Origin of the sequence: Streptomyces sp. MS19 (genome assembly GCF_047200595.1) — a bacterium.
Taxonomy (GTDB): domain Bacteria; phylum Actinomycetota; class Actinomycetes; order Streptomycetales; family Streptomycetaceae; genus Streptomyces.
The window spans coordinates 171,372-281,806 of sequence record NZ_JBJZOH010000002.1 but is presented as its reverse complement, the minus strand read 5'-3'; the positions used below and the strand labels follow the sequence as shown (position 1 = coordinate 281,806).

The following is a 110,435-nucleotide window of genomic DNA, read 5'->3' as shown; positions in this document are numbered from 1 at the left end:
TCGCCCACCACGGCCTGCTGAGCATCTCCGGATCACCCACCTGGAAGACGGTGACGGGCGGCTCCCGCGCGTACGTGGACCGCGTCGCGAAGGAGCTGACGTCCGTACGGACCGCCACGCCGGTGCGCGCGCTGCGGCGCTTCCAGCGCGGCGTGGGCGTGACGACGGGTGACGGCGCCACCGCGCTGTTCGACGCCGTCGTCGTCGCCGTCCACCCCGACCAGGCGCTGCGGATGCTGGCCGACCCGACCGAGGACGAACGCCGCGTCCTCGGCGCGTTCCGCTACTCCCGCAACCCCACGCTCCTCCACACCGACACGTCCCTGCTGCCCCGCGCGTCCGGCGCCCGCGCCTCCTGGAACTACCTCATGCCGTCCTGCACGGCCGCCGCCGACCGGGTGCGCGTCAGCTACGACCTGACGCGCCTCCAGCGGCTCCCCGGCCCGGCGACGCACGTCGTCACGCTCGGCGGCGAGGACCGCGTGGACCCGGACCGGCTGCTGGCCCGCATGGACTACGAACACCCCATCTACACGCCCGAGTCGGTCGCCGCCCAGGCCCGGCTGCCCCGGCTCAACACCCCCGTCACCGCGTACGCCGGTGCGTATCACGGCTGGGGCTTCCACGAGGACGGCTGCCGCTCCGGCGTGGAAGCCGCCCGCGCGCTGGGGGTCGCCTGGTGACGGTCCGCCCGGTGACGCCCGCCCTGTACGCGTCGCAGGTGACGCACGTCCGCACCAGCCCGCTGCGCCACCTCGTACGCCACCGCACGTACCTGTGGCTGCTGGACCCCGATCACCCGCCCCGCATCCCCCTGCCGCTGCGCCCCCTCGCCCGTTTCGACGCACGCGACCACTTCGACGGCACCCACCGCACCATCCGCGCCGGCCTCGACGCGTACCTCGCCACCCAGGGCGTCGAACTGCACGGCGGACCCGTGCTGATGCTCACCCACGCACGCGTCCTGGGCTACGTCTTCAACCCCCTGACGCTCTACTGGTGCCACGACCCCGACGGCACGCAGCTCTGCGTCGTCGCCGAGGTGCACAACACGTACGGGCAGCGGCACTGCTACCTGCTGCGCACCGACGCCGACCACCGCGCGCGCGTGCCCAAAGAGTTCTACGTGTCGCCGTTTTTCCCCGTGGACGGCGCCTACCGCATGCGGCTCCCCACACCCGGCGCACGCCTCGACGTCACCATTCACCTCGACCGCGACGGCGGCACCCCGTTCACCGCCACCCTGCGCGGCACCCGCCGCCCCGCCACCCCCGCCGCGCTGCTGCGGGCCGCACTGCGCCATCCGTGGTCCACCGCCGCTGTGTCGGCCGCCATCCGCGCGCACGGCATCCGACTGTTCCTGCGCGGCCTGCCCATCCAGCCGCGCCCACCCCTCACCCCTACACCGCACAAGACCCAGGAAGGCACGCGATGAACGCCCCCGTCGCACGGAAGCCGAGCCCGACCGTCCCGGCCGTGGACCCGGCCCGCTGGCCCGACGTGGCCGCCATACCGCCCGCCTCCCGCGCGCGCACCGCCCTCACCCGCGCCGTCGTCCGCCGCGCCCTCGCCCGCCTGCCCCTGACCGCCCGGTTCCCCGACGGCACCACCCTCGGCACGGGCGGCCCGCGCCTGGAGATCCACGACACCGACGCGTTCCTCCGCCGCCTCGGCACGGAGGGCCTGATCGGCTTCGGCGAGTCGTACATGGCGGGGGAGTGGGACGCGCCCGAACTCGCCGCCGTCCTCACCGTCCCGGCCCGGCACGTCGGCACCCTCGTGCCCGCCCCCCTCCAGCGCCTGCGCCGCCTCTGGGCCCGCCGCACACCCCACGCCCACCGCAACACCCCGGAAGGCGCCCGGCGCAACATCCAGCAGCACTACGACCTGTCCAACGACCTGTTCGCCCTCTTCCTCGACGACACGCTGACGTACTCCGCCGCCCTCTTCGACCGCGTCCCCGCCCGCCAGGCCGACCTCGCCGACGCCCAGCGCCGCAAGATCGACCGGCTCCTCGACCTCGCCGGCGTCCGCGACGGCACACGCCTGCTGGAGATCGGCACCGGCTGGGGCGAACTCGCCCTCCGCGCCGCCGCACGCGGCGCGCACGTCGTGTCCGTCACCCTCTCCCACGAGCAACGCGCCCTCGCCCTCGACCGCATCCGCCGCGCGGGCCACGCCGACCGCGCCCACGTCCTGCTGCGCGACTACCGCGAGATCGACGGCACGTACGACGCCATCGTCAGCGTCGAGATGATCGAAGCGGTGGGCGCCGAATTCTGGCCCGCCTACTTCACCGCGCTCGACCGCCTCCTCGCACCCGGCGGCAAGATCGCCCTCCAGGCCATCACCATGCCCGACGACCGCATGCGCGCCACCCGAACGGGCTACACGTGGATCCACAAGTACGTCTTCCCCGGCGGCAAGATCCCCTCCACCGAAGCCATCGACCGCACCGTCACCCGCCACACCCGCCTGCGCATCGCCGCGCACTACGGCTTCGGCCCCCACTACGCCGAAACCCTCCGCCTGTGGCGCGAACGCTTCACCGCCCGCACCGACGACGCCGCCGCCCTCGGCTTCGACCCCGTCTTCCACCGCCTGTGGACCTTCTACCTCGCCTACTGCGAAGCCGGATTCACCGCCCGCTACCTCGACGTCCGCCAGCTGCTGCTCACCCGCAAGGAGACCGCGTGAAGAACGTCGCCCCCGCGCTGACCGACCTCCTCGCCCACGCCCTCGGCGGACGCCCGCCCATCCGCCTGCGCGCCTGGGACGGCAGCCAGGCCGGACCACCCGGCGCACCCCTCGTCGTCCTGCGCACCCCCCGCGCCCTGCGCCGCCTCCTCTGGCAGCCCGACGAACTCGGCCTCGCCCAGGCGTACGTCACGGGCGACCTGGACGTCGAAGGCGACCTCTCCGACGCCCTGCGCACCCTGTGGGACGCCGCCAGGGAACGCGGCCTGCACCCGCCCGCCCCCACCCCGGCCGCCCGCGCCCGCGCCGCACTCCTCGCCCTGCGCACCGGCGCCATCGGACCCCGCCCACCCGCCCCCGCCACCCAGGCCCGGCTGTCCGGCACGCTCCACAGCAAGACCCGCGACAAGGCGGCGATCAGTCACCACTACGACCTGTCCAACGACTTCTACGCCCTCCTCCTCGACCCCACCATGGCCTACTCCTGCGGCTACTGGGCCAGCGACGACCCCGCCCACACCCTCGCCGACGCCCAGCGCGACAAACTCGACCTGATCTGCCGCAAACTCCGCCTCACCCCCGACGCCCGCCTCCTCGACATCGGCTGCGGCTGGGGCTCTCTCACCCTCCACGCCGCCGAACACCACAAGGCCCGCGTCGACGCCGTCACCCTCTCCGCCGAGCAGCGCGACCACGTACGCGCCCTCGTCACCGGACGCGGCCTAGACGACCGCGTCCGCGTCGAACTGCGCGACTACCGCGACCTCGACAGCGGCGGCTACGACGCCGTCGCCACCGTCGAGATGGGCGAACACGTCGGCGACGCGCAGTACCCCGCGTTCGCCGCCGTCCTCCACCGCGCGCTGCGCCCGCACGGCCGCCTCCTCGTCCAGCAGATGTCCCGCGGCGCGAACGCACCCGGCGGCGGCCCGTTCATCGAGGCGTACATCGCCCCCGACATGCACATGCGCCCCCTCGGCCACACCATCGGCATGCTGGAGGACGCCGGCCTCGAAGTGCGCCACGCCGAATCGCTGCGCGAGCACTACACGCGGACCATCGACGCGTGGCGCGACCGCCTCGAAACGCTGTGGCCGCAGGCCGTGGACCTGGTCGGCGAGGAGACCGCCCGCGTGTGGCGGCTCTACCTGGCGGGCTCCTCCCTCGCGTTCGCCGAACGCCGTATGGGCGTCGACCAGATCCTCGCCGTACGCCCCGCCGCCGACGGGAGCGCGCGGTGAGCGGCTTCGCCTGGGGCGCCTTCGGGCTGAACGCGGCGGTGGCGGCGGGCGCCGCCCTCACCGTCATGCTGGCCACCTTCGCCGTGGCCGTCGTCAGAGGGCTGCACCGGATCGTCGACGTCGCCTGGGGCCTCGGCTTCACGGCCGTCGCCGCCGCCTCGTACGCCGTCTCCGCCGCCACCGGCACCGGCGACCCCGTACGCCGCGCCCTGGCGCTCGCCCTCACCGCCGCCTGGGGCCTGCGGCTCGCCGTCCACATCGCCCGCCGCGGCCGGGGCCACGGCGAGGACCCCCGCTACGAGCGCATGCTCGCGCGGGCGCCCGGCAACCGGAACGCCTACGCCCTCCGCAAGATCTACCTGCTCCAGGGCGCGCTGGTCTGGCTCGTGTCGCTGCCGGTGCAGGCCGCCTGCCACGTGGACGCGGGCGCCGGACCCGTGACGTACGCGGGCGCCTCGGTGTGGCTCGCCGGACTGGTCTTCGAGGCGGTCGGTGACCACCAGCTCGCACGCTTCAAGTCCGACCCGGCGCACCACGGCCGGATCATGGACCGCGGCCTGTGGAGCTGGACGCGGCACCCCAACTACTTCGGCGACTTCCTCGTCTGGTGGGGCCTGTTCATGATGGTCTGCGACAGCTGGCAGGCGGCGGCGCTCACCGTCGTGTCGCCGGTCGTGATGAGCCTGCTGCTGACCCGGGGCAGCGGAGTGGCCCTGCTGGAACGGCACATGGCCGACCGCCCCGGCTGGGAGGAGTACACCTCCCGCACCCCCGCCTTCTTCCCCCGCCCGCCACGCCGCTGAACCCGTTCACCCGAAGAGAGCGAGGAGGCGTTCGGCGCGTGCGGTGGCACGGACGCGGTCGGTTCGCCTCTCCCTGTCTCGCGGGTCCCCGGAAGCTAGAGTGCGCTGCGCCGACGAGCGCTGCCGAGACTGGCCGATCTTCACGAAGCCGTGCTGACGGTCGGCGGACTCACGTAGGTGACTCTGAGGCGCTGCCGAACAATCTGGCCGTGTGTAATTTGGACACCACGAATGCGCTAGCGTTCCTAAGCGGCTTTTATTGAGCCGTCCAAAGATATTGGCGGCCGTTTTCGCTGACGGCTGAGGATCGCAACAGAGTGCACTGCGGGGTGCCGGTCTATCTGAGTTGAGCAGAAGACGAGCCGAAAGTATTACTTTCGGCTCGTCTTCTTGTTTTCGCCCCCCTGTCGTCGGCGCCGTCCGTCGGCGTCCGCGTGTCGCGAGCAACGTTCGGCCTGGAGCGCTAGTGTGATCAGTGCATTAAGGGTCACCTGAGATAACCGGTCCCCTCAGTGAACTCTGAACTGGAGGAAGAGATGGTACTCAACATGCTGCCGACGGAATGGTGGGTGGGGTGCGGGATCACGGCAAGCGCCCTGCTCTGGGTGCTGATTCGTCGTAAGCATTTCCGCATGCAGTTGATCGCACGACTCAACTGGTCGAGACGAGACGACGTGCCGAAATCTCCGATGTGTTGCCCATGTTCTGTCGAAAGCTCGCCGTCTTCGGTCGGCAGGCCCTTGATTCATATCTTCGTCGGTGGAGCGCCGAGTTGGCAATCGTTCGTAACGGTGGTCAGCAAGGACGGTGTTGGGGTGGCCATGCCCTCGACTGTGCCGACTGAATGAGGCAACGGCCGATCTCCTTGCCTCTTGGCTGCCGTTCTATCCCGCTGATGCCCTCAGAGGACGAGGTCGTCGCGGTGGGGTGTCAGTTGGGCGAGGCCCAGGGTGCAGACGTCGGTCAGGCCCGCGTGGGGGAGGCGGTAGATCCGTACGTTGTCCCGTTGTTTGTCGATAAGGCGATCGATCGTGTCGAGCAGGCGCAGGAGGTCCGTCTCGTCGGCGACGATCTCGAAGACCGACTTCTGGACGCGTATCCCGTGGCCCTCGCACAGCTTGGCCATGCGGCGCAGGCGTCGGCGGCCGTCCGGAGTTGTGGTGTCCACGTCGTAGGTGAGGAGGAGGTCCATCACGACGGGTTCCACGGGAGGTAGCCCGGCAGTTCGCCTCTGACGTGGCGGGCCAGGAGGCGGCACTGCACGACGGGCAGCAGTCCGGTCGGCACCGTCCGGCCGACGACGGGATGCTCCCACTCCTCGGTCTTCCACTCCTGCCACGCCGCCAGCACGGCCTTGCGGCCGTCCTCGGTGAGGCTGACGGCACCGCCCGCCAGGTTGTCGAAGTGCTCCGCCCGCAGCTGCCGCCGGTTGAGGAGCGTGAGCGCGAAGCGGTCGGCGAGCGGGGCGCGGAACTCCTCCATCAGGTCAAGCGCGAGCGCCGGTTTCGCGGGCCTGATGCCGTGGAGGAAGCCGATGTACGGGTCGAGGCCCACCTGTTCGGCGGCACCGTGGACCATGCCGCGCAGCAGGCCGTAGCTGAAGGACAGCAGGGCGTTGACCGGATCGGTGGGCGGCCTGCGGACGCGGTGCGTGAACGGCGGGATGCCCGGTGCCGGCCTGAGCAGGAGCCGCAGCGCGGCGAAGTACGTGCGCGCGGCGTGGCCCTCGTACCCCATGAGGTCGTCGATCGTCTCCGCCTTGGCGGCGGACGTCAGGATTCCGGCGAGCACGGCGGCCGCCTGACGGATCTCCTCCCGGGGCCCCGGTGGTGCGTCGCGGGCGGCCCGGAGCAGGACCCACCGGCTGTTGCGGACCTTGCCCGCGAGCATGCCGCGGGCGATGGCGATCCGGGGCGGCATCCGGTCGTGCAGGAGGTGCTGGCCGTGCCGGAGCAGGACGTTGCCCCGGACGGCGCCGTCAAGTCGGGCCTGGAAGCGGCCGGAGCGGGACATCCACGTCACGGGACGGGCGTCCTGCGCGCAGCGGGCGAGCAGTTCGGTCGAGAGGTTGACGTGGCCGTAGACCACGATGCTCTCGATGCGCCGCAGGGGGAGGGATCTGCGGGTCTCGGTGTCGGGCAGCCAGACGCGTAACGCGTCCTGGTCCAGGCGGAGATCGGCCCCCTGGGTCTGCACGTAGAGGGTGTTCAACAGCTCGGTGGTCATGACGGGTCGTCTTCTGGGTCGTCGGGTGTGAAAAGCGAGTCGAGGGCCTTGCCGTACCGGTCGGCGCGGGCGAGGACGCGGGGCATGCAGTCCGTGGCCATGGAGCAGCGGCGGCACCGCGCGTCGGTGGCGGGCGCCGGGAGCGTACTGGTGTCGAGGAGTTCGCGGACGGCATGGGTGGCGGCGAGGACGCGTGCGTGCAACTCCGGTGTGACGTCGATCAGATGACGGCGGCGGTCGGCCGAGGAGTAGACGGCTGCCCGGGGCACCGGGCGCTGGAACATCTCCTGGAGGCAGATGGCTTGTCCGGCTGCCTGCACGTCCGCCGGGCCACCGGGGTGGTAGCGGCCGGATTTGTGCTCGACGGGCAGGACGGTCCCGTCGGCGTGGATCTCGACGGTGTCGCACGTACCGGTCAGGCCATGGCCGTCGTGCCAGACCGGCAAAGCGTGGACGACCCTCACGCCGCCGCGTCCCCGGTTGCCGGGGGTGTCGACGCGCTGGTGCAGGAGCGTGCCACGGACGGTGGCCGCGTCGTCGGCGAAGGCGTCCTCCAGGAGGATGAGTCCGCACTGCCGGGCGCAGTAGGCGTAGTGCTCCAGCGAGGAGAGCGTGACCTGCGCGGGCTCGCGACCGGCCCTCGCCGGAGCGGTGGCGGTGGCGGTGTCGTTCATCCGATGAGCCGGGTCAGGGTGACGCCCGCGGGCAGGTCCGCTTCCCGCACCTCGATGGGGCCGTAGTCGGTGATGCTGCGGGCCGTGGAGTCGGGCAGGTTCTTGACGGTGATCCTCTCGAAGAGCGTGTGCGAGGGGGCGCGGCCGAACGCGTCGTCGTGGGTGAACACGTACAGGCCGCGCAGGGCCAGCGCTCCGCGGGAGGACGCGCGGTCGTGCTCGAACATGCCCATGAACGCGCGCCAGAACAGTTCCAGGTCGTCCCGGCTCACACCTGTGCGGTGGGCGAGCGGCGCGCTGAAGTGGCCGGTGCCCCGGTAGAGGGCGTAGGGCACGATGTGCTTGGAGCCCATCTCGGTCTCCTTGCCCTTGTTCTTCTCCGTCGGGTTGTTCCAGGCGTCCACGTCCTCCTGCTTGGTGGGCGTGACGCGGGTGATGCCGATTTCCAGCGGGGTGATGGGATCGACGGACCGGGAGAACGAGATCTGCACCGGCCCCTGCACCCGCCCCGCCTGCTTCTTCCCGGTGCTCATGACGGCGCCGAACATCCGCACGTCGTAGAAGTTCTGGCACATCCAGGCACGGGCCTGCGCGGCGTCGGCCTTGTCGCCCAGGTCGCTGTACGCCCGCTCGTGCTGGCTGTTGAGGGAGACACCCGCCTCCACGTAGATGTGACGGCCCGGCGCCGGCTCGTGCTCGGCGAAGAGCGCGACCGTGTTGCGGATCTTGCGCTTGATGGCGACATCGCTGATCAGACCCTGGCCGGTGATGGGGTCGGTACGGGGCATGCCCCCGGCGTCCGGGTCACCGTTCGGGTTGCTGTCGGTGGCGTCGATGAGGAAGAGGAAGTCGTGCTTGCGGGTCGGGTCGAGGTGGGCGTCGGTCATGCTGTGTTCTCCGATCGGGCGGGAGGGGGTCGTGACGGGTCAGGCGACGGGGGTGGGGGCGCTGTCGGGGGCGTTGCCGTTCTTCGCGGCCTTGGCGTCCTTGGCCGCCTTCGCGGCGGCGAGGTCGGCGGCCCGCTGCTGCTCGTAGCCGATGACGAAACGCCCCTGCCCGCGCGCGGACAGGTGGGACGGCAGGTCGTCGGCGAACGCGGCGAAGACCGTGGTGAGCCTGTTGCGCAGCGCCCAGTACGCGCCCTCGTTGTCGCGGCGGAGGCGCTTGAGGTGAGCGTTGGCGCCGTGCCGCAGGTTCGCCAGGACGGTGCCGGGCGCGGTCATGGCGGTGCCGAAGTACTTGTCACCGATGGTGGCCCTGATGTCCGGGAGCGCGGCGCGCTGCACGGCTTCCAGGACGGCGAAGGCACGTCCGCACAGGTAGGCCGGGTCCGTGCTGTCCGGGTCGAGCTGCTGGGGCATGGGGCGGTCCGTTCGGTCGTGAGAGCGGGAGAGAGCAAGGCGCAGCAGCGCGACGCGGGCGGTGTCCACGTGGTTGTCGGCGCGGATGCGCTGGAGGAGGTGAGGAAGGAGGCGGGCCGGGAGCGGTGTGCGGCGCACGGCGGAGAGGAACAGGTCGCGTTCCATGCCCTGCGGCGCGCTGTTCTTGACGTACTGGTCCTTGCTGTGACGCCCCGTGGCCAGCGCCATGAGCCACAGCGGCAGGTAACGCGTGGAGCCGGTCCAGCCGTCGAACACGCCGTGGTCCTGGTACCAGGCGCCCAGATTCGCCTGGACCGCCACCAGGGGGATGTCGAGCCAGTCACGGACGACGGTCCTGGCGTTGTTGAGTCCGAGCGTGAGGGAGTGGAAGTCCTTGTCGGCCACCCCGTGCAGGGACTCGGGTGTCGGGTGCTCGTCCAGCGCTTTGAAGAAGTGTTTGATCGCTTCCGGGTCTGGGGGGTTGTCATACAGCGCCTCGATCAGGGGCCCTGCGAAGCCGTCCCGGACCCACCAGAGGAACACGCTGTCAGGGAAGCGGCGGCGATGCTTCTCGTCGGACAGCAGGTGGTTGAGCGCCGCCATGGCCCGGCCGCCGCATCGGTCGCACACCGGGGTGTTGACCAGCTGGATGCTGCCGTTCCTGCCCTGGGCCTCGGTGTTGACGCTGACGAGCTGGGCCTCGTTGCTGCCGCCGGTGGAGGGGATGAGGCCCTTCTTCACCGGCTCGGGGATGGTGGCGAGGAGGTTGCCCACCTTCCCGCAGACGAGGCACAACGCGCGTGTTGCCTCGGCGCCGCCCTTGCGCTCGCGGACGATCCTGCTCCACAGGCGGCGTACGGCCGGCAGTTCGTGGAGCCATTGGGCCCCCACCATGACGGCGACCGTCTCCCGTGCGTCCATGTCGTCCGGGACGGTGAGGCTGGAGATCCCTGCGCCGTCGAGGAATGTGGTCAGCGCCTTGGCACGCGGATCGTCGGCCGCGGTGTCCGTCCAACGGGACACGAGAGCCCGGTAGTCCGCCTGGCGGCGTGCGGCCTCGGCTCGGTTCTTGGCGGTGGGGCCGTCCGGGGCGGAGGCGTTCCGGGGGACACCGAGGACGAATTCGGCGGTGTCCACGAGGAGGAAGGGGGCGACCTTGGTCCCGGAACGCTGCACGTACGGCACGGCCTGTACCACGGCCGTTCCCTTGGCCTTCTTGGCCGGGCGCAGGTCGATCAGGGAGCCGCGCCGGCCGTCGTCGGTGAGCACGAGCCCCCAGTGGATCTGGCGGTCCCGGTAGAACTCCGGCGGGAGGACGTCGGCGATGCGGTCGGCGTATTCGGTGAGTCGCTGGAGCAGCATCGGCTCAGTCCTCCCCGGTGTTCGCGCGGTGCGGCGACCGGGAGGGCGCCGACGCGTCGATGGCCAGCGGCCGCGTGGTGTCCATGACGCCTTTCTTCAGCTCCGCCTCGAACCACACATACCGCTCGCCCTCGGGCGTGTAGCGGATGGAGTGCAGCATCACGCCCAGGTCCTCGGTGAGATCGGTCAGCGCGGGCCGGCCGGTGGCCGGTCCGAAGGCCGCCGGGAACTCGCGGCAGCCGAAGAAGGGTTCGGAGAAGCACGCCCCACGGTCCACCCGGCGCCGCAGTTGCTCGCGGTACTTCTCTTCCGGCGCCGCACCACGGACGACCTCGACCTGGGCGTGGATGCGGTAGGCCACGTCCCGGAGCGCGACGGTGTTGCGCTGGTCACGGTCGGTCTCCACGTCGTAGCGCAGAGCGGGGTTCCGTGCGAGTTCCCTGACCCGGCCGGAGTTCAGCGTGGACTTGACCTCGTTGCGCCGCATCTGCGTCCAGGCGATCGGCGCCAAGACCTCGATGCTGCGCACGACATACCGGAACTCGGGCTTCCAGAAGATGGCCTCCAGAATCCCGGCAGCCGCCGAGGGCGTCATGACCGGGTAGCTCACCCGCTCGGTCTTCAGCTCGGGACGGGTGAAGCAGGCGAGTGGCCCCCAGGTCTCCACGACGAGGTCCGGAAACACCCAGCCGTCGTTGCCGCGTCGCCCGCAACGGCTCCGGGCATCGGCGCCATCTGCATTCGTCATCGCTGCTCCGCTCTCCCTGTCGAGCTTCGTGTGCCGCCTTTTCCACCCCCGACGACCGGGGATTCCCAGCGAGGCGAGACGCTAGCAGCGGGCACTGACAACGGCGGGAGTCGGCCGAGTCGCGCAGTCGCAAGTGATCAGATGCGGAAAGAATCGATCGATCGACGTAAACTTCCCGCCTTGCCGACAGGGTCATCTCCGCAGGTCGGATTCACGACGGGGTTCCGTCCCCCGATCGGATCATTGTCGCGGAGGCGTCAGGGCAAGTGCTGGTAGTGGCTCCGCTGTAGTCCCTTCTACCGCGGCACAAAGGGACATCTTTGCGGGGACAGGAGGAGCGGTATGGGCGGTCCGCCATTTCTCAGCTGCTCGAAATTGGCGCCATGTGAGCGGGATTGGCCCGGGAGAAGGCTCTCCCGGGCCAATCCATGTCCGCAAGCGATCGATCTCCCCTGGTGCCGCGGTAGTTGCGATCCTCAGTGGCGCGCCCACCGGCGTGCCACCGCCACCGACCCGCCAGGCGGCCGGTCGGAGAAGCAGCGTGTGGATACCGCCGTGAGAAGGGGCTTCACACCAGGAAGCCGCTCCGGTCCTCCGGTTCCGCCGGGTCGAGGCCGCGTTCCGGATGGTAGGCGCCGCGCCACAGGAGCAGATCGCCGATGACCGGATCGGCCAGCCCGGCCGTCAGCGCGGCCTCGGCCTCCCGGATGGGGAGCGCGGCGATGTGGGGCTGCAAGCGGCGCAGCGGCTCCGGCCCGGTGGGGTAGGGCGAACGGAGTGCGGCGATGTCCGCTTCGATCGGCTCGGCGTCCTCGTCCGGCCGGATCACGATCACCGGCCGGGTGAAGTCGTCCTCGATCATCTGGAACTCTCGGGCCACCGCTGGGAAATCCAGGGCCTCACGAAGGGCGTCGATCTCCGTCCCCATCCCCTTCGCCCCGCCACCCTGGAGCGCGAAACGCGTGCCGTAGTAGGCGTTGAGGGCAGCCAGGTCGTCCGGATCGGCCGCGCCGGGGCCGAAGTAGGTGTCGGTCACGTCCAGCGCCCGCTTGAAGGAGTCGCCACCCGGCCGGCCCGCTCCTTGTGCCTGAAAGACCACCGTCGTGCCCAGGTCCGGGTCCAGGTGCCCGTTCCGGTTGCAGCGCCCGGCGGCCTGCTGCAACGACTCGGCCGGTGCCCAGGCGCGGAACACGAGGGGGAAATCGATGTCCACGCCCGCCTCGATCAAGCTCGTGGACACGACGCGGACCTCGGCCCCCGCGTCGAGCAGTTCGCGGACACGCTCGATGGTCTGACGGCGGTGGCCGGCCGTCATCCGCGTGGACAGGTGGAGCACGTGTCCTGTCGCGCGGTCCTGGAGCATCCGGTGCAACAGCGCCGCGTCCTTGGTCGTGTTGACCACCGCAAGGGTCTGACGGCCACTTTCCCGGGCGATCTCGTCGGCGACGGACTCCCAGCTGACGTCCGCCCCCATGCGCCACTCGTAGCGGACCCGTTCGAGATCGGTGAACAACGAGGCGGGGTCCTCAGCCAGTTGCCGGTGGGACACCCCGTCCAACTGCTTCAGCGCCCAGAAGTCCGGCTGGGTCGCCGAGGCGAGGACCACTGTCACGCCGAAGTGCTCGACCAGGCCGCGCAGCGCGCTGAGAATCGGCACCAACAGCCGGTCCGGCAGCGCCTGTACCTCGTCCAGCACGAGCACGGAGCCCGCCAGCCGGTGCAGCTTGCGCATCGCCGCCGGCTTGCGGGCGAAGAGCGACTGGAACAACTGCACCGTCGTCGTCACGACGAACGGCGCGTCCCAGTTCTCGGCGGCGGTCCGCATCCAGGGGCCGCCGCCCTCGGCGTCCAGATCGACCGCACTGTGGTGCTCCAGCACGACGCGTCGTTCGTCCGCGTCCTCGGGGTCGAGCAACTCGCGGTAGACCTTGGCGTTCTGCTCGGTGATGCTGATGAACGGAACGGCGACGACCACCCGCCGCAGACCGTGGCGAGCGGCGTGGTGCAGGGCGAAGCCCGCCGAGGCCAGGGTCTTGCCGCCGCCCGTCGGAACATGCAACACGTAGATGCCCGGCTCGCGTTCGGCGGCGCGGAGCACGTCCTCGTAGACGCGCTGCCTGACGTCGTCCACCTTGGCGCGGGGGCGGTCCGCGAGCATCTTGCGGCGGCGCTCCTCGAAGCGTTCCGTCAGGGCGCGCATGTCCACGGACGGGGTGGGAGTGACCGTCCGCCCGGCGAAGTGGGCCTCGGTATCGAGGAAGTCGGCATCCACGAGGCAGCTGAACAGCATGCGGATCAGGAGGTCCATCGCCAGGTCCTGACGCTCGGCGGGTACGGCCGCCAGCCAGCGGGGGGCGGGAACCGGCCCGGCGCGCCGTACCTCCGGGATCAGGCGCTCTGCCTTCTGGCACGCTTCATCGACCAGTGCCTGATCGCCGTGACGGCCGTCGCGGATCGCGTCGACGATCTTCCGGAGTTTCGTCAGATCCGGAAGGCCGCCATGATGACCTTGTACGACGGCGCCGAACTGCTTGCCCGCGTACTTCGCCGCGAGGAAGGTTCCGGCCTCCTTGTGCGGCACGCCGACACGGCCGCCCGTCCGCTCAGCGCGTTCGACAAGGGCGCACTGCCAGGTGCATGTCGCTTTGCCGACATCGTGGACGAGCGCCAGGTAGGCGGCCAGGTCTGCCGCCCCGAACGCTTCACCGAACTCGCGGGCCAAGGCGGACGTTCCCCGCAGATGTTCTTCCAACGTATGACGGCGGCGCGAGACAGCACTCCTGCTGTGCGCCCAGAGTTCGCCGGATTCAGCGACTACGCTCACCATGACGCCGACCGTAGCGCCCGCCTCTGCCACCCCGCCGGACATCGCTTCGGAACCACAAGTATGGCGGGAATCCCCGGATCGCACCGAAGGAAAATGCCCGATTAACACCAACTCGTCCCGCCTGGTGGCTTCACGACTGCACTACGCTGGGCGATACAGGCTGGTAAACAGCCGTGGCAGCCACCTTCCGGGGCGGCTGAGGATCGCAACTCGCCCCAGCGCCCGAGATTCCTGCCAGCGCGGCCGGGTGGCAGCCACCTTCCGGGGCGGCTGAGGATCGCAACACCATCCCGTGCCCCGAGCCCGTCGAAGTCCGCTGCGAGTGGCAGCCACCTTCCGGGGCGGCTGAGGATCGCAACGTGTCTGGCGGCGGCCGGTACTACCGCGCGCAGGTGTGGCAGCCACCTTCCGGGGCGGCTGAGGATCGCAACTCCTCCACTGTACGAGAGGTATAGCAGAGGTACAGGTGGCAGCCACCTTCCGGGGCGGCTGAGGATCGCAACGACTCGCAGGGCGAGTACGAGGAAGACGTGATGCGGGTGTGGCAGCCACCCTCTGGAGGGCCGGGGATCGTGCAGAGCGATGAGTGATGCGTGTGATCCGGGACACCCTGGGCCGGGGTCGGGCTGGGCGGTTAACGTCGGGGGGTGATGTTCGATCCTGCCGATGCCGCGTTTCTCGACGACCCCTACCCCGCGTTCGCCGCCCTCCGCGAGCGCGGGCCGGTGCACCCGCACGAGGGGCTCGGGCTGCCCGTGGCCGTCTCGCACGCCGCGTGCGCCGCGATCCTCCGGGACCGGTCGGCCGGCCGCATCTGGCGAGACAAGGAGCCCGCCGCCGCGTTCCCCGCCTTCAACATGCTCCACCGCAACTCCCTCCTCGAAGCCGAGCCGCCCCGCCACACCCGGCTGCGCCGCCTGATCTCCGCCGCCTTCGGCCGCGGCCACACCGAACGCCTCAAGCCCCGCGTCCAGGCCATCGCCGACGCCATGACCGGCAGCCTCGCCGACGCGATCGCCGCGGACGGTTCCGCCGACCTGCTGGCCCACCTGGCCGCCCCGCTGCCCGTCGAGGTGATCGCCGAACTGCTCGGCGTCCCCACCGCCGACCGCCCCCGCCTCCAGCCGTGGTCCAACGCGATCGTGAAGATGTACGAGTACGGCCTCCCCCCGGAGGGCGCGGCGGCGGCCGAGGCAGCGTCCGCCGAGTTCGTCGCGTACCTGACCGCGCTCGCCGAAGACCGCGCGCGCCACCCCGGCGACGACCTGGTCAGCGACCTCGTGTCGGTGCGCGACGGCGGCGACCGCCTCTCGGCCGACGAACTCGTCGGCACCGCCGTCCTGTTGCTGATGGCCGGGCACGAGGCGACCGTCAACGTCATCGGCAACGGCGTCCTCGCCCTCCTCCGCCACCGCGACCAGTGGGACCGCCTCGTCGCCTCACCCGCGCTCCTGCCCACCGCCATCGAGGAACTGATCCGCTACGACGCGCCCCTCCAGCTCTTCGAACGCACCGCGACCGCCCCCACCACCGTCGCCGGCCATGAACTGGCCCCCGGCGACCGCATCGCCGCCCTCCTCGGCGCCGCGGCCCGCGACCCCGCCGTCTTCACCGACCCCGACACCCTCGACATCGGCCGCACCCCCAACCCCCATCTCGGCTTCGGCGCCGGCATCCACTACTGCGTCGGCGCGCCCCTCGCCCGCGCCGAAGTCGCCGCCGCCCTCACCGCCCTCACCACCCGCCTGCCCGGCCTGCGCCTCGCCGCCGAGCCGAGCCGCCGCCCGGAGTTCGTCATCCGTGGCCTGCGCGAGTTGCGCGTCACCACTGCCGGGTGAACGCGGCCGGCGCGGCGCCACGCTGTCCCTAGACTCGGGGCCGAGCAGCCGACCGGGAGGAACAGAACATGCGCCCCGAGCGCTTCCAGCAGTTCGTCATCGACACCTACCGCGCCGCGGGCCTGGAGGCCGAGCCGTGGGCGGACGGTATGCGGCGCCCCTTCGGCGTCGCGGTGACCCTGCCAGGCGGCGCGCGGACGCGCCACGCCATCACCGTCCAGTCGCGTGACAGCGACCGGTACGCCGATCCGGAGGAGCCGGTGGAGGGCGACGCGCCCGCCTCCGTGGACGTTCCCGCGCCGAGCGGCGGACGCCCGGCCCCGGCCGCCGTGGAGAGCTACGTCACGGCGGTCCTCACCAACGCGGGAAGCCGCGAGATCGTCCGCGTCTACGCCTACTCGGACCGCGAACAGCCCGCCACCCGCCCCGGCTTCGGCGTCCTCTTCCACAGCGGCGCCCGCGCGTTCTGCCTGCTGGACGGCGACGCGTCCTGACGCCCGCCCGCCCGTTCGGTTCGGGTACGAACCCGCTTCCGGGCCGTTACCCATCCCCGTACAACGCACGGCCACCGGTGACTGTCATACGAAGCACCGACATCTTCCGTCAGCCACCTGTGAGGCCCGCATGAAGCTCAGCCGCCCCATAGCCGTCGCCGCGGCGTCGGCGTCCGCCGTCCTGCTGCCGTTCGCGGGCTCGGCGCAGGCGGCGCAGGTCCCCGCCGCGCCGGTGACCCCGGCGGACGGCGTCGAGTGCGGCGGGGAGGCGGGCGACGTCCCAGTGACCGTCGAGCTGACGGACGCGCCCGACGCCCTGGTGGCGGGCGAGTGGGACGAACTGACCGTCCGCTGGACCAACGCGGGGGACGAACCCCTCGCCAACCTCTACGTCTACGCCGACCTGTGGGCGTACACCGACGAGGAGGAGGCGGACTCCTGGCCGGTGGACATCGAGTGGCAGGCCCCGGGCGGCTGGCAGGACGTGCCCTTCGAATCCGACCTGGCGGCGGGCCACTTCGCCATCGCGCGGGACGTCCAGCCGGGCGACGACGTCGAGGTGCGGCTGCGCGTCCAGGTGACCGAGAGCCCGGACGGCTTCGCGGACGTCAGCTTCGGCAGCATGAACGTGCTGGAGGGTGACGCGTGCCGCTGGGGCGAGGACGCCGGTGTCACGTTCGACGTCGAGGGCAACCTGGACGCGGTCGAGCCCGTGCCGACGGACGAGCCGACTGATGAGCCCACCGCCGCGCCCACGGACGAGCCGACCCAGTCCGCGACCCCGGCCCCGGCCCCTGCTCCGACCGGTCCCGAACTGGCGGACACCGGCGCCGACTCGTCACTCCCGCTGATCGGCGGCGCCGCCGCGCTCGCGCTGGCCGCCGGTGCGGGCGTCGTCCTCGCCGCGCGCCGCAAGGGCGCCCGTACGGACGCCTGACGCCGTCGGTCAGGGCGCGGTCCAGCCGGTGGCTGCCGCCCAGCGCTCGGCCGCGCCCACGAGCACGTCTGTCGCCGGTGCCTTGATCTGCCCGTACGCGGGCAGGTCGGGCACACTGGCGGCCAGCCGCCGCTTGAACTCGCTTCGTCCGCCCGCAGATAGTCGAGGAACAGCAGCGCGTACAGCGCGCCGGGCCCGCAGCGCTCCCGCAGGTGCACGTTGCAGGCCCGCGCGCCGGGTGGCGGCGCGAAGGCGGCGCTGCCCGGACGACACTCGGCACGGTTCCACGGCTCGGGGCGGCGGCAGAGCCGATGGCGGCCAGGGGCGGGATGCTGGCGGCCGGATCGACGGTCTTCACGCGGACCTGGACATCCACGCAGTCCTGCGCCGCGAGGCCGGGCACCGACGTGGACCCCACATGGTCGATCCAGAGAACCACCCCACCGGGCGCCATTCGCAACCGCACGGCGAGCCGCTCGAACTGCCCCGGCCACTCGGCCCGATAGGGAACGACGGCGACCGGCTTCACTTCATCGGGGAAAGGCACGCCGCCGCACGCTACCGTTATAGGCACGGACCGGAGCCCCGGACCGCCCTGGCCATCGGCAGCTATGTAACCCACGGCCTCCGGCTCTCCAACACCACTTCGGAACCTCAAGCATGGCAGGAATCCCCGGATCGCACCGAAGGAGAATGTCCGCTTGTCCCCAACTCGTCCCTCCCCTCGTCCAGATGCACCGGCTACGCTGGGCGATACGAGCTGCTAAACAGCCGTGGCAGCCACCCTCCGGGATGGCTGAGGATCGCAACACCTCCATCGCCGACCCCGGGTAGCGACTCTGGTAGTGGCAGCCACCCTCCGGGATGGCTGAGGATCGCAACCACGGCGGACCCGGCATCCCTCGCGCTTCGCCTGGGGTGGCAGCCACCCTCCGGGATGGCTGAGGATCGCAACTCGTACACATGGGAACTGGACGCTTAGCGTCCCCAACGTGGCAGCCACCCTCCGGGATGGCTGAGGATCGCAACGGCACCGCCATGGTCGCCTGCGTCGGCGGCATCCTCGTGGCAGCCACCCTCCGGGATGGCTGAGGATCGCAACACTACAGGTCCCTTCGGGGCTTGTCGGGGCCGTCCGGGTGTGGCAGCCACCCTCCGGGATGGCTGAGGATCGCAACCACCACGCCGTCGGGTCCTCCGGCGGCGTGCCGAAGTGGCAGCCACCCTCCGGGATGGCTGAGGATCGCAACGCGACCTCAAGGCGGGCTACACCCACGAGCTGGTCACGTGGCAGCCACCCTCCGGGATGGCTGAGGATCGCAACGTGGCGTAGCGGGCGGCGAGGCGCGCCGCGGCGCGCCGTGGTGGCAGCCACCCTCCGGGATGGCTGAGGATCGCAACGACGTCGTGTCCGTCTACCGCATGGACGCCGATGGTGGCAGCCACCCTCCGGGATGGCTGAGGATCGCAACGTGCCGGGGCAGCAGGCCCCGGTCATGCGCGCGCTGTGGCAGCCACCCTCCGGGATGGCTGAGGATCGCAACCCGCCGACGTCCAGCGGCCGGCCATCAGCCACGCCCCGTGGCAGCCACCCTCCGGGATGGCTGAGGATCGCAACTGGACGACCACACCAACGAACGCTTCTCCGACTGGATGTGGCAGCCACCCTCCGGGATGGCTGAGGATCGCAACACAACGCGCCCTTCGATGCCTTGGTGCTCGACCGGCGTGGCAGCCACCCTCCGGGATGGCTGAGGATCGCAACGAGAAGGAGTTGGCGGACGCGGCCTTGGATGACCGTGGCAGCCACCCTCCGGGATGGCTGAGGATCGCAACGACCTGCTCCTCTCACGTCCGGACATCGGCACCGTGGTGGCAGCCACCCTCCGGGGTGGCTGGGGATCGCAACCTCCCCTGGTCTGCGTTCCAGCTTCGGCGGAAGGCGGTGGCAGCCACCCTTCGGGGTGGCTGGGGATCGCAATGCGAAGGTCTGGGTGTGCGGTGTTCCCGATGATGTGGCGGGTGGCTGTGTCCTTACCAGGAACGGCCGTTCGGCAGGTTGGGCAGGTCGGGGGATGACAGGTGCAGCACCTTGTACTGCTCTGTCGCGTCCTCGTCCCGTGTCGAGTTGTCCCGCCACAGGATGAACCGCATCAACTGCCAGTGGTGCGGGTCGAATGCCAGCGCGGCCGTGTGGATGTCCTCATGGCCTGCCAGTTCCCGTAGTTCCTCCGTCTCCCGTTCGATCCGTCCCGCGAGGCCCAGGCCGGAGCCGTCCGGGTCGGTGGGGAGGGCGGTGAGGCGGCGTGAGGCCGCCTCGGGGGGTGTCGAACGGGCGGGGCCGGTGACGGTGGCGATGCCGGTCCAGTGCCGTACGGCCGGGCGGCCGAAGTCCCGGATGATGTTGTGGAATCCGCCGCCCCCGACGAGGAACTGTGCCATCGCGCCGGTGTCGTTCCACAGGTAGAAGGGCGCGTACTGGTTCACCGGGGAGCCGTCGATGCCGCGTTCGCGGATCACGTAGGCCTTCAGGCCCAGGCCCGCGCGGTCGTCGAGGACGTGGCCGCCCTTGGCCACCCGTTCGCGGATGATGCCCATGTCGTAGTCGGCGGGCAGCGTGATCTCGTACTGCTTGGCGTACATGGTGGTCGTGCCTTTCGCGGTCAGGAGAGGTATGCGGAGTCGGCGACCTCCTGGACGGCCAGGTGGGTCATGAACGTGTCCGGGGCGGCGCCGTGCCAGTGCCACTCGCCGGGCGCCACGCGCACGGTGTCGCCCGGCCGCAGCGTCCGCACCGCTCCGCCGCGCGACTGGGCGCGCCCGGTGCCCTCGGTGACGTGCAGGACCTGGCCGAACGGGTGCCGGTGCCATGCGGTGCGGGCGCCGGGTGCGAAGTGGACGCTGTCCACCCGGACGCGTGAAGGTCCTTCTGGAACGGCGAGTTCGTCCACCCAGGCCGCGCCGGTGACCCACTCGGGTGGCGCGGCGTCGGTGTGTCTGGGGGTGGCGGAGACGTGCATGCGAAAAGGTCGTCCGTTCTCTCTGCCGGCGGCGGTCCCGCCGTGCTCACGCGAGCAGCATACATACTAGTAGGTACAGGCGAGCCGCGCGTCCCGCAGTACGCGGTCCACCGTCTCCGCCAGCGTGCTCGCCGCCGCCACGACCGTCTCCATCCCGCCGGGCAGCAGGTCCAGCGGCCGGTACCACGACCGCATCTCCCGCTCGCCGTACTCCGCCGCCTGCGGCTTCGTCGCGTGCCGCCGCAGCGTCTCGGCGAACGGGACGTCGAGGTAGAAGTGGCGCGTCAGCCCCCGGTGGTCGCGTCGCAGAGCCGCCAGCATGTCGCCGTAGTGCGCCGCGTACAGGATGCCTTCGAGCACGACGTGGTACCCGTGGTCGAGCGCGTAGCGGACGACGGTCTCGATGAGGCCGATGTTCGCGCCGCCCGGGATGTCCTTCTCGCGCAGCACGGTCCGCCGCAGGTTGTCCTGGCCGACGAGGGCGAGGCCGCGCCCGTACCGTGCGCGCACCCCGGCGGCGACCGAGGACTTGCCCGAGGCCGAGTTGCCGCGCAGCACGATGAGCCGGGTCGTGGCCGACCCCGTTCCGCCGCGCGCGGGGCCCGTGTGCTGGACGGGGTGGGTGGGGTCTGGGTGATCGGAACTGATCGGGATCATCGGCACCTTCCGTCCCACAGGCACCAGCAGCCCCACCCGTGACGCCCTTTGTCCTTCTCCGAGAGGAAGTACACGCTTTCTGTGTCAAAAGGGTTTCCCGTGCGAGGGAAAGTGGCTACCTTCACTGTCCGTACCGGCTTACTCGCGGGTCACCAGGCCTCCGGCGCGGCGGCGCGCGCCAGCGGTTCCGGTGCACCGACGGTTCATCCTCTCGTGCGCATCCGGAGGGCGCACGCGCGCGAACGATTCCGATCTCGTCCCGATCCGCCCGTTCCCGTCACCGCATCCGCACCCGTCACCGTATCCGTACCCTCTGACACCCCTCCCGTCGCCGCCCGTCCCCGCCAGGTCCCCGACCGAGGCCGGTGACCGGCGGCTGCCCGCGCGATCCCTGGCACCACCAGCGGTACCGGCCTCTCGGAAGAAGGAGTCCCCCCATGACCCCCGACGCCCCCGAACGCACCGGCCTGTGGCTCATCGGCGCCCGAGGCTCCGTCGCCACGACCACGATCACCGGCCGGGCCGCCCTGGCGGCGGGACTCTTCCCGTCCACCGGCCTGGTCACCGCCCTGCCCCCGTTCACCGACTGCGGGCTGCCCGCCCTGGACAGCCTCGTGATCGGCGGCCACGACACCGCCACCACCCCGTTGCCCAAACGCGCCGAGCAGCTCGTGGAGAACGGCGTCCTGCCGCACGGCCTGCCCACCGCGGTCGCCGCCGAACTCGCCGCCGCCGACGCGGAGATCAAGGTCCCGGGCGACCGGCTCGCCGACGACATCGCCGACTTCACCCGCCGCCACGGCCTCGCCCGCACGGTCGTCGTCAACGTGGCGAGCACCGAGACCGACGCGTCGATCAGCACCGCGTACGCGGCCGCCGCCATCGAGGCGGGCTGTCCTTACGTCAACTTCACGCCGGCCACCGGCATGCGCGCCCCGGGGCTCGCCGAACGGGCGCGCGCCGCCGGGCTGCCGTTCGCCGGCCGCGACGGAAAGACCGGCCAGACGCTCCTGCGCACCGCGCTCGCGCCGATGTTCGCGCAGCGCGCCCTCCAGGTGCGGTCCTGGTCCGGCGCGAACCTCCTCGGCGGCGGCGACGGCGCCACCCTCGCCGACCCGGCCGCCGCCGCGGCCAAGAACGCGGGCAAGGCCCGGGTCCTCGCCGACATCCTCGGCGAGACACCCGAGGGCACCACACACATCGACAACGTCCCCGCCCTCGGCGACTGGAAGACCGCCTGGGACCACGTCGCGTTCGACGGCTTCCTCGGCACGCGCATGGTCCTCCAGACGATCTGGCAGGGCTGCGACTCCGCGCTCGCCGCACCGCTCGTCCTCGACCTGACCCGCATCGTCGCCCGCGCGCACGCTGCCGGGACGGCCGGTGAACTGCCGGGCTGCTCCTGGTTCTTCAAGGACCCGGACGCGGGCCCCGCCGACCTCGCCGGGCAGCACGCCGAACTGCTCGCGCTCGCGGAGTCCTTCCGGACCCGCCCGTGACCCGGTCGCGCACCGCCGCCGCCTGGATACAGCTCCTGCGCGGCCCCGCCGCCCTCACCGTCCCCGGCGACGTCCTCGCGGGCGCCGCCGCGGCGGGCGGCGCCCCCGTACGCCGCCTCCTGCCCGCCGCCGGAGCCTCCCTGTGCCTGTACTGGGCGGGGATGGCGCTCAACGACTGGGCCGACCGCGAGATCGACGCCGAGGAGCGGCCCGGCCGCCCCATCCCGTCGGGGCGCGTGAAGCCCGCCGCCGCCCTCGCCGCAGCGGGGGGCCTCACCGCCGCCGGGATCGCCCTGGCCGCCACGAGGTCCCGCGCCGCCGCCGTCACCGCGACCGCCGTGGCCGCCGCGGCGTGGGCGTACGACCTCGGCCTCAAGCACACCCCGGCCGGACCGGCGACGATGGCCGCCGCCCGTTCGCTCGACGTCCTCCTCGGCGCCGCCGCCACCGGCCGTTCCGTCGTGCCCGCCGCCGCCCCGGCCGCGCTCGTCGGCGCGCACACCTATTCCGTCACCTCCCTGTCCCGGCACGAGGCGTACGGCGGCCCCCGGTCCGCGCCGCTCGCCTCCCTCGGCGCCACCACCGCCATCACCGCCGCGCTCACCGCCACCGGCCGCGACGCCGCCCCGCAAGCGACCCGCACGGCCGCCGCCGCGTACGCCTGGACCGCGGGCCGCCCCCTCGTGGACGCCGCACGCGTCCCCAGCGCCGACCGGGTGCGCGGCGGGGTCGTCGGCGGGCTCCAGGCGATGCTGCCGCTCCAGGCGGCGCTCGCCGCACGCCACGGCAGGCCCCTCGCCGTCCCAGGACTGCTCGCCACCCTGGCCGCCGCCCGGCGGCTCTCCCGGAAGGTGACCCCGACATGACCGGCCGCACCGCCACGCCGCCGCCCCGGTTCGCGTACGGCACCAACGGCCTGACGGACCTGCGGCTCGACGACGCCCTCGGCCTCCTCGCCGACCTCGGCTACGCGGGCGTCGCCCTCACCCTCGACCACATGCACCTCGACCCCTGCGCCCCCGACCTCCCCGACCGCGTCGCCCACGTCGCCCGCCGCCTCGACGCGCTGGGCCTGGCCGTCGCCGTCGAGACCGGCGCGCGCTACGTGCTCGACCCGGCGCGCAAGCACGGCCCGGGGCTGCTCGACCCCGACCGGGACGACCGCGCCCGCCGCGTCGCCATGCTGCGCACGGCCGTACGCGTCGGGGCGGACCTCGGCGCGACGGCCGTCCACTGCTTCAGCGGCCTCCTCCCGCCCGGCACCGGCGCGGACGAGGGCTGGGCGCGGCTGGCCGACGCGCTCACGCCGGTGCTCGCCGACGCGCAGGCCGCCGGGGTGCCGCTCGCCGTGGAGCCGGAGCCGGGCCATCTCCTCGACACCATCGGCGCGTTCCACGTGCTGCGGCACCTGCTCGGCGACCCGCCCGGCCTCGCCCTGACCCTGGACATCGGGCACTGCCGCTGCCTCGAACCCGAGCCGGTGCCCGCCTGCGTCACGGCCGCCGCGCCGTGGCTGGCGCACGTCCAGATGGACGACATGCGGCGCGGCGTGCACGAGCACCTGCCGTTCGGGGACGGCGAGATCGACTTCCCGCCCGTCCTCGCCGCGCTCCAGGCGGCGGGCTACGGCGGGCTCGTCTCCGTCGAGCTGCCGCGCCACTCCCACGCCGGGCCCGAACTGGCCCGCCGCTCCCTCGACTTCCTCCGAGCCGCCCACCGGGAGACCGCCCCGTGCTGACCGAGACCGACCTGCCGCCGCAGGCCCGCGCCCTGCTCCGGGACGCCCTGGAAGGCGACGCGTGGGAGCGGGAGTTCACCGCCGCGCGCCGCCGCGTCGGCCGGGACGCCGCCGAGGCGTTCCGCGTCCTGCTGCTGCGCGGCGCCCGCGCCGGCACCGCCACCGTCACGCGCCTGTACGAGCGGGGCGACGCGGGGGAGCGCCGCGCCGTCCTCCTCGCGCTGCCCGGACTGCCCGTCGGCGACGCCGCGCTGCCGCTGGTCGAGGACGCGCTGCGCGCCAACGACACGCGGCTCATCGAGGCCGCCGTCGGCCCCTACGCGGGTCGCCACCTCGACCAGCACCTGTGGCGGCACGCCGTGCTGAAGTGCGTGTTCACGGGTGTCCCGGTCGCCGCCGTCGACCGGCTCGCCGACCGCGCCGACGCCGAACTGGCCCGTATGCTCGCCGACTTCGCCGCCGAACGGACCGCCGCGGGCCGTCCCGTGCCGCCCGACGTGCCCACCGTCCTCGCCCTAACCCCGCCAGCCCAAACCACCCCGCCAGCCGAGACCACCCCGCCCGCCGCGACCGGCCAGGAGGCATGATGCGCATCTTCGACCCCCACATCCACATGTCGTCCCGCACCACCGACGACTACGAGGCGATGCGGGCGGCGGGCGTCGAAGCCCTGGTGGAGCCCGCGTTCTGGCTCGGCCAGCCCCGCACCTCGGTCGGCAGCTTCCTCGACTACTTCGACTCGCTCCTCGGCTGGGAGCCGTACCGCGCCGCGCAGTACGGCATCGCGCACCACTGCACCATCGCGCTCAACCCCAAGGAGGCCAACGACCCGCGCTGCGTGCCCGTCCTGGAGGAGCTGCCGCGCTACCTCGACAAGGACAACGTCGTCGCGGTCGGCGAGATCGGCTACGACTCGATGACCCCCGCCGAGGACCACGCCCTCGCCGCCCAGCTCGAACTCGCCGTCCGGCACGAGCTGCCCGCCCTCGTCCACACCCCGCACCGCGACAAGCCGGCAGGTCTCGACCGCACCCTCGCCGTCGTCGCCGAGTCGGGCATCGCGCCCGGCCGCGTCGCCGTGGACCACCTGAACGAGGTGACGGTCGCCCGCGCCGCCGACTCCGGCTGCTGGATGGGCTTCTCCGTCTACCCCGACACGAAGATGGACGAGGACCGCATGGTCCGCGTCCTGAAGGAGTACGGCCTGGAGCGCGTCCTGGTCAACTCGGCCGCCGACTGGGGCAAGAGCGACCCGCTGAAGACGCTCAAGGTCGGCAACGCCATGCTCGCGGCGGGCTTCACCGACGACGACGTGGACCGCGTGCTGTGGCGCAACCCCGTCGAGTTCTACGGCCAGAGCGGACGGCTCGAACTCGGCGACCGCGCCAACCCCGCCACGTTCGAGGGCAACTCCATCCTGCGCGGCGCCCCCGCCACCCCGGCAGGGCGGTGACCGCCCATGCGCTTCCGCCACCCCGACGGCTCGCTGGTGCACCTCGCCTACTGCACCAACGTCCACCCCGCCGAGACCCTGGACGGCGTCCTCGCCCAACTCCGCGACCACTGCCTGCCCGTACGGGAACGCCTCGGCCGTGACCGCCTCGGCATCGGCCTGTGGCTCGCCCACGAGGCCGCCCACACCCTGGACACCGACCCCGCCGCCCTCGCCCTCCTGCGCGAGACCCTGCGCCGCAACGGCCTCGAAGTCGTCACCCTGAACGGCTTCCCCTACCGCGGCTTCGGCTCCGACCGCGTCAAGTACCGCGTCTACCAGCCCGACTGGACCACCGCCGAACGCCTCGACCACACCGCCGCCCTCGCCCGCGTCCTCGCCGCCCTCCTGCCCGACGACGAACCCGAGGGCGCCATCTCCACCCTCCCGCTCGCCTGGCGCACCCCCTTCCCGCCCGAGGCCCGCGCCCGCTCCCTCGACCGCCTCACCGCGCTGTCCGCCACGCTCGACCGTCTCCAGGAGGCCACCGGCCGCTCGATCCGCGTCGCCCTCGAACCCGAGCCGGGCTGCATCATCGAGACGACCGCCCAGGCCGCCGCCATCCTCACCGGACCCGGCGCGCCCCCGCCCCACCGGGTCGGCGTCTGCGTGGACACCTGCCATCTCGCCACGGCCTTCGAGGACCCCGACGAGGCCGTCCCCGCCCTCACCGCCGCCGGGGTGCCCGTCGTCAAGGCCCAGCTGTCCGCCGCGCTCCACGCCGACGAGCCGGACGACCCGGGCGTACGGGCGGCCCTCGCCGCGTTCGCCGAGCCGCGCTTCCTCCACCAGACCCGCGAACGGGCCGCCGCGGGCCCCGAGGGCGTGCTCGCCCGCGACGACCTGGACGAGGCCCTGACCGGACCCGAGCCGCTCCCCGCCCGCGGCCCCTGGCGCGTCCACCACCACATCCCCCTGAACGCCCGCCCCGCGCCGCCGCTCTCCGCCACGCTGCCCGTCCTCGAACGCGTCCTCACCCACCTCGCCGGCGGCCCCGCGCCGCTCGCCCGCCACCTGGAGGTCGAGACGTACACCTGGGAGGTCCTGCCGCCCGCGCTGCGCCCCACCACCCCCGGCGGGCTGGCGGACGGCATCGCCGCCGAACTTGCCGTCGCCCGCGACATGTTGCTCACCCTCGGACTGAAGGAGGAGGCATGACCCGCCGCCTGGTCGTGATCGACGTCGTCGGTCTCACCCCCGACCTCCTGGACCACATCCCCAGCCTCGCCCGCCTGGCCGGCAACGGCTCACGCGCGCCCCTGGGCACGGTCCTGCCCGCCGTGACCTGCTCGGCCCAGGCCACGTTCCTCACCGGCGAACCCCCGTCCGCACACGGCATCGTCGGCAACGGCTGGTACTTCCGCGGCCTCGGCGACGTCCTCCTGTGGCGCCAGCACAACGCGCTCGTCGGCGGCGACAAGATCTGGGACGCCGCCCGCCGCGCCGACCCGGGCTACACGGTGGCCAACGTCTGCTGGTGGTACGCCATGGGTGCCGACACCGACTTCACCGTCACTCCCCGCCCGATCTACCACGCGGACGGCCGCAAGGACCCCGACTGCTACACCAGGCCCCCGTCACTGCACGACGAACTGACGTCCCGCCTCGGTCCGTTCCCCCTCTTCCAGTACTGGGGGCCGACCGCCTCCATCGCGTCGTCCCGCTGGATCGCCGACGCCGCCGTGCACCTGCTGCGCCGCAACCGCCCGGACCTCACCCTCGTCTACCTGCCCCATCTCGACTACGACCTCCAGCGCTTCGGCCCGGACGGCCCCGAGGCGCGCGCGGCGGCGGCCGAACTCGACGGCGTGCTGCGGCCCCTGCTCGCCGAGGCGGAGGCGGCGGACGCGACGGTCGTCGTCCTGTCGGAGTACGGCATCACGGCGGTGAACCGGCCCGTTCACATCAACCGGGCGCTGCGGCTCGCCGGTCTGCTGGAGACGTACGAGCAGGCGGGCATGGAGTACCTGGACCCGTGGGTGTCCCGCGCGTTCGCCGTCGCCGACCACCAGATCGCGCACGTCTACGTCCGCAGGCCCGAGGACATGGAACGCACCCGCGAGGTGCTGTCCGAACTGCCCGGCGTCGCCGAGGTCCTGGACGCCAAGGGCCAGGCCGCCCAGGGGCTCGACCACCCCAGGTCCGGCGAACTCGTCGCCATGGCCGACCCGGACGCCTGGTTCACGTACTACCACTGGCTCGACGACGCGCGCGCCCCCGACTACGCGCCGATCGTCGAGATCCACCGCAAGCCGGGCTACGACCCGGCCGAGCTGTTCTTCGACCCCGCCGACCGGATGGCCAAGCCGCGCGCCGCGCTCGCCCTCGCCCGCAAGAAGCTGGGCCTGCGCTACCGGATGAACGTCGTGCCGCTGGACGCCTCGTGGGTCCGCGGCAGCCACGGGCGGCTGCCCGACGACGAGCGGAACGGGCCCGTCCTGCTCTGCTCGGACCCGGACGCGCTCACCGGCGAGCCTGTGCCCGCCACCGGCGTGAAGGACCTCCTGCTGCGGCTGCACGGCCTGGCGCAGGACGCCTGACCCTGCCCGCGCCCCACGCCCGCCCGTCCCCGTCCCGCGCAGGACGTGGAACGGGCGGGCGCCGTCACACCGGGGTCCTGGTCCGCGTGGACTCCCGCACCAGCTCGTCGAGGCGCGAGATGGCCCGCAGCAGGACGTCGCGGCCCGTACGCGCCTGCTCCAGCTGCCGTTCGAGCCGCTGATCGATCTCGGCCAGCTCGGTGGGCGGCAGCCCGGCCGCCGCGGCACCCGGCAGGACCGGCGGGGCGGCCGCCCAGCAGTCGTCGGCGGCGACGCGCGCCTGGCTCACGAGCGCGTTCAGCTCGTCGTCGGCGAGCAGGCCCGAGTAGGACGCGAGGAGCTGGCTGGTGCGGCGCTGCTCCGGGGCGAGGAACCAGTCGGTCGGCATCCCCCCGTTGGAGATCAGTTCGCCGAGCATCTCTTCCAGTTCGTGAAGGAGTCGGCGGAGCTCGAAGGGCGGGAGGCGGGTCGCGGTCCTGCGCCGTTTGAGGGTGATCACGAGAGCGGCGAAACCGGCGGCTCCGCCCAGTGCGCTGATGACGGAGGCGATCGCGGCGATCCACTGGGGAGTCGTCGCCTCCGCCGCGAGTATCTCGTACATGGGCGGCAGGATGGCAGTGAAACAGGTCACGCGGGGGTTTCTTGAGGGCCATTTGAGGTTCGTGACTCTCGTCGGAGCACCGGTCACCGACAGGCTGTCAGTTGACGCGCGGAGACCGGGTTCCCGGGGTGTCGCGCACGCTCGGGCGCGGCGTCGAAAGTTTAGTTGATTCGCGAACGGAATCGGTTGCCGGGGGATTGGGCCCGGGAGGCGGGGCGGTGTTCCGGCGCCCCGCCCGACGCCTTTCCGCACTGCCCTGCCGCGGGGGTGCGGCCCGTGCGGCGGCTTGTTCCGGGAATCCGCGCGCGCCTTGACGGTCCATTGGTCCAGTCCTAGCGTCAGCAGCAGCCGGTGTTCATATGGGAGTTCATCGTTCATGTATCTGACTCCCGGCGGGACCGGCACCGCCGTCCCCGTAGCCTCCCGGAAGGCGTCCCCCACATGTCCACAAGCCCCTACAGGTCCAGACGAGCGGCGGCGCTCCTCGCGATCTTCGCCGCGCTCCTCGTCGCGCTCCTCCCCAGTGGCGCGGGCGCCGCCCCCGCCGACCCGGACGGCGCCGCGCCCGACGGCCCACCCGCCGCGTACGCCGCGCCCGCCACCTTCACCCACCCCGGCGTCCACGTCAGCCGGCCCCAGCTCGACTTCGTGCGCGGACGCGTCCAGGCGGGCGCCCAGCCGTGGGCGAGCGCGTACAGCCAGATGATGTCCTCGCGGTACGCGTCGCTCTCCCGCGTCCCGCGCCCGCGCGCGGTCGTCGAGTGCGGCTCGTACTCCAACCCCAACAACGGCTGCACCGACGAGCGCGAGGACGCGATCGCCGCGTACACCACCGCCCTCGCCTGGTACATCACCCAGGACGCCAGGTACGCGCAGAAGTCGATCGAGCTGATGGACGCCTGGTCGGCCACCATCCGCGACCACACCAACAGCAACGCGCCGCTCCAGACCGGCTGGGCGGGCTCGGTGTGGCCGCGCGCCGCCGAGATCATCCGCTACACCTACGGCAACTGGCCGGGCCAGGCGCGCTTCGGCACCATGCTGCGCAACGTCTACCTGCCCGAGATCATCAACGGCTCGAACAGCAACGGCAACTGGGAACTCACCATGATGGAGGCCGCCATCGGCATCTCCGTCTACCTGGAGGACCGCGCCGCGTACGACCGGTCCGTCACGCGCTTCCTCAACCGCGTCCAGGCGTTCATCTACCTGGAGTCGGACGGCGCGCTGCCCCGCACCGTGCCCGGCAGCGGCCTCGACACGCGCCAGGAGATCATCAACTACTGGCAGGGCCAGTCCACGTTCGTCACCGGCCTGACCCAGGAGACCTGCCGCGACTTCACCCACACCGGCTACGGCCTGTCGTCCATCTCGCACGTCGCGGAGACCAGCCGCATCCAGGGCCAGGACCTGTACCCGCAGGTCTCCGAACGCCTCCGGCACGCCCTCGGCTTCCAGTCGCGGTACGAGCTGGGCGAGGCCCCGCCGTCCTGGCTGTGCGGCGGCACGGTCCACCGCGGCCTCGGGCCGGTCACCGAGGTGGGCTTCAACGGCCTGCACACCCGGATGGGCATCGCCATGACCAACACCCAGACGTACACCGAGCGCAGCCGCCCGCAGGGCACCAACAACCTGTTCGTCGCCTGGGAGACCCTGACCCACGCCAACCAGCCCAACTGAGCAGCCTCCCCGCTCAGTCCCGCCCGTCAGGCCCGGTCCCCGCGACCGGGCCTGACGCGTCCCCGGCGCCCCGCCCCGTGCGGCCCTGCCGCCGGAGCAGCGCCAGCTCCGCGTTGAACTGCGCGCCGGTCAGCAGACTGAGGTTGCACACCCACAGCCACACCAGGAAGACGATGATCCCCGCCAGCGACCCGTAGAGCCGGTTGTACGTGCCCACGTGCGACGCGTACACCGCGAACGCCGCCGACGCCACCAGCCACAGCACCGCCGCCACCGCGCCGCCCGGCACCCCCCGCAGCGGCACCCCGTGGTCCACGGGCCCGGTGCGGAACAGCACGAGCACCAGCGCCGTCACCAGCAGCACGAGCAGCGGCCACTTCATCACCGCCCAGACCGCCGCGCCCCCCTCGCCGAAGCCCAGCAGCCGCCCGACCGTCCGCACCACCCCGGCCGTCATGATGAGGACCGTCGCGCTGCCGACCAGCAGCCCGAGCAGCCCGAGCGCCGACAGCGTCGTGCGCGGGATGGCGCGCCACGGCGGCCGTCGGTCCACCACGCCGTGCATGCCGTGCTGGACGCGCCGGAAGATGCTCAGGTAGTTGTACGCGGACACGAGCGCGCTCAGGCCGCCGAAGATCGTCAGCAGCCAGGCGGCGGAACGCTGCTGCGCCAGGTCGTTGAGCGCCGACCACACCTCGCCGCGCGAGTCGGCGGGCACGAGCGCGGTGACCTGTCCGATCAACTCCTGCGCCGCGCCCGGGTCGGCCAGGCCGATGATCGACAGGGCCACGAACAGCGTCGGGAAGACGGCGAGCACCGAGTAGTACGTCAGCGCGGCGGCCCAGTGGTCGATGTCGTCGCGCCACAGGGACACGGGCGTACGGCGCAGCGCCGCCGCCCACTGCGCCGCCTGCGCGGGGGGCGGCCCGGCGGCGGGGGTTCCCGCCGGGGGATGGGCCGGTGGCGGCGGGATGGGGGAGGGAGTGGCGGTCACGGTCCGTTCCTGCGGTCGTACGGGATGGTCCGGGCTGTTGCGGGCGGGGCGTAGCGGTGCGTGGCGGGCGTCGGCACCACAGTGCCAGCACCGGGCGCGGTGTGTGTCACCCGCCCGGCCGGGTGGCGCCGGCAGGGGACGTACCGCACACCCCTGCCCCCGGGGAGGTCCTTCATGGCGGTCGGGAGGACGCGGGCGGAAGCACGGACGCGCGGCCGGGCCCGGCACCGTCCCGGCCGACGGACAAAGCCGACACCGCGCTGGTCGGGGCGGGCGCGGCCCCTGTCAGCCCCCTCGCCGAGAACGTACCGGACATCGGGCCCGGCCCGCCGCGCCCCGTGCCCTCGCCGGGGCCGCGGGGCGGCTTCTCCCCACCGCCGCCCGGGACATCGCGGGGCACACGCACCAACGGGTGAATCACCTGCGCAGGTGAACCGCCCGTGCGGGGGCCGCGCGCCGCGCGCCGGGGGCGTGCGCCCCTCCGCGCACTACCGGGACCCCGGCGCGCCCCCGCCGGTGACGAAGACGCCCGCCCGCGCGGCCGCCACGGCGGCCTCGGCCGCCCGGTCGGCGGCCCCCTCGTCCAGCGGGTCGCCGCTGGCCAGCAACCGGTAGTAGAGCGGCGCCGACACGGCGCGCACGACCTCGGACGCGTCGGTGCCCGCCGGGAGTTCGCCCCGTGCCACCGCCTGCTCGACACAGGGCGCCCACTCGGCGATGCGCACGGCGTAGAAGCGGTGCAGCGCCGCCGCCGTCCGCTCGTCACCGGTGGCCGCGGCGATCACCGAGCGGAACAGCGCGCTCTGCCGCGTGTCCGTCAGCGTCCGCAGCACGAGCCGCGCGTTCGCCCGCAGATCGGTGAGCAGGTCGCCCGACTCCGTGCGGGGGAGCGACTGTTCGGCCATGTCCGCGAGCAGGTCGGCCACCAGGCCCGTGGTCGTGCCCCAGCGGCGGTAGAGCGTCGTCTTGCCCACGCCCGCGCGCCGCGCGACCTCGCCGAGGTCGAACCGCTCGAAGCCCTGCTCCGCCAGGGCGTCCCCGGCCGCGCGCAGGACCGCCTCGCGCACGCGCGCCGTCCGCCCGCCCGGCCGTACCGTGCCCGGCTCGGGCCCGGCGGCCCCACCGTCCCCCCTGCCATCGCCGCCATCGCTGCCTTCGCCGTCCCGCGGCTCCATCGCACCTCACCCGCTCCCGATCCGTAACGGGCCCATGGTCCCATCTGCCGGAACGGGCGCCGGGCCGGGGCGGATGTGGTGCGCGCCATGCCCAGGGACGCGTTAATCCCCTGGGGTGACCGGTCAGGTCATGGGATGATCGGTTCGTTCGTCACGAATCCCGGAGAGGTGCATGACCCAGCCCGGCCAACCCCAGGCGGCCGCCCCCGTCCCCGACACCATCCCGACCGCCCAGGTCACCCAGGAACCACCCCGGCCCGCCATCGGCGGCGCACACGGAGCACCGCAGCTTTCGCGCCGCAAGCGGGCCGGACTGCTGCTCACCCTCATCCTCGGCAGCCTCTCCGCGCTGCCGCCCCTCTCCCTCGACACCTACCTCCCCGCGCTCCCCGAGGTCGGCGACGCCCTGCACACCAGCGCGTCCACCGCCCAGCTGACGCTCACGGCCTGTCTGCTCGGCCTCGGCCTCGGACAGCTGGTCGTCGGCCCGATGAGCGACCAGCTCGGCCGCCGCTGGCCGCTGCTGTGCGGCATGGGCGGCTACGTCGTCGCCTCCGCCGCCTGCGCGTTCGCGCCGAACGTCGAGACGCTGATGGCCTTCCGCTTCGCGCAGGGGCTCGCCGGCTCGGCGGGCGTCGTCATCGCGCGCGCCGTGGTCCGCGACATGTTCGACGGCGTGGCCATGGCGCGGTTCTTCTCCTCGCTGATGCTCGTCTCCGGGCTCGCGCCGATCCTCGCGCCGGTCTTCGGCGGCCAGTTGATGCGCTTCACCGACTGGCGCGGCATCTTCCTCATCCTCGCGCTGCTGGGCGTGGTGCTCATCGCCGTCGTCGCCCGCTGGCTGCCCGAGACGCTGCCCGCGGAACGGCGGACCTCCGGCGGCGTCAGGCCCGCGCTGCGCGACATGGGCGGGCTGTTCCGCGACCGCGTGTTCGCCGGTCATCTGCTGGTCGGCGGGCTGACGTTCGCGGCGCTGTTCGCCTACGTCTCCGCGTCACCCTTCGTGGTGCAGGAGATCTACGGCGCCTCGCCGCAGACGTTCAGCATGCTGTTCATGGCCAACTCCATCGGCATGGTCGTGATGAGCCAGGTCAACGGCAAGGTGTTCGTCGGCCGCGTGCCCGCGCAGCGGATGATGGCGGTCGGCCTCGCGCTGATCGTGGCCGACAGCACGGCGCTGCTGCTGATGACGAGCGGCGTGTTCGGCGACGTCGGGCTGCTGCCCGTCTCCGCCGGGCTGTTCGTCCTGATGGCGTCCATGCCGCTGGTCCTGCCCAACGCCAACTCTGAGGGCCTCGACCGCGCGGGGCACGCGGCCGGGTCCGCGTCCGCGCTGCTCGGCGCGTCTTCCTTCTTCGTCGGCGCCGTCGCCTCCCCGCTGGTGGGTGTGGCGGGGGAGGGGACGGCCGTGCCCATGGCCGTCGTCCAGCTCGTCTCGGCGCTGCTCGCGTGCCTGTGCTTCGCCGTCCTGTGCCGTCCGCGGCGCGGGGCGCGCCGGTTCCGGCGGGGCGGCGGGCGCCTGGAGCCGGTCGCGGCGGGTGCCGGGATGTGACGAGCGTCTCGGCCACGGCCCGCCTGTGATCGGCCGCCGACCGTTGTGTGAACGGTCCGTTGCGCAAGGTCACGCGCATCGGAACGGGAAGTGATCGATCTGTGACGGAGGTGCGTGTCGCGCGCGTGCGGCACGCACCTCCCGATTACCCATCGGGGCCGGGAGCGGTGCAGGATTGGCCGGCACGGCGGAATAAAAGACCCCGGCCCTGACGCTCCAAGGCTCGACGGGCCGGACACCAGCGAGGTGGTAGGGGGACCATGGGACGCGAGGGCCGCGAGAGCAGACTTCCCAGGTGGTTGCGCCGGGGCGCCCGGGACGCGGAGGCGGGAGCCGCCGCCGCGCGCGCACGGGAGGAACTGCTGCTCGCGGCGGCCGCCGCCGGATTCCCGGTGGCGCCCGCGGCCCACCCGCAGGGCTACGGCTGTTCCTGCGACCGCATCGGCTGTCCCACGCCCGGCCGCCACCCCGTCTCGCTGGCCTGGCAGACCCAGGCCACCACCGACCCCGCCCAGATCCTCCGCTGGCTGCGCGCCGATCCCCTCGCCAACTTCGTCACGGCCACCGGCGCCGCCCACGACGTCCTGGACGTCCCCGCCCCCGCCGGTTACGCGGCCCTCGCCCGGCTGGCCTCCGAGGGCGTCGCGACCGGCCCCGTCGCCGTCGCCGACCCGGACCGCGTCCTGTTCTTCACCGCCACCCGCGGCACCCCGGACGACGAGGACGAGTGGTGGCCGTGCGAGCTCGACTGCCACCCCGAGACGATGGACGAGCACCCCGGGCTGCGCTGGCACTGCCGGGGCAGCTACGTCCTGCTGCCGCCGTCCCGCGTACCGCCGGGCGGGACCGGCGGCGTCCGCTGGCTGCACGGCCCGGAGCATCCGCTGCCCGAGCCGCTGACGCTCCTCGAAGCCCTCACCGACGCGTGCGCCGGGCACCTGGCCGCCCAGCAGGAGCAGGCCCCCGCCTGGTAACGCCCGCCCACTCGCGCGGGCGCGCCGACCGCGACCGGCTCCACGACGCGGTTCACGCCCGCGCCCGCGCCCGCGGCCTCGGCGTCCTGTCCGCGGACGCGGGCACCGGCTCGTTCGCGACGCTTGAGGAGACCACCCAGGAGCACTCCGACCAGACGTCCGGCGTCAACGTCAGGGCACCCTGTTCACCGCGCAGAGGGCGCTGACGCTGCTCGACGACGGCGTGCCCGCGTTCGCCGCCTATGCGGCGTCCGAGGCGACGGTACGGTCCTTCGCCCGCACCTGGGCCCCCGAGCTGAAGGACTGCGGCATCCGGGTTGACGTCGTCTCGCCCGGGACGACCGGTCACCGCCGCGCTCGACGCCGTGACGGCGGGCGACGCGGCCGTGAGCGGGGCGCGGTTCGCCGCGGGCGTCCCCCTCGGCAGGGCCGGGCGCCCGAGGAGGCCGCGGACGCGGTGGCCTTCCGCGCGTCCGCGCGCAGCGGACTCGTCCTGGGCGCCAGCCTCTGGGCCGACGGCGGCGGGAGCCAGGTCCGACGCCCCCCGGCGCTCACTCGCCGGTGATCGCGACGGCGTCCTTCATCTGCGAGACCACCTGGATCTGCCCCTGCCCGGCCGGGACGAGCGCGGCCTGTATGCCGACCATCTCCAGCGTCAGCGATGTCCGCGCCTCGCCCTCCATCAGCGCGGCCGTCAGCTCGTTGACCGGGATCTCCCGGCCCTCGGCGACCGTCTGCCGCTGGTCGTGCAGCGACGTGAACATCACGAACGCGTCGCCGTCCGCCGTCCGCATGGCGAGTGGCCCGTACTCCGCCTCCTCGGCGGGCTCGTCGCGGTACTCGGTGAAGGACGCCGGGTCGCTGTTCGCCTGGTCGCGGGCGGTGCGCGTGTCACTGGTGTACGGGCCCTCCGCGAACGGGCCCTCGCCGCTCTGGAGGTAGACGCTGTAGGCCGCGCTGAGGTCGCCGGGCGCCAGGGCGTAGCCCTCCGACGCCCCGCCCTCGCCGGCCGGTATGTCGTCCAGGTAGCCGTCCTCGTCCTCGGCGAACTCCGGCACCTCGGCCGCCGGCATCGAGGCCAGGTAGTTGAGGCGCCACTCCTCGTCGATCCCCGCCCGCGTGAAGAACATCAGCCAGCGGTTGCGGCCCTGGTTCGTCGCCGTGTCGGCGACGAAGAACTTGGGCCACCCCATCTGCTGCGGGATGTGGAAGCGCGTGTCGGAGACGGCGAGCGGCTCGAAGTCCTCCGCGCCGTCCGGGTACACCTCGGCGCGCGCCGTGATGCCCGCGAAGTCGATGTCGCCGAGGCCGCCGCTCTCGATGGTCCGGTTCTGCTCGGCGTCGTAGTCGCGCTTGGCGACATTGCTGATCTCGACGTACCGGTCGAGCGCCGCCCTGGCCTCCCCCTCGGTGGCGGCGGGCACCACGGCCTCCTCGCCGTGCACGGTGATGCAGCCCGACAGCCCGGCCGCCAGCGTGAGGGACGCCAGCAGTCCCGCCGTGCTCTTCGCCAGCCGCGCTCGCAGCCGCATGGTGGGCCCCTCCCCGTCGTTTCGCTCCGGCGCACGCATCGTATCGACTCCCGCCGACAACGGCCGCACCCCCGTGGCCCCATGGCATGATGCGGCCATGGCAGGGGTGGGGGCCGGCACCGGCACGGAGGACACGTTCCGCGGCGCGCTTGCGCGGCTGCGCGCGGCGCAGAAGACCAGCAGGGGCGTCTCCCTCTACTCGCGGTACGTCAACCGGCCGGCGGGCCGCGTGTTCGCCGCCGCCGCGCACCGCGCCGGACGCACGCCGAACCAGGTGACGGCCCTCAGCGCCGCCGTCAGCTTCGCCGGGATCGCGGCCCTCGCCCTCCTCCCGCCGTCCTGGCCGCTCGCGCTGGGCGTCTGGGCCGCGCTCGTCCTCGGCTTCGCCCTCGACGCGGCGGACGGCCAGCTCGCGCGGCTGCGCGGGGAGTCGAGCGCGGCGGGCGAGTGGCTCGACCACGCCGTGGACTGCGCGAAGATCACCGCGCTGCACACCGCCGTCCTCATCACCTTCCACCAGCACTTCGCGCTGCCGGGCGAGGGCTGGCTGCTGGTGCCGCCGGTCTTCCAACTGGCCGCGGTGATGATCTTCTTCGGCGGGCTGCTCACCGACAAGCTCAAGCCGCGCCCCGCGGCGCCCCCCACCGCGCCCGCCGCCCCGCCCTCGCGGGTGCGCGCCGTCGCGCTGCTGCCCGTGGACTACGGGACGATGTGCGCGCTGTTCCTCCTCCTCGGCGACGAACGGGCGTTCCGTCTCGGGTACGCGCTGCTGGCCGGCGTCTACGTGGTCTTCTTCGCCGCGTTCTCCGTGAAGTGGTTCCGCGAGCTGTCGGCGGCGGGCGCGGCGAGGGCGTCGAGCGCGGCGCGCAGCTGAGTGCTCGACGTGTGCACCGTGTAGGGGAAGTAGACGACTTCGACGCCCACGGTGGCGAAGTCCCGTTCCAGACGCTCCCCCTTGGGGGTGCCGCGCCAGTCGTCGCCCTTGAACAGCACGTCGAAGCGCACCTGCTGCCACGTCTCCAGCTTGTCCGGCACGGTCTCCACGAACGCCGCGTCCACGTACCGCACACTGCGGATGATCTCCAGCCGCTCCACCAGCGGGATCACCGGGCGCCGCCCCTTGGCGAGCGCGGCCATCTCGTCGGAGACCACCCCCGCCACGAGGTAGTCGCAGCGGCTCCTGGCATGGCGCAGAATGTTCAGGTGCCCGACGTGGAAGAGGTCGTAGACCCCCGGCGCATAGCCGACGGTGTGTAACGGGGCTCCCGCCCCACGGGACTGCTGCATGACGCCCGAACCCCCCACTGGCCCGTCGTGACGGCTGGCGATCCACCATAGCCGGGACCGCTCGCCCCGCGCGGTCGAATGCTGACATGGCGTGCAACTCTGCGGATAGGCTTGATACTTGACGTGGTCAGGGGGACCCACCAGGGGGAGGCAACTCACCGTGCGCGACACCACCGAGCGCGACACCACCGGGCCTGAACCGGGACGACCCGCCGCCGCCACCGCCCGCCGGAAAGGCGAACGGCTGCTGCTCGTCTCCACCAACTACGCGCCCGAGCAGGCCGGCATCGGCCCGTACGCCACCCAGCTCGCCGAACACCTCGCCACCGCACGGCACTCCGAGGTCCACGTCCTCGCCGGGATGCCCCACTACCCCGCCTGGCGCATCGACCCCGCCTGGGCCGGCCGCTGGCGCGCCGTCGAGGAGCGCGTCGGGGTGCTCGTGCACCGCAGGCGCCACACCGTCCCGTTACGCCAGACCGCCGCCCGGCGCGCGCTGTACGAGGCGACGATTCTCGCCCACGGCCTGCTCGCCCCGCCCCGCATGGCGCGCCCCGACGCGGTGCTCGCCCAGATGCCCAGCCTCGCCGGGGGCGTCCTGGCCGCACGCCTCGCGCGGCGGCACGGCGTCCCGTTCCTCCCCGTCGTCCAGGACCTGATGGGCGCCGCGGCGGCCCAGAGCGGCATCAGCGGCGGCGGCCGCGCCGCGGGCGGCGCGGCGGCGGCCGAACGCCGCGTCCTGCGCGCCGCCACCCTCGTCGGCATCATCCACGAGAGCTTCCGCGCCCGCGTCGAGGCGCTCGGCGTGCCGCCGGAGCGCGTCCGCCTCGTCCCCAACTGGGCGCACCTGCCCGTCCCTTCGCCCGACCCCGCCGCCCGGCGCGCCACCCGCGCCCGCCTCGGCTGGGACACCGGCCGCCCCGTGCTGCTCCACTCCGGCAACATGGGCCTCAAGCAGGGCCTCGACGTCCTCGTGGAGACGGCCCGCGTCGCGCCCGACCTGCGCGTCGTCCTCATGGGCGACGGCAGCCGCCGCGCCCACCTCGCCGCGCTCGCCGCCGCCGTCCCGAACGCCGAACTCCTGCCGCCCGCAGTGGAGTCGGACTTCCCGGCGGTGCTGGCCGCCGCCGACGTCCTGGTCGTCACGCAGCGCGCCGCCGTCCTCGACATGAGCGTCCCGTCCAAGCTGACCTCGTACTTCACCGCCGGACGCCCCGTGATCGCCTCCGTCGCGCCCACGGGCGGCACCGCCGACGAGGTGCGCCGTTCCGGCGGCGGGCTGCTCGTCACACCGGAGGACCCCGCCCAACTGGCCGCCGCCGCACGCGAACTGGCCGCCGACCCGGCCCGCGCCGACGCCCTCGGCGCGCGCGGCGCCGCGTACGCCCGCACCCACCTGTCGCGCGCCGCCGGGCTGCGCCGGATCACCGACGCCCTCGACGAGGCACTGGCACTCGCGGCCCCCGTGCGCGAAGCTCTGGGTCCCGCCACACGAAGGGGAGCCCCCGCATGAGCGCAGCGCGCGAGGACGTACGGGGGCACACCACCCCGTACGACGAACCCGACCTGCTGCGCGACCAGTTCAGGCAACTGCTGCGCTACCGGCTGCTGATCGTCTGCGGCATCCTGCTCGGCCTCGCCGGCGGCGGCTGGCTCGGACTGAGCGCCAACGAGACGTACATCGCCACCGCCGAGATCACCGTGCGCGTGCCGACCACCGACCCGTTCGCCGCCGCCGTGTCCGTCGACCGCGTCGCCATGGGCTCCGAACGCCGCACCGCCGCCAGCGACATCGTCGCCCACCGCGCCGCCGAGGCCCTGGGCCGCCCCGACAGCGTCCAGCAGCTCAAGTCCGGTCTCCAGGTGACCAACCCGCCCAACACCGAGGTCCTCCGCTTCGCCTACTCGGCCGACGACCCCGCCGCCGCAGCCGAGCGCGCCAACGCGTTCGTGCAGGCCTACCTCGACAACCGGCAGGCGGACGCGGACCGCACCGTCGCGCACTCCATCGAGTCCCTCGAAGGCCGCCGCGCCCCCCTCCTCACCCGCCGCGACGAGCTCCAGGCCGAGCTGGACGACCTCCTCGAAGGCAGCACGACGTACGACAGCGCCATCGCCGACCTGTCCACCGTCACCGGGCAGATCTCCGAGATCAACGCGTCCGTCGCCGGACTCCAGGCGCTCGACACGACCGGCGGCCGCGTCATCACCGAGGCCACGCCGCCCACCAGCCCCTCAGGCCCGGGGCTGCCCCTGCTCCTCGGCCTCGGCTACGTCGTCGGCATCGGCCTCGGGCTGCTCGCCGCGTGGGTGCGCCTGGTGTTCGACCCGACGGTGCGCTCGCCAGGCGACGTCACGCGGGCCCTGCGCGCCCCGGTCCTCGGCGTCCTGCCACGCACCGGCCGCGGCCACCCCGACCAGCTGCTCGCCGAGGGCAAACTGGCCGAGGAGTACCGGTCGGTGGCGTTCCGGCTGGCCTACGACGAGACGTTCGCGCAGCGCCGCAGGCTGCTGGTCGTCGCGCCGCGCGGCAGCATCGAGACGCCCCTCGCCGCGTCCGTCAACCTCACCGCCGCGTTCGCCGAGATGGGCATGGACGCGCTCCTCGTCGAGGCCGACCTGCGCACCCCGAGCCTCGGCGCGCAGCTGCGCGAGGCGGACGGCGTACGGCCCGGCTGGGCGGGCGGGGGCGACCGCGACGCCGCCCGGGGCGGCGGGCACGCCGGGTGGCCGGGGGAGCGGGTGCCCATCGACGCGGGGGAGTCGGGGATCTTCGACCTCGTACCCGGCAGCCGCGTGCGGAACGTGCCGCGCGCCCTCACCTCGCCCGCCGCGACGCGCCTGATCGGCCACGCCGACACGAAGGGCCGCGTCGTCGTCGTCCTCGCCCCGGCCGTCCTGTCGTACGCCGACGCCATCGCGCTGACCGACCGGGTGGACGGCGTGCTGGTCGTCTGCGACCCGAGCGAGGTCCGCCGCGACGATCTCGCACGGGTGCGCGAACTCGTCGTCGGCGCGGGCGGTATCCTCCTGGGCGCGGTGCTGCACTCCTGGGGCAGCGGCGGCATCGACTTCGGTCCCGAGGACACGGAGGACGGCGAGGGCCTTCCCGGCGGCTACGGCCGCGCCGGGGCGGCCGACGCCGGCCGGCAGCCGCCCGCCCAGCGAGCACGTCCCCGTACCGCGCAGCGCCCGCCCGTGCCCGACTACCGTGACGTCGGCTCGGAAACGCTCGGCCTGCGCGTCCTCGATCCCGCAGAACTGGAAGACGGCAACCCCAGGCAGTGAGCAGACACCAGGACCGACCCCCGCCCTCCGACCCCGCCCCCGACCCTGGCCCCGGCCCCGACCCCGGCGTCCCGCCCGTCCCGGAGACATGGGGCGGGGACGCCGTGCCCCCGCCCAGGCCGCCGGAGGACGGGGGCAGGGGCCGGGCCGCGCGCGGCGCCGCCGCGTCCGTCGCCGACCAGGGCGTCGCGGCCCTCACGAACATCGCCGTCGTCGTCTGCGCCGCCCGGCAGTCCACGGCAGGGGACTTCGCGTCGTTCGCCGTCGTCTACACGGTCTTCACGCTGCTGCTCGGTGCGGCCACCGCGTACGTCGGCCAGGCGCTCGTGCTGCGGCGCGGCACCGACCGCCAGCTCCACCGGCACGCACGGGCGTCGGCCGTCTTCACGCTCGGCGCGTCCGCCGCGCTGGGCGCCGCCCTGGCCCTGGTACCGCTCGCCTTCGGCCGCGACGGCATCCCCGCCGGGCTGACGGCGCTCGGCCTCGTCCTGCCGGTCGTGCTGACGCAGGACTCGCTGCGGTACGCGTTCTCGCTCCTGCGCAAGCCCCATCTCGCCCTGATCGGCGACCTGTTGCGGCTCGCCGTCGCCGTACCCGTCCTCGCCTCGCAGCCGTACGGGACCGGCGCCGACCGCATGGTGATCGCCTGGGGCCTGTCCGCCCTGCCCGCGCTGCTGCTGTCCGCCGCGATCCTCGCCCACCTCACCCGCGGCGCGGTCGGCGCCCGGCCCGCGGCGCTGCTCGACCGGCGCCACCTCGGCCGCCGCTTCGCCGTCGAGTTCGGCGTCGGCAACGCGGCGTCGCAGGTCGCGATCATCCTTCTCGGCGTCGTCGCCAGCCCCCTCGCCGTGGGCGCCCTGCGCGGCACGAGCACGCTCTTCGGGCCGATGAACGTCCTGTTCAACTCCGCCACCGGCTTCGGCCCGCCCCTCCTGCACCGCGCCCCAGGACCACACCGGCAGGCGCGCGCCGCCGCCCTCGCCGGAGCGGCCCTCGCCGCGTCCGCCGCCGTCTGGGCCGCCGTGCTCCTGCTGCTCCCCGCCTCGGCCGGCCGCGCGCTGCTCGGCGACACCTGGTCGGCGGCCGAGGACCTGCTGCCCGCGACCGGCAGCCAGTACGCGTTCATGGCCTTCGGGACGTGCGGGCTGCTGCTCCTGCGCGTCCTCAGCCCGCGCGCGACGCTGCCGGTGCAGATCGTCTTCTCGGCGCTGTCCGTCGTGTGCCTGCTCACCGGGTACGCGCTCGGCGGCGTCGCGGGCGCGGCGTGGGGCCTGTGCCTCGGCTCGGCGGCGAAGGCGGGCGCGGTGTGGCTGCGCGCGAGCCTCGAACTCCGCGTCGCCCACCGGCCGTGACGGCGTCCCGGAAGAGGGTGACGCGGGAGAAGGCGCTCGCCTACGTCGTGCACGACGGGCGGCTGCTGGTGTTCCGCCACCTCGGCCACAGCTTCGAGGAGGTCGGCGTCCAGGTCCCGGCGGGCAGCGTCAGGCCGGGGGAGACGCCGGAGGCCGCCGCGCTGCGGGAGGCGCGCGAGGAGACCGGGCTCGACGGCCTCCGCGTCGTCCGCAAGCTCGGGGAGACGACCTACGACATCAGCCCGTACCGCTTCGAGATCCAGCACCGGCACGTCTACCACCTCCGGCTCACCGGGCCGGCCCCCGAGCGGTGGAGGAGCCAGGAGGACCACGACGGCGAAGGGCCGCCCACCCGCTTCGAGTGCTTCTGGGTCCCGCTGGAGGCCGCGCACGTCCTCCAGTCAGGGCAAGGCGCGCTGCTCGGGCGGCTGTTCTGACGCCCGCGCCGTCACCGCAACTGGGCCCGGCCGTCGCCGCGCAGCGTCGTCACCAGCAGCAGGCACAGCACGGCGATCCCGATACGGCCGGACGCCTGGAGCAGTGAACCGCGCAGCAGGATGAAGCTGTACCCGGCCAGCACGGGGACGACCACCGCCAGCACGTTGCCGGGCGACGGGTCGTCCACCGTCCGCCGCACGTACGACCGGTCCACGCGCGCCGCGAGGTAGCCGATGCCGAGGAACGCGGCCGTCATACCCAACGGGCCGAAGTCCAGCCACAGTTCGGCCCACAGCGGCGATGACAGGTTGGCGCTGTTCGTGCCCATCCAGCCGCCGACGAGGAAGCCGGTGTCCTGCGGCTTCGCCTCCCACATCCCGCGCGGCACGAAGAACAGCGCCGCGCCCGCGACCTGGCGGCCGTACGCGTGCCCGTTGCCGTCACCGGCGAACGTGATCGTGTTCGCGAACATGCCGACCTGGTCGTAGTCCTTGATGACCAGCGGCTCCAGCAGCGCGTCCGACTCGACCGGCCGCCGCCCCTCCTCGTCGTACCGGAACCGGTCGGTGAACGGGAACACCAGCAGCGCGATCGCCACCCCCAGCGCCAGCGCCGCCCGGTACATCACCGGACTGCGCGGGAACACCGTGAACAGCAGCGCGAACAGCACCGTCAGGAACCAGTAACGCGGGTTCGACACCGGGTTGTTGACGATCCCGTTGACCACCAGCAGGCCCGCCCACGGCAGCACCACGGACGGCCGCCGCCTGGCCGCCCGCGAGGTCACCAGCCAGCGCGTCATCAGCAGCAGCGCCAGGAGCGCCGGGACCGTCCCGAAGCCGCGCAGCAGCGCGTTCCCCGCCTCGCCCGCCTCGTCCCCGGCCCCGCCCGCCGTCGCCTGGTCGAGCCCGGCGCTGATCTCCTGCCTGCTGGTGAAGAAGATGGCCGGCCCGCCCAGCCGGACGATCAGCAGCGCGCTCGCCACGTACGCCAGCGCCACCAGCACGTACAGCCGCGTCCGGTGCACCGTCGCCGCCGGACGCCGCCCACGGCGGAACGACGGCCGGTGCCGCGCCAGCACCGCCCCGACATCGAAAGCCACCATCCCGCACAGCACCAGCGCCGTCGCCAGCTCCACGTCACCACGCGGCCCGAGCACGGGCGTCGGCTCACGCCCCAGCACGCTCTGCGCCAGCGGCGCGATGCCCATCGCCAGGTAGCAGAACAGCCAGAACGCGCCCTGCACCAGCCGCCGCCGCCCTGACAGCACCATCGCGGACAGCCGCACCCCGGCGTAGCAGGCGACGACCAACTGCAACCAGAACGCGGTGTCCCGCATCCCTTCCCCCGGCTGCGCCGCGACCGCGAGCGGCAGCACACCCACAAGGCCGCAGATCAACGGTAAGGACAGCGCACGCGAAAGCCCCGCACGGGGCACCCGCCCCCCGACCTCGACAACCACACGACCACCCCTCCCGACCCCTCCACGGCAGCCTAGGGGACATCTCCATCCTCAACGTATGACCTCCGCCCGTGTCCGAACCCGCGAAGTCCGAACCCACAGGTGAGTGAGCCGATGAACGAAGCACTGACGGAACTTGTCCGACTCGCCCCGCCCGCCGACCCGCCCGGCACGTGGGACTGGACAGGCACCGCCACCGCCCTGGGCGTGGACCGGCTCCCCGGCGACTACACGGCGCTCGCCGACCGGTACGGGGGCGGTCACTTCGACGACTATGTCTGTCTGATGCATCCGGGGTACGGGACGGCGGACTACAACCTGCTCGCCGTGGCGCGGCAGCAGGACGAGGCGTTGCGGGAGCTGTGGAAGTTCGAGGAGAAGCCGCCGCAGCTGGAGGCGGCGGGGAGCCGGGTCGTGCCGTGGGGGATCGCGGAGGACGGGCAGGTGCTGTACTGGCTGGTCGAGCCGGGCCGTGACCCGGACCGCTGGACCGTGCTGGTCAACGAGGGACGCGGTCCCTACTGGGAGCATCACGACGTGGGGTGCGCCGGGTTCCTGGCCTCGCTGCTCGCGGGACGGCGGGAGTCGGAGATTCTGGGCGGACTGCCGGGCCCGGAGCACTGGTTCGCCCCCCTGCCGCCCGCGGGTCGGTAGTCGGTCAGGCCCAACTGAGTTCCCAGTTGTTGATGTCGATGAGCTGCTGCGCGTAGGTGGGGAGGTCGGGGGCCGCTTTCCGGATGGTGGTGGGGGCGACGGCGAAGTGTTCGGCGGCTGTGGTGAGGGCTTCTGCTTCGGTGGTGGGGGGTGCGGCGATGCTCAGGAAGAGTGTCGTGTCGCTCAGGGCCACCACGCGTGCTTCGAAGCGGTCCTCCCAACTGCGCAGGACCGCTGAGTACTTGGCCGTGTCGCTCTCGTGGGGGGAAGGGCCCGCCCAGCCGAGGGCGGTGAGGGTGTCGGCGCTGCGGGGGGCTTCCACCAGGCCGAGGCGCGCCTGGGGGTACTCCTCGGTGAAGATCTCCGCGTACTCGGCGGCCATCACGTCCGCGTCGGAGCGTTCGGCGGGCGCCGGTGTGAGGCCGGGCCAGGCCGGGGCGGCGTCCTCGGCGTCGGAGGCGTGCCGGCGCCACCAGGTGGCCAGCAGCGCGGGCGCGTCGTGGTCGTCCGGCCAGGACATGTCCTCGGGGCGCAGCTCGCCCGTCGCCCAGGGGCGGAAGGCGCCGTTGTCGTCGTCGGCCGAGAGGAGGAGCAGCGGCCACAGCCCGGAGGCGGCGTGCGCGCCGCATATCCGGCCCCACAGGTCGCCGGTGACCGGGCCGTCGCTCAGCCACAGGTGGCGGCGGCTCCCGTGTCCGCCGTCCGAGGCGGTCATCCGGCCGGGCGGGAGGTGGACGCCGGCCGACCGCAGTGACGTGAGATGCACGCACGGATGCTAACGGGCGGGCGTGCGGGGGCGGTTGTGCAGGGCGAAGTCGATGGTGTCCAGCAGCCAGGTCCAGGATGCGTCGGTTTCGTGGGAGCTGCGGCTGAAGCCGCCCGCGGTCTCCAGAGTCACGAAGCCCGCGAGGGCCGCCGTCATGAAGCGGAGGGCGTCCGTCTCGTCCGGTTCCGGGAGGCCGTACGCGCGCAGGACCGCGCGGGCCATGCGGGACTGGCGGAACGCCGCCTCCTCGGCCTCCGCCTCCGCCGCGCCCAGGTCGAAGCGTGCGGCGGTGAACCGGCCGGGGTGCCGTCGCGCGTAGTCGCGGTAGGCGTCGGCGAAGGCACGGAGGGCGTCCCTCCCCGACCGCCCGGCCAGCGCCTCGGCCGCCGCGTCGGCCATCTCCCCGAGCGCCAGCGCCGCCACGCGCGCCTTGAGCTGCCGCGCGTTGCGGATGTACGCGTACAGGCTCGGGTCCTTCACCCCCAGGCGGCGGGCGACGGCGGAGACGGTGAGGCTGTCGAAGCCCTCCTCGTCGGCCAGCTCGGCGGCGGTCCTGGTCAGGTGCTCGGCGGTGAGAGCGGGGCGTGTCACGCGTCCTCCGGCTAAAAGAATAAGTCGTTGGACTAAATATATTAGGCGCGTTAGCCTCGGAAACATGAGACCCCTGACCGAGACGGACATCCGCACGTCGTTCGTCAACTGTTCCAAAGGCGAGGCCAAGCGCCTCGGCCTTCCGGCCGACCTGGACACGACGCCCTGGGACGACCTGGACTTCCTGGGCTGGCGCGACCCCGGCGCACCCGGGCGCGCGTACCTCGTCACCGAGCACGCGAACGGCCTCCTCGGCCTCTCCCTGCGCACGGTCACGGGGGCCGCGCGCGGCTTCACGTCCCGCAGCATGTGCGCGCTGTGCCTGACGACGCACAGCGGCGGTGGCGTCGTGCTGATGTCCGCCCGCCGCACCGGCGGCGCCGGGCGGCAGGGCAACACGGTCGGCCAGTACTTCTGCTCCGACCTGGCCTGCTCGCTCTACATCCGCGGCATCCGCGACACGACGGTCGGCCGGACCCTGGAGGAGACGCTGCCCACCGAGGAGAAGATCGCGCGCACGCTGCGCAACCTCGACACGTTCATCGGCCGCGTGACGGCGTGAGCGGCCCTGGCTGATGATCCCGGGGCCGTCAGGCGTGAGCATGTCCCGCCTCAGGGGGACACCTGACGGTGTCGGCCACGCTCGCCGCCGTCGCGCCCGACGTCTTCGAGAACCGCTGGATCGCCTCCGGCCGCCCCTCCTCCTCGTCCCGCGCCCCCGGCCCGCCGCGGCACTGAACGCGGCGGGCCGGGGGAGGGCGGGGTCAGCAGAGCTTGGTGGAGCCGCCGTTGTTCAGGTTGTAGTCCCAGATCCAGCCGTTGATGTCCGTGGCGGCTAAAGCGAAAGTGTTGCTTTTTGTTGCTTGATTTGGGAAACGGATGGTGAACTGTTTGTTTCCTGGAAGAAGCAACGGCGGTGCCGGGTGAGGGATGTGCTCCGGCACCCATGGGCTACGGCGCGTGGACGATCTGGGTCAGGTTCCCGCAGGTGTCGTCGGACTCGGCCGTGGTGACCGGGCCCGCCTCCCGCGGCTCCCGCGTGAACCGCACGCCGAGCCCGCGCAGCCGTTGGTGCTCGGCCCGCACGTCGGCCACGGCGAACGAGGCGGCCGGGATGCTGTCCTCAAGTGGCTGCCCGCCTGACAAGCCGCGCATGCCGTGGCCGATGAGGTGCGGGTCCCGGCCCCGGCTCGCGCCCGGGTGCTCCGGGCTCTTGGCGCTTCCCGAGGGCGCCGCCGTGGAGACGTACGCGGGTCCAGGAGTCGCCCGCCGATCCGGCCGACGCCACCGCGGGGCGCGGCGTCAGCAGTGGAAGTCGGAGCCGTTGTCGTTCAGGTAGTCGTCCCAGACCCAGCCGCTGTAGTCGGAGCCACCGACATGCACGCGTACGTGGGTCCAGGTGTTGCCCGCGGAGTTGACCGCGTAGCAGTGGTAGTAGATGACATCGCTCTGGATGATGTCCTGGGTGACCGGGCAGCCCGCGTTGGGGCCGGTGTGGATCGGCGCCGACCACTTGGACGACTTGAGGCGTCCGGTGTCGGAGTCCTTGCTGCTCCATGCCGGGTGGGTGCAGGCTTCGGCGCCGGACTCGCCGGCCGTGGCGGCGGGGGCGGCCACGAGGGTGGCGGCCGTGAAGGCCAGGGGGAGGACGGCGGCGGTGAACTTCGTTCGGGCGGACTTCATCGGGCTCCTCGGGGTGCCTGCGGCAAGGTGACCCGGTGACCGGTCACGTCACCTGGGCACACCTGCGCTGCGCGGCGGGCGTCCGGCCGCTGCCTGTGCCGCATGGTGGCAGGGCGTCAGCAGCGGTGGGTGGCGCCGTTGTCGGCCAGGTACTCGTCCCAGACCCAGCCGTTGAAGTCGTAGACGTCGATACGGACACGCACGTGGGTCCAGGAGTTGCCGGACGAGTTGTTGACGAAGCAGTGGTAGTAGACGACGTCGCCGTGGAGGATGTCCGCGGTGATCCGGCAGCCCGCGTTGGGGCCGGTGTGGATCGGCGCGAGGAGTTCGGACGACTTGAGACGTCCGGTGTCGGAATCCTTGTTGCTCCACGCCGGGTGGGTGCAGGTGGCGGACTCTGTCGCCGTGGCGGTGGGAGCCGCCACGAGGCTGGTGGCGGCGAAGGCGAGGGGGAGGACGGCGGCGGCGAGCTTCGTGCGCGATGACTTCATGCGATCCCTCGGAAGCGGTCGGACGACAGGGGCTCTGGCGAGCCGTGTCACTCTAGGGCCGCATGAACCACCCGTCGGCCGCCGCGTGTTGCCCGTTGTTGCCGGTTAGCGGTAACGGCCGTCCGCCCCGTCTTCGCCGTTGTCCGGGGCGAAGATGCGGCGGGCCAGCTCCTCCTCGGACACCCGCCTGATCCCGGGCCGGCGCGGGGGTGGGCACGAGACGGGATCGTACGGTTGCGGTCAGGTGACGGTCAGACCGGCAGCCGCCAGCGCGGCCCTTCCGGCGAGCCGATCCAGACCATCTGCTCGAAAGGGGTGGCGGTCATGCCGAACTCCGTCAGCGCCGGGGCTCCCACGTCCTGCCACAGCAGCAGGGCCCGTTCCACCTGATCCCACAGCGGCAACGGCCCGTGCTGCTGCACCGCCCAACCGTCACCGTCCGGTTCCGTCCATGCCTGTGAGCCGGTCGCCACGTCACGCAGGACGACTCCGGAGCCGGTGGTCATCAACTGGGCCGAGGGCGCCGCGAGCTGGGCGACGAACCGGCCCGCCCAGTTCTCCAGCAGCCCGGGGTCGACACGGGTACGGCGGCGGTCTCCTTCAAGCCGGAAGAAGACGGGTGTCGGGGGCCGTTCGTGGGGGCGGGCGAGCATGTATGTCACGGTGTCCTCGGTGAACCGTCCATGGCCGGTCCCCTCGTCGTCCAGGACGAGGCGGATCATTCCGGAGGCGAGCATCCAGCCGCTGACCGTGGTGGTGATCGATCCACCGCCGTTCAACTGCCAGAACCACGAGGGCGGGATGGTGCGGACGGAACAGGTAGCGATGATCGCGTCATAGTCGGCGTGTTCCGGGCACCCGCGCAGACCGTCCCCGCACGCGAGTGTCGGTGCGTACCCGGCGCTTGCAAGGTGTGCGGCGGCACTTGCCGCGAGGCCAGGGTCGTACTCGATGCTGACGACGTTCCCCGAGCCGAGCCGTTGACACAGGAGCGCGGTGGAGTAGCCCGTCCCGGTGCCCACTTCGAGGACCCGTTGACCTGGGCGGAGCCCGGCGACCTCGGCCGTACGCACCACCAGGGACGGCAGCGTGGCGGAGGAGGTGGGACTGCCGGACACGGGGCCGTCGGCGTCGGTGGCGTCCTTGCCCTCGACCTGGGTGACCCAGGTCCGGTCCGCGTAGGTCATCCGGAGCCATTCGTCCGCACCGATCTCGTCCCTGCGCACAGGCAGCCAATCGGCTCCGGCCGCGCGGAAGGCGGCGGGGCCGAGGAACAGCTCGCGGGGGACGGCCGCGACGGCATCACGCCATGCGGGGTCGAGGGACTGACGCGCGGTGGCGATCTCCTCGGCGAGGGCGTGTCGCAGCGTAACGGGATCAAGATGCATGGCGTCCTCCTGCGTGCTGGAGCTGATCGGCGAGCGACGCGACGATCGCGCCGGTGATCGGTTCGGGGAACCAGGCGAACTGCCCGTTCGGGTTGCACTCGTACAGCCAGATACGGCCGTCCCGCCCCACGCCGAAGTCGAATGCGCCGAAGACGAGCCCGAAGGCATCCATGTACTGCCGCACGCCTTTCCGCACATGCGGCGGGGTTTCGATCAACGAATACGTCAACGAGTCGTAGTGCCGTCGCCAGTCGATCCCGGGCGAGCCCTCGATCCGGACGGTGAACACGTCGTCACCCGCGACCGTCACGCGGAGATCGGCGACCGAGTGCACACGCTTCTGGAACAGATGCATCGTCTGGCTCACGCCGCTGTGCAGCTGGTCGGGCGCGACTTCCTCGACCCACACCGTGAGCGCACGGTTCCCGGCGTCCTGGTAGTCCGTGCTCCGCAGAGGCTTGTAAATGACCGGGCCATGCTCACGCAGGAACTCTCTGACTGCTTTCTCGTCGTTGGTCAGGAGCGTCGGAGGAAAGTCGAGCCCGCAACGAGCGGCGGTGGCGAGCTGGGCGGGCTTGTATTCGGCGTCCCTGTTCCGCCAGGGATGGTTCACGTAGTGGGCCCCGGGCAGCGAAGCGAGAATTCCCCCGAGACCGTAGCGGGCCTCTTCCCTGCACCAGCGGCTGTCCTGCTCCCCCATGCCTGCGGGAGCCGCGTAAGACCGAGGCCGCCGCCAGTAAACGGAACGGATGCCGTCGAGCAGGGCGACGCGCGTCTGTGTCCGCGCGCGCCCCCGCATGCCGTGTTCGTCCAAGCGGGCCGTCACGGTGATGTCCGCGGGGAAGTCCCCCGGGTCCAGCCGTATGACATGGACCCGTCGCCGGTTCAGCTCCTCGATGACGCTGTCGGCGGTCACGTCGTCCGGCCGGGAGACGACGAGGACGGAGCCCTCCGGCGTCAATCCGTGTCGCCTTCCTGGTCGGTCCCCTGGTCCGGAGTGCCGTCCGGACTTGTCTTGGTCGCGGTCTCCTTGCTCGTCTCCGACCTTTTGTGTTTGCCGGTGAGCGGCAGATCCCCGCCGTCCGGGGCGATCCAACGCCCTGTCTGCGTCGCGGGGTCCAGGATGACCTCGACAGAGGGAAGCACTACCGCTTCGGGAAAGGGCCTCATACGAGTCACGCCCCACGGAACCGATCCCATGACCATGTCCTTCTCCATGAACTGCTGACGACTGTGGGGACAGCATGTCACCCCATGGCTACCCGCTGCCAGAAAGAGCCGGCCCCCGGGCGGAACCGGCCGGGGGCCGCCGGACGACGTGGGACCGGGCGTCCGCGTCGTCAGCCATGTGCTGGTCGTGAAGAGCGACTTGCCTTCCCCCGCGTGGGGGTGTCCGTCCGTCCCGCTGCTGCCGGATCGCCCGGGGCACGTTGGTGGGTGGGGCTCAGTCGGCGGCGTGGTCGTTGCCGCTGCCGTTGTCCGGGGCGAAGATGCGGCGGGCCAGCTCCTCCTCGGACACCCGCCTGATCCCGGGCGGCGGGCGGTGTTCGACCTCCCTGGGCCTGGCGGGGTCCTCGTCCAGCCAGGCGAGCAGTCCGCGCTGGAACCAGTACCAGCTCTCGTCCGCCAGCCCCACCAGCCGCCGGATGCCCTGCCGCGTACGGGCGCGCGGTACGTACAGCGCCGCCAGACCGAGGGCGGCGCCCACGGCGGCGACGGCCGGGCCGTTCGTGGCGCCCCGGCGCGGGGACGGGGGATTCGTGCGGTCGCGGTACGGCATCGGCCGTAGTCCTCTCTGTCTGCCGGGCTTCCGGCCCGGACTGCCAACTCGGTCACTCACTCGGGTCGTTGCCGGTATGGACGGGTCCGGGTCGTCCCCGTCCACCACCCGTTGCCAGCGGCGGCCGATGACGGTGCGGGGCGTACGGTGCGGCCGGTCCCGGCGCGGCCGGACACCCCGGGGCTCCGGGGCCCCGGGGGTGACGTACAGCGGTACGGCGCGCCCGTCGCCGTCGAGGGGGAGGTGCGCGGTGGCGTCGGTGTGGTCGGCGACCGCCGCGTGCAGCCGTTCCGTGCACGGCCCGCAGGCGTACAGCGGGGCCTCGTCGGGCGGAACGTCGGTGAAGACGGTCCCCAGCCGGACGACCAGCGTGACGCGGTGCCCGCACCACAGCCAGCACGCGCCGACGACCCAGCCGGAACCGTCTCCCGGCACGGGGTACGGGCCGCTTCCCGGATGAACGGTCATACGCCGTCCCCCGGTTCACCGATCGCTCGTGTGATCCACAGGACCAGCGGTGCGCCGCCGAGCCACAGCCCGCCGCCGACGACCGACACGAGCCCGAGGACGAACCCGAGCCGCCCGTACGCCCGCCTCACGCCACGTCCTCCGCCGGGTTGACGGGAACGCTGAACCACATCGTCTTGCCGCCGGTCTCCGGCTCGCAGCCGAAGTCCTGGCACATGGCGCTCAGCATCCAGAGGCCACGGCCGGCCTCGGCGTCCCAGGCGGGTTCCACGAACTTCGGCACACACGGCGAACGGTCCTCCACCAGCACCCTGACCCGCGCGCCGTCGAGCACCGCCGACAGCCGGCAACGGGGGTCGTCCACGTGCCGCACGACGTTCGCGAGGAGTTCGCTGATCCCCATCCGCGCGACCTCGACGGCGGCTTCGGTCACTCCCCACGACCGCAGCACGAGGGCCAGCGTCCACCGCCACGTCTCGATCCCACGAGCAGTGGCGAGTAAGTCCCACGCGTACACGTAGTGCTGTTTCTCGGCGAACCGAACCGGAACCGTCATCACACCTCCCAGGCCACAAGCCCATGACAGGCGACGAGCACAGTTGTACGCATAGTCGCGTTTGCCGCACTCGGCGTTACCTGACTAAAGTGCACCGCGGACGAGGCCGCGTCAAGTCGCCTGCGGAGTCAATTGACAGGCAAGGGACTCGGGTTGACGGCCGTGCGTGGCGAATAGCCTCGAAGCGTCACTGGGTAAGGGGAGGAAGCATGACCAACGGTGCCAGCACGGTGCTCATGTCGCGGGTGACTCTGGGGCGGGCGCTGCGCCGGTTCCGCGATGAGGTGCACTGCGGCACCTTGGCGGAGGTGGCTGATGCGCTGGGCTGCGACGACTCGCTTCTCAGCCGTATCGAGAACGGCAAGCGGCCATGCTCGCAAGAGCTGTTGGGCAAGTTGATGGACCTCTACGGAGTGCCCGCCGACCAGCGTGAAGAACTGGCCCAGCTCCAGGCCGCCTCCACCAGGCGACGTTCACCCTGGTGGGTGAAGTACCGGGAATTCATCACGTCGAGCTACGAGCAGGTCATCGCCTTCGAAGACGCTGCGGAGAGCGTCTTCGAGTGCCAGGTCGGCATCATCCCGGGGCTGTTGCAGACGGAGGACTACGCGCGAGCGGTGACGGAGGTCGGCTTCGCCTCTCTCGGCCCGGATCAGGTGGACGGCCTGGTCGAAGTCCGCATGGTGAGGCAGCGGCGACAGCTGTTCGAGACGGATCAGCCTTTGCAGTGCCACTACATCATTACCGAGGCAGCGCTGAACTTCGCCGTCGGCGGCCGAGCGGCGCACCGTGCGCAGCTTGACCATCTGCTTGATGTCTCCGAGCACCCCGGCGTGCGCCTGCAAGCCATCCCCTACTCCAAGGGCGCAGAAGGCTGCCAGATCGCTGCATTCCGTATTTTTACCTTTCCAGGGGATGTGCCTGACGTCGCCTTCAGCGAGTCAGTCGCTGGTAGCCTGACCATGGACGACCCCCGCGAGCTTCGCCGACTGCACAGGTTGTTCCGGAGTTTGACAGGCTCGGCCTTCTCTCCCGGCGAGACGCGTGATCTGGTGGCACGCATCAAGAACAGGAAAGACTGATGGAAAAGCAGGAGTTGTACACGGTCGACTCCACCACGTTGGTCTGGCAGAAGAGCAGCCTCACGGCGAACAATGGCGAGTGTTTCGAACTCGCTCCCCTTCCTGACGGCGGTGTGGCTGTCCGTGACTCGAAGAACCCTGACCACCCGCATCTGTGCTTCACGGCCGGTGAGTGGGCGGCTTTCAAGGGCGGCATGGCCCTCGGCGACTTCGACAACCTCTGAGGTCTCACTGAATGCAAGGGCTCGCGTGCTGCTGACTCGGTTCGATGTTGTAAGAGGAGTTGGTCGACGTGCCGCGATTCGATGACACTGCTGCTCTCTCCGTCCAGCCCGTGTGGCGCACGAGCAGCTTCACGGTGAGCAATGGCAACTGTGTGGAAGTAGCTCTTGCAGCCGTGCCCGACGTCGCGGTGCGGGACACGAAGGACCGTCTCGCCGGGACGGCTCGCATGTCTCCCGCCGCGTGGACCGCTTTCATCGCGGCGGCGCGCACGGGGATCTTCGACCACACCTCCTGACGCCTGACACCGGCCCTCGCGCCTTCCTGTGCGGGGGCCGTGTGCAACGGCTCTCTGGCGGCGCCGGCGTTGAGGCGGAGGATGATGACGCCATGGACAAGCAGCGTCTCTACGCGATTGCTCCCGCGTCGCTGACCTGGCAAAAGAGCAGCCTCACGGCGGACAACGGCCAGTGCTTCGAACTCGCTTCCCTTCCTGATGGCGGTGTGGCTGTCCGTGACTCGAAGAATCCGGATCACCCGCATCTGTGCTTCACGGCCGGTGAGTGGGCGGCTTTCAGGGGCGGTATGGCCCTCGGCGACTTCGACAACCTCTGACCGGCTTCCTGCTCGGCGTAGCCGAAGCGCCTGGAGCGGATTGCGGCTGATCACCGCATTGGGGACGGTCTACGACATCGGCAAGGTCGCCCCCAGATTCGCCTAAAGGTGAATTGCGGCAGAGGCACGCTCCGCTCTGGCCGTGGCACCGCGCCGACCGCCCGCGCCCACCGTGGTGCCGTCCCTGGCGGACGCACCCGCCGAGGGGCGGTCGGCGTTCCCTAAGCGAGTCGCCATGCCGGAGGGCGGCTACTTACAGCCGGCAGCCGTACTCGTCGCTGTTGAGCTGGATGAGATCCTCGGTGAACGTCGCGACGTTGCGTTCGTCCTCCTCGGCGTCGTCGCCGCCTCCGGCGTAGTAGCGCACATTGACCTCAAGGGACGCGTCGTCGCCGCGCCCGGGGCAGGGGATCTGGACCAGTGAGCCGTTCCGTCCGAGGACGGCCGGTTCGTCGTCGAGGGTTGTCTCGGAACCTGTGAAGCCGTAGGTCGGCTGGAATTCCCGGTACCTCTCGGCCACGGTCGTGTCCATCGTCCGCTGCGTCACCACCGCCGTCAGCACATTCTCGCGATCGACGCGGAACTGGCATGACCACACGACGCCGGCCGCATTGGGCGTGGCTGCGTCCCGCTGTTCAAGGTCGTCGCCATCGGGCAGCAGGGGGTCGAGCGACGAAGGTGCCGTCAGCCCGCACATCGCCTCCGGGGCGGCGTACGAGGCGGGATCTCGGATCAGCTCGACTCCCGCGTACGCCACGACTCCGAGCCCGACTACGCCCAGGGCGTAGCCCACAGCCTTCTTCAACGCGCTCTCACTCTCTCTGGATGACGCCTGCGGCGATCAGCAGTTCGCGGGCCTCCGTGTCCGCGCTCAGGGCTCCAGTCCGGATGGCCTGCTGGATCTGGGTCTGCCACTCCGTGGCGCCCGACTCCTGTGGATCCGGGTTCAGGCGCGCCCATTGGTTCGCCAGTTCGTTGAGGTAGGTGTTGTCCTGGTTGTAATACTCCGTGCGGCTTTGGTCGAGTCCTCCGCTCACGGCCTGCTCCTGATGCTGAGTCCATGCGCCGAGGAGTTGGTCCATGCTCGTTTGGAGTGTTGAGCCGACCCAGGGGATTTCGCCGATCAGGTAGCCGCCGATGTCGTAGGCCTGCTGGCCCGCCCAGGAGGAGTTGGCCTTGTCGATCTCCAGGGCTGCGAAGCGGCCCTGGTCGAGGAAGCCCGCTGCCCAGCCGATGTCGTCGAGGACGCGGCTAGGGTCGCCTGAGGTGTCGGCGTGGATGCGTTCCATGAATTCGACCGCCATCGCCCCCTGAAGAGTTTCGTACGCCTCGGGGGTCCGGGAGATCTGGGCTGTCACCACGGCGAGGTGTTCGGCGTCCAGCGGGAGGCCGCTGCCCGCCGGGTTGCGAGCGGTTTCGAAGACCTCTGTGCGGTAGTCGCCGAGGAGGCGGGCGGTGGGTTCGCGGAGTTCTGGGGGGAGGTCGTTCTTCGCGCCGGATTCGACCTCCAGTACGTGGTGGAGGACCGCTTCCTGTTCGGGTGTGTGGTCGCCGCGTTCCGCCGTGGGGTCGTTGGGGTCCATGCCGGTCGCTCCTGCGTACAGCGCGTCGCCGAGGGCGCCGAGGGCGATGCGGTCGCGGTCGTCGGTGACCTCGCCGGCCATGTCGGGGTAGTGGCGCTCCCTGATCAGGTAGGTGGCGTGGTCGTTCTCCTCCTCGGCCGTGAAGAACGCCGTCGCCGCGTCGGGGCTGGCGCTGAGGCCGGTCAGGAAGCCGGTCACCGGATCGGACCTGAAGTCGTCGCCCACGAAGTGCGTACGGGCGTCCGGTACCCAGAAGTCGGTGCCGTCGGCGAGGTTGCGGTCCGTTTCGAGGAGCGCGTCCCCGTACGTGGTGAGGAAGCCGTCGTCGTAGTCGCCGTGCTGCATCAGGTCGCTCATGACCTGGAAGCCGTAGAGCGGGTGGGCCTGGTCGGCGGGCGCCATGTCGTGGAGGCCCAGGGCGACGACCCGCTCCTCCCACTCGGCCATCCGGGGGTCGTCGGCGCGGGTGGCGGTTCCCAGGGTGATGCCGAGGTTCTCCTGCATCTCCTGGATGGTGCGCGTGTACGCGTCGCTCGGCGGTGTGCCGCCGGTGTGGTCGTTGATCCGGGCGTCCGCCCAGAAGGACAGCGTGCCCTCGGCGCCGAGGCCGGTGGCGAGGTCGACGGCGAAGTGCTCGTTGTCGTGGTGGGTTTCGAGCAGGTCGTTCAGGCGGGCGGCGCCCTCCGGCGTCTCGTAGTCGCCGGACTCGATGAGGCGCAGTGCCTCGCGCGCGTCGGCCTCGCCCTGGCGTTGCTCCGCGTTCTCCATGCCCGCGGGCCCGGCGGGCTGGAACGTGTCGCGGTCCTCGCCGACGATCTCCCGCAGCGCGCGGGCCGCCGTGGTGTCGGCGTCCTCGGATCTGCCCAGGATCTCCGCGATACGGGCGGTCATCTCCTCCACGGCGGCCGCCGTCGGTCCGTCCGCGCCGAGGAGGGCCTGCCGCCCGCCGGTCCCCTCCAGGTACTCGGTGCTGTACGGGCCGTCCTGGCGCGGGATCACCGTGCCGTTCGCCTGGATGTACACGCCCTCCGCCGCCGCGCCCGCCTCCAGTTCGTGCAACTGCCGCCGGCAGGTGAGCTGTTCGTCGCGGAGGTCGCGCAGGATGGCGTGGATCGCGCGGGCCTGGCTGTGGGCGTACGCGAACTGCGTCACCGTCGTGTAGACGAACTGGCGTGAGACGTCCGCGTTCAGCCCGGCCCAGTCGGCCGCCGCCGTTCTGGCGCGCAGTCCGTCGCGGGCCTCCTCGGCGAGGGTGTCCAGGTCCTCTGTGGTGCGCTGCCAGTCGGTGACGGCCGCGTCCAGGTTGCCGAACGCCATGCCGTAGAGCTGCTCGTAGGTCGCCATGCCGTCCCTCACAGCGCCGTGATGGCGGAGTTGAGGCCGGTGACGATGCCCTGTTCGAGGCCGGTGTTCGACGCGACGGTGGTCGTCAGGTGCCCGGCGATGCGGTCGCAGTCGCGTGAGAGGGCGAGCGACTGCTGCGTGAAGCGCCACATGGCGTGGTGCAGCGCGTCGCCGCTGGCGAGTCCCGCGGCGCGCAGGTCGGCGACGGCGTCGTACGTGCTGCCCGCCGCCTGGCCGCCCTCGGTGGCGATGCGGCCGAGCCGGTGCGCGTCCTCCCTGATCGGTGCGAGCTCCGTCTCCTGGACGGACAGGTCGGGCTCCCTCGGTGATGGCATGGCGATCCCCCCATGGCTCGCGCGCGTGCTCTCCGGTGATGCGTCGGGACCTACCGTAGCCGAGGGAGCGGGCATGCGCTTTGTCTCGTGCAGAGACAATGTTCGATCGATTTCTGCCGGATGGGTGTCCAATCCGGTCGAACGCCGCTACGTTCCTGCTGTATCCGCTTGATGTCCGGCGCACGGCCTCCCCCCTCGCGCTCCTCGGCCCGCGTCCGGTCTCCCCCCACCCGGTGCGGCGGCGCGCGCCTGTGCGAAGTCACGGAGGACGCACGTGCACAGACGATCCAGGAAGTTGTCCGCCGCCCTGCTCGGGGCGGCGCTGGCCCTCGGCGGCACGCTCACCGCCACGGCCGCCCCCGCCCCCGCCCCCGCCCCGGCGCCGGAGGCCGAAGCCGAGCCGACCGATGTCCTGGTGTTCTCCAGGACCACCGGTTTCCGGCACTCGTCCATCGAGGCCGGGGTCGCCGCCATCGAACAGCTGGGTGACGAGAACGGGTTCGCCGTCACCGCCACCGAGGACCCCGCCGCCTTCACCACGGCCAACCTCGCCCGCTACCAGGCCGTCGTGTGGCTCTCCACCACGGGCGATGTCCTCGACAGCGCCCAACAGGACGCGTTCGAGGCGTACATCGCGGACGGCGGCGGCTACGTCGGCGTCCACGCCGCCGCCGACACCGAGTACGACTGGCCCTGGTACGGCGGCCTCGTCGGCGCGTACTTCGCCTCCCACCCGGCGACGCAGGAGGCGACCGTCCACGTCGAGGACCGCGCCAACGCCTCGACACAGCACCTGCCGGAGCGCTGGACCCGCACCGACGAGTGGTACGACTACCGCACCAACCCCCGCGCGGACGTGAAGGTCCTGGCCAGCCTGGACGAGTCCACGTACGACGGCGGCGCCATGGGCGAGGACCACCCCATCACCTGGTGCCACGACTACGCGGGCGGCCGCGCCTGGTACACCGGCCTCGGCCACACCGAGGAGTCCTACGCCGACCCGGCGTTCACCGCCATGCTGCTCGGCGGCATCCGCATCGCGTCCGGCGCCAGCCCCGCCGACTGCCGCCCGGAGAACGGCTACACGGCCCTGTTCGACGGCACGCAGGCCAGTCTCGACGCCTGGGAGCAGGCGGGCCCCGGCGGGTTCACGCTGGCGGACGGCACGCTGACGTCGTTCGGCGGCATGGGGCTGCTGTGGTACCCGGTGACGCCGTTCTCCGACTACTCGCTGAAGGTCGACTGGATGATGCCGGGCGACGACAACGGCGGCGTCTTCATCGGCTTCCCCGACCCGCAGGGCGACCCCTGGCTTCCGGTGGACCAGGGCCACGAGATCCAGATCGACGCCACCGACGCCGACCCGTCCCGCACCACCGGCAGCGTCTACAGCTTCTCCGCGCCCGACCCGGCCGTCCGTGACGCGGCGCTCAACCCGCCGGGCAGCTGGAACAGTTACGAGATCACGGTCCACGGCCGCGACGTCGAGGTCCACCTCAACGGCGTCCAGGTCAACGCCTACACCAGCACCCGCGACATCGCGCTCGGCCACATCGGCGTCCAGAACGACGGCGACGGCATGGACATCAACTATCGCAACATCCGCATCCGCCAGGACGGCGACACCCCCGTCACCGACCTGGCCAGGAACCGTCCCGTCACCGTCTCCAGCGTCGAGCCCGGCAGCGGCCACACCGGCGCGAACGCCGTGGACGGCGACCCGGCCACCCGCTGGAGCAGCGCGTACACCGACCCGCAGTCCATCGCCGTGGACCTCGGCTCGGTGCGCACGCTGGACCGCGTACGGCTCAACTGGGAGACGGCGCACGCCCGTTCGTACACCGTCGAGACCTCCGTGGACGGCGTCACCTGGGACGAGGCGTACGCCACCACCTCGGGCGACGGCGGCCTCGACGACATCGCCGTGACGGCCGAGGCCCGCCACGTGCGCGTCACCGGCACCCAGCGGGCCACCCAGTGGGGCTACTCCCTCTGGGACCTCAACGTGTTCGGCCACTGAGACACCGGCACCACCCCGACCCCCCACTCGCGACCGGCCCTTGGAGGTGCCGTGCTCTCGCGCGCCCTGGCACTGCTCACCGCACTGCTGACCCTGTCCGCCCTGCTCCTCGCGCCCAGCGCCTCGGGCGCCGCCCCGCAGGCGGACCCCGCCCCCGCCGCGCCGCCCCCGGCGAGCGCCTTCGAGAAGGTACGTCTCGACGGCGGCCTCGGCATGGGCGAGCCCATCGAACTCGCCGTCACACCCGACCAGAAGGTCCTCTACATCAACCGCGGCACCAGCGCCGCCGGCGGCCAGGTCCGGGTGTACGACCCGGCCACGCGCTCGACCACCGTCGCGCTCACCCTGCCGCTCGACGCGCGCTTCGAGGACGGCCTGATCGGCATCACGCTGCACCCGGACTTCGAGGCGAACGGCTGGGTGTTCCTCTTCTACTCGCCCGCCTCGACGCCGCTGGTGAACCGTATCTCCCGCTTCACGTTCGACGACGCCACCAACACGATCGCCAGCTCCAGCGAGGACATGATCATCGAGTGGCCGACCGAGCGCGACCTGTGCTGCCACTCCGCCGGGTCGATGGACTGGGACAGCGACGGCAACCTCTACTTCGCGGTCGGCGACAACACCAACTCCGGCGGTGACGCGCAGGGCATGGCGCCCATCGACGAACGCCCCGGCCGCCACCCGCAGTACGACGCCCAGCGCACGTCCGGCAACACCAACGACCTGCGCGGCAAGATCAACCGCATCCACCCCGAGGACAACGGCACCTACACCATCCCGTCCGGCAACCTCTTCGCCCCGGGCACGGCGAACACCCGCCCCGAGATCTACGTGATGGGCCTGCGCAACCCGTACCGCGTCTTCGTGGACGAGCAGGCCGACGACACCCTGTACTGGGGCGAGGTCGGCCCCGACGCGGGCGCGACCATCCCGGCGCGCGGCCCGGCCGCGTACGACGAGTTCAACCGCGCCACCGGCCCCGGCAACTTCGGCTGGCCCTACTGCGGCGGCCCCAACACCGCGTACAACGACTGGGACTTCGCCGCCGACCAGCCGCGCGGCTGGTTCCCCTGCGGCGGTTCCACGGGCCCGGTCAACGACTCGCCGAACAACACCGGTCTCCAGCAACTCCCGCCCACCCAGGGCGCGCTGGTGTGGGAGCAGCACGGCGGCAGCGTCGAGTGGCCCGAACTCGACAGCCCCGGCGGCTGCGGCTCCCCGAACCACGCCGAGGTCTACCACTACGACCCCGACCTGGCCTCCGACGTCAAGTGGCCCGCGTACTACGACAACACGCTGCTGATCTCCGAGTACTGCCGCAACTGGATCAAGGAGGTGCAGTTCGAGGGCGGCGACCCGGTGAACGGCGCGCCCAGCGCGATCGAGTCCGTCCTCGCCGGGATGAACCTCGTCCACCCCATCGACATGGAGTTCGGCCCCGACGGGTCGCTCTACCTGCTGGAGTACGGCAGCGGCTACTTCTCCGGTGCCGAGGACGCCGGCCTCTACAAGATCAACTACGTGCAGGGCGGCCGCACCCCCACCGCCCTCGCCTCGGTGGACCGCGACAACGGCCTCGCGCCGCTGACCGTCCGCTTCTCCAGCGCGGGCAGCAGCGACCCGGACGGTGATCCCCTCAGCTACGCCTGGGACTTCACCGACGACGGCACCACCGACTCGACGGCGGCGAACCCCTCGTTCACCTACACGGGCAACGGCAGCTTCCAGGCCCGCCTGACGGTCAGCGACGGCACGGGCCGCACCGGCACCGCCACCGTCCCGGTCGTCGTCGGCAACGACCGCCCCGCCCTCACCCTCTCCGCCCCGCCGGCGGGCGGCGTCTACGAGTGGGAGGAGGACGTCACCGTCACCGCGTCGGCGACCGACCCGCAGGACGGCCCCGTCGACTGCTCCGACGTCGTCGTCCGCGTCGCGCTCGGCCACCAGGAGCACGCGCACGAGGTCGCCCAGGGCGACGGCTGCGCCACCACGTTCGACACCGGCCCGATCCACTCCGGCCTCGACGCGACGCAGTTCTACGTGATCCGCGCCTCCTACGCCGACGAGGGCGCGCCGGGCAGCGCGCCCCTGACCGGCGAGACCGAGCTGACCCTGTGGCCCAAGCGCTGGCAGGCCGAGCACTTCGAGCAGCTGTCGGGCCCGCAGATCATCACCGCGTCCGGCGCGGAGGGCGGCCGGCGGCTCGGCGACGTGCAGGACGGCGAGTGGGTCCGCTACCACCAGGTGAGCCTCCAGGGCGTCACGGGCCTGTCCGCCCGCGTCTCGTCCGACAAGGCGGGGAACGTCGCCACGTTCCGCTACGACTCGACGACAGGCCCGGTCGTCGCCCGCGTGACCGTCCCCGACACCGGCGGCTGGGAGAGCTACGCCCAGATCGACGTCCCGGTGACGAACGCAGACGACGCGCCGCGCGACCTGTACGTCGTCTTCACCGGCGGCTCCGGCGCGATCCTCGACCTGGACAGCTACACCTTCACCGGTCCCGGCGTCAGCACGCCCTAGACGCCGGAACGAGGCGGCGCCCCACCCAGGGGCGCCGCCGCCCCGCGTCCGTACGGGCGCCTTTCGGGCGATACGCGGCACCGGGCCCGTTTCGGATCGGGCGGACGTGGAACCGGGAGGCATGGCCTTTTCGGACAAGATCCCAGATGTCGCGGCGACGTTCCGCTCCCTGCTGCCCGAGCCCGACCGCCCCGGGCGCGTCCTGGCGGCCGTGGACCGCATCGAGGCGTCCACCGCCGCCGACCCGCTGCTCGGCCCGCTGCGGCGCGCCGTCCACACCATGCCGGCCGACCTGCGGGACATCCTCCACGGCAAGCCGCTGGGGCACCCCGCGCACCCCGTGCTCGTGCAGCTGCCCATGGGGACGTGGACCTCCGCCGCCGTCCTCGACATGCTGCCGGGCAAGGGCACGCGGCGCGGCGCGTGGCTGCTGATCGCGCTCGGCACGGCCGCCGCCGCGCCCGCCGCGCTGACGGGCTGGACCGACTGGGCCGACCTGCGCAAGCCGCAGATGCGCGTCGGCCTCGTCCACGCGCTCGCCAACACGGGCGCGCTCGCGCTGTACACGACGTCCCTGTGGAAGCGGCTGCGGGGCCGCCGCATGGCGGGCAAGGCGTACGGCTTCGCGGGTCTGGCGCTCGTCTCCGCCGGCGGCGCGCTGGGCGGGCACCTCGCCTACCGGCAGGCGTCCGGCGCGAACCACGCCGAGCAGGTCCCCGCGCTGGCCGACTCCGAGTGGCACGCGATCGCCATGCTGTCGGACCTGCCGGTCGGCCGGGCCGTGAAGGCGGAGGTGGGCGACATCGCGGTGCTGGTGGTGCGCGAGGCGGGCGGCCCCGTGCGCGTCCTGGCGGACCGCTGCTCGCACATGGCGGGTCCGCTGTCCGAGGGCGCGGTCGCGGAGGGCTGCGTGGTCTGCCCCTGGCACGGCAGCACGTTCCGGCTGGACGACGGGTGGAACGTGCAGGGGCCCGCGACCGCGCCGCAGCCGGTGTTCGAGACGCGGGTGGTCGACGGCCGGGTGGAGGCCCGTTTCCCCGAGCATGCGAGGAAGAACGGCTGAGCGGGTACCCGCCCACCGGAACGACCGCGACACACCGAGGAGGCCGCCATGTCCGACCCGATGGGCGACGACGTGTACCAGCCGACCGAGAGCACCGACCGGGACGACCCCACCTACACCGGTGACCTGGAGAACTCCCTGGACGAGCCCGGCCTCGACGAGGTGCTCGACGAGGGCTACTCGCCGCCCGAGAAGCCCCTCGCGGTGACCGGCCACGGCCTGACCGCCCGCGAGCAGGAGGACGGCGAGACGCTGGACCAGCGGCTGTCCGAGGAGGTCCCCGACGTCCAGTCCCCGCCGGGGGACGGCATCGGGGACCAGCCGGACGCCTGGGGCGAGCCGGTGGCGGACGGCGAGGCGGGCGAGGACCGCTCGGGCCGCCTCGTCGCGTCCGACATGGACCCGGCGGCCAACTCGGGCTTCGACTCGGCGCCGGAGGGGGCGCGCCCTGTGCGGCCCGACGACGTGACGGCGCTGGACGTCGGCATCGACGGCGGCGCGGCCGGGGCGGAGGAGGCGGCGATGCACATCGCCGACATCGACGAGGACACGGACGTCGACACGGCGGGCGACCCGGACGCGGAGGACCTGTGACGGGGCGCGCCCCCCTCCGGGTGTGATCCGCCGGTCCGTCCGGTCCATGGCTGCCGGGTTCCGCGCAGGGGCCCGGCAGCCGCCGTGTCCGGCACCGGTCAGGCGCCGGCGGTGAGCCGCGTCACCAGCAGGTCGATCCGTTCGGCCTGGTACGCCACGGGCATCCTGCCGTTCGCCGCGAGCACCGTCAGGCCGTGCAGCGACGCCCACGCCGCCTCGGCCAGTGCCGCCCGCCGTGGGTCGGCCGGGGCGAACACGGCCGTGAACGCGTCGAAGCAGTCGCGCAGCGGCGGCGGCGTCTCCTCGTGGGCGAACACCAGGTCCGTGGGCATGACGAACATGGCCTGGTAGAGCGCCGGGTGCCGCTCGGCGAAGTCCCGGTACGCGCCCCCCACCGCCCGCAGCGCGCGGGTGACGGGCGCGGGGCCCCGGGCGGGGACGGCCTCCCCGGCGCGCCGGAGCGTGACGGCCAGCTCCGTGAACCCCTCCAGGGCGACGGCGCGGACGATCCCCTCCTTGCCGCCGAAGTGGCTGTAGAGGACGGGCTGGCTGTACTCGACGCGTTCCGCGAGCCGCCGGGTGGTGACGGCCTCCCAGCCCTCGGTCTCGGCCAGCTCGCGGGCGGCCGTGATGATCAGCTGATGACGCTGTGCGCGCTCCCGGGCGCGGCGTGTGCTGGTAGTCATGCTCTCGACCCTAGCAGCGCTAGACAGACTTGTCCCGCTAGTGCTAGCGTCTCCCTCGTTCGCTAGCGGCGCTCATTCACCTGTCGCCGACAGTGCGCCCGTCATGTCAGCCCCTGACCCTGAGGAACCACCGTGCTCACCACCATCTCCCTCGTCCTCGTCGCCGTCGTCGCCGTCGGGATCATCGGCATCGGCATACGTTTCCTCGTCCAGCCGGAGCGCGCCGGCGCGGACTTCGGCCTGCCCGCCGCCCACGGCGCCCCCCGGCCCTGGGCGAACATCAAGGGCGTCCGCGACATCACCTCGGGCCTCGTCCTCCTCGTCGGACTGCTCCACGGCGACGACGTCCTCCTCGGCTGGCTGACGCTCGCCTCGACCTTCACCCCGTGGGGAGACGCGGGCGTCGTCCTCGGCGCGAAGGGCCCGAAGGCCGCCGCGTACGGCATCCACGCCGCCACCGCCGCGGTCATGGCGGCCGTCTCGCTCGTCCTGATCCTGTCCTGACGCCTCAACGCGCCATGCGACTCGGCCCGTTCGCCCCCGCCGCCCGCCTGTCATCCCCTAGTGTTTGACGCAGGTGGCCGGGGGAGGGGCGCGCGGGATGCGGGTCATGCACGTCGTCACATTGCACACGCCGACACACGAGTTCGGCGGCCCGACACGGGTGGCGTTCCACCAGTGCAGGGAGTTGAACGCCCGGGGCGAGCACGCTGTCCTCGTCGCGCTGGGGGACGGATTCCCCGCCGGGCCGCTGCCGCGCAGGGTGGACGGGGTGCCCGTACGGCTGTTCCCCGCCCGGCACGTGCTGCCGCGCTTCGAGGTCAGCGGCATCACATCGCCCGCACTGCTCGCCCGCGCCTGGTCGTTCGTCCGCTCCGCCGACATCGTGCACGTCCACCTGATGCGGGACCTCATCACCCTCCCCATCGCCCTGCTCGCCCTCCAGGCGGGCACCCCCCTGGTCCTCCAGACCCACGGCATGATCGACCCGACCGACAACCGTGTCGCCCGCCTGGTGGACGCCCTGGGCATACGCCGCGTCCTCCACCGCGCCGACGCCGTGCTCCACCTCACCGAACGGGAACGCCACGAGACCGCCGCCGTCCTCGCGCCCCGCCCCATCGCGCCGCAGTACCGGCTGGTCAACGGCGTCCCCGCGCAGGCGCGCCGCCCCCGGCCGCCGGGCCCGCCCACCGTGCTGTACCTGGCACGCGTCCAAGCCGGCAAGCGCCCCGAGGACTTCGTACGCGCCATGCCCGAGATCCTGGCCGAACGCCCCGACACCCGCTTCGTCCTCGCCGGCCCCGACACCGGCGCCCTGGACGGCACGCTGGCCCTCGCCGACCGGCTCGGCGTACGTGCCGCACTCCACCACCCCGGCGCGCTGGACGGCCCCGCCGTGCTCGCAGCGCTGCGCGCCGCCGACGTGTTCGTCCTCCCGTCGAGCCAGGACGCGTTCTCCGTCTCGGTGCTTGAGGCGATGTCCGTCGGCACGCCCGTCGTGATCCGGGAGGGCACCGGGCTCGCGCCCGACGTCGCGCGCGCCGGCGCGGGGCGCGTCGTCCCCGCGCCCGGGGCGATCGGGCGCGCCGTCCTCGACCTGCTCGAACCGGCCGCCCAGGAGGCCGCGTCGCTCGCCGCCTGGCGCCTCGTCAGGGACGAGTTCACCCTGGACGCCGTCCTCGACACGCTCCGCTCGGTCTACGCGCGCGTCCTCGGTACCCGGGCGTGACCACTCGGGCACCCCGCGCGGCGGACCTGTGCCCGCGACCGTTACTCTCAGCTTTCCCATGTGCGCGGGGGGCGCAGGCCCCCGGCCGGTGAACGGACGAGGAGACCCGGATGACCGACCACGAAGACGAAGTGCCGGGCGGCGACGCCGGGCAGGAGCGTGCAGGCGTGCCCCCACGGCCCCGGGTGGACCCACGCGCCGGGTACGCCGGTCTCCCCGACCCGCCTCCCGCGCCGCCGCCCGAGCCACCCACGGCCGAGTTCCCGGCGACTCCGCCCACCGCCCAACTCCCGGCAGCCCAACTCCCGGCAGCCAGGGCCGAGATACCGGCCGACGCCCCACCCCCCGGCGCCTTCGGCCCGCCGCCGTACGCGCCACCGCCGCCCGGCGGCCACGGCATCGGCCCCGTCGAGTACGGCGGCGGCTTCGGCGCCCACCTGCCGCCGCCCCCGCCCCCACCGCCCGCCCCGCGCCCGCCGCGCGACCAGCGCCTCGCCCTCACGGCCGCGCTGCTCAACCTCAGCGGCCTCGGCCTCGGCCACCTCTACCTGCGCCGCTGGTGGCATGTCCTGCCCAGCCTCCTGCTGACCGCCGCCCTCCTCGCGATGGCCCTCCCGGTGACGGCCGACGGCGTGTCCGGGCGGTGGGCCGCGCTGTACGCCGCCGGGGTGCTGCTCCTCGCCGCCGACGCCTGGCGGCTGGCGCGCCCGGCCGGTCCCGAACGCCGCCCGCTGCTCGCGCCGGTCGTCGCCGGTGTGCTGCTGCTGGCGATCCCGGCGGGCGCCGTCGTCTTCTTCGGGGACGCGCAGCGGCGCGCGCTGGAGAGCGACCTCCAGGACCGCCTGACCGCGACCGACGAACTGGTCGAACGGGCCGCCGCCGATCCGTTCGGCGAGTCGGAGGACCGCTACCGGTCGGCCGTCACGGACTACCTGGGCGTGCGCGACGCGTACCCGGACACCGACGCCGCCGCCGAGGTGCCCGACCGCCTCGACGCCCTGTACGAGCGCGCCACCGCCCCGGCGGACGGCGCGGACGGGGCGGCGGAGACCGACCACTGCCGCGCCCTCGCGCCACTGCGCTTCTTCCGCGACCTGCCGGACGACACCGGCGACGACCCGGAGACGCGGCGCCTGTCCGCCCGCGCCACCGACGCCCTGCCGGAGCCGCTGCACGGCTGCGGGCTGCGGCTCACGTCGCAGCGCGACATCGACGGCGCCGAGGTCCCGTTCACCGAACTGCTGCGCGACCACGCGGACTCGCCGTTCGCCACCGGCCTGCCGGACGAGCTGGGCGGCATGCGGAACGCCGCGATCGAGGGCGTCGAGGGCGACGACCCGTGCGGCTCGCTCGGCCGGCTGCGGGACTACAACGCGCTGTTCGCCGAGCTGCCGGGCGAGGAGTTCCCGCGCATGGCGGCCGAGGGCGAGGAGCCGGTGCCGGACGGGCTGTGGGCGTGCGGCACGGCGCAGTTCCGCGACGGCGACTTCGCGGACTCGGAGGAGACGCTGCGCGAACTTCTCGACGTGGCACCCGACCACGAGGAGGCGGACTACGCGGGTGACGTCCTGATCGCCGCCCAGATCGCCGTCGATCTGCCGGCGGCGGGCGAGGACCTGCCGCCGCGGCCGGGCTCCGGCGCGGGCGGGGCCACGATCGAGGTCGAGATCTTCAACGACTCGCCCGACCCGCTCGAACTCCTGTGGACCGGGCCCCGCACCGGCAGCAGGACCATCGACGCCTGCGCCTCGTGCGACTACTACCCGAGCGTCACCGACGACGACGAAACGTGCGCCGAGGACATCGACTACCCGAGCACGACCCTCGAACTCCCCTCGGGCTCCTACCACTTCCTCCACCGAGCCCCGGAAACCGGCGCCAGCACGCTCGCCGAGACGGAGGTCTTCGAGCCGGATTACATCTACACCTGGTGCACCTACACGACCGAGGACCAGTCGCTGCTGCCGGGCGGTCCCGGCGGCACCGACGCGTGACGGCCCCGCCGCCCCCCTCACCGCCGCGCCGCCGCCCCCTCCCGGGCGGCGGCGCCAGCGCCGCCGACAGCGCGCACGCCACCACCGGCACCACCGCCTGTTCCGGCCACGACCGCACCCACGCCACGGCGCCCCACTCCAGCGGCGGCCGTAGCACCAGCGGATGCAGCGGATCCTCCGCCGTACTCCGCGCGTACTACACGCCGACCCGCCGGCGCCGTGCACGCGGACGGTTTCGGGGGCGCGGTGGTCTGTCCGGTGCCGCGCCCCCCGTCCTGCCGGTCAGGTGTCGTCGCGGCGCAACTCCCTGGTCTTCACGCCGATCTGCCAGCGGTAGAAACTCATCGCCAGCGCGTAGTCGAGCCCGGCGCGGCCGTCGAGGAAGCCGCGGCGTGCGACGTACGCCCAGCCGAACGACAGCAGCGGCTTCAGCGGCGCGCGGTGGAACAGTTGCCCCTGCCGCGTCTTCGCCGTCCTGATCTCCTCCCGCACCTCCGGGCGCGTCTCCAGCCACGCCTCCCAGTCCGAGTACCGGTTGTGCCGGTCGAACCAGGTGCGCACCGGGTCCAGGTCGCGGTGCTCGATGGGCGCCCGCAGCCGGAACACCGGGTCCGCCAGCGGCTGGTAGTGCCCCTCCTGCTCGCCCATGCCCGGCGCGGCCAGGTCGTCCGGCTCGGGGAAGCGGACGCGGGTGCGGTCCACCAGCGCGCGCTTCACGATGGTGTGCCCGTGCCGCAGCCTGCGGCCCCCGAACCAGTAGCCGAGCGGGATGTCGAACGCGGCCGGGCGCACCGTCCGCCCGTCCAGGAAGATCCGCCGCAGCTCGGCGAGGAGTTCACCGCTGACGGTCTCGTCGCCGTCGAGGAAGAGCACCCAGTCCGTGTCGCGGCGTACGTGGTCGAGTATCCACTGCTTCTTCTTCGGGTACTTCCCGTCCCAGGTGTACGGGACGACCTCGGCGCCCTCGGCCTTCGCGAGCGCGCGGGTGTCGTCCGCGCTGTCCGAGTCCACGACCACGACGGCCGTGAAGTGGGCGGCGACGGAGCGGACGGCGTCCGCGATGTTCGCCGCCTCGTCCTTCGTCGGGATCGCCACGACGATCGGCAGGCGCGTCATCCCTCACCTCCGGTCGTGTCGGGCAGCAGGTCGGCGTACTCGGGGCACAGGTGCGCCACCGCGTCCTCGGCGCCGGGGATCTCCCCGTCGCGGACGGCCGCCTCGATGGAGGCGGGGTCGTGCCGCTGGAGGTAGCCGAGGCGGTCGCACGCCTCGGTGCCGAGGTCCAGGATGGCGCCGGGGTCCACGCCCTCGGGCACGCGGTCGGTCAGGTACTCCTGCTGCTCCTCGGTGAACTCCCCACCGGGCGGCGCGAGTTCGTCGTCGGGGACGGTAGGGGTGTCGGCGGTGGCGGTGTCGTCGGTGCCGTCCCCGTCCCCGTCCCCCTCCCCGCCCGCGTTCTCGTCCGTGCCGCCGTCCGGCGCGGGCTCGGGCGCGGCCTCGGAGGCGGACGCGGAAGGGCCCGCTGACCCCGCCGCGCGCTCCCCGCCGTCCGTACTGTCGTCTCCGCCGCCGCCGCACGCCGTCAGCAGCAGCGCCGCGCCCATCGCCAGGGCGGGCAGCAGCCGCCGCATCACGGCGCCCCGAACGTGAGGAGGAGCTGCGGCCGGCTCGCCGTCGCCGACGCCTCGCGGGCACCGAGCCACAGGCTGTCGCCGCCCGTGCCGGTCACCGCCACGTCGAACTGCCCGCCCAATGCGTCCCGCACGGCACTCAGTTCCAGGGGCACGGTGTACGTCCCGTTCAGCGCGTCGGGGGCGGACAGCGTGCCGAGCGCCGTCGTGCCGAGCGCCGGTCTGGTCGTCCACGTGGTCGTGGTCTCGCTCCAGGCGCCGTCCACCGGCACCACCGTGAAGTCGTCCAGTGACCCCGCCACCGCGTCACCGCTGACGCGCACACGCAGCGACGCCGCCTTCAGCACCTGCCCGGCGGGGGCCGACGGCAGGTCGAACGCGAGGTAGCTCTCGTACGCGGGCGTGCCGCGCACCGCGAGCTGCTGGTGCGTCCCGTGGTTGGCGCTCGCCGCCGCGCCGTTGACGTACGTGTCCGCGACCGCGCCCAGCTGCGTCACCGAGTCGGCCGGTACGGACGCGGCGGCGTGGTGCGCCTGCACCCGGGACGCCGACAACTGCGCGGGGTACACGGCCGTTTCGTCGAGCTGTCCGGCGAAGTAGTCGCTGGTGGGCCGGTTCGCCCAGTTCGCCAGCGAGTCGCCGCCGGTGCGCAGGTAGCCGGAGACCGAACGGGCCGTCGTGAACAGGATGTTGGAGTTGACCTGCTGGCCGTCCACGTACAGCCGCATGCCGGAGCTGCCGACGGAGGCGGCGACGTGGTGCCACTGCCCGTCGTTGTAGCGGCGCGGCGTGGTCAGCGTGCGGTTGGCGCCGTTGATGATGCCGAACGTGACCTGCCCGTTGTTGAGCATGTACAGGTTCGGGTCGCGGTTGCCGCTGTCCTGGAGCGTCAGGTTGCCGAGGCCCATCAGCTTGCCGCCGCGCGTCGTCGTGGTGCGGAACCACGTCTCCATCGTGAACCGCTGCATGCCCGGCAGGCGCGCGTCGCTGTACGTGTACGCGTCCGTGCCGTCGTACCCGACCGACGCCGCGCCCACGCCCGGCACGGCCGCGGGCACCGCGCCGCGCTCGGGGCCGCCCCGGTGCACGCCGCTCGCGCCGTTGCCGGACGCGTCGGACGCGTAGTTGTTCGCCGCCTCGTCGAACCGCCAGTACAGCAGCGGGTCGTCGGCCAGCACCGCGTCCGCGTACGCCTGCCCGCCGCTCGCCACCGTCACCGACACGGGGGCCGAGAGCGCGCTGACGTTGCCCGCGCCGTCGGTCGCCGTGACGCGGTAGCTGTGCGTCTCACCGGCCGCCACGGCCGGGTCGGTCCAGGTCAGCTGCGGGCGCACCCACGGCAGCGACGAGCCCTCCGCCGTGTGCACCGGCGTGCTCCCGTTGTCCCGGTAGACCCGGTACGTCAGCAGGCTGTCGTCCAGGTCGAGGCTCGCCCGCCAGCTCACGTCCACGCGGCCCGCCGCCGGGCTCGCCACATGCGTCTCCGGCGTCGAGGGGGTGCCCGTGTCCGGGGCGGTCGCGAAGCGCGTGAGGCCCCACTGGCCGACGCCGTTGACCGTCGTGAAGCCGCCGCCGACCCACAGGAAGTCCCGCTCGTCGTCCGGGTGGTCCGTCACCGGGAGCAGGACGCGCGGGCCGAGCGCCTCGCCGAGCCCGTCGTTCGTGTTGGGGAACCAGCCGAGCTTCGCCGTGCCCGTCACCGCCTGCGCGAACAGATGGTAGCGCTCCTGGTTGGGGAACTCGCCCATGCTGGCGCAGTCGTGCGCGTGGTGCCCGCTGTAGAGCACCCCGCCGTGCACGGTCACGCTCTGCGTCGCGCCCAGGCAGGTGTCGCGCCAGCGCTGCTGGAACGTGTCGAGGCTCAGCGCGATGCGTCCGTCGAACACGCCGCCGCCCGTGCCCTCGTTGCCGGTGTAGAAGCTCGTGCCGTCCGTCGCGATGGACTGGACGGTCGAGCGCGTCTCGATGAAGCCTTCCGGGTAGGTGCGGACGTTCGCGCCGGTCGCCGCCGAGACGACGGCCAGGGCGTGCGAGTCGGCGCCGTTCACCTCGAAGAAGTCGCCGCCAAGCAGCACGTTCTGGCCGTCCGGGGTGAGCGCGACGGCCTTGCCGATCTCGTCCGCGTCGGCGCGCCAGCCCGCCACGACGGCACCCGCCGTCGTCACCGCGCCGAAGCGCGACCGCGGCTGGCCGCTGAGCTGCGTGAAGTCGCCGCCCAGATAGACCCGTTCACCGCTCGCCGCGATGGCGCGCACGATGCCGTTCGCCGCCACCGGGAACGGCACGCGCGCGCAGCTCGGCAGGTCGAACGCCGCGACGCTGCTCGCCCCGACGCCGTTCACCGAGCCGAACGTGCCGCCCACGTAAAGGGTCGACCTGTCCGGCGAGACCGCCAGCGAGCGGACCGTCGCCGTACCGGAGCCGACCGTGAACGACAGGTCGCAGTCCTCGACCGGCGCGCCCGTCGCCGCGTCGAGCGCGACGAAGTTGGCCACCGCCGTCTCCTGCGTGCCGGCCTCGGCGCCGGGCGGGCGGATCGTCGAGAACGTGCCGCCCGCGTACACCACCCCGTCCGCCTCGGCCAGCGCGTACACGATCCCGTTCGTCTGCCAGGTCGGCAGGTCCTCCGCCGTCATGGTCAGCGGCGGCGTCAGCGCCTCCGCCGGGGCCGGCGCGGGCTCCGCGCCGACCAGCAGCCCGGCCGTCAGCGCGGCGACCGCCCCGTACCCCACCGCGCGGCGGGCCCGCCGCCCGCCCAGCCGCGCCCGCAGGGCCCGTACCGCCAACGCGCCCATCGGCACGCCTCCGTCCGCCATGGCCTCACCCATCCCGTGCCTGTCCCGCACCTGTCCGCCCCGTCTCACCCGTCGTCCGGCCCGTCTCACCGGTCGATCCGTACGCTCGCGCCGCTCAACTCCGCGTCGAGCGCCGCCACATCGGCCGCCACCATCAGCTCGGCCAGCTCACGCCACCGCACCCGCGCCTCCCACCCGAGCAGCTCGCGCGCCTTCGACGCGTCGCCCACCAGGGCGTCCACCTCGCTCGGCCGCTCGTACTTGGGGTCGAAGCGCACGTGCTCCTCCCAGTCCATGCCCCCGGCGGCGAACGCGGCGCCGAGGAAGTCCCGCACGGTCGCGGGGACTCCCGTCGCCACCACGTAGTCGTCCGGCTCGTCCCGCTGGAGCATGCGCCACATCGCCTCCACGTATTCGGGCGCGTAGCCCCAGTCGCGGACGGCGTCGAGGTTGCCCATCCAGAGCCGGTCCTGGAGCCCGGCCCTGATCCTGGCCACCGCGCGCGTGATCTTGCGGGTCACGAACGTCTCACCGCGGCGCGGCGACTCGTGGTTGAACAGGATGCCGTTGACGGCGTACAGCCCGTACGCCTCACGGTAGTTGACGGCCGACCAGTAGCTGAACACCTTGGCGCAGCCGTACGGACTGCGCGGGTGGAACGGCGTCCGCTCGTTCTGCGGCGGCGGCACCGAGCCGAACATCTCGGACGACGACGCCTGGTAGATCCGCGTCTCCACCCCGCTGGCGCGGATCGCCTCCAGTAAGCGCAGCGTGCCGAGCCCCGTCACGTCCCCCGTGTACAGCGGCGCGTCGAACGACACCCGCACATGCGACTGCGCCCCCAGGTTGTACACCTCGTCCGGGCGCACCTCGCGCAGCAGGTTGACGAGCGCCACCCCGTCCGACAGGTCCGCGTGGTGCAGCACCAGCGTGCGGCCCGGCTCCTGCGGCCCCTGGTAGATGTGGTCGAGCCGCTCGGTGTTGAACGACGACGAGCGGCGCACCAGTCCGTGCACCGTGTACCCCTTCGCCATCAGCAGCTCGGCCAGGTACGAACCGTCCTGCCCGGTGACGCCGGTGACCAGCGCCGTCCGGCCCCGGACGCCCTCCGTGTCGCATGGTGCCATCACGAACTCGCTCCCCCAACTCACTTGCGGAACAAACCTGTTGTGCCATCGCGCGTGACCTGTCACACGCTGCCGCGAACGCCCCCTGAGGGCTCCGCCGCGCTGGCAGAATCCGGGCCATGACGACCCTCCTGCCGCCCGCCGCCCGCGTGTTCGTCGCCGGACACCGCGGCCTGGCCGGCTCCGCCATCGCCCGCGCACTCGCGGACGAGGGACACGAGGTCCTCACCAGGACCAGAGACCAGCTCGACCTGCGCGACGCCGACCGCACCCGCGCGTGGCTGGCCGCCGTGCGCCCCGACGCCGTCGTCCTCGCCGCCGCCACGGTGGGGGGGATCATGGCGAACAAGCGGTTCCCCGTGCCGTTCCTGGAGGACAACCTCCGCATCCAGCTCAGCGTCGTCTCCGGCGCGCACGAGGCCGGCGTGGACCGGCTGCTCTTCCTCGGCTCGTCCTGCATCTACCCGCGCCACGCCCCGCAGCCCATCCCCGAGGAGGCGCTGCTGACCGGGCCGCTGGAGCCGACCAACGAGGCGTACGCGCTGGCGAAGATCGCGGGGATCACGCAAGTCCGCGCGTACCGGCGGCAGTTCGGCCGCGCGTACATCGCCGCCATGCCCACCAACCTGTACGGGCCCGGCGACAGCTTCGACCCCGAGACGTCGCACGTCCTGCCCGCCCTCGTCCGGCGCTTCCACGAGGCGAAGGCGGCGGGGGCCCCGGAGATCACCCTGTGGGGCACGGGCACGCCGCGCCGCGAGTTCCTGCACAGCGCCGACCTGGCGCGCGCCTGCGTCACGCTGCTGCGGTCGCACGACGACGAGGTGGCGGTGAACGTCGGCTGCGGTGAGGACCTCACCATCGCCGAACTCGCCGCGACCGTCGCCCGGGTGGTCGGCTACGGGGGGCGGATCGCCTGGGACCCGTCCCGGCCGGACGGCACGCCCCGCAAGCTGCTCGACGTCACGCGGCTGCGCGCCCTCGGCTTCACGCCGCGCGTCCCGCTGGAGGAGGGGATCGCCGACACCTACCGCTGGTGGCTCGCCGACCAGGCGTAGCCGGCGGCGGGCCATCAGTACGCGCCCCGGCCGTCGATGACCGCGCGGACGGTCCGCGCCAGCACGTCGAGGTCGCCGGTGACCGACCAGTTGTCCGTGTAGTCGAGGTCGAGCGCCAGGCCCTCGTCCCACGACAGGTCGGCCCGGCCGCCGACCTGCCAGGGCCCGGTCAGGCCCGGCTTGACGACGAGCCGCCGCCGCTCCACCGCGCCGTAGCGCGCCACCTCGTCCGGCAGCGGCGGGCGCGGCCCGACGAGGGCCATCTCGCCGCTCACCACGTTGACCAGCTGCGGGAGTTCGTCCAGGGAGGTGCGGCGCAGCAGGCGGCCGACGCGGGTGACGCGCGGGTCGCGGCGGATCTTGAACAGCGGTCCCGACCGGTGCTCGTTCGCCCCTTCGAGCGCGGGGCGGCGCAGGTCCGCGTCGGGGACCATCGTGCGGAACTTCCACAGCGTGAACGGCCGCCCCCGGTGGCCGACGCGCGTCTGCCGGTAGAGCACGGGCCCGTTCGAGTCCAGCCGGACGGCGAGCGCGAGCAGCAGCATCAGCGGGGCGAGGACGACGAGCGCGAAGGCCGCCGCCGTCCGGTCGAGGACGCCTTTGACGACGGGCTGCGGGCCCCGGTGCAGCGGCGGGGCGACGTGCAGCAGGTTCAGCCCGGCGGCGGTGGAGACGGTGACGCGCCGCAGCGCCACGTCGGTCAGCCCGGAGGCGACGACGAGCGTGAGCCCGGCGTCCTGCACGGACCAGCCGAGGCGCCGCAGCCGCTCCCCGGTCAGGGCCGTGCCGGGGACGGCGAGGACGACGTCGGCGGCCTGGTGGCGCGCGGCGGCGAGTACGGTGGGCCCGTCCTGGGCCCCGGGTATCAGGTCGGGCGGCGGCGCGCCAGGCGTGCCGTGCGCGGGCGGGTGCGCGGGCGCGAGGTGGCCCATCCTCGGGACACCGCAGGTGAGTTCGTCCGAGCCGCCGACCAGGACGCCGCCGATGACGACGTACGGGTGGTCCGTGCGGGCGGCGAGCTGCGCGGCCACGGCGTCCACCGGGCCGGGCTCCCCGACGACGAGGACGCGCCGCACGGCTTGCGCGCGGTGCCGTCTGCCGGTGAGGTGGCGGTGGATCGCGGCGCAGGTCGCGCCGGTGACGACGGGCGCGGCGGACAGCGCGAGGAGCGCGGCGGCGGGTGACGAGTCCTCGCCCGTGACCGCCCGCAGGGCCGCGAGGAGCCCGACGAGGAGGAGCCAGTCGTGCGCGGCGGCCCGGATTCCGCGCCGCTCGCCGAGGGAGCCGGGCCGGTAGCGGCCGTGGACGGCGCGGACGGCGGTCCAGGAGGCGGCGGCGACCGTCGCGGCGGCCAACGGGTGGGGCTGGGCGGTCAGTTGATAGACCATCAGGACAGGTAAGCAGGCCCCCGCCGCGTCGGCCATGGCTGCGGCGGGGGCGTACCAGCGGGGCCGCCCCGGCCGGGGCGTGACCCGGCGTACGGGAACGGTCGGCTCGCGCACGATTCCATAGCGTGAAGAGTCCTGGCGACGCATGATCGACCCCCAAGGTGCGGAAACGGCGGCACGGGAACAGCGGCACGGGAACGCGCCGCCCGCCGCACCGGCGTCGGCGCCGTGCGGCGGGGCGCCCGGTGGGGACGGCCGTGCACGGCGCGGGCGCGGGAGGTGGAGCTGTCCGGGACCGCGCGTGCCGTTCCGTGTGGGCGGGGAACGGCCGGGCGGCGGTCTGCGGGCGGTCTGCGAGCGGTCGGGAAGCGGTGGTGGAGCGGAGGCGGAGTGGGCGGAACATGGGTGGGAAAGGTGAGGAAGGCGTGTCCTCATCTCCCCGTGAGTGCACACCCGGTGCCGCAGAAGAGGCTAGGGCATGGCGAAGGCGTTTGGCCGCCGTTTGTTGGAACTTTCCGAAACCGCCCGGTTGCCTGGCCGGAATCTCAAGTTCCGCCGCCGGGCGGTCACCCGGCGCGGCGCGGCAGCACCAGCCGCGTCCCCGTCCCCGGGTGCGGCAGCACCTCCACCGGATGCTGGTAGACGCGGCTGAGCAGCTCCTCCGTGAACACCTCGGCCGGCGGCCCGTCCGTCGCCACGCGCCCCTGGTGGAGGACGACGGCGCGGTCCGCGTACGCCGCCGCGAGCCCCAGGTCGTGCAGCACCACCACCACGGCGCGGCCCGCCCGCGCCTGCTCCCGGCACACCCGCAGCACCAGCTCCTGGTGCCGCAGGTCGAGCGCGGCGGTCGGCTCGTCGAGCAGCAGCAGGGGCGCACGCTGCGCCAGCACGCGCGCCAGTGCGACCCGCGCGCGCTCGCCGCCGGACAGCGCCGAGAACGGCCGCCCGGCGAACGGCGCGACCTCCGTCGCCGCCATCGCCTCGGCCACCGCCGCGTCGTCCTCGTCCTCGGCGCGCGTCCCCGCCCAGGGCGCGCGGCCCATCCGGACGACATCGCCGACCGTGAAGGGGAACGACAGCGTCGCCGACTGCGGCAACACCGAGCGGCGCAGCGCCAGTTCAGGCGCGGACCAGTCGGCGGCCGGTCGTCCGGCCACCGTCACCCCGCCGCTGTCCGGCCGCTGGTCGGCCGCCAGGACCGACAACAAGGTGGACTTCCCGGCCCCGTTGGGCCCGACCAGCGCCAGCACCTCACCGGCGGCGACCGCGACGTCCACCCCGTCCAGCACCGCCCGGCCGCCCAGCGCGAGCGACACCCCGCGCGCGGCGGCGGCCGTCTCCCCGGGCGCGGGCGGCACCGGCAGCGCCGTGTCACGCTCCCCGAACAGCCCACCGAACCACGTACCCAGCACGCCCGTCACGCCCAGCCTCCCTGCCGGTTGCGGGTCCTGCGCAGCAGCCAGAAGAAGAACGGGCTGCCGAGCAGCGCGGTCAGCACCCCCAGCGGCAGCTCGGCCGGCTGCGCCGCCGTCCGCGCGAACAGGTCGGCCGCCAGCAGCACCAGCGCGCCGCCCAGCGCGGACGCCGGGATCAGGAACCGGTGCCCTGGCCCCGCCGCCATCCGCAGCAGGTGCGGCACGACCAGGCCGACGAAGCCGATGACCCCCGCCACCGCGACGGCCGCCGCCGTCAGCAGCGCCACCAGCAGCACGAGCACCAGCCGCAGCCGCTCGACGTCCACGCCGAGGTGGCGGGCGGGCCGTTCGCCCAGGGCCAGCAGGTCGAGCCGCCGCGCGTACAGCGGCGCGGCCAGCAGCCCGGCGGCGGCGCACGGCAGGACGGCGAGGACCTTCGGCCAGGTCGCCTGCGCCAGCGAGCCGAGCTGCCAGAACGTGATCTGGGTGATCTGCGCGTTGTCCGCGAAGAAGATGAACAGGCCGATCAGCGCCATCGCGAACGCGTTGACCGCGATGCCGGTCAGGATCAGCGTCACGACCTCAGTCCGCCCGCCCGAACGCGCGAGGGAGTAGACGACCAGCACGGTCGCCAGCCCGGCGGCGAACGCGAAGACGGTCACCGTCCAGTTGCCGAGGAAGTCGAGCCCGAACGCGATCGCCGCCACCGCGCCGACCGCCGCGCCGGGCGAGATCCCGATGACGGCGGGCTCGGCCAGCGGATTGCCGAACACGCCCTGCATCAGCGCCCCGGCGCAGCCCAGCGAGGCCCCGACCAGCAGCGCCAGCACGACGCGCGGCAGCCGTACGTCCCACAGCACGCTCTCGCCCACGCGGTCGAGCGGCTCCCCGCCCAGGCCGAGCCGGTGCGCGCCCGACGCCAGCAGGTCGGACAGGGGGATGTCGTACGCGCCGACCGACGCGGAGACCAGGGTGACGGCGACCAGGGCGGCCGTCAGCCCGGCGATCAGCAGTGTCCGCCGCGCGCGCGGGCGCGCCGGGCCGGCCGGCGTACCGGCGGCGGGGGAGGCGGCGGGCGCCTCGGCGGGGGCGGGGGAGGGCTCGGTGCGGGTCATCCGGCCTGGCCGCCCGCGTGGATCTGCGCGGCGAGCGACGCGAGCACCTCGTCCGTGCGCGGCCCGTAGTTGAGGAGCATGCCGTCCTCGACCGACGCGATCCGCCGGTCCATCCCGGCGGGCGTCTGGGCGACGCCGGGGATCTCCAGCAGGCCGTCCACGCCGCCGACCGAGTCGAGCCCCTTGCTCATCACGAGGATCACGTCCGGCGCGGCGGCGGCCAGCGCCTCGCTGGTGAGGGGCGTGAAGTCCGTGTCCAGGCCCGACTCGTCGCCCGCGTCCACGCCGCCCGCCGCCTCGATCAGCGACACGGCCCCCGACCGGGAGCCCCCGAGCAGGTAGACGGACGCGGTGCCGCGCAGGTAGAGGAACGCGACGCGCGGCCGTTCGCCGTCCGCAGGGATGTCCGCCTGCGCGGCCTCGATGCGCTCCGCCGTGCGGGCGGTCAGCTCCTCGCCCGCGTCGGGCACGCCGAGCGCCGCCGCCACGGCCCCGATCCGGGGCGCCACGTCGTCCAGCGACAGGGCGGCGTCGAACACGACGACCGGCACGCCCGCCGCCCGGATCTGGTCGAGCGCCTCGGCGGGCCCGGTGGTGGATTCGGCGAGCACGACGTCCGGGTGCAGGGACAGGACGCCCTCGGCGGAGACGTCGTGGCCGCGCGTCACCACGGGGAGGTCCGCCGCCTGTTCGAAGGTGGCGGTGACATCGCGGGCGACGACGCGGTCCCCGAGGCCGAGCGTCCAGACGATCTCCGAGAGCGAGCCCGACAGCGGGACGACGCGGTCGGCCGCCGTGACGGTGACGTCCTCGCCGTCCGCCGAGGGGACGGTGACGGGCAGTCCGGGAGTCGGGGCGGGCCCGTCGAGCGGTTCGACGCGGTCCACGAGCGCTGTCGCGGCGGCGGGACCCCCGTCCCCGCCGCCGTCCCCGCCGCTTCCGTCGCTGCCGCAACCGCCGAGCAGCAGGCCGACGGCCAGCAGCACGGCGAGAGTTCCCCGAGGGTGGCGCTTCACCGGTTCCGCACCTCTTCGCTTCCCGTCCCGCAGGAGGATCGTCTTCGCATCACGTAACTGTGAGGTTAGCCTAACCTCATTTGGATTAGGTTAGGCTAACCTCACTCCGCGTCCGGCGTTCCGTGGCCGGCTCCCCAGGGAGGACTCCTCGATGCTGCCCAGAAGCCTGCGGCTGTGCGCGTGCGCGCTGCTGGCCGTCCTGTTCGCCGCCCTGCTGCCCGGCACCGCGCACGCGGCCGAGCGCACCGTCGCGGGCGGACGTCTCGACTGGGGCGTCAAGTCCTCGTTCCAGACCTACATCACCGGCCCCATCGCCAACGGGAGCTGGAGCCTGAACGGCGGCGCGTCCACGGTCGGGCAGAGCCAGTTCCGCTTCCACTCGGCGCAGGGCGCGTACGACCCGGACAGCGGCGCGTTCACCGCCTCCTACCAGGGCGGCGTCCGCTTCACCGGCCACCAGGAGGCGGACGGGAACTACCAACTCGACCTCACCATCAGCAATCCCACGGTCTCCGTCTCCGGCGGCTCCGGCACCCTCTACGCCGACATGCGCAGCAAGGACCGCGAGAGCGGCCGGATCACCGACAGCCGCCTGGTGCCGCTCGCCTCCCTCGATCTCGGCGGCATCGACCTGCGGGGCGGCACCGGCATCGCCGTCACGGGCGTCCCGGCGACGCTCACGGCCGAGGGCGCTGTCGCGTTCGCCGGCTACTACGCGGCGGGCGACCCGCTCGACCCGGTGACGCTCAGCGCCGACACGCTCGACCCCGAACCTTCCGGACCTTCCGAGCCGTCCGACGACCCCGACGAGCCGGCGGAGGAGGCCGAGCCGGACGAACAGAAGCGCCCCGAGGCGTCGTTCACCACCGCCGCCGTGGACTGGGGCATCCGCCGCACCTTCCGCGAGTACGTCACCGGGAACATCGCCCAGGGCGGCTGGGAACTGGGCGACGGCGCGGCGGACGGCGGCGCGGTGTTCCGCTTCCCGGCGGGCGAGGGCACCGCCGACCCCGGAGCCGGCACGGTGGACGCCGCGTTCGCCGGGACCGTCCACTTCACCGGCACGGACCTGGACCTGGCGATCGGCGGCGTCACCGTCACCGTCGCGGACGGCACCGGCACCCTCGCCGCCGACATCACCACCGGCGACGGGACGGCCGAGGACCAGCCGCTGGTCACGTTCCCCGCCGGCACCGACGCGCTCACCCCGGACGACGGGCTGCTCCTGCTCGCCGAAGTGCCCGCCACGCTCACCGACGAGGGCTCCGACGCGTTCGGCGGCCTCTACCAGCCGGGCGCCGAGATGGACCCGCTCACCCTCGCCGTCGCCCTCGACGACGGCGCCGAACTCCCCGCCCTCCCCGACCTCGGCAGCGACCCCACCGACGCCCAGGCCCCCGACCCCACCCCGACGGCCGACCCGGAACCCGCCGCCGACGCAGAGAACGCGTCGGACGACACCGGCGGCACCCCCGTCACCGTCATCGCGACCGGCGCGGGCGCGCTGCTCGTCATCGCCGCCGCAGCCGTACTCATCACGCGACGCAACCGCCGTACGCCGCGCGTCGCCACCACACACGAGGAGAACGACCCGTCATGACCCGGAACAGATCCCTGCTGCTCGCCGCCGCCACGGCGACGGTGCTCGGCGTGACCGCCTTCGCCGGCCCGGCGCTCGCCGCGCCCGCCGAACCGGCCGCGCCCGGCACCATCGGGCTGGAGGACGGCACCCTGGACTGGGGACTGAAGTCCTCGTTCCGCAACTACATAGCCGGCCCCATCGCCAACGGCTCGATCACCGTCTCGGACGGCGCCGAGCGCAACGCGGACGGCACCTTCCGGTTCACCGACGGCGCGGGCAGCTACGACCTGACGACGCACGGCGTGGACACCGCCTTCGCGGGCGGCGTGCACTTCGAGGGCCACCACGGCGAGCTGGACCTCGGCCTGTCGGACCTGCGCGTCGAGACCGAGGGCACGTCCGGCGCCATCGTCGCGGACGTCACCGTCGCGGGCGAGACGACCGAGGACGTCACGTTCGCCACGCTCGACCTGAGCGGCGTCCAGCCGGGCTCGGGCGAGGGCGGGGCCATGGTGTTCGCGGACATCCCCGCGACGCTGACGGCGGGTGGCGCCGAGGCGTTCGAGTACAACGGCACGCCGATGTACGCGGAGGGCACCGTGCTCGACCCGGCGACGCTGACGGTCTCCCCGGTGGAGGAGGACCCGACGGACCCGACCGATCCCACGGACCCGACCGATCCGACCGACCCGACTGACCCCACCGACCCGACCGACCCCACCGACCCGACGGACCCCACCGACCCGACTGACCCGACCGACCCCACGGACCCGACCGACCCCACGGATCCCACCGACCCGGTTGACCCCGTCGACCCGGCCGACCCCGCCCCCCAGGGCACGCTCCACGACGGCACCCTCGACTGGGGCGTCAAGGAGTCGTTCCGCTCCTACATCACCGGCCCGATCGCGGGCGGCAGCGTCGAACTCACCGGCGGCGCCACGGAGAACGCGAACGGCTACAGCTTCCCGAACGCCGAGGGCGCGTACGACGAGGACGCCCCCGCCCTGGAGGCGGCCTTCGACGGCACGGTCCGCTTCACCGGCCACCACGGCGCGCTCGACCTGAGCTTCACCGACCTCGGCGTGGACATCGACGGCACCGAGGGCGCCCTCGTCGCCGACGTGTCGGCCACGGACGCCGAGACGGGCGAGGTCACCGAGTACGACGACCTCACCGTCGCCGAACTCGACGTGCCCGCTGGTGCCCTGGAGGCGGACGGCGAGACCCTCGTCCTCGACGCCCTGCCCGCCACGCTGACGGCGGACGGCGCCCAGGTGTTCGAGTACAACGGCACGCCGATGTACCCGGCCGGTACCGTGCTCGATCCGGTCAGCGTCCGCGTCTCCCTGAGCGACGACGCCGCCGTGCCCCCGGCCGATCCCGGCGACGGCTCCGACAACGGCGGCACCGGCGGTACGGGCGGCACCGGTGGCACCGGTGGCGTCACCCCGCAGGGCGGCGCGACCGGCGGCGCTCTCGCCAGCACGGGCGCCGGCATCGGCGCCGCCGCCGCGCTGAGCACGGCGGCCGCCCTCGCGGCGGGCGGCGTCGTCCTGCGCCGCACGGCGGCCCGCCGCCGCACGGCCTGACACACCGCACCACCCCGGCAGCCCGCCCCGCACCGGGCGGGCTGCCCCGCGCCGCGTGCGGGACCGGTGCCCTCCCGTCACCCACCCCGCACGCGGCGCCCGCCGCGTCACCTCGCCGTGAACCGCGCCGTCAACTCCGCCTCGTCCGCCACGAACCACAGCTGGCGGCCCCTGTTGCTCTCCCGCACGAAGTCGGCGAGCGCCGAACTCGCCGCCACCTGCCCGGAGATGTCACCCACCACGGCGAGCCCCACCCCGTACTGCGCGAACTTCTGCACGATCCCGCCCGCCACGCGCGTGCGCAGCCGGAAGAAGTCGTCCGTCAGCCGCGCCACCGGCAGGACGACCCACGTCGCCCCGCGGCCGAACGCGTCCCCCAGCAGGTCCGTCCCGTCCCGCTCGCCACGCACCGGCGCCGCGTCCGCCGCGCAGAACAGCACCTGCACGCCCGCTATCGTCCCGACCCTGTCGCTCACTGGTCCGTGGTCCCCTCTCCCAGGGCGAGCAGGTCGATCATCCCGAGCAGTTCCCCGGCGGCCGCCGGACCGCCCAGGACGATGACCTTCAGCTCGCCGCGCTCCTCGTCGTACGCGCTCTCCACCCGCAGCCGGTCGGCGTTCTCCCGGCCGTGCCTGCCGACGGCGGCGGCCACCAGCGTGTTGGTGAGGCGGATCGCCTCGTCGGGGCCGATCGCCTCGACCCGCGCGACGCAGGACACCTCGGCGCGCCGCGCGCGGCGCGGGGGCGGCTCGACCGGGGTGCCGGTGAACGCCGCCAGGTCCTCCGCCGTGACGCGGTACCGCCTGCCGACCCGCGTCGCCCGCAGCCGCCCGTCCCGCACGTAACCGCGCACGGTGCGGACGTGCAGGCCGAGCAGCCCGGCGACCTCGTCCATCGAGTAGTACCGCTGCTCCACCCCACGCGACCTCTCGCTCGTGACCCTTTCCTTACCTCAACCTACCTCGCCACACCTCGCTGAGGTAATTTAAGGGAAGGAGAGGAAATGCTCACGGCCAGTCCGTCGCCCGCGCCGCCACCGCCGCCGTCAGCGCCCCGACGAACGCCGCGACCGGCGCCGGAGCGGGCGGCGCCCCGTAGTACGCCACCGAGATCCGCCGCCGGTCACCCGGCAGCCGGTCGATCCGCACGCCCTCCTGCCGGTGCGCCCGCAGCGCGAGCCCCGGCAGCACGCTCACGCCGAGACCGGCCGCCACCAGCGCCTGCACCGCCACATGGTCGTCCGTCTCGAACGTGATGCGCGGCGCGAAGCCGAGCCCGCCGCACATCGCCACCAGGTGCAGGCGGCAGCGCTCGCAGCCCGCGATCCAGTTCTCGGCGCGGTACGTCGCCAGGTCCGCGGCCGCGCCCGGCCAGCGCCGCTCCGCCGGGGTGACGACATACACCGGCTCGTCCAGCAGCGGCAGCACCGTCGTGTTCCGGTGCTCGCCCGGCGGCGGGTCGTCGTGCTCGAATATCAGCGCCGCGTCCACGTCCGCGTTCCGCAGCGCCGTCAGCGCCTCCGGCGGCTCCGCCTCGGTCAGCGCCAGCGCCACCCCCGGGTGGTCCGCCGCCAGCCGCGCCGCCGCGTCCGGCACCAGCGTGGCCAGCGCCGAAGGGAACGCGGCGAGCCGCACCCGGCCCGTACGCAGCCCCGCGTGCGCCGCCAGCTCGGCCCGCGCCGCCTCCACCTGGCCCAGGATCTCCTCGGCGCGCGCGACGAGCAGCCGCGCCGCGTCCGTCAGCAGGATGCCCCGCCCGGCCCGCCGCACCAGCGGCACCCCGACCTCCGCCTCCAGCTTGGCGAGGTGGTGGCTCACGGAGGGCTGCGCGTAGTGCAGCGCCTCAGCCGCCGCCGTGACGGACCCCTCCCGGGCGACGGCGACGAGCACCCGCAGTCGTGTCAGATCCAGCATCCTCGCAGCGTAACGCGCATCCATAGACAGAATCGATGCCAAGCGAGAAAACGGGCATTGGATCTATCAGTACTGGTCATGCCACCGTGGCGGGTATGCGAGAACCGACCATCACCGACGCGCTCCGCGCCCGCCGCCTGCTGGCCGACCACCTCCCGCCCACCCCCATGTGGTCCTACCCGGCGCTCGACGCCGCCGTGGGCGCCACCGTGCTCGTCAAGCACGAGAACGTCCAGCCCACCGGCGCCTTCAAGGTGCGCGGCGGCCTCACCCTCCTCGCCGCGCTGTCCCCGGACGAACGGGCACGCGGCATCGTCGGCTACTCGACGGGCAACCACGCGCAGTCCCTCGCGTACGCCGCCGCGCGCTTCGGCGCGCCCTGCGTCATCGTGATGCCGGCCGACCCCAACCCGGCCAAGGCCGCCGCCGTCCGCGCCCTCGGCGCCGAGCTGGTCGAGCACGGCGCCGACATGACCGAGGCCGCCGCCCACGCCACGGCGCTCGCCGCCGCGCGCGGCATGCGGCTCGTCAGCGCGGGGGACGAGCCGGAGCTGGTCGCGGGCGTCGCGACCGCGTACCTGGAGATGTTCGAGCAGGCCCCCGACCTGGACACGGTGGTCGTCCCGGTCGGCGGCGGCAGCGGCGCGGCGGCGGCCTGCCTGGCGGCGGCGGCCGTGGCGCCGCGCTGCCGCGTGGTGGCCGTCCAGGCGGCGGCATCGCCCGCCGCCCACGACTCGTGGCGCGCGGGCGAGCTGCTGACCCGCCCGAACCGCACCCGCGTCGAGGGCCTCGCCACCGGCTGCGCCTTCGCCCTCACCCAGCGCCTGATGCGCGACGGGCTGGCGGACTTCCTCCTCGTGACGGACGAGGAGATCGCCGCCGCGCAGTGGCGGATGATGCGGGACGTGCACACCCTCGCCGAGGGCGCGGGGGCGACCGCGCTGGCCGCCGTCCTCTCCCACCGCGACCGGGTCCCCGGCGACCGCATCGGCGTGATGTGCAGCGGCGGCAACGCGTCCCCCTCCGAACTCCGCACCTGCGCCGCCGTTTCGGCCGCCTGACCACGGGGCGGCCCGGCAGCCGCCGCCCGCGCTCCTCCTGCTTGAATGGACCGCCGCCATCGGCCGAACAAGGAGAAGAGCCGTGCCCCTGGTGTCCGTCGTGATGCCCGTGTACAACTCGGCAGCCACCCTCGGCGCCTCGATCCGGTCGGTGCTCACGCAGACCCACACCGACCTGGAGCTGCTGGTCACCGACGACCAGTCCTCGGACGACTCCATGGACCTGCTCCAGGAGTTCGCCCGCCAGGACGAACGCGTCCTGCCGCGGTCGGCGCCCGAACGCGGCGGCGCGGGCCGCGCGCGCAACCTCGCCATCGAACGGGCCAAGGGCGACTACGTCGCCTTCCTCGACAGCGACGACATGTGGCTCCCGGAGAAGACCGAACGGCAGGTCGCGTTCGCCGCGCAGGGCAGCGCGCCGCTGACGTTCACCTCCTACTACAAGATGGACGCCGACTACGCGGGTGAGAGCACGGACTTCACCCCGAACGGGCGCGTGGTCCCGGCGCGGGAGCACGTGGACTACCGCGCGATGCTGGTCCGGGACTACATCGGCGCGCTGACCGCCATGTACGACCGCACGGCCCTCGGCACACGGCTGATGCCGGAAATGCTGAAGCGGCAGGACTACGCGCTGTGGCTGTCCATCATGCGCGACGGCCACGACGCGCGCGGCCTCACCGAACCGCTCGCGGTGTACCGGGCCCACCAGGCGGGATCGCTGTCCTCCAACAAGCTGTCGCTCGTCCAGTACAACTGGGCGCTGTACCGCAAACACGAGCACCTGTCGGTCCCCCGCTCGACACGGGCACTGGCCGGCGCGGTGTGGCAGTCACTGCGCAACTCGCGGATCTAGCCGCGCCGGTACCAGGTGCCCGGCGCGCCGCCGAGATCGGCGGGGTCCGCCGGGCCGGCCGGGACGAACCCGGCCTTGGCCAGGACTCTGCGGGACGCGACATCGGCGTCGGCCGCGGCCGCCCGCAGGGTACGCAGCCCGTGCCGCGCGGCCGCGATCCCGCACAGCTCCCGGACGGCCGCGGTCGCCACACCACGCCCGGCGACCCGCTCCGCGACCCGGTAGCCGAGCCTGGCGTCGCCGTCCTCCAGGTCGTACAGGTTGAACCCGCCGAGCACCGAGCCGTCCCCGGCGACGAGCACGTGGAAGGCGCAGACACCCCCCACCTGCTCGTCCAGCGCGGCGCCGAACCACTCGCCGAACCGGTCGAAGAACTCATCCCCCCGGTCCCCGACCGAGCCGGCGAAGTAACCACGGTTCACCACCTCGAAGGCGAGAACCGCCGGGGCATGGTCCGCATGGAGCGGCTTCAGCTCGGGCACTGCGCGACCCTGTGCGGATCGTCTGACGGGGCCAACTGAATACCGACCGACGGCAGACAGCCCTCAGACAGCCGCCGCGGACCCCGGTCCGCGACCCGGGACACCTGCCCGGCAGGAGGGACCAGAAGAGGGGCCGCCGCTTTGCCACCGACGGCTCCCCCTGCGTCCTCGGGGCCTGGGCCGCTGTCAGGCGACGCGCCGGTCGGCCACGTCCCAGGAGCACGGGCCGCCGTGCCCGGCGAAGAAGCAGCACACCTGCTCCTTCACCCCCGGCTCCCCGTCGCGGCAGGGGCAGTCCGGCAGGACCGTCACGCCCAGCGGCTGCCCCGCCTGCCAGGTCGCCCAGATCGAACCCGTGTGCCGCCCGTCGAGGTCCGTCACGTACGCGTGATGCGGTCCTTCCCCGTGCGCCCCCAGCTCACAGCGCACTACCCCCGGAGGCAGCTCCTCCGCGTGCTCACCCAACAGCACACCCAGCCGCGCCGGTACGTACGTCCAGCCACCGCACACCCGCACGCGCGCCCTCATCAACCCGTCCACTTTCCTGCCCCTTTCCTCACCGGTGAGCCACGCCAGGCGGCTCGTCCCCCGAATGCTCCCCCGCCTGAGAGTAGCGCAACCATCACAGTAAAAGTGCAATTGCACTTCATGGGGGGCGGGTGAGCGGCTCGGCGCTGAGCGACATACTGTGACCAGCCCTGGAGCAAGGGAGGTGACAAGTTGGCAGCGGAACCGACTGTGACTCGTCGGCTGCTCGGCATGGAGTTGCGCAGCCGCCGGGAGGCCGCGGCACTCACGTCCGAGGCGACGGCGGAAGCCATGGGGTGGCACCCGTCGAAGATGACGAGGATCGAGGCAGGCCGAAGCGGGCTGACCGGACAGGATGTGCGGGCGCTCCTGGACTTCTACGGAGTTCCGGCGGACGACACGGAGACCCGCGACACCCTGGAAGGGTTCGCCAGACAGGGGAAGCGGCGCACGTGGTGGCGGCCGTACAGCGACGTCCTCACGCGCCAGTACACCGACCTGATCGCGTTCGAGTCAGAGGCCAGCTCGGTGCGGAGTTACCAACTGGCGTTGATCCCCGGCTTGTTGCAGACCCCTGACTACGCGCGAGCCGTCACGCGGGTCCTTCAGCCTGGCAGCAGTCCTGAGGCCGTGAACGCACTGGTTGACGTGAAACTCCAGCGCCAGAATCAGGCGCTCTCGCGCGAGGACCCGGTGACTCTCCGGGCGATCGTGGACGAGGCGGCGATCCGGCGCGTGGTCGGCAGCGGGGCTGTCATGGCGAAGCAGCTACAAGCGCTCTTGGAGGCTTCCGAGCGGCCGAACATCACGTTGCAGGTGATCGCGTTCGACGCGGGCGCGCACGTGGGGATGCTGGGCGCGTTCGTGATCTACGGGTTTCCGATCCGCAGTGACCTGGATGTCGTGTACATCGAGGGACAGGCCGGGAGCCACTATTTGGAGCGCTCCCAGGACCGGGCGATGTACGACAACCATTTCGAGCACTTGAGAGCAGCCGCACTCGGGGTGCAACAATCGCGGGACCGGATCTCGCACGTCTTGAAGGACGACAGATGACGCACGACTTCCCCATCGATACCTCGCACGCTGCCTGGCGTAAGAGTTCCTACAGCGGAGCGCAGGGCGACTGCCTGGAGGCGTCCGGCGACTTCCCGGGTGTGGTGCCCGTCAGGGACAGCAAGTCCCTGGATGGCCCGGTCCTTTGCTTCGCCGCGCCTGAGTGGGCGTCGTTCGTCACCGCCGTCCGGGACGGCGGGTTCCCGACCGTGATCTGAAGGGGTGTGTCCGATGACCGCACGTATCGATCTCGCGTCCGCCGAGTGGGCCAAGTCGTCCCGCAGTGGATCGGACGGTGGGCAGTGCGTCGAGTTCTCCAGGAGCTGCACGCCGTCCGGCGTGGTTCCTGTCAGGGACTCCAAGGGACCTGACGGGCCGGTTCTCACGTTCTCGGTGAACGGTTGGGGGGCATTCCTCGCCGTCCTCCGTGACGAGTTCCCCACCGGGATCTGAGGCGAGGGGCCGCCGAGGTGTTGTCGGCGGCCCCCGTGTCCGCCGGGTGGTCAGGCTGTGCGGGCGAGCAGTGATTCGATCTCTGCCATCTGGGCCGGGGTCAGTGGGCCGAACTGCAATGCTCCGGCGTTCTGTTCCGCCTGGGCCACCGTTCTGATGCCCGGGATCGGGACCGTGTGCGGGCTGCGTGCCCACAGCCAGGCGAGTGCGCCCTGTGCCGGGGTGCGGCCGGCCGAGGTCAGGATGTCCCGTACCGCCTCGAAGCGCGCCTGCCATTCCGGCACGACCCGGCCGTTCTCGAAGAACGCCAGCCACGGCGGCGGCACCGCCCGGATGTCGCCCTTGTCCGTGACGGCCGCGTCCGTGTACTTGCCGGTCAGCAGGCCCATCGCGAGCGGCCCCCGGTTGACGGCCGCGAGGTCCAACTCGTCGCACAGCGCCAGCATTTCCGGCGCGTCCTGCAACACGTTGCAGTTGACCTGCACCGACGCGCAGTGCGGGCCCTCGGCGAACAGCCTGGCGCGCTCCGGGTCGTCCGTGGACCAGCCGTAGGCACGGATCAGGCCCTCGCGCACGAACTCCTCGCACACGTCGCGCAGCGCCGCAGCCGCCGCGAGCGGCGCGTAGTTGACGTGCAGCTGGTACAGGTCCAGATAGTCCGTGCCGAGGCGCCCCAGCGTCGCGGTGAGCGCCGCCCGCGCGTACTCCGGCGTGAGCCCCGGCTCGTCCGCCGCCGTCTTCGCCGCCTCGTCGAAGACCGAGCCCCATTTGGACGCCAGCACCACCTGGTCGCGCCGCCCGGCGACGGCCTTGCCGAGGACCCGTTCCGAATGCCCCGCGCCGTACACGTCGGCCGTGTCGAAGAACGTCACGCCCAGGTCGAGCGCGCGGTGGATCGCGCGCGTGGACTCCGCGTCGTCCACCGGCCCCCACCCCAGGGGCTTCCCCGACGAGTCGTGCCACTCGCCGCCTATCGCCCAGCAGCCGAACCCCAGGGCGCTGACCTCGATACCGCTGCGCCCGAGCGTGCGGGCCGTCTGTGTCGTACTCATGTACGCAGTCTCGCCGCTGGAGTGCGCTCGAAGGCAAGCCCCCGCGGGGTGGGAAGGTGGGCGCGGCGAAAGGAACGGACGATGAAGGCGGCACGTTTCCGCAGGTTCGGCGGTCCCGAGGTGCTGGAGATCGCGGACCTGCCGGAACCGCACGCGGGCCCCGGCGAGGTGCGGATCGCGGTCCGCGCGGCCGGGGTCAACGCGAGCGACTGGAAGAAGCGCCAGGGGCTGATGGACGAGGAACTCCCGCAGACCCTGGGCTACGAGGCGGCCGGGGTCGTGGACGAGGTCGGCGAGGGCGTCACGGACGCGGCGGTCGGCGACCGCGTGTTCGGCTTCTGCGCCGAGGGCGCCGCCCAGGCGGAGTACGCGGTGCTGTCCTCCTACGCGCCGATCCCGCCGTCCCTCGGCTTCCCGGCCGCCGCCGCGCTGCCCGCCGCCGTCGAGACGGCCACCCGCGCGCTCGACCAGCTCGGCGTCAGGAACGGCGGCACCCTGCTCGTCAACGGCGCCTCCGGCAGCGTCGGCAGCGCGGCCGTCCAGCTCGCCGTGGCGCGCGGCGCCCGCGTCATCGGCACGGCGAGCCCCGCGAACCACGACCACCTGCGTGCCCTCGGCGCCGAGCCCGTCGCGTACGGCCCAGGGCTCGCCGACCGCGTCCGCGCGCTCGCGCCTGACGGCGTGGACCTGGCGCTCGACGTGGCCGGGAGCGGCGTGCTGCCCGAACTGATCGGACTGGCGGGCGGCCCCGGGCACGTCGTGACGCTCGCCGACTTCACGGGCGCGCGGGAGCACGGGGTGACGTTCAGCCGGGGCGACACCGGCCGCGCGCTCCACGCCCTCGCCTCGATCGGCGAACTGGTCGAGGCGGGCCGCTTCACCCTCCGCGTCGCGGGCACGTTCCCCCTCACCGAGATCGCGGAGGCCCACCGCGCCGGGGAGGAAGGCCACGTGAAGGGGAAGCTCGTCCTGCTGATCGACTGACACCCGCCGTACGGGTGGTGCGTCGTCGGTGGTGGACAGGGGTCCCGGGTGGTGGCGGGATGCGTGCGGATAGTGGGAGGCGTCATCCCGTTCCCCCATGCGAAGGGCACCCCCATGGCTCGTCACCGCGCAGTGCAGATCCCCTCCGCCGGAGGAGACTTCGGCCTCGTCGAGGCGGAGACGCCGGAGCCTGGGCCGAATGATGTGCGGGTCGCCGTCGAGGCGTGCGGGGTGTGCAACTCGGACGCCGCGATGGCCGCCGGGCAGCTGCCCGGCGTGACCTTCCCGCTCACGCCCGGCCACGAGATCGCCGGGCGCGTCGATGCCCTCGGCGGGCTGGTCACCGGCTGGGATGTGGGGGACCGGGTGGCGGTCGGCTGGTTCGGCGGCAGCTGCGGACACTGCGACGCCTGCCGCGCCGGGGACGGCATCCTCTGCCCCGAGCTGCGCATCCCCGGCGTCGCCTACCCCGGCGGCTACGCCGAGACCGTCAACGTCCCCGCCGCCGCCCTCGCCGCGATCCCCGACGACCTGCCGAGCGCCCAGGCCGCGCCCCTGGCGTGCGCCGGCGTGACCGTCTACAACGCGCTGCGCCGCAGCGCCGCGCGCCCCGACGACACGGTCGCCGTCCTCGGGCTCGGCGGCCTCGGGCACCTCGGGGTGCAGTTCGCCGCCGCCATGGGCTTCGAGACGATCGCGGTCGCGCGCGGCGAGGAGAAGGGCGCCCTCGCCCGCGAACTGGGCGCGCAGCACTACGTGGACAGCACGCGCGAGGACATCGGCGAGGCCCTGCGCCGCCTCGGCGGCGCCCGCGTCGTCCTCGCCACGGTCAACAACGCCGCCGTCATGTCGGCCGCCGTCCCAGGACTCGGGCGGCGCGGGCAGCTGATCCTCGTCGGCATCACCCAGGAGCCCCTGGACCTCAGCCCGGCCACCCTGCTGGTCAACAACCGCACGGTCCACGCCCACGCGTCCGGCACGTCGCTCGACACCCAGGACACGCTGCGCTTCGCCGCCCGCAACGGCGTGCACCCGTGGATCGAGACGCGGCCGCTCGCGGAGGCGGGGGAGGCGTTCGCCAGGATGACGGCGGGCGACGCCCGTTTCCGCATGGTCCTGACCACCGGCCGCTGAGGGAGCGGACGGGTACGCGCGCTCCGGCGCGTACCCGTCCCGTGCGGTTCCTTACCGTCAGGCCAGGTCGAGGACGGCCCAGGCGAAGCCGTCCGCGCGGATGCCGTCCTCGTCCACCGTCACGCCCGCGCCCTCCACCGGGCGGGCCGACGCCAGCGTCGGGCGCGGCAGGTCGAGCGAGGCGGCGTCGCGGCGCGGGTTGACGACCACGAGGTAGCGGTCCCCGCGCACGTACACCAGCGGGTAGCCGGTGTGAAGGACCTTGACCGAGCCGCTCGTGCCCAGTTCCGGCGTCGCCTTGCGCAGCGCGATCAGCCGCCGCACCAGGTGCAGCAGCGACCCCGCGTCGGCCCGCTGCGCGGCGACCGTGGGACGCCCCGGGTCGGGGTCGAGCGGCAGGTACAGCTTGTCGGCCGGGGCGGTGGAGAACCCGGCATTGGGAGAGTCGTCCCACTGCATCGGCGTCCGCGATCCGGCCCGGTTGTACTCAGGACCAAGGACGCTGCCCTCGTGGTCGGGCAGGCCCGGGATGTAGCGCATGCCGATCTCGTCGCCGTAGTAGACGGCGGGCAGCGTCGGCCACGTCATCTGGAAGGCGAACGCGGCGGGCAGCTGCCCGGCGGTGCGCGGGCCGCAGCACAGCCGGGAGAAGTCGTGGTTGGCGGTCGGCAGCGTGGTGAAGCCCCGGTCGCCGATCACGGCGGTGACGGACTGCCAGGCCGTGACGAACGGGCCCGCCGAGCCGCCGCCGTCCGCGCCGAAGTACGGGGCACGCGGCTCCCACCTCGTGTCCACCGTGCCGGTCCCGTTGTTCCACAGCGACCGCAGCGGCAGCCCGTCGGACGGGCCGCCGAACTGGAGGAAGAAGTCCGCGTGGAACCCGGCGGGCACCGACACGGCCGGGTCGCCCCACTCGGCGAGCAGCGCGGCCTCCGGGTGGGCCTCGTCCAGCCAGGCGCGCAGCTCGGTCCACAGCTTGCCGGTCTCGACCAGGTCGGGGTCGTCCTTGACGAGCGAGTGCGCCATGTCCACGCGGAACCCGGCCAGGCCGAGGCGCAGCCAGTGGTCCATGATCTCGCGCAGCGCCGCGCGGTTGGCGAGCGGTCCCGGCGCGTCCACCGGCTGCCGCCACGGCTCGGCCGGATCGGTGCGCGCGTAGCCGAAGTTGAGGGCGGGCTGGCTGTCGAAGAAGTTCGGCAGGTAGCTGCCGGCGCGGCTGCCGGGGGAGGGGACGAAGCCGGGCGGCCGCCCCTCGGCCCAGATGTAGCGGCCGTCCGACGGGTCGTCCGCCGCCGCGCGGAACCACGGGTGCTCGTCCGAGGTGTGCCCGGCGACCAGGTCGAGGAGCACGCGGATGCCGCGCTCCTTGGCGGCCGCGACCAGTGCGGCGAGGTCCTCGTCCGTGCCGTACCTGGGCGCGACCGACAGGTAGTCGGACACGTCGTAGCCCGCGTCGCGGAACGGGGAGGCAAAACAGGGGTTCAGCCAGACGGCGTTGACGCCCAGCCAGGCAAGGTGGTCCAGGCGCGCCGTGATCCCGGCGAAGTCGCCGACGCCGTCACCGTCCGAGTCGGCGAAGCTCTGCGGATAGATCTGGTAGAGGACGGCGTCGGCCAGCCAGGACGGGGTGCTGTGCGGGGGCGGCATGGCGAACCTCATTCGTGAGGGAACGGGGCGTGCGGGTGCGGGTCAGCCCTTCACGGCTCCCGCGGTCAGCCCGGAGACCACGGCACGGCGGAAGATCAGGACGAGCAGGGCGATCGGCAGCACCGAGACGGTGGCGGCGGCGAAGATCGTCCCGTACGGCACGGTGAACTGGCTGCCGAACAGGGCGAGTCCCACCGGCATCGTGCGGTAGCTGTCGGCCGTGTTGAGCGTCAGCGCGATGAGGAACTCGGTCCAGCACGCCGTGAAGGTGAAGATGGCCGCGGTGAAGACCCCGGGCGCGGCCTGCGGCAGGATCACGGAGAGCACGGTCCGCAGGGGCGAAGCGCCGTCCATCCACGCGACCTCCTCCATCTCCTTGGGGATTCCCAGAAAGAAGTTCCGAAGAATCCATACGGCAAACGGTACGTTGAGCGCCGTGTAGACGAGGATCAGGCCCTGGTAGCTGTTCAGCCAGCCAAGTTCGCGCATCAGGAGGAACAGCGGCGCGGCCAGCGCGATGGTCGGGAACAGCGAGATCATCAGCAGCGAGATCATGATCGGCGCCTTGCCGCGCAGGGGCAGCCGCGCCAGCGCGTACCCGGCGAACGTGCTCAGGCCGAGCACCACGATCGTCGCCACGATGGACACGACCGCCGAATTGAGCAGGTAGGTCCCGAAGTTGTTCTCGACGAACGCGTCCCGGTAGTTGGACCAGGTCGCCTGGTCGGGCCAGACCGTGGGCGGGTTGGCGCCGATCTCGGTCTGCGGCTTCAGCGAGCTGGCGGCCATCCAGTACAGCGGCGCGGCGACGAACGCGGCGATCACCAGCGCGGCGAGGTGGACCCAGGTGAACCGCACCCTGAGGCGTGGCAGCGGCGTCATGACAGGGGTCCCTTCGAGACGGCGGTACGGACGGCGGGCCGGGCGGGGGCGGCGCGGCGGGGGGCGTTCACGCGGTGGTCTCCTCGTCGCCCACCCGCGCGCGGAACGCCCGCAGGAACAGCAGGCAGCCCACCAGCACCAGCGCCGCCGTACTGGCCGCGACCGCCGCCCCCGGGCCGAAGTCCAGGTTGGTGAACATCACCTGCCAGCCGAGCAGCGCCAGCGACTCCGTCGCGTCCCCGGGCCCGCCGCCGGTGAGGACGAACGGCAGGTCGAAGATGCCGAAGGCCTGGAGAATGCGGAAGAGGACGGCGATCGTCAGCGCGGGCCGCAGCAGCGGCAGCCGCACCCGCCAGAAGGCCGTCCACGAGCCGGCGCCGTCCACGCGCGCCGCCTCCACCACGTCGGTCGGCAGCATCATCAGGCCCGCGAGCACGATGATGGCGACGAACGGCGTCGTCTTCCACACGTCCGCGGCGGCCATGGACAGGATCGCCGGGAACGGCGTGCCGAGGAACTGGCGCGGCTCGCCCGTCAGCCCGTTCGACATCGCCGTCAGCACGCCGTACACGCCGTTGTACATGTACGCCCACAGCTGCGCGGAGACGACGGTGATCATCGCCCAGGGCAGGAGCAGCAGCGCCATCATCCAGCCGCGGCTGCCGGACAGCCGTTCGAGGACGAGCGCGATGACCGTGCCGAGCACCAGCTCCGCGACGACCGTGCCGACCGTGTACAGCACCGTGAACACCAGCGCGTGCTGCCAGCGCGCCGAGCCCAGCAGCAGCGAGTAGTTGTCGGTCGTGACGCCGGAGAGCCGGAAGCCGTCCGACGAGACCGACACGTTGCTCAGGCTCATCGCGACCGAGAAGGCGATCGGGAAGAGCGTCACGGCCAGCACCACCAGCAGCGCGGGCGACGCGAAGATCCAGCCCATGCGGGCGAAGCGGCGCTCCAGCGCCGAGTTGTGCCGGCCGGGGCGCTGCCTGCTCCCGCCGTCCGGCGGCTCGCCGGTCGCGACCGTGCTGCCCGCCGTGTGGCTGCCCGTCGTGCTGTTGCCGCCGGTGGAGACGTGGCGCGGCACGTAGGCGGTGCTGCCGGCCTCCTCCTCCGGTGGTCCTCCGGCCGGGGGCGTGCCCTCGGGGACGTCGTCGCTCACGGGGTCTCCTCGTGTCCGGGGCGCCGCCCGCGGGCGTCCGCCCGGCCGGTGGTCTTCACAGCGCCCGGCCGTTGAGTGCTCGTCTGATCTCGTCCGACGCCGCCCCCAGCGCCTCCCGCGGGGTGACGGAGCCGGCCAGGGCGCCGTTGAGGTTGGTGTAGACGCCGTGGCTGACCTGGGGGTAGCGCGGCGTGTCCGAGGGGCGGGAGACCACGGGGACGTCGGCCGCGGCGGCGAGCGCCGGGTTGTCCTGCTGGAGGCCGCGGTCGTTCAGTACCTCGTCGAGTGCGGGGATCACCCCGTTCTCCGCGAGGATGCGCTGGGCGTCGGGGCCGGTCATCCACTCCAGGAACGCCAGGGACGCGCCCAGGGCGTCGCTGTGCGGGTTGACCATCATGTTCCAGCCGCCGGAGGCGGAGGGGCCGGGGCCGTCCGTGCCCTCGAACGAGGGCAGCGGCGACATGCCGACCTTTCCGACGACGTGCGAGACCTCGGGGTTGTCGGACTCGCCCAGGCCGTGCGCCCAGTTGCGGTGGAAGGCGGCGTCGCCCTCCAGGAAGGTCTGGAGGGACTGGGGCTCCTGGAAACTCGTGGTCGCCGAGGGGGCCACGCCGTCCTTGATCATGTCCCGCATGAAGCCGAGGACACGGGCGTTGGTGTCCGAGTCGATCGCGGGCCGCTCGCCGTCTGCTGAAACGGTCCTGCCGCCGGCCGCGGCCGACATCTCCGTCCAGTTGACGGTCAGCCCCTCGTAGTTCGCCCACTGGCCGACGTAGCCGTAGCGCACGTCGCCCGCGTCCTGGAGCTTCGCCGCCGTCTCGGCCAGCTCCTCCCAGGTCTTCGGGACCGGCAGGTCGTGCTTCTCCAGCAGGTCCTTGCGGTAATAGAGGAACCCGGCGTCGCTGTACAGCGGCGCGGCCAGGTGCTCGCCGTTGTACTCGGTGGTCCGGGCGCGCTCCTCGGGGAAGCGGTCCCAGTAGTCGTCGGGCAGGTGCGCGTCCAGCGGCATGGCCAGCGAGGCGTCGCCGAACTGCGCCGGCCACACGATGTCGCCGTTGTAGATGTCGATGGCGCTCGAACCACCCGAGATCTCGGTGGTCAGGGTCGCCCGCATGGTGTCGGTGTTGTTCGGCGCCGGCTGGTACTCGACCGTGATGCCGGGGTGCTTGTCCTCGAACGCGTCGATCAGTTTCTGGGGAAGCCCCTCAGGACCGAAGTTGATGGCGTACCAGGTGACGGAACCTTTCGCCGGACCGACCGCCCGGGGCTCGACCGCTGCCGAACCGTCACCCGAGCCGCCGCAGGCCGTTGCCAGCAGGACCGTGATGACGCAGTACACGGGTGTCCGTGCCCTGCGGATGGACGTGCCCAGGACGTACTCCTCGGGGATGCGGCGCGGAAGGAGACCTCAGCCTCCCGCGCCCGCACAGCTCACCCAAGGAGAAAACGCGCTTATCGTGAAAAGTCACCGGAAAGCAGGTCTCCGAAGAGCGCGGTGTTCAGCGCGAAGGCATGCTTGCACTCGTCGGCTATCCGCAGCCGCTCCGCCTCGTCGGCCGGTACGCCGTCGAGCCAGGAGCGGTAGTCGCGCTTGAACGCCGCCGGGTTCGCGATCTCCTCGAAGACGTAGAACCGCACCCCGTCGCCCTTGCGCGCGAAGCCCCACAGCTTCTCCGCCGTGCTCCTGATGACCTGGCCGCCGGAGAGGTCACCCAGGTAGCGCGTGTAGTGGTGCGCCACGTACCCGCCGGGCCAGTCGCGCGCGACCTCCATGATCCGCGCCGCGTACCGCTCGGTCGCGGGCAGCGGGCGCAGCGCCGTCCGCCAGTCCGCGCCGCCGTGCAGGTGGTCCAGGTCCCGGCCGAGCGCGGTGGAGCGGAACAGCTCGGGGCGGATGAACGGGCCCGCCACCGGGTCGTCCGCCAGCCGGTCCGCCGTCCCTTCCAGCGCCCGGTACACGAACCACAGCTGCTCGGTGTAGCGGCGGAACGCCTCCACGCCCAGCTCCCCGCCGAGCAGCCGGCTCATGAACGCGGAGGTCTCGGCCTCCGTGTGCTGGGCGTGCGAGGTCTCACGGATCTGGACGGAGAACGGGACGGCCGCGGGCGCGGCGGAGAGCGCGGACATGTGGGACCTCCGGAAGGCAACCGGTCGGAACGCGACAGGCTGCCGCGCTCCGCCATGGTGTCTACTTAGGCTTGCCTAAGTCAAGGTTGTGTCCATCCCGTGGTGACCGCGCGGTCAGGGCAGTGTGAGGACATCCGCGCCGGAATCCGTCACCACGAGTGTGTGCTCGAACTGGGCCGTGCGCCGCAGGTCCCGCGTGACGACGGTCCAGTTGTCCTCCCACATCTCCCACTCGTGCGTGCCCAGCGTCAGCATCGGCTCGATGGTGAACGTCATGCCGGGGACCAGCTCGGTCGTCGCGTTCGGGTCGTCGTAGTGGGGGATGATCAGGCCGGAGTGGAACGCGGTGTTGATGCCGTGTCCGGTGAAGTCGCGCACCACGCCGTACCCGAACCGCCGGGCGTACGCCTCGATCACACGGCCGATCACATTGATCCGGCGGCCGGGCCGCACCGCCTTGATCGACCGGGCGAGCGCCTCCCGGGTGCGCTCCACCAGCAGCCGCGACTCCTCGTCCACCGCCTCCTCGCCGCCGACGAGATAGGTCGCGTTGGTGTCGCCGTGGACACCGCCCACGAAGGCGGTGACGTCCAGGTTGACGATGTCGCCCGCCCGCAGCACGGTCGAGTCGGGGATGCCGTGGCAGATGACCTCGTTCACGGAAGTGCACAGCGACTTGGGGAAGCCCCGGTAGCCGAGCGTCGAGGGGTACGCGCCGTGGTCGCACAGGTAGGCGTGCGCCACCGCGTCCAGCTCGTCCGTGGTCACGCCGGGCGCGATGTGCCGCGCCGCCTCCGCCATCGCACGCGCCGCGATCCGCCCGGCCTCGCGCATCCGCAGAATGGTCTCCGCGTCCTGAACGTGCGGGCCTCTGTACGGCGCGGGCGCCTTCCGGCCCACGTACTCGGGGCGCGGGACGGCCTGCGGGACGCTGCGCGGAGGGGAGATCTTGCCGGGAACGAGAAGAGACTGGCCAGACATGCATGCGAGTCTACGGGCGGGCAGGATGAAGGAATGGCCCCCAACTTCGGACGCATCTTCAGGAACAGGACCACCGGCGGCGAAGGCGAGTGGTTCTACTGCATCCGCCACCAGAAGGTCGAGGAAGGCCCCGACTGCCCGGCCAAGGACCGCCTCGGCCCGTACGCCACCCGCGACGAGGCCGAGCACGCCATGGACCTCGCCCGCGAGCGCAACGAGAACTGGCGCAACGACCGCCGCTGGAACGACCCCGACCCGGACGACCGGCCCCCCGGCCGCAAGGACGGCGACGACGACGGCCCGGTGGACTTCGGCGGCGGCTTCGGCGGCCACGGCGGGGACGGCGACGCGTAGACCGCCCGTACGCGGCGCGGGGCGCGGGACGGGCAAGTGCACGCAGTCGCCCCCGCCCCGCCGCCCCGCCGCCCGCCAGGGCGGGCGCAGTGGGAGGATTTCCCCATGACTGCGACTGCTGCCCCCAAGGACCCCTGGGACCTCCCGGACGTCTCCTCCCTCGTCGTCGGCGTGCTCGGCGGCACCGGCGACCAGGGCCGTGGCCTGGCCTACCGCCTCGCCCGCGCCGGCCAGCAGGTGATCATCGGCTCGCGCGCCGCCGACCGCGCCGCCTCGGCGGCCGAGGAGATCGGCCACGGCGTACGCGGCCTCGACAACGCCGGCTGCGCCGCGGGGAGCGATGTCGTGATCGTCGCCGTCCCCTGGGACGGCCACCGCGCCGTCCTGGAGAGCCTGCGCGGCGAACTGGCGGGCAAGCTCGTCGTGGACTGCGTCAACCCGCTCGGCTTCGACAAGCAGGGCGCCTACGCGCTCGTCCCCGAGGAGGGCAGCGCCGCCGAGCAGGCCGCCGCGCTGCTGCCGGAGTCCCGGGTCACCGCCGCGTTCCACCACCTCTCGGCCGTCCTGCTCCAGGACCCGGCCGTCGAGAAGATCGACACCGACGTGATGGTCCTCGGCGAGAAGCGCGCCGACTGCGAGATCGTCCAGGCGCTCGCCGGACGCATCCCCGGCATGCGGGGCGTCTTCGCCGGACGGCTGCGGAACGCGCACCAGGTCGAGTCGCTCGTCGCCAACCTGATCTCCGTCAACCGCCGGTACAAGGCCCACGCCGGGCTCCGCGTCACCGACGTCTGACCAGCCCGCCCCCTCCCCCCGACCACGGAGCCGCCCCATGCCCCCCGCCGCCCCCGCGACCAGCGACCCGGCCGCCGCCGCGACGGCCAGGCGCGCCCGCCGCCTCGCCGGTTACGCCCTGCTCGTCTGCGCCCTGACCGTCGCCGCGGCCGTCGTGTCCTTCGTCCAGGGCAACTGGCTCGGCATCGTCTGGGTGCTGATGGCGGGCGTGGCGTCCAACATGGGCTGGTACTACGCGCGCCGCGCCAGGGCCCTGGCACCGCGCCGCACCGCCTGATCACGCCGTCCGGCGGCACCGCCCCCCGCCCCGCACCACGCGGAACGGGGGCGGCCCGTGCCGTACCACACCGCGGCTCAGTGGAAGCTGTGCTCCTCCGCCGGGTACACGCCGCCCACCACGTCCTCGGCGAACGACCGCGCCGCGTCGCCGAGCGCCGTCCGCAGCTGCGCGTACTCCTTCACGAACCGCGGCGTCCGCCCGCCGGGCCAGTCCGTCATCCCGGCCATGTCCGTCCACACCAGGACCTGCGCGTCACACGCCGCCCCCGCGCCGATGCCCACCGTCGGGATGTGCAGGCTGCGCGTGACCTCCGCCGCCAGCTCCGCCGTCACCAGTTCGAGTACCACCGCGAACGCGCCCGCGCCCTGTACCGCCTTCGCGTCCCGCAGCAGCTGCTGCGCCGCCTCCTCGCCGCGCCCCTGCACGGGGTGGCCGCCGAAGGCGTGCACGGACTGCGGCGTCAGCCCCACGTGCGCCATCACCGGGATGCCCGCCTCGACCAGCAGCCGGATCTGGTCGGCGGAACGCTCGCCGCCCTCCAGCTTCACCGCGCCGACACCGGCCTCCTTGACCAGGTGCGTCGCGCTGCGCAGTGCCTGCGTCGCGCTCTCCTGGTACGAGCCGAACGGGAGGTCCGCGACGATCAGCGCACGCCGCGTGCCGCGCACCACGGCGGCCGACAGCATCGTCATCTGCTCCAGCGTCACCGGGACCGTGCTGTCGTACCCGAGGTGCGCGTTGCCCATCGAGTCGCCGACGAGCATCACGGGGATGCCCGCCTCGTCGAAGACCGAGGCCGTCATCGCGTCGTAGGCGGTCAGCATCGGCCACTTCTCGCCCCGCGCCTTGGCCGCGGCGATGTCACGTACGGTCACCCGACGGCTGCTCCGGCCGCCGTAGAGGGCCGGTGTCGCCGACCGGTCGGCCGGCGTGCCGGCATGCGTGCGCTGCGTCATCACGCTGCTCCTGTTCCTGTCGTCTCGAAGCGCCAGGCGGCGTCCCCGGATCGGCTTCCATCGTCGCACCGACCGCCGGTGCCCGGAAGGGGGGTCGCGCGGGGCCCGGTACCGCACGCCCTCCACCGACAACTGCGCGCCCTGGCAAGGCTGATATAACGGAACCCACCCCGAGCACCGCCGTGACCTTCTTGTGCTGCGCCCGCAGCCGGGGCTCGCGTAGGGTCCCGGGCTACGGCACGACGGTCAGCGAGGGCAGTGGATGACAGGCGTGGACACCTCCGGTACGCAGCAGGGCGAGGGAGGCGGGGGCGACGAGACCGTTCCCGCCGACGCCGCCGCCGACCCCGCTGACGACACCGGGCGTGGCAGAGCGCGCTGGAGCGACCGCACGGGCCGCTGGCGCCGGGGCTGGTGGCCTGCGGCCTTCGCGCTCGCCCTCGCGCTGCTGATGACGCTCCACTCGCGCGTGCCGAACCGTATCGGCAACCTCGGCAGCCTCCTCCAGACCTTCCTGCCGTGGGTCGGCCTCCTGGTCCCCGTGCTGGTGCTGTGCGCCGTGCTGCGGCGCTCGCTCACGGCCGTCGCGGCGCTGCTGGTGCCGCTCCTGGTCTGGCTGAACCTCTTCGGCGGCCTGCTGCTGGACAAGACCGGCTCGGGCGGCGCCCTGATGGTCGTCAGCCACAACGTGGACGCCGACAACGCCGACCCGGCGGCGACGGCGCGGCAGCTCGCCGCCTCCGACGCCGACCTCATCGCCCTCCAGGAACTGCCGAACGAGACGGTCGCCGAGTACGAGGACGCCCTGGCCGCCGACTACCCGTACCACGCCGTGCAGGGGACGGTAGGGCTGTGGAGCCGCTACCCGATGGGCGAGAGCGAGCCCGTGGACATCGGCATGGGCTGGACGCGCGCCATGCGGGCGACCGTCACCACCGACTTCGGCGACGTCGCCGTCTTCGTCGCGCACCTGCCGTCGGTCCGCGTGCAGTTCCGGGCCGGGTTCACGGCCGAGCAGCGCGACCGCGCCGCCGAGCTGCTCGGCGGCGCCGTCTCCGCCGAGCGGCAGGGGCGCGCGATCCTCCTCGGCGACCTCAACGGCACGATGAACGACGGCGCGCTCGCCCCGCTCACGTCCCAGCTGCGCTCCACCCAGGGTGCGGCGGGCGCCGGTTTCGGCTTCTCCTGGCCCGCCGGGTTCCCCATGGCCAGGATCGACCAGATCCTGGTGCGCGACCTCGAACCCGTCTCGTCGTGGACGCTGCCGGGAACGGGCAGCGACCACCTCCCGGTGGCCGCCCGCGTCAATCCCTGACCCTCCTGACGCCGCCCTCCCGCCGCCCCCGCCCCGGACCGTTCCTTCTGCCGCCTTTATGCCACCTGCCGTACGTTTGAGGTGGCACGGGTAGCCGGGAAACGGCGCCGCCGCACCGGGCGACGCCGGGAGGAGACGACAGAGCGCATGGCGCGTACCCGCTTCGCCCCCGACCGGGGGCTCACGAACCGCATGGTCCTGACCATGTTCTTCATCGGCCTGCTCTACGTCGTCTTCGTCGGCGTCCTGATCGTGGCCCTCGGCAAGGCGTGGCCGCTGATCGTGCTGATCGCCGGCGGAGTGTTCGTCGCCCAGTTCTGGTTCAGCGACCGGATCGCCGCGTTCAGCATGGGCGCCCGCGAGGTCACCCCGCAGGAGGCGCCCGAGCTGCACGGGGCCGTGGACCGCCTGTGCGCCCTCGCCGACATGCCGAAGCCCCGCGTGGCCATCGCCCGCACCGACGTGCCGAACGCCTTCGCGACCGGCCGCAGCCGGAAGAAGTCCCTGGTCTGCGCCACGACCGGGCTGCTGCGCCGCCTGGAGCCCGACGAGCTGGAGGGCGTTCTGGCACACGAGCTGTCGCACGTCGCCCATCGCGACGTGGCCGTGATGACCATCGCCGGGTTCCTCGGCGTCCTCGCCGGGCTCATCACCCGGATGGCCCTGTGGACCGGTCTCGGCCGGTCGCGGAACAACCAGAACCTCGCTCTCGTCCTCATCCCGCTGATCAGCGCCGTCGTCTACGTGATCAGCTTCCTGCTGACACGGCTGCTGTCCCGCTACCGCGAGCTGTCCGCCGACCGCGCGGGCGCCCTGCTGACCGGCCGCCCCTCGGCGCTGGCCTCCGCGCTGACCAAGGTGTCGGGGCAGATGAGCCGCATACCGACCCGCGACCTGCGGCAGGCCGAGCCGTTCAACGCCTTCTTCTTCGCCCCGGCCGTCACCGGCGAGAGCCTGAGCAGGCTGCTCTCCTCGCACCCCACGCTCCAGCAGCGGCTCGACCGGCTGGCCAGGCTCTCCGGCGAACTGGGACGGCCGTGACGACCAGGACACCCGCACGGCACGGAAGGAGCGGCGCCCCGTGGGCATCCTCGACGTGATCCTCGGCCGGAGCCGACCGGCCAAACCGGACCTCGACCAGCTGTTCGCCGTCCCGTCGGCGGCCGTGACGCTCCAGGCGGCGGCCGGCTTCGTGCCGACCGGCCTGGGCTCGGTGTGCTTCGCGAGCGTGGAGGGCGGCGCCTTCGACCGCGTACGCGACGAGGTGCGGGCGCTGCTCGACGCCGACACCGCGACCGGCGGGACGCCCGTCGAGTTCAGCCAGGACTCGTACGGCTACACCTGGGTCCTCGCCCGGCACGCCCCGGACGACGTCGCGTCGCTGGTCAACGACCTGCACGCGGTGAACACCCTGCTCCAGGAGTCGGGCTTCGGGCCGCAGCTGCTGTGCTCCATGGTCGGCTTCCGCGCGGCGGCCGACGCGGCCCCGCTGGGCCTCGTCTACCTCTACAAGCGCGGCACGTTCTACCCGTTCGCGCCTCTGGCCGGGACCGCCGAGCGCCGGGACAACGGGCTGGAGCTGCGGATACGGGGCGTCCTGGCGGACGACCTGAAGATCGAACCGGACCTGACCCGCTGGTTCCCCATCTGGGGCGCCCCCGGCTTCTGACCACCTGCCCCCGCCGCCCGGTAGGCAGTCCGCCGTGGTGACAGGGGGCACGTCACATGCCGGGCGGTCGTCACACGGCCCGCCGGGCGCTGCCCACCGAACCCTCGCCGTCGCTGCGGCGGTCGGTCTCCGCACCGCGCGGTCCCGAGCCTGCTGCGCAGGTCGGCGGCCCGCCGTGGCTTGGACGGGCCGACCGGCAGGGACGCCGCTCCGGCAGCTACGCGCTGCCGCCTGCGCCGCTGGGCACAGGAACGGCCGTGGGGAGACACCCCCGCGTGTGCGGGGAGGAGTATTCCGCGCGCATCAGGTACTCGCGGCGTGCGGAGACACCCCCGCGTGTGCGGGGAGGAGTTCCTCTCGGGCGCCACCGAGGCCGGTGCCGCGGAGACACCCCCGCGTGTGCGGGGAGGAGAGTGAGTGACCTGCGGGTTTATCGGCGGGTGTGCTTGATTTTGCTTGGCTTTACCTTTGTCGGCTCCAGCGGCCACGGGGGAGCTGTGGTGCCGTGCGTGGGGTGACGGCTTCCGCCTGCTCGCCGGCCACGGTGAGCCGTGGCCGCTTCTCCTCAGTTCGGGCGGCCGTCCTCGCGCCAGCGGTTGGTGATGGGGAGGCGGCGGTCCTTGCCGAAGCCCTTCGGGGAGATCTTCGTCCCCGGCGGGTACTGCCGCCGCTTGTACTCGGCCGTGTCCACCAGCCGCAGCACCCGCGTCACCAGCTCCGGGTCGAACCCGGCCGCGATGATCTGCTCGCGGCCCTGGTCGCGGTCCACGTACAGCTCCAGCACGCGGTCCAGCGTGTCGTAGTCCGGCAGCGAGTCCGAGTCCACCTGCCCGGGGCTCAGCTCGGCGCTCGGCGCCTTGCTGATGGAGTTCTCCGGGATCGGCGGGGTCTCGCCGCGCGCGGCCGCCGCCGCGTTCCGCCAGCGGGCCAGCTGGTAGACGCCCGTCTTGTACAGGTCCTTGATCGGCCCGTACGCGCCCACCGAGTCGCCGTACAGCGTCGAGTAGCCCACGGCCAGCTCGCTCTTGTTGCCCGGCGCGAGGACGAGGTGGCCCTCCTGGTTCGAGACGGCCATCAGCAGCGTGCCGCGCAGCCGCGACTGGAGGTTCTCCTCCGCGAGGCCCGTCAGCTCCACCGACGCCATGTACGCGTCGAACATCGGTCCGATGGGGACGGTCCGCAGGTTCAGCCCCGTGCGGCGCGCCAGCTCGCCCGCGTCGCCGAGCGAGTGCTCCGACGAGTAGCGGGACGGCATCGCGAGCCCGTACACGTTCTCCGCTCCGACCGCGTCGCACGCGATGGCGGCGACCAGCGCCGAGTCGATGCCGCCGGACAGGCCGATCAGCACCGACCGGAAGCCGTTCTTCCGCACGTACGCCGCCAGCCCCGTGACGAGCGCGCGGTACATCTCCTCCGCGTCGTCCAGCGGTTCGGCCCGGCCGCCCGGGTACGCCGGCTCGTACGCGGGCACGGGCTCCGCCGACAGCGTCAGGTGCTCGATCCGCAGCCCGTCGTGCGTCAGCCCCGACGCGGGCGCGCCGTCCGCCGCCGGGAGGTCCAGGTCGAGGAGCAGCGACTCCTCCGCGAACTGCGGCCCGCGCGCCACCACCTCGCCGTTCCTGTCCACCACGATCGAGTCGCCGTCGAAGACCAGCTCGTCCTGTCCGCCGGACATCGCCAGGTACGCCAGCGCGCATCCCGCCTCCGCGGCCCGCTTGCGCACCAGGTCCAGACGCGTGTCGTCCTTGTGCACCTCGTACGGCGACGCGTTGACGGCCAGCAGCAGGCCCGCGCCCGCCGCGCGGGCCGCCGGGACCCGGCCGCCGTCCTGCCACAGGTCCTCGCAGATGGCCAGCGCCACGTCCACGCCGCGCACCCGCACCACCGGCATGGTGTCGCCCGGCACGAAGTAGCGGAACTCGTCGAAGACCCCGTAGTTCGGCAGGTGGTGCTTGGCGAACGACAGCGCCACCTCGCCCCGGTACAGGACCGCGGCCGCGTTCTGCGGCGCCCCCGCGGGCTGGCCCGCGCGCTCGCGCACACGCTCCGACCGGTCCAGGTAGCCGAGCACCACGGGCACCTCGCCCAGGCCCTCGTCCCGCAGCCTGGCCGCCAGGTCGCGCAGCGCCGTGCGGCTCGCCTCGACGAACGAGGTGCGCAGCGCCAGGTCCTCGACCGGATAGCCGGTCAGCATCATCTCCGGGAACGCGACCAGGTGCGCGCCGCGCTCCACGCCGTACCGGGTCCGTTCGACGACGGTGTCCGCGTTGCCGGACAGATCGCCGACGGTGGAGTCGATCTGATGGAGAGCAAGTCGTAGCTGAGGCACGCGCCCGAGTGTAATCGTCCGAGTGACGCGATGGGCGGGCCGTCCGTGCGCGGCGATTTCCGGCCCGGCCGCCGCGGACGGCCCGTGCGACCGCGAACGCGCGGCGTCACCGCCGGTGCCGCTCCGGCCGCGTGTGTCACCCCGCGCGGCACCCGGGGGAGTGGCGGCCGTAACCGGCCGCCCCCGTCCGGCGTTACGGCATTCGGCCAGGATCGCCGCCGCCGGATTGCGGACCCGCGCCCGAGGGCAGAGCTACCCCGCTCCGCCGTGCCGGCCGGGCGTCCGGCGGCGCGGTCGGCGGCGAGGTCGACGGCGCGGTCAACGGCCCTGTCCACAACACAAGCTGCCCACCGAAGCGGGTCCGGTGGAGAAGGGGAGCCACGCCATGCCGCAGACAGTCGGTTTCTTCCTGCCCTTTCCCGTCCACCGCAACCCCGGCGCCGACCGGGCGCGCGAGCACCACGTGGACTGGGTCCGCGCCCACGGCCTCGTCGCCGGCGAGGCCGCCCTCGACCGCTACCGCGACTGGCGGCTCACCGACCTCGCCTCCTACGCCTACCCGGACGCGGCCCCGGACGACCTCGACCTGGTCACGGACGCCGTGTGCCTCGGCTTCCCGCTGGACGACCAGTTCGACGGGCCGCTCGGCCGCGACCCCGAGGCGGCGGCCGGATTCGCCACCGGCCTCGCCGTCATCCCGTACCAGCCGCCGGGCACACCTCCCGCGCTCGACGCGCCCGTCGCCCGCGCCTACGCCGACGTGTGGCACCGCAGCGCCGCCGGAATGTCCGCCGGGTGGCGCAAGCGCGCGGCGGGCAACCTGGCGCGTTTCTTCCGCTCCTACGTGCAGGAGACCCTCAACAGGGCGCGCGGCATCCCCCTCGGCGAGAACGCCTACATCGCGCTGCGCCGGCACGCCGTCGGCACCGCGCCGTGCTTCGACCTCATCGAACGCGCCGGGCACTTCGAAGTCCCCGCCACCGCGTACTGGAGCCGCGAGGTGCAGCTCCTCACGCGCTGCGCGGGCGATGTCGTCTTCCTCTGCAACGACGTGCACTCCCTCGAACGGGAGGAGGAGCAGGGCGACCCGCACAACCTCGTCCTCATCAGGCAGCGCACCCGCGACTGCACCCGCACCCGCGCCCTTGACGACGTGATCGGGCTGGTCCGCGACCGTGTCGAGCTGTTCATGACGCTGGCCGCCCGCCTGCCGAGCATGGCGGCCGGGCAGTGGCGGCTCGACGCGCACGGCCGCGCCGCCCTCGCCCGTTACCTCGACGGGCTGCGCGCCTGGATGGCGGGCAACCAGCGCTGGGGCTCCGTCACCGCGCGGTACGCGGGCGGGGACGGCGGCGCGGGCGTCGGCCCGGCCGCCGACGCGCTCAGTGCCGTCGCAGCAGGGCGCGCAGCCCCCGCCGCGCCCGCGGCGCCGCCGTTCCCTGGTCCGGCACGCGGCGCCTGACCCGGCCGCCCTCACCGGCCGCGCCGCCACCACCGTCGGGGCACGCGCCCGGCCCGCCCGCCGTGCCGCCCGCCGCCGCGCCGGCTCCGGCGTCCGCGTCGGCCTCCCGCTCGGGCGGGCGCGGCCCGAACCGCACGGGCAGCGCGTCCAGATGCCGCGACCACGTGGACGCCGTCCAGCTCAGCCCCTCGGGCTCGACCGTCAGCCCCAGGTCGGGCAGCCGCGCCAGCAGCACCTCGATCGCCGTCTGCGTGATGGCGCGCCCGATGTCCTGCCCCGGGCACTCGTGCGGGCCGCTGGTGAACGCGAGGTGCGACCGGTTGCCGTTCATCGGCGCCCCCGGCGTGGGGCGTACGGCCGGGTCGGCGTTGGCCGCCGCGAGACCCAGGAGTAACACGTCGCCCTTCGCGATCGGCCGCCCGCCCAGCTCGACGTCCAGCGTCGCGAACCCGCCGGGGCACACGGCGATCGGCGGCTCGTCCCACAGCACCTGCTCGACGGCGGCCGGGAGCGTCATCCGCCCGCCGTGCAGCGAGCCGCGGAACTTCGGGTGCGTCAGCACGACCCGCAGCGTGTTGACGATCAGGTTGGTCGTCGTCTCGTTGCCCGCGACCAGGACGAGCCGCAGGTGGTGGACGACCTCCTCGTCCGACAGGTCGGCCGGGTGCCCCACCAGCCAGGACGCCAGGTCGTGCCCCGGGTCCTCGTGCTTGCGCGCGACGAGCGCCCGCAGCGCGTCCTGGATGTACGCGTCCGCCGTGACCGCCTTCTCCGTGCCGATCAGCAGCTGGCGGCTCGCCTCCACCAGCCGCGGGCCCTCCTCGTCCGGCAGCCCGAGCACCGTCGTGAGCGCCAGCATCGGCAGCTGCTGCGCGTACTGCGACAGCACCTCGGCCCGCCCGTCCGCCGCGAACCGGTCGATCAGCCCGTGCGCGTACCGCTGCACGTGGCGGCGCAGCCCGCGGCGGTCGAAGCGGTCCAGGCTCTCGTTGACCGCGCTGCGCAGCCGCTCGTGGACCGCGCCGTCCTGGTGCGTGCAGTCGGGGCCCCACAGCAGCACGGGCGCGATGGGCGAGCCGTTGCCGACGTGGCCCTCCTGCCAGGCGGCCCAGTTGCGGCCGTCGCGGCTGAAGCGGCGCGGGCTGCGGGCGACTTCGAGGACCTCGTTGTAGCCGATCACCAGCCACGCCGGGACGTCGCCCTCCAGCAGGACGGGCACCACCGGCCCGTGGTCGCGGCGCAGCCGCTCGTACAGCCCCGCCGGGTCCTCGGAGGCGGCGGGCCCGTACAGCCGCTGCAAGCCGTCGGGACCGGTCGCGTGGGCGGGGCAGCCGGCGGGCGGGCGGTCGAGGGGCGAGCCGTTCAGCGACGAGCCGGGCGGGAACGAGTCGGGCAGGGACGCGGTCACGGTGCCTCCGATGGGTGGTCCGGCGATGGATGGTCCGGAACGGGAACGGTGGTGGCGGAGTCGTAGAGGTGGCGCAGCAGCGTCAGCAGGACGTCCCGGCCCGACGCGCGCCGCCGCGCGTCACAGGCGATCAGCGGTACGTGCCCCGGCAGGTCGAGCGCGGCACGCAGC

The 110,435-nt window shown here is 73.0% G+C and carries 110 protein-coding genes, 2 pseudogenes and 2 CRISPR repeat arrays (2 of these 114 cut by a window edge); of the genes and pseudogenes, 55 read left to right on the top strand and 57 right to left on the bottom strand.

Translation table 11 applies throughout. The features are described from left to right. The 6 genes from ACL02R_RS03850 to ACL02R_RS03825 all read left to right on the top strand — a co-directional run. A protein-coding gene (locus ACL02R_RS03850) for an NAD(P)/FAD-dependent oxidoreductase (protein WP_412795405.1) crosses the window boundary here: on the top strand, window positions 1-683 show its 3' portion. 589 nt of this gene lie to the left of the window's left edge; the window shows 683 of its 1,272 coding nt (coding positions 590-1,272); its start codon lies off the left edge, out of view; its stop codon occupies window positions 681-683. A gap of 11 nt (window positions 684-694) precedes the next feature. Beyond that, window positions 695-1,435 carry a DUF1365 domain-containing protein gene (locus ACL02R_RS03845; protein WP_412795404.1) on the top strand — a complete coding sequence of 247 codons (741 nt, stop codon included), beginning with the start codon at window positions 695-697 and terminating at the stop codon, window positions 1,433-1,435. Beyond that, the gene (locus tag ACL02R_RS03840; protein WP_412795403.1) at window positions 1,432-2,697 is read left to right on the top strand and encodes a class I SAM-dependent methyltransferase; all 1,266 of its coding nucleotides are present in this window, start codon (window positions 1,432-1,434) and stop codon (window positions 2,695-2,697) included. Before ACL02R_RS03845 ends, ACL02R_RS03840 begins: the two co-directional genes overlap by 4 nt. Then, window positions 2,694-3,938, top strand: a complete 1,245-nt coding sequence (locus ACL02R_RS03835) for a class I SAM-dependent methyltransferase (protein ID WP_412795402.1) — start codon at window positions 2,694-2,696, stop codon at window positions 3,936-3,938. Before ACL02R_RS03840 ends, ACL02R_RS03835 begins: the two co-directional genes overlap by 4 nt. Continuing rightward, window positions 3,935-4,741: a DUF1295 domain-containing protein gene (locus ACL02R_RS03830; protein WP_412795401.1), complete on the top strand. Its 807-nt coding sequence runs from the start codon at window positions 3,935-3,937 to the stop codon at window positions 4,739-4,741. The genes ACL02R_RS03835 and ACL02R_RS03830 overlap by 4 nt, the downstream gene beginning before the upstream one ends. A gap of 512 nt (window positions 4,742-5,253) precedes the next feature. Beyond that, window positions 5,254-5,589: a hypothetical protein gene (locus ACL02R_RS03825; protein ID WP_412795400.1), complete on the top strand. Its 336-nt coding sequence runs from the start codon at window positions 5,254-5,256 to the stop codon at window positions 5,587-5,589. Between the two features lie 53 nt (window positions 5,590-5,642). Here ACL02R_RS03825 and cas2 read toward each other — a convergent pair whose 3' ends face one another. From cas2 to ACL02R_RS03790, 7 genes are all read right to left on the bottom strand, one after another. Further along, complete coding sequence (gene cas2, locus ACL02R_RS03820) at window positions 5,643-5,933, bottom strand: CRISPR-associated endonuclease Cas2 (RefSeq protein WP_412795435.1); 291 nt, start codon at window positions 5,931-5,933, stop codon at window positions 5,643-5,645. Then, a complete protein-coding gene (gene cas1c / locus ACL02R_RS03815; protein ID WP_412795399.1) occupies window positions 5,933-6,967 on the bottom strand; it encodes a type I-C CRISPR-associated endonuclease Cas1c in 1,035 nt (344 codons plus the stop codon). Before cas1c ends, cas2 begins: the two co-directional genes overlap by 1 nt. Next, window positions 6,964-7,641 (bottom strand): CRISPR-associated protein Cas4, encoded by a 678-nt coding sequence (cas4, locus tag ACL02R_RS03810; protein ID WP_412795398.1) that lies wholly within the window; start codon window positions 7,639-7,641, stop codon window positions 6,964-6,966. The genes cas1c and cas4 overlap by 4 nt, the downstream gene beginning before the upstream one ends. Beyond that, window positions 7,638-8,528 (bottom strand): type I-C CRISPR-associated protein Cas7/Csd2, encoded by an 891-nt coding sequence (gene cas7c / locus ACL02R_RS03805; RefSeq protein WP_412795397.1) that lies wholly within the window; start codon window positions 8,526-8,528, stop codon window positions 7,638-7,640. The genes cas4 and cas7c overlap by 4 nt, the downstream gene beginning before the upstream one ends. Before the next feature lie 39 nt (window positions 8,529-8,567). Continuing rightward, window positions 8,568-10,364, bottom strand: a complete 1,797-nt coding sequence (gene cas8c / locus ACL02R_RS03800) for a type I-C CRISPR-associated protein Cas8c/Csd1 (RefSeq protein WP_412795396.1) — start codon at window positions 10,362-10,364, stop codon at window positions 8,568-8,570. Between the two features lie 4 nt (window positions 10,365-10,368). Continuing rightward, window positions 10,369-11,049, bottom strand: coding sequence for a type I-C CRISPR-associated protein Cas5c (gene cas5c, locus ACL02R_RS03795; protein WP_412795395.1), 681 nt, complete (start codon window positions 11,047-11,049; stop codon window positions 10,369-10,371). 631 nt (window positions 11,050-11,680) lie between these two features. After that, window positions 11,681-14,047: a CRISPR-associated endonuclease Cas3'' gene (locus ACL02R_RS03790; protein WP_412795394.1), complete on the bottom strand. Its 2,367-nt coding sequence runs from the start codon at window positions 14,045-14,047 to the stop codon at window positions 11,681-11,683. 65 nt (window positions 14,048-14,112) lie between these two features. Next, a CRISPR array of direct repeats spans window positions 14,113-14,442; the repeat unit is 37 nt; unit sequence GTGGCAGCCACCTTCCGGGGCGGCTGAGGATCGCAAC. A 147-nt stretch (window positions 14,443-14,589) separates the two neighbouring features. Between ACL02R_RS03790 and ACL02R_RS03785 the strand changes: the two genes are divergently transcribed. From ACL02R_RS03785 to ACL02R_RS03775, 3 genes are all read left to right on the top strand, one after another. Then, on the top strand, window positions 14,590-15,777 hold the full coding sequence (locus ACL02R_RS03785; RefSeq protein ID WP_412795434.1) for a cytochrome P450: 1,188 nt from the start codon (window positions 14,590-14,592) through the stop codon (window positions 15,775-15,777). Window positions 15,778-15,845: 68 nt separating this feature from the next. Continuing rightward, window positions 15,846-16,271, top strand: coding sequence for a hypothetical protein (locus tag ACL02R_RS03780; RefSeq protein ID WP_412795393.1), 426 nt, complete (start codon window positions 15,846-15,848; stop codon window positions 16,269-16,271). Window positions 16,272-16,401: 130 nt separating this feature from the next. Beyond that, entirely contained in the window at window positions 16,402-17,208 is an 807-nt protein-coding gene (locus ACL02R_RS03775) for an LAETG motif-containing sortase-dependent surface protein (RefSeq protein WP_412795392.1), read from the top strand. Window positions 17,209-17,572: 364 nt separating this feature from the next. On the opposite strand, the pseudogene ACL02R_RS03770 reads toward ACL02R_RS03775, so the two are convergent. From ACL02R_RS03770 to ACL02R_RS03755, 4 genes and pseudogenes are all read right to left on the bottom strand, one after another. After that, window positions 17,573-17,674: pseudogene (locus ACL02R_RS03770) on the bottom strand (GrpB family protein); the annotation flags it as partial. 307 nt (window positions 17,675-17,981) lie between these two features. After that, window positions 17,982-19,190: direct repeats of the CRISPR family, unit length 37 nt; unit sequence GTGGCAGCCACCCTCCGGGATGGCTGAGGATCGCAAC. Window positions 19,191-19,242: 52 nt separating this feature from the next. Next, window positions 19,243-19,851: a DUF4865 family protein gene (locus ACL02R_RS03765; RefSeq protein WP_412795391.1), complete on the bottom strand. Its 609-nt coding sequence runs from the start codon at window positions 19,849-19,851 to the stop codon at window positions 19,243-19,245. 20 nt (window positions 19,852-19,871) lie between these two features. After that, window positions 19,872-20,228 (bottom strand): cupin domain-containing protein, encoded by a 357-nt coding sequence (locus ACL02R_RS03760; RefSeq protein WP_412795390.1) that lies wholly within the window; start codon window positions 20,226-20,228, stop codon window positions 19,872-19,874. A gap of 66 nt (window positions 20,229-20,294) precedes the next feature. Next, entirely contained in the window at window positions 20,295-20,885 is a 591-nt protein-coding gene (locus tag ACL02R_RS03755) for an AAA family ATPase (protein ID WP_412795389.1), read from the bottom strand. Between the two features lie 437 nt (window positions 20,886-21,322). Between ACL02R_RS03755 and ACL02R_RS03750 the strand changes: the two genes are divergently transcribed. From ACL02R_RS03750 to ACL02R_RS03720, 7 genes are read left to right on the top strand one after another with little or no spacing between them, the layout of a single operon-like run. Beyond that, window positions 21,323-22,384 (top strand): inositol-3-phosphate synthase, encoded by a 1,062-nt coding sequence (locus tag ACL02R_RS03750; protein WP_412795388.1) that lies wholly within the window; start codon window positions 21,323-21,325, stop codon window positions 22,382-22,384. Then, window positions 22,381-23,250, top strand: a complete 870-nt coding sequence (locus tag ACL02R_RS03745; protein WP_412795387.1) for an SCO3242 family prenyltransferase — start codon at window positions 22,381-22,383, stop codon at window positions 23,248-23,250. The genes ACL02R_RS03750 and ACL02R_RS03745 overlap by 4 nt, the downstream gene beginning before the upstream one ends. Beyond that, on the top strand, window positions 23,247-24,122 hold the full coding sequence (locus ACL02R_RS03740; RefSeq protein WP_412795386.1) for a sugar phosphate isomerase/epimerase family protein: 876 nt from the start codon (window positions 23,247-23,249) through the stop codon (window positions 24,120-24,122). The genes ACL02R_RS03745 and ACL02R_RS03740 overlap by 4 nt, the downstream gene beginning before the upstream one ends. After that, on the top strand, window positions 24,116-24,709 hold the full coding sequence (locus tag ACL02R_RS03735; protein WP_412795385.1) for an EboA domain-containing protein: 594 nt from the start codon (window positions 24,116-24,118) through the stop codon (window positions 24,707-24,709). Before ACL02R_RS03740 ends, ACL02R_RS03735 begins: the two co-directional genes overlap by 7 nt. Beyond that, window positions 24,709-25,575 (top strand): TatD family hydrolase, encoded by an 867-nt coding sequence (locus tag ACL02R_RS03730; protein WP_412795433.1) that lies wholly within the window; start codon window positions 24,709-24,711, stop codon window positions 25,573-25,575. The genes ACL02R_RS03735 and ACL02R_RS03730 overlap by 1 nt, the downstream gene beginning before the upstream one ends. Window positions 25,576-25,581: 6 nt before the next feature. Continuing rightward, a complete protein-coding gene (eboE, locus tag ACL02R_RS03725; protein WP_412795384.1) occupies window positions 25,582-26,772 on the top strand; it encodes a metabolite traffic protein EboE in 1,191 nt (396 codons plus the stop codon). After that, window positions 26,769-28,154: an alkaline phosphatase family protein gene (locus tag ACL02R_RS03720; protein WP_412795383.1), complete on the top strand. Its 1,386-nt coding sequence runs from the start codon at window positions 26,769-26,771 to the stop codon at window positions 28,152-28,154. The genes eboE and ACL02R_RS03720 overlap by 4 nt, the downstream gene beginning before the upstream one ends. 64 nt (window positions 28,155-28,218) lie before the next feature. Here ACL02R_RS03720 and ACL02R_RS03715 read toward each other — a convergent pair whose 3' ends face one another. Further along, window positions 28,219-28,785, bottom strand: a complete 567-nt coding sequence (locus ACL02R_RS03715) for a hypothetical protein (RefSeq protein WP_412795382.1) — start codon at window positions 28,783-28,785, stop codon at window positions 28,219-28,221. Window positions 28,786-29,196: 411 nt separating this feature from the next. Here ACL02R_RS03715 and ACL02R_RS03710 point away from each other — a divergent pair, with 411 nt between their 5' ends. After that, the gene (locus tag ACL02R_RS03710) at window positions 29,197-30,435 is read left to right on the top strand and encodes an alginate lyase family protein (RefSeq protein WP_412795381.1); all 1,239 of its coding nucleotides are present in this window, start codon (window positions 29,197-29,199) and stop codon (window positions 30,433-30,435) included. Window positions 30,436-30,448: 13 nt separating this feature from the next. On the opposite strand, the gene ACL02R_RS03705 is transcribed toward ACL02R_RS03710, so the two are convergent. Together ACL02R_RS03705 and ACL02R_RS03700 are read right to left on the bottom strand one after the other, a co-directional pair. Beyond that, complete coding sequence (locus tag ACL02R_RS03705) at window positions 30,449-31,429, bottom strand: YihY/virulence factor BrkB family protein (protein ID WP_412795380.1); 981 nt, start codon at window positions 31,427-31,429, stop codon at window positions 30,449-30,451. Window positions 31,430-31,917: 488 nt separating this feature from the next. Continuing rightward, complete coding sequence (locus ACL02R_RS03700) at window positions 31,918-32,604, bottom strand: TetR/AcrR family transcriptional regulator (RefSeq protein WP_412795379.1); 687 nt, start codon at window positions 32,602-32,604, stop codon at window positions 31,918-31,920. Window positions 32,605-32,776: 172 nt separating this feature from the next. Here ACL02R_RS03700 and ACL02R_RS03695 point away from each other — a divergent pair, with 172 nt between their 5' ends. The 3 genes from ACL02R_RS03695 to ACL02R_RS03685 all read left to right on the top strand — a co-directional run bounded on the left by ACL02R_RS03695 (window position 32,777) and on the right by ACL02R_RS03685 (window position 35,695). Continuing rightward, a complete protein-coding gene (locus ACL02R_RS03695) occupies window positions 32,777-34,156 on the top strand; it encodes a multidrug effflux MFS transporter (RefSeq protein WP_412795378.1) in 1,380 nt (459 codons plus the stop codon). Window positions 34,157-34,416: 260 nt separating this feature from the next. After that, window positions 34,417-35,130 carry a bifunctional DNA primase/polymerase gene (locus ACL02R_RS03690; RefSeq protein WP_412795377.1) on the top strand — a complete coding sequence of 238 codons (714 nt, stop codon included), beginning with the start codon at window positions 34,417-34,419 and terminating at the stop codon, window positions 35,128-35,130. 223 nt (window positions 35,131-35,353) lie between these two features. Then, window positions 35,354-35,695 (top strand): SDR family oxidoreductase, encoded by a 342-nt coding sequence (locus ACL02R_RS03685; RefSeq protein ID WP_412795376.1) that lies wholly within the window; start codon window positions 35,354-35,356, stop codon window positions 35,693-35,695. Here ACL02R_RS03685 and ACL02R_RS03680 read toward each other — a convergent pair. Further along, window positions 35,682-36,662, bottom strand: a complete 981-nt coding sequence (locus tag ACL02R_RS03680; protein WP_412795375.1) for a hypothetical protein — start codon at window positions 36,660-36,662, stop codon at window positions 35,682-35,684. The two genes, ACL02R_RS03685 and ACL02R_RS03680, sit on opposite strands and share 14 nt — an antisense overlap. Window positions 36,663-36,759: 97 nt before the next feature. Between ACL02R_RS03680 and ACL02R_RS03675 the strand changes: the two genes are divergently transcribed. Next, entirely contained in the window at window positions 36,760-37,536 is a 777-nt protein-coding gene (locus ACL02R_RS03675; RefSeq protein WP_412795374.1) for a CDP-alcohol phosphatidyltransferase family protein, read from the top strand. On the opposite strand, the gene ACL02R_RS03670 is transcribed toward ACL02R_RS03675, so the two are convergent. Continuing rightward, the gene (locus tag ACL02R_RS03670) at window positions 37,443-37,949 is read right to left on the bottom strand and encodes an adenylyltransferase/cytidyltransferase family protein (protein WP_412795373.1); all 507 of its coding nucleotides are present in this window, start codon (window positions 37,947-37,949) and stop codon (window positions 37,443-37,445) included. The two genes, ACL02R_RS03675 and ACL02R_RS03670, sit on opposite strands and share 94 nt — an antisense overlap. A gap of 247 nt (window positions 37,950-38,196) precedes the next feature. On the opposite strand from ACL02R_RS03670, the gene ACL02R_RS03665 reads away from it, so the two are divergent. Genes ACL02R_RS03665 through ACL02R_RS03650 form a run of 4 tightly spaced genes read left to right on the top strand, consistent with a single transcriptional unit; the run spans window position 38,197 to window position 43,026 of the window. Then, window positions 38,197-39,462 carry a glycosyltransferase gene (locus tag ACL02R_RS03665; protein WP_412795432.1) on the top strand — a complete coding sequence of 422 codons (1,266 nt, stop codon included), beginning with the start codon at window positions 38,197-38,199 and terminating at the stop codon, window positions 39,460-39,462. After that, window positions 39,459-41,237, top strand: coding sequence for a lipopolysaccharide biosynthesis protein (locus ACL02R_RS03660; RefSeq protein WP_412795372.1), 1,779 nt, complete (start codon window positions 39,459-39,461; stop codon window positions 41,235-41,237). The genes ACL02R_RS03665 and ACL02R_RS03660 overlap by 4 nt, the downstream gene beginning before the upstream one ends. Further along, complete coding sequence (locus tag ACL02R_RS03655; RefSeq protein WP_412795371.1) at window positions 41,234-42,589, top strand: hypothetical protein; 1,356 nt, start codon at window positions 41,234-41,236, stop codon at window positions 42,587-42,589. Before ACL02R_RS03660 ends, ACL02R_RS03655 begins: the two co-directional genes overlap by 4 nt. A gap of 17 nt (window positions 42,590-42,606) precedes the next feature. Continuing rightward, complete coding sequence (locus ACL02R_RS03650; protein WP_412795370.1) at window positions 42,607-43,026, top strand: NUDIX hydrolase; 420 nt, start codon at window positions 42,607-42,609, stop codon at window positions 43,024-43,026. Window positions 43,027-43,037: 11 nt separating this feature from the next. Here ACL02R_RS03650 and ACL02R_RS03645 read toward each other — a convergent pair whose 3' ends face one another. Further along, window positions 43,038-44,411, bottom strand: a complete 1,374-nt coding sequence (locus ACL02R_RS03645) for a hypothetical protein (RefSeq protein ID WP_412795369.1) — start codon at window positions 44,409-44,411, stop codon at window positions 43,038-43,040. 192 nt (window positions 44,412-44,603) lie between these two features. Between ACL02R_RS03645 and ACL02R_RS03640 the strand changes: the two genes are divergently transcribed. Next, window positions 44,604-45,143: an SMI1/KNR4 family protein gene (locus tag ACL02R_RS03640; protein WP_412795368.1), complete on the top strand. Its 540-nt coding sequence runs from the start codon at window positions 44,604-44,606 to the stop codon at window positions 45,141-45,143. A gap of 4 nt (window positions 45,144-45,147) precedes the next feature. Here the strand turns inward: ACL02R_RS03640 and ACL02R_RS03635 are convergent, their stop codons facing one another. Both ACL02R_RS03635 and ACL02R_RS03630 read right to left on the bottom strand, forming a co-directional pair. Then, window positions 45,148-45,909: a DUF4253 domain-containing protein gene (locus ACL02R_RS03635; protein ID WP_412795367.1), complete on the bottom strand. Its 762-nt coding sequence runs from the start codon at window positions 45,907-45,909 to the stop codon at window positions 45,148-45,150. A gap of 9 nt (window positions 45,910-45,918) precedes the next feature. Continuing rightward, window positions 45,919-46,500, bottom strand: a complete 582-nt coding sequence (locus tag ACL02R_RS03630; RefSeq protein ID WP_412795366.1) for a TetR/AcrR family transcriptional regulator — start codon at window positions 46,498-46,500, stop codon at window positions 45,919-45,921. 64 nt (window positions 46,501-46,564) lie between these two features. Between ACL02R_RS03630 and ACL02R_RS03625 the strand changes: the two genes are divergently transcribed. Further along, entirely contained in the window at window positions 46,565-47,062 is a 498-nt protein-coding gene (locus ACL02R_RS03625) for an FBP domain-containing protein (protein WP_412795365.1), read from the top strand. Between the two features lie 202 nt (window positions 47,063-47,264). On the opposite strand, the gene ACL02R_RS03620 is transcribed toward ACL02R_RS03625, so the two are convergent. The 10 genes and pseudogenes from ACL02R_RS03620 to ACL02R_RS03575 all read right to left on the bottom strand — a co-directional run bounded on the left by ACL02R_RS03620 (window position 47,265) and on the right by ACL02R_RS03575 (window position 52,866). Further along, entirely contained in the window at window positions 47,265-47,444 is a 180-nt protein-coding gene (locus ACL02R_RS03620) for a hypothetical protein (protein WP_412795364.1), read from the bottom strand. Window positions 47,445-47,451: 7 nt separating this feature from the next. After that, a pseudogene (locus ACL02R_RS03615) lies at window positions 47,452-47,628 on the bottom strand (VOC family protein); the annotation flags it as partial. Window positions 47,629-47,802: 174 nt separating this feature from the next. Continuing rightward, window positions 47,803-48,183, bottom strand: a complete 381-nt coding sequence (locus tag ACL02R_RS03610) for an SH3 domain-containing protein (RefSeq protein ID WP_412795363.1) — start codon at window positions 48,181-48,183, stop codon at window positions 47,803-47,805. Window positions 48,184-48,299: 116 nt separating this feature from the next. Beyond that, a complete protein-coding gene (locus ACL02R_RS03605; RefSeq protein ID WP_412795362.1) occupies window positions 48,300-48,674 on the bottom strand; it encodes an SH3 domain-containing protein in 375 nt (124 codons plus the stop codon). A gap of 251 nt (window positions 48,675-48,925) precedes the next feature. Beyond that, window positions 48,926-50,062: an ATP-grasp peptide maturase system methyltransferase gene (gene tgmC / locus ACL02R_RS03600; protein ID WP_412795361.1), complete on the bottom strand. Its 1,137-nt coding sequence runs from the start codon at window positions 50,060-50,062 to the stop codon at window positions 48,926-48,928. After that, window positions 50,052-51,023 carry an ATP-grasp ribosomal peptide maturase gene (gene tgmB / locus ACL02R_RS03595; protein ID WP_412795360.1) on the bottom strand — a complete coding sequence of 324 codons (972 nt, stop codon included), beginning with the start codon at window positions 51,021-51,023 and terminating at the stop codon, window positions 50,052-50,054. Before tgmB ends, tgmC begins: the two co-directional genes overlap by 11 nt. Then, window positions 51,020-51,232 (bottom strand): putative ATP-grasp-modified RiPP, encoded by a 213-nt coding sequence (locus ACL02R_RS03590; RefSeq protein ID WP_412795431.1) that lies wholly within the window; start codon window positions 51,230-51,232, stop codon window positions 51,020-51,022. Before ACL02R_RS03590 ends, tgmB begins: the two co-directional genes overlap by 4 nt. 274 nt (window positions 51,233-51,506) lie before the next feature. Further along, entirely contained in the window at window positions 51,507-52,310 is an 804-nt protein-coding gene (locus ACL02R_RS03585) for a hypothetical protein (RefSeq protein WP_412795359.1), read from the bottom strand. After that, window positions 52,307-52,441: a hypothetical protein gene (locus tag ACL02R_RS03580; protein ID WP_412795358.1), complete on the bottom strand. Its 135-nt coding sequence runs from the start codon at window positions 52,439-52,441 to the stop codon at window positions 52,307-52,309. The genes ACL02R_RS03585 and ACL02R_RS03580 overlap by 4 nt, the downstream gene beginning before the upstream one ends. Then, complete coding sequence (locus ACL02R_RS03575; RefSeq protein ID WP_412795357.1) at window positions 52,438-52,866, bottom strand: ATP-binding protein; 429 nt, start codon at window positions 52,864-52,866, stop codon at window positions 52,438-52,440. The genes ACL02R_RS03580 and ACL02R_RS03575 overlap by 4 nt, the downstream gene beginning before the upstream one ends. Before the next feature lie 209 nt (window positions 52,867-53,075). Between ACL02R_RS03575 and ACL02R_RS03570 the strand changes: the two genes are divergently transcribed. The 4 genes from ACL02R_RS03570 (at window position 53,076) to ACL02R_RS03555 (ending at window position 54,785) form a co-directional block, all read left to right on the top strand. After that, window positions 53,076-53,948 (top strand): helix-turn-helix domain-containing protein, encoded by an 873-nt coding sequence (locus ACL02R_RS03570; RefSeq protein WP_412795356.1) that lies wholly within the window; start codon window positions 53,076-53,078, stop codon window positions 53,946-53,948. Beyond that, the gene (locus ACL02R_RS03565) at window positions 53,948-54,172 is read left to right on the top strand and encodes a DUF397 domain-containing protein (protein ID WP_412795355.1); all 225 of its coding nucleotides are present in this window, start codon (window positions 53,948-53,950) and stop codon (window positions 54,170-54,172) included. Before ACL02R_RS03570 ends, ACL02R_RS03565 begins: the two co-directional genes overlap by 1 nt. 68 nt (window positions 54,173-54,240) lie before the next feature. Next, complete coding sequence (locus ACL02R_RS03560; protein ID WP_412795354.1) at window positions 54,241-54,468, top strand: DUF397 domain-containing protein; 228 nt, start codon at window positions 54,241-54,243, stop codon at window positions 54,466-54,468. A gap of 92 nt (window positions 54,469-54,560) precedes the next feature. Next, window positions 54,561-54,785, top strand: a complete 225-nt coding sequence (locus tag ACL02R_RS03555) for a DUF397 domain-containing protein (protein WP_412795353.1) — start codon at window positions 54,561-54,563, stop codon at window positions 54,783-54,785. A gap of 253 nt (window positions 54,786-55,038) precedes the next feature. Here the strand turns inward: ACL02R_RS03555 and ACL02R_RS03550 are convergent, their stop codons facing one another. The 3 genes from ACL02R_RS03550 to ACL02R_RS03540 are packed head-to-tail and all read right to left on the bottom strand — an operon-like array spanning window position 55,039 to window position 58,047. Continuing rightward, the gene (locus ACL02R_RS03550) at window positions 55,039-55,590 is read right to left on the bottom strand and encodes a hypothetical protein (protein WP_412795352.1); all 552 of its coding nucleotides are present in this window, start codon (window positions 55,588-55,590) and stop codon (window positions 55,039-55,041) included. A gap of 7 nt (window positions 55,591-55,597) precedes the next feature. After that, complete coding sequence (locus ACL02R_RS03545; protein WP_412795351.1) at window positions 55,598-57,712, bottom strand: hypothetical protein; 2,115 nt, start codon at window positions 57,710-57,712, stop codon at window positions 55,598-55,600. Window positions 57,713-57,720: 8 nt separating this feature from the next. After that, a complete protein-coding gene (locus ACL02R_RS03540) occupies window positions 57,721-58,047 on the bottom strand; it encodes a hypothetical protein (protein WP_412795350.1) in 327 nt (108 codons plus the stop codon). A 274-nt stretch (window positions 58,048-58,321) separates the two neighbouring features. Between ACL02R_RS03540 and ACL02R_RS03535 the strand changes: the two genes are divergently transcribed. From ACL02R_RS03535 to ACL02R_RS03520, 4 genes are all read left to right on the top strand, one after another. Beyond that, on the top strand, window positions 58,322-60,067 hold the full coding sequence (locus ACL02R_RS03535; RefSeq protein ID WP_412795349.1) for a ThuA domain-containing protein: 1,746 nt from the start codon (window positions 58,322-58,324) through the stop codon (window positions 60,065-60,067). Window positions 60,068-60,118: 51 nt separating this feature from the next. After that, window positions 60,119-62,593 (top strand): PQQ-dependent sugar dehydrogenase, encoded by a 2,475-nt coding sequence (locus ACL02R_RS03530; RefSeq protein WP_412795348.1) that lies wholly within the window; start codon window positions 60,119-60,121, stop codon window positions 62,591-62,593. 121 nt (window positions 62,594-62,714) lie between these two features. Next, window positions 62,715-63,656 carry a Rieske 2Fe-2S domain-containing protein gene (locus ACL02R_RS03525; RefSeq protein WP_412795347.1) on the top strand — a complete coding sequence of 314 codons (942 nt, stop codon included), beginning with the start codon at window positions 62,715-62,717 and terminating at the stop codon, window positions 63,654-63,656. A gap of 48 nt (window positions 63,657-63,704) precedes the next feature. Beyond that, window positions 63,705-64,250, top strand: a complete 546-nt coding sequence (locus tag ACL02R_RS03520; protein ID WP_412795346.1) for a DUF5709 domain-containing protein — start codon at window positions 63,705-63,707, stop codon at window positions 64,248-64,250. Between the two features lie 98 nt (window positions 64,251-64,348). Here ACL02R_RS03520 and ACL02R_RS03515 read toward each other — a convergent pair whose 3' ends face one another. Beyond that, window positions 64,349-64,936: a TetR/AcrR family transcriptional regulator gene (locus tag ACL02R_RS03515; RefSeq protein ID WP_412795345.1), complete on the bottom strand. Its 588-nt coding sequence runs from the start codon at window positions 64,934-64,936 to the stop codon at window positions 64,349-64,351. Between the two features lie 132 nt (window positions 64,937-65,068). Here ACL02R_RS03515 and ACL02R_RS03510 point away from each other — a divergent pair, with 132 nt between their 5' ends. From ACL02R_RS03510 to ACL02R_RS03500, 3 genes are all read left to right on the top strand, one after another. Then, window positions 65,069-65,440: a DUF4267 domain-containing protein gene (locus ACL02R_RS03510; RefSeq protein ID WP_412795344.1), complete on the top strand. Its 372-nt coding sequence runs from the start codon at window positions 65,069-65,071 to the stop codon at window positions 65,438-65,440. Window positions 65,441-65,537: 97 nt separating this feature from the next. Further along, entirely contained in the window at window positions 65,538-66,668 is a 1,131-nt protein-coding gene (locus tag ACL02R_RS03505; protein ID WP_412795343.1) for a glycosyltransferase, read from the top strand. A gap of 110 nt (window positions 66,669-66,778) precedes the next feature. Continuing rightward, on the top strand, window positions 66,779-68,662 hold the full coding sequence (locus ACL02R_RS03500) for a hypothetical protein (protein WP_412795342.1): 1,884 nt from the start codon (window positions 66,779-66,781) through the stop codon (window positions 68,660-68,662). Between the two features lie 282 nt (window positions 68,663-68,944). Here the strand turns inward: ACL02R_RS03500 and ACL02R_RS03495 are convergent, their stop codons facing one another. The 4 genes from ACL02R_RS03495 to gmd form a co-directional block, all read right to left on the bottom strand. Beyond that, window positions 68,945-69,778: a glycosyltransferase family 2 protein gene (locus ACL02R_RS03495; RefSeq protein WP_412795341.1), complete on the bottom strand. Its 834-nt coding sequence runs from the start codon at window positions 69,776-69,778 to the stop codon at window positions 68,945-68,947. Then, entirely contained in the window at window positions 69,775-70,293 is a 519-nt protein-coding gene (locus ACL02R_RS03490; protein WP_412795340.1) for a hypothetical protein, read from the bottom strand. The genes ACL02R_RS03495 and ACL02R_RS03490 overlap by 4 nt, the downstream gene beginning before the upstream one ends. Next, the gene (locus ACL02R_RS03485) at window positions 70,293-73,109 is read right to left on the bottom strand and encodes a LamG-like jellyroll fold domain-containing protein (RefSeq protein WP_412795339.1); all 2,817 of its coding nucleotides are present in this window, start codon (window positions 73,107-73,109) and stop codon (window positions 70,293-70,295) included. The genes ACL02R_RS03490 and ACL02R_RS03485 overlap by 1 nt, the downstream gene beginning before the upstream one ends. Window positions 73,110-73,174: 65 nt before the next feature. After that, complete coding sequence (gene gmd, locus ACL02R_RS03480; protein WP_412795338.1) at window positions 73,175-74,215, bottom strand: GDP-mannose 4,6-dehydratase; 1,041 nt, start codon at window positions 74,213-74,215, stop codon at window positions 73,175-73,177. A 119-nt stretch (window positions 74,216-74,334) separates the two neighbouring features. Between gmd and ACL02R_RS03475 the strand changes: the two genes are divergently transcribed. Further along, a complete protein-coding gene (locus tag ACL02R_RS03475; protein ID WP_412795337.1) occupies window positions 74,335-75,273 on the top strand; it encodes a GDP-L-fucose synthase family protein in 939 nt (312 codons plus the stop codon). 14 nt (window positions 75,274-75,287) lie between these two features. Here the strand turns inward: ACL02R_RS03475 and ACL02R_RS03470 are convergent, their stop codons facing one another. From ACL02R_RS03470 to ACL02R_RS03455, 4 genes are all read right to left on the bottom strand, one after another. After that, a complete protein-coding gene (locus ACL02R_RS03470; protein ID WP_412795336.1) occupies window positions 75,288-76,775 on the bottom strand; it encodes an exopolysaccharide biosynthesis polyprenyl glycosylphosphotransferase in 1,488 nt (495 codons plus the stop codon). Window positions 76,776-77,227: 452 nt separating this feature from the next. Then, the gene (locus ACL02R_RS03465; RefSeq protein ID WP_412795430.1) at window positions 77,228-78,049 is read right to left on the bottom strand and encodes a heme ABC transporter ATP-binding protein; all 822 of its coding nucleotides are present in this window, start codon (window positions 78,047-78,049) and stop codon (window positions 77,228-77,230) included. 29 nt (window positions 78,050-78,078) lie between these two features. Then, window positions 78,079-79,191 carry a FecCD family ABC transporter permease gene (locus ACL02R_RS03460; RefSeq protein ID WP_412795335.1) on the bottom strand — a complete coding sequence of 371 codons (1,113 nt, stop codon included), beginning with the start codon at window positions 79,189-79,191 and terminating at the stop codon, window positions 78,079-78,081. Beyond that, window positions 79,188-80,207 (bottom strand): heme/hemin ABC transporter substrate-binding protein, encoded by a 1,020-nt coding sequence (locus ACL02R_RS03455; RefSeq protein WP_412795334.1) that lies wholly within the window; start codon window positions 80,205-80,207, stop codon window positions 79,188-79,190. The genes ACL02R_RS03460 and ACL02R_RS03455 overlap by 4 nt, the downstream gene beginning before the upstream one ends. A 151-nt stretch (window positions 80,208-80,358) precedes the next feature. Here ACL02R_RS03455 and ACL02R_RS03450 point away from each other — a divergent pair, with 151 nt between their 5' ends. Then, window positions 80,359-81,807 carry an HtaA domain-containing protein gene (locus ACL02R_RS03450; protein ID WP_412795333.1) on the top strand — a complete coding sequence of 483 codons (1,449 nt, stop codon included), beginning with the start codon at window positions 80,359-80,361 and terminating at the stop codon, window positions 81,805-81,807. Continuing rightward, window positions 81,804-83,381, top strand: coding sequence for an HtaA domain-containing protein (locus ACL02R_RS03445; protein WP_412795332.1), 1,578 nt, complete (start codon window positions 81,804-81,806; stop codon window positions 83,379-83,381). The genes ACL02R_RS03450 and ACL02R_RS03445 overlap by 4 nt, the downstream gene beginning before the upstream one ends. 107 nt (window positions 83,382-83,488) lie before the next feature. Here ACL02R_RS03445 and ACL02R_RS03440 read toward each other — a convergent pair whose 3' ends face one another. From ACL02R_RS03440 to ACL02R_RS03430, 3 genes are all read right to left on the bottom strand, one after another. Then, entirely contained in the window at window positions 83,489-83,857 is a 369-nt protein-coding gene (locus ACL02R_RS03440; RefSeq protein ID WP_412795331.1) for a DUF4180 domain-containing protein, read from the bottom strand. Further along, complete coding sequence (locus ACL02R_RS03435) at window positions 83,854-84,297, bottom strand: helix-turn-helix domain-containing protein (protein WP_412795330.1); 444 nt, start codon at window positions 84,295-84,297, stop codon at window positions 83,854-83,856. Before ACL02R_RS03435 ends, ACL02R_RS03440 begins: the two co-directional genes overlap by 4 nt. 91 nt (window positions 84,298-84,388) lie before the next feature. Then, window positions 84,389-85,294, bottom strand: coding sequence for a LysR family transcriptional regulator (locus ACL02R_RS03430; protein WP_412795329.1), 906 nt, complete (start codon window positions 85,292-85,294; stop codon window positions 84,389-84,391). 95 nt (window positions 85,295-85,389) lie between these two features. On the opposite strand from ACL02R_RS03430, the gene ACL02R_RS03425 reads away from it, so the two are divergent. Both ACL02R_RS03425 and ACL02R_RS03420 read left to right on the top strand, forming a co-directional pair. Further along, on the top strand, window positions 85,390-86,355 hold the full coding sequence (locus tag ACL02R_RS03425; RefSeq protein WP_412795328.1) for a threonine/serine dehydratase: 966 nt from the start codon (window positions 85,390-85,392) through the stop codon (window positions 86,353-86,355). Window positions 86,356-86,437: 82 nt separating this feature from the next. After that, window positions 86,438-87,211: a glycosyltransferase family 2 protein gene (locus ACL02R_RS03420; RefSeq protein WP_412795327.1), complete on the top strand. Its 774-nt coding sequence runs from the start codon at window positions 86,438-86,440 to the stop codon at window positions 87,209-87,211. On the opposite strand, the gene ACL02R_RS03415 is transcribed toward ACL02R_RS03420, so the two are convergent. Further along, window positions 87,208-87,693, bottom strand: coding sequence for a GNAT family N-acetyltransferase (locus ACL02R_RS03415; RefSeq protein ID WP_412795326.1), 486 nt, complete (start codon window positions 87,691-87,693; stop codon window positions 87,208-87,210). The two genes, ACL02R_RS03420 and ACL02R_RS03415, sit on opposite strands and share 4 nt — an antisense overlap. Before the next feature lie 186 nt (window positions 87,694-87,879). Continuing rightward, window positions 87,880-88,074 (bottom strand): hypothetical protein, encoded by a 195-nt coding sequence (locus ACL02R_RS03410; RefSeq protein WP_412795325.1) that lies wholly within the window; start codon window positions 88,072-88,074, stop codon window positions 87,880-87,882. 378 nt (window positions 88,075-88,452) lie between these two features. On the opposite strand from ACL02R_RS03410, the gene ACL02R_RS03405 reads away from it, so the two are divergent. The 3 genes from ACL02R_RS03405 to ACL02R_RS03395 are packed head-to-tail and all read left to right on the top strand — an operon-like array spanning window position 88,453 to window position 89,730. Continuing rightward, entirely contained in the window at window positions 88,453-89,277 is an 825-nt protein-coding gene (locus ACL02R_RS03405; RefSeq protein WP_412795324.1) for a helix-turn-helix domain-containing protein, read from the top strand. Further along, complete coding sequence (locus tag ACL02R_RS03400) at window positions 89,274-89,495, top strand: DUF397 domain-containing protein (protein ID WP_412795323.1); 222 nt, start codon at window positions 89,274-89,276, stop codon at window positions 89,493-89,495. Before ACL02R_RS03405 ends, ACL02R_RS03400 begins: the two co-directional genes overlap by 4 nt. Before the next feature lie 13 nt (window positions 89,496-89,508). Beyond that, the gene (locus tag ACL02R_RS03395) at window positions 89,509-89,730 is read left to right on the top strand and encodes a DUF397 domain-containing protein (RefSeq protein WP_412795322.1); all 222 of its coding nucleotides are present in this window, start codon (window positions 89,509-89,511) and stop codon (window positions 89,728-89,730) included. A gap of 50 nt (window positions 89,731-89,780) precedes the next feature. Here the strand turns inward: ACL02R_RS03395 and ACL02R_RS03390 are convergent, their stop codons facing one another. Next, a complete protein-coding gene (locus ACL02R_RS03390; protein WP_412795321.1) occupies window positions 89,781-90,782 on the bottom strand; it encodes an aldo/keto reductase in 1,002 nt (333 codons plus the stop codon). Window positions 90,783-90,863: 81 nt separating this feature from the next. Here ACL02R_RS03390 and ACL02R_RS03385 point away from each other — a divergent pair, with 81 nt between their 5' ends. Both ACL02R_RS03385 and ACL02R_RS03380 read left to right on the top strand, forming a co-directional pair. Further along, window positions 90,864-91,766, top strand: a complete 903-nt coding sequence (locus ACL02R_RS03385) for an NADP-dependent oxidoreductase (RefSeq protein ID WP_412795320.1) — start codon at window positions 90,864-90,866, stop codon at window positions 91,764-91,766. Window positions 91,767-91,880: 114 nt separating this feature from the next. Continuing rightward, complete coding sequence (locus ACL02R_RS03380; RefSeq protein ID WP_412795319.1) at window positions 91,881-92,900, top strand: alcohol dehydrogenase catalytic domain-containing protein; 1,020 nt, start codon at window positions 91,881-91,883, stop codon at window positions 92,898-92,900. A gap of 57 nt (window positions 92,901-92,957) precedes the next feature. On the opposite strand, the gene ACL02R_RS03375 is transcribed toward ACL02R_RS03380, so the two are convergent. From ACL02R_RS03375 to map, 6 genes are all read right to left on the bottom strand, one after another. Beyond that, the gene (locus tag ACL02R_RS03375) at window positions 92,958-94,547 is read right to left on the bottom strand and encodes an alpha-amylase family glycosyl hydrolase (protein ID WP_412795318.1); all 1,590 of its coding nucleotides are present in this window, start codon (window positions 94,545-94,547) and stop codon (window positions 92,958-92,960) included. Window positions 94,548-94,589: 42 nt separating this feature from the next. Next, a complete protein-coding gene (locus ACL02R_RS03370) occupies window positions 94,590-95,429 on the bottom strand; it encodes a carbohydrate ABC transporter permease (protein ID WP_412795317.1) in 840 nt (279 codons plus the stop codon). 67 nt (window positions 95,430-95,496) lie between these two features. Then, window positions 95,497-96,588, bottom strand: coding sequence for a carbohydrate ABC transporter permease (locus ACL02R_RS03365; RefSeq protein ID WP_412795316.1), 1,092 nt, complete (start codon window positions 96,586-96,588; stop codon window positions 95,497-95,499). Window positions 96,589-96,643: 55 nt separating this feature from the next. Continuing rightward, window positions 96,644-97,927 carry an ABC transporter substrate-binding protein gene (locus tag ACL02R_RS03360; protein ID WP_412795315.1) on the bottom strand — a complete coding sequence of 428 codons (1,284 nt, stop codon included), beginning with the start codon at window positions 97,925-97,927 and terminating at the stop codon, window positions 96,644-96,646. 113 nt (window positions 97,928-98,040) lie between these two features. Further along, window positions 98,041-98,715 (bottom strand): heme oxygenase (biliverdin-producing), encoded by a 675-nt coding sequence (locus ACL02R_RS03355; RefSeq protein ID WP_412795314.1) that lies wholly within the window; start codon window positions 98,713-98,715, stop codon window positions 98,041-98,043. Window positions 98,716-98,829: 114 nt separating this feature from the next. Continuing rightward, on the bottom strand, window positions 98,830-99,696 hold the full coding sequence (gene map / locus ACL02R_RS03350) for a type I methionyl aminopeptidase (protein WP_412795313.1): 867 nt from the start codon (window positions 99,694-99,696) through the stop codon (window positions 98,830-98,832). A 33-nt stretch (window positions 99,697-99,729) separates the two neighbouring features. Here map and ACL02R_RS03345 point away from each other — a divergent pair, with 33 nt between their 5' ends. From ACL02R_RS03345 to ACL02R_RS03335, 3 genes are all read left to right on the top strand, one after another. Continuing rightward, window positions 99,730-100,050 carry a hypothetical protein gene (locus ACL02R_RS03345; RefSeq protein ID WP_412795312.1) on the top strand — a complete coding sequence of 107 codons (321 nt, stop codon included), beginning with the start codon at window positions 99,730-99,732 and terminating at the stop codon, window positions 100,048-100,050. Window positions 100,051-100,155: 105 nt separating this feature from the next. Continuing rightward, window positions 100,156-100,845, top strand: a complete 690-nt coding sequence (gene npdG / locus ACL02R_RS03340) for an NADPH-dependent F420 reductase (protein WP_412795311.1) — start codon at window positions 100,156-100,158, stop codon at window positions 100,843-100,845. Window positions 100,846-100,882: 37 nt separating this feature from the next. Next, complete coding sequence (locus tag ACL02R_RS03335; protein ID WP_412795310.1) at window positions 100,883-101,122, top strand: hypothetical protein; 240 nt, start codon at window positions 100,883-100,885, stop codon at window positions 101,120-101,122. A gap of 77 nt (window positions 101,123-101,199) precedes the next feature. On the opposite strand, the gene panB is transcribed toward ACL02R_RS03335, so the two are convergent. Continuing rightward, window positions 101,200-102,081: a 3-methyl-2-oxobutanoate hydroxymethyltransferase gene (panB, locus tag ACL02R_RS03330; protein WP_412795309.1), complete on the bottom strand. Its 882-nt coding sequence runs from the start codon at window positions 102,079-102,081 to the stop codon at window positions 101,200-101,202. Between the two features lie 262 nt (window positions 102,082-102,343). On the opposite strand from panB, the gene ACL02R_RS03325 reads away from it, so the two are divergent. The 3 genes from ACL02R_RS03325 (at window position 102,344) to pspAB (ending at window position 105,065) form a co-directional block, all read left to right on the top strand. Continuing rightward, window positions 102,344-103,396, top strand: coding sequence for an endonuclease/exonuclease/phosphatase family protein (locus ACL02R_RS03325; protein ID WP_412795308.1), 1,053 nt, complete (start codon window positions 102,344-102,346; stop codon window positions 103,394-103,396). Between the two features lie 147 nt (window positions 103,397-103,543). Beyond that, a complete protein-coding gene (gene htpX / locus ACL02R_RS03320) occupies window positions 103,544-104,437 on the top strand; it encodes a zinc metalloprotease HtpX (protein ID WP_412795307.1) in 894 nt (297 codons plus the stop codon). Between the two features lie 40 nt (window positions 104,438-104,477). Next, window positions 104,478-105,065, top strand: coding sequence for a PspA-associated protein PspAB (gene pspAB / locus ACL02R_RS03315; protein ID WP_362963520.1), 588 nt, complete (start codon window positions 104,478-104,480; stop codon window positions 105,063-105,065). A 565-nt stretch (window positions 105,066-105,630) separates the two neighbouring features. Here pspAB and ACL02R_RS03310 read toward each other — a convergent pair. After that, on the bottom strand, window positions 105,631-107,394 hold the full coding sequence (locus ACL02R_RS03310; protein WP_412795306.1) for an NAD+ synthase: 1,764 nt from the start codon (window positions 107,392-107,394) through the stop codon (window positions 105,631-105,633). Between the two features lie 385 nt (window positions 107,395-107,779). Between ACL02R_RS03310 and ACL02R_RS03305 the strand changes: the two genes are divergently transcribed. Then, window positions 107,780-108,856 (top strand): terpene synthase family protein, encoded by a 1,077-nt coding sequence (locus ACL02R_RS03305; RefSeq protein ID WP_412795305.1) that lies wholly within the window; start codon window positions 107,780-107,782, stop codon window positions 108,854-108,856. Here ACL02R_RS03305 and ACL02R_RS03300 read toward each other — a convergent pair. Continuing rightward, on the bottom strand, window positions 108,777-110,264 hold the full coding sequence (locus ACL02R_RS03300; RefSeq protein ID WP_412795304.1) for a cytochrome P450: 1,488 nt from the start codon (window positions 110,262-110,264) through the stop codon (window positions 108,777-108,779). The genes ACL02R_RS03305 and ACL02R_RS03300 overlap by 80 nt on opposite strands. Continuing rightward, window positions 110,261-110,435: the end of a GTP-binding protein gene (locus ACL02R_RS03295; RefSeq protein ID WP_412795303.1), read on the bottom strand. 506 nt of this gene lie beyond the right edge of the window; the window shows 175 of its 681 coding nt (coding positions 507-681); its start codon lies off the right edge, out of view; the stop codon is at window positions 110,261-110,263. The genes ACL02R_RS03300 and ACL02R_RS03295 overlap by 4 nt, the downstream gene beginning before the upstream one ends.

Bases quoted from the DNA above. Each gene is read 5' to 3' on its own strand.
- ACL02R_RS03385 (WP_412795320.1), top strand. From the start codon at position 90,864: ATGAAGGCGGCACGTTTCCGCAGGTTCGGCGGTCCCGAGGTGCTGGAG.
- ACL02R_RS03575 (WP_412795357.1), bottom strand. From the start codon at position 52,866: ATGACGGTTCCGGTTCGGTTCGCCGAGAAACAGCACTACGTGTACGCG.
- ACL02R_RS03640 (WP_412795368.1), top strand. From the start codon at position 44,604: ATGAACGAAGCACTGACGGAACTTGTCCGACTCGCCCCGCCCGCCGAC.
- ACL02R_RS03720 (WP_412795383.1), top strand. From the start codon at position 26,769: ATGACCCGCCGCCTGGTCGTGATCGACGTCGTCGGTCTCACCCCCGAC.
- ACL02R_RS03840 (WP_412795403.1), top strand. From the start codon at position 1,432: ATGAACGCCCCCGTCGCACGGAAGCCGAGCCCGACCGTCCCGGCCGTG.
- ACL02R_RS03450 (WP_412795333.1), top strand. From the start codon at position 80,359: ATGCTGCCCAGAAGCCTGCGGCTGTGCGCGTGCGCGCTGCTGGCCGTC.
- ACL02R_RS03765 (WP_412795391.1), bottom strand. From the start codon at position 19,851: ATGTACGCCAAGCAGTACGAGATCACGCTGCCCGCCGACTACGACATG.
- ACL02R_RS03425 (WP_412795328.1), top strand. From the start codon at position 85,390: ATGCGAGAACCGACCATCACCGACGCGCTCCGCGCCCGCCGCCTGCTG.
- ACL02R_RS03525 (WP_412795347.1), top strand. From the start codon at position 62,715: ATGGCCTTTTCGGACAAGATCCCAGATGTCGCGGCGACGTTCCGCTCC.
- npdG (WP_412795311.1), top strand. From the start codon at position 100,156: ATGACTGCGACTGCTGCCCCCAAGGACCCCTGGGACCTCCCGGACGTC.
- cas2 (WP_412795435.1), bottom strand. From the start codon at position 5,933: ATGGACCTCCTCCTCACCTACGACGTGGACACCACAACTCCGGACGGC.
- ACL02R_RS03475 (WP_412795337.1), top strand. From the start codon at position 74,335: ATGACGACCCTCCTGCCGCCCGCCGCCCGCGTGTTCGTCGCCGGACAC.
- map (WP_412795313.1), bottom strand. From the start codon at position 99,696: ATGTCTGGCCAGTCTCTTCTCGTTCCCGGCAAGATCTCCCCTCCGCGC.
- ACL02R_RS03325 (WP_412795308.1), top strand. From the start codon at position 102,344: ATGACAGGCGTGGACACCTCCGGTACGCAGCAGGGCGAGGGAGGCGGG.
- ACL02R_RS03495 (WP_412795341.1), bottom strand. From the start codon at position 69,778: ATGACGCGCCTGCCGATCGTCGTGGCGATCCCGACGAAGGACGAGGCG.
- ACL02R_RS03690 (WP_412795377.1), top strand. From the start codon at position 34,417: ATGGGACGCGAGGGCCGCGAGAGCAGACTTCCCAGGTGGTTGCGCCGG.
- ACL02R_RS03335 (WP_412795310.1), top strand. From the start codon at position 100,883: ATGCCCCCCGCCGCCCCCGCGACCAGCGACCCGGCCGCCGCCGCGACG.
- ACL02R_RS03555 (WP_412795353.1), top strand. From the start codon at position 54,561: ATGGACAAGCAGCGTCTCTACGCGATTGCTCCCGCGTCGCTGACCTGG.
- ACL02R_RS03375 (WP_412795318.1), bottom strand. From the start codon at position 94,547: ATGCCGCCCCCGCACAGCACCCCGTCCTGGCTGGCCGACGCCGTCCTC.
- ACL02R_RS03430 (WP_412795329.1), bottom strand. From the start codon at position 85,294: ATGCTGGATCTGACACGACTGCGGGTGCTCGTCGCCGTCGCCCGGGAG.
- ACL02R_RS03515 (WP_412795345.1), bottom strand. From the start codon at position 64,936: ATGACTACCAGCACACGCCGCGCCCGGGAGCGCGCACAGCGTCATCAG.
- ACL02R_RS03485 (WP_412795339.1), bottom strand. From the start codon at position 73,109: ATGGCGGACGGAGGCGTGCCGATGGGCGCGTTGGCGGTACGGGCCCTG.
- ACL02R_RS03565 (WP_412795355.1), top strand. From the start codon at position 53,948: ATGGAAAAGCAGGAGTTGTACACGGTCGACTCCACCACGTTGGTCTGG.
- ACL02R_RS03785 (WP_412795434.1), top strand. From the start codon at position 14,590: ATGTTCGATCCTGCCGATGCCGCGTTTCTCGACGACCCCTACCCCGCG.
- ACL02R_RS03680 (WP_412795375.1), bottom strand. From the start codon at position 36,662: ATGCGGCTGCGAGCGCGGCTGGCGAAGAGCACGGCGGGACTGCTGGCG.
- ACL02R_RS03405 (WP_412795324.1), top strand. From the start codon at position 88,453: ATGGAGTTGCGCAGCCGCCGGGAGGCCGCGGCACTCACGTCCGAGGCG.
- ACL02R_RS03545 (WP_412795351.1), bottom strand. From the start codon at position 57,712: ATGGCGACCTACGAGCAGCTCTACGGCATGGCGTTCGGCAACCTGGAC.
- ACL02R_RS03625 (WP_412795365.1), top strand. From the start codon at position 46,565: ATGAGACCCCTGACCGAGACGGACATCCGCACGTCGTTCGTCAACTGT.
- ACL02R_RS03395 (WP_412795322.1), top strand. From the start codon at position 89,509: ATGACCGCACGTATCGATCTCGCGTCCGCCGAGTGGGCCAAGTCGTCC.
- ACL02R_RS03540 (WP_412795350.1), bottom strand. From the start codon at position 58,047: ATGCCATCACCGAGGGAGCCCGACCTGTCCGTCCAGGAGACGGAGCTC.
- ACL02R_RS03695 (WP_412795378.1), top strand. From the start codon at position 32,777: ATGACCCAGCCCGGCCAACCCCAGGCGGCCGCCCCCGTCCCCGACACC.
- eboE (WP_412795384.1), top strand. From the start codon at position 25,582: ATGCGCTTCCGCCACCCCGACGGCTCGCTGGTGCACCTCGCCTACTGC.
- ACL02R_RS03570 (WP_412795356.1), top strand. From the start codon at position 53,076: ATGACCAACGGTGCCAGCACGGTGCTCATGTCGCGGGTGACTCTGGGG.
- ACL02R_RS03605 (WP_412795362.1), bottom strand. From the start codon at position 48,674: ATGAAGTCATCGCGCACGAAGCTCGCCGCCGCCGTCCTCCCCCTCGCC.
- cas7c (WP_412795397.1), bottom strand. From the start codon at position 8,528: ATGACCGACGCCCACCTCGACCCGACCCGCAAGCACGACTTCCTCTTC.
- ACL02R_RS03355 (WP_412795314.1), bottom strand. From the start codon at position 98,715: ATGTCCGCGCTCTCCGCCGCGCCCGCGGCCGTCCCGTTCTCCGTCCAG.
- ACL02R_RS03730 (WP_412795433.1), top strand. From the start codon at position 24,709: ATGCGCATCTTCGACCCCCACATCCACATGTCGTCCCGCACCACCGAC.
- gmd (WP_412795338.1), bottom strand. From the start codon at position 74,215: ATGGCACCATGCGACACGGAGGGCGTCCGGGGCCGGACGGCGCTGGTC.
- tgmC (WP_412795361.1), bottom strand. From the start codon at position 50,062: ATGCATCTTGATCCCGTTACGCTGCGACACGCCCTCGCCGAGGAGATC.
- ACL02R_RS03670 (WP_412795373.1), bottom strand. From the start codon at position 37,949: ATGCAGCAGTCCCGTGGGGCGGGAGCCCCGTTACACACCGTCGGCTAT.
- ACL02R_RS03660 (WP_412795372.1), top strand. From the start codon at position 39,459: ATGAGCGCAGCGCGCGAGGACGTACGGGGGCACACCACCCCGTACGAC.
- ACL02R_RS03585 (WP_412795359.1), bottom strand. From the start codon at position 52,310: ATGACCGTTCATCCGGGAAGCGGCCCGTACCCCGTGCCGGGAGACGGT.
- ACL02R_RS03460 (WP_412795335.1), bottom strand. From the start codon at position 79,191: ATGACCCGCACCGAGCCCTCCCCCGCCCCCGCCGAGGCGCCCGCCGCC.
- ACL02R_RS03490 (WP_412795340.1), bottom strand. From the start codon at position 70,293: ATGCGGCGGCTGCTGCCCGCCCTGGCGATGGGCGCGGCGCTGCTGCTG.
- ACL02R_RS03610 (WP_412795363.1), bottom strand. From the start codon at position 48,183: ATGAAGTCCGCCCGAACGAAGTTCACCGCCGCCGTCCTCCCCCTGGCC.
- panB (WP_412795309.1), bottom strand. From the start codon at position 102,081: ATGACGCAGCGCACGCATGCCGGCACGCCGGCCGACCGGTCGGCGACA.
- cas8c (WP_412795396.1), bottom strand. From the start codon at position 10,364: ATGCTGCTCCAGCGACTCACCGAATACGCCGACCGCATCGCCGACGTC.
- ACL02R_RS03500 (WP_412795342.1), top strand. From the start codon at position 66,779: ATGACCGACCACGAAGACGAAGTGCCGGGCGGCGACGCCGGGCAGGAG.
- cas1c (WP_412795399.1), bottom strand. From the start codon at position 6,967: ATGACCACCGAGCTGTTGAACACCCTCTACGTGCAGACCCAGGGGGCC.
- ACL02R_RS03390 (WP_412795321.1), bottom strand. From the start codon at position 90,782: ATGAGTACGACACAGACGGCCCGCACGCTCGGGCGCAGCGGTATCGAG.
- ACL02R_RS03700 (WP_412795379.1), bottom strand. From the start codon at position 32,604: ATGGAGCCGCGGGACGGCGAAGGCAGCGATGGCGGCGATGGCAGGGGG.
- ACL02R_RS03675 (WP_412795374.1), top strand. From the start codon at position 36,760: ATGGCAGGGGTGGGGGCCGGCACCGGCACGGAGGACACGTTCCGCGGC.
- ACL02R_RS03775 (WP_412795392.1), top strand. From the start codon at position 16,402: ATGAAGCTCAGCCGCCCCATAGCCGTCGCCGCGGCGTCGGCGTCCGCC.
- ACL02R_RS03755 (WP_412795389.1), bottom strand. From the start codon at position 20,885: ATGATCCCGATCAGTTCCGATCACCCAGACCCCACCCACCCCGTCCAG.
- ACL02R_RS03520 (WP_412795346.1), top strand. From the start codon at position 63,705: ATGTCCGACCCGATGGGCGACGACGTGTACCAGCCGACCGAGAGCACC.
- ACL02R_RS03710 (WP_412795381.1), top strand. From the start codon at position 29,197: ATGTCCACAAGCCCCTACAGGTCCAGACGAGCGGCGGCGCTCCTCGCG.
- ACL02R_RS03305 (WP_412795305.1), top strand. From the start codon at position 107,780: ATGCCGCAGACAGTCGGTTTCTTCCTGCCCTTTCCCGTCCACCGCAAC.
- cas4 (WP_412795398.1), bottom strand. From the start codon at position 7,641: ATGAACGACACCGCCACCGCCACCGCTCCGGCGAGGGCCGGTCGCGAG.
- ACL02R_RS03780 (WP_412795393.1), top strand. From the start codon at position 15,846: ATGCGCCCCGAGCGCTTCCAGCAGTTCGTCATCGACACCTACCGCGCC.
- ACL02R_RS03400 (WP_412795323.1), top strand. From the start codon at position 89,274: ATGACGCACGACTTCCCCATCGATACCTCGCACGCTGCCTGGCGTAAG.
- ACL02R_RS03760 (WP_412795390.1), bottom strand. From the start codon at position 20,228: ATGCACGTCTCCGCCACCCCCAGACACACCGACGCCGCGCCACCCGAG.
- ACL02R_RS03750 (WP_412795388.1), top strand. From the start codon at position 21,323: ATGACCCCCGACGCCCCCGAACGCACCGGCCTGTGGCTCATCGGCGCC.
- ACL02R_RS03345 (WP_412795312.1), top strand. From the start codon at position 99,730: ATGGCCCCCAACTTCGGACGCATCTTCAGGAACAGGACCACCGGCGGC.
- ACL02R_RS03380 (WP_412795319.1), top strand. From the start codon at position 91,881: ATGGCTCGTCACCGCGCAGTGCAGATCCCCTCCGCCGGAGGAGACTTC.
- ACL02R_RS03505 (WP_412795343.1), top strand. From the start codon at position 65,538: ATGCGGGTCATGCACGTCGTCACATTGCACACGCCGACACACGAGTTC.
- ACL02R_RS03590 (WP_412795431.1), bottom strand. From the start codon at position 51,232: ATGAGGCCCTTTCCCGAAGCGGTAGTGCTTCCCTCTGTCGAGGTCATC.
- ACL02R_RS03740 (WP_412795386.1), top strand. From the start codon at position 23,247: ATGACCGGCCGCACCGCCACGCCGCCGCCCCGGTTCGCGTACGGCACC.
- ACL02R_RS03445 (WP_412795332.1), top strand. From the start codon at position 81,804: ATGACCCGGAACAGATCCCTGCTGCTCGCCGCCGCCACGGCGACGGTG.
- ACL02R_RS03370 (WP_412795317.1), bottom strand. From the start codon at position 95,429: ATGACGCCGCTGCCACGCCTCAGGGTGCGGTTCACCTGGGTCCACCTC.
- htpX (WP_412795307.1), top strand. From the start codon at position 103,544: ATGGCGCGTACCCGCTTCGCCCCCGACCGGGGGCTCACGAACCGCATG.